Source organism: Micromonospora polyrhachis (assembly GCF_014203835.1).
In the GTDB taxonomy this organism is placed as follows: Bacteria; Actinomycetota; Actinomycetes; order Mycobacteriales; family Micromonosporaceae; genus Micromonospora_H; species Micromonospora_H polyrhachis.
The window spans coordinates 2,590,132-2,703,559 of record NZ_JACHJW010000001.1; the positions used below are offsets into that span (position 1 = coordinate 2,590,132).

A 113,428-nucleotide genomic window follows, 5' to 3' on the forward strand; every position below is an offset into this window, starting at 1 on the left:
ATCCGCTGGTGGGCTGACGGGCTCTTCCCGCCGGCCACCTCGATCGTCGAACTGATCTTGCGAGCCACCGGATCGAATACACCGCTGCCCTTGACGCGCTCACCCTCCGGCAGGTCACCCTGCACCGTGTACCGGTGCGCGACGCGCTGCGAACGCTGTAACGCCTCGACGAGTTCGGCCTGCGCCACGGCGGCGGTGGGCGACAGTGCGGCGCGCGCCGGGTGGGAAGTCACGGCGGCGGAGGGGGACTCCGGCGGCCCGGTGCACCCACTGGCGGCCAACATGGCGCCACTGAGACTCAGGGCAAGCAGCAGGGTGTTGCGGATCGACATGACGTTCCTGTCGGCCGTTCTCGCAGGTGGACTCAAAGCCGAGGAGTGCCCCAGGGGCCGGTGCGGCCAGTTGGGGCGTTGGGGCACCCCTCAGAGACACCTAAGCCCAGGTCATCGACCTGGGCTTAGGTGAGCGAGCCGCCTGACGGAATCGAACCGTCGACCTACGCATTACGAGTGCGTCGCTCTAGCCGACTGAGCTAAGGCGGCAACGATGGCCTAGTGTACGGCACCAGCCGGCCCCCCGCGCCACGGGTTTGCCGGTGCCGCTCAGGTCGCCGCCCAGCCAGACGAAACGGTCACTCGGCGATACGGATTGATCACATCACGACATCAATTGTGTCGGAATTTCGCCCAGAAAGGCTGACACCGGACAGCTTCCTGACAGCTTTCCCGACTAGGCTGCCAAGCCGTGACCGACGATCAGGCACCGCCGGCACCCCCGGTCGACACCGCCCCCGCCCGCCCCCGCAGCTGCGACCCGCAGGAACTCGGCTTCACCCGCCGTCCACCGGTTCCGTGGCTGGCTCCCCTCCTCCTGATCAGCACCGGGCTGCGCGCCCTGCTGGCCCTGCTGTTCGGGGCGTACCTGGACAAGCGGGAGTTGCAGAACTCGCTGTCCAGCGACGGCTATCGGGAGCCCGGCGACCAGGACGGGCTGTGGCTGGACTACGTGGCCGACCTGGGTGACGGGTTCGACGCCACCTACTCGGTGGCCTACCTGCTCGCCCAACGGGAGATCACCGTCGAGGGGCAGCGGCTACCCCGGGGCGACGTACTGGTGATGGGCGGCGACCAGGTCTATCCGACCGCCAGCGGCGAGGCGTACGAGGACCGCTGCAAGGGGCCCTACCAGGCGGCGCTGCCCCAGGTGCGGCCGGGCGAGCAGATGCCGAACCTCTACGCGGTGCCCGGCAACCACGACTGGTACGACGGACTGACCGCCTTCCTGCGGCTCTTCGCCCGGTCCCGGGACAACGACCTCGGCGGCTGGTGCACCCCGCAGCACCGGTCCTACTTCAGCATCGAGCTACCGTCCGACTGGTGGCTGTTCGCTCTGGACGAGCAGTCCGGGGCGTACCTGGACGATCCGCAGTTGCGCTACTTCGAGCAGGCCGCCACCGCACTCGGCCCCGAGTCCCGGGTGATCCTGGTGGTGCCGGCACCGTCGTGGGTCAAGGCCGTCGACAACCCCGGGGCGTACGACGCGGTCGACTACTTCGTACGAAAGGTGATCGCCCCCACCGGGGCGCAGGTCCGGCTGCTCCTCTCCGGCGACCTGCACCACTACGCGCGATACACCGGGCCGGACCGGGAGCTGATCACGTGCGGTGGCGGCGGTGCCTATCTCTATCCCACGCACAAGCTGCCGGAACGGATCGAGGTGCCGCCTCGGGACAGCCTGACCCGGCGGCCGAGCCGTACCGAGTCGTACCGGCTTACTGCCCGCTACCCGGACGCGGCCCGGTCCCGCCGCTACGGCTGGGGAGTCTTCGGCCGGCTACCGCTACGTAATCCGGGTTTCCTGACACTGCTCGGGCTGCTGCACACCCTGCTGATGCTGGCGATGGCCGGGGTCGCCGTGCAGCGTGCCGGCACCAGCGACCGGGGCCTGTTCAGCGTGCCGATGGTCGGCATGCTGGCGATCATCCTGATCGGCGCGGGCCTGTTCGCCAAACCGCCGAGCGCCGGCGGGAAACGGCACGCCCGGCACTGGATCCTCGGACTCAGCCACGGTATCGCGCAGATCGCGCTGGCCACGCTCGGGACCTGGATCTGGCTGACGTTGCCGTTCCACGACTGGCCGGGTGCGTTACCGGTGATCACCGCCGGTGTCCTCTACGGACCGGTCGCCGGTTTCGTCGCCGGTCAGCTGACCGCCGCTTACCTCCTGGTCGCCGGAGCGTTCGGGGTCAACCTCAACGAACTCTTCGCCGGCCAGGGCATCGAAGATGCCAAGTGTTTCCTCCGACTGCACTTCGGCCCGACCGGGGAGCTGACCATCTATCCGATCGCGATCGACCGGATCTCCCGCTCCTGGCAGGCCGATCCTGACGGCGCACCCGACACCTCGTGGATGTCACCGACGGATCCCCTGCCGGCACGGTTCGCCGAACCGCCGCTGACCCTGCGCTGACCGCCGAATGCCTTGACCACCCTAGCCCGGGTAGCGCTGTTCGTGGGCCTGCCGGGAGCCGCAGACCTCGGAGAGGGCACATCGACTGACCGCACCGTCGGAGTGGCGTCGGACGGTGACCGTCTCGCTGGGTGGGTGGCGGGACACGATCCGCCCCTCGCCCTCCGGGGTGCGGACCAACTGGCCACCAGCCGGATAATTGCCACTTTTTTCATACAACGGATGCTCGAACTTCAGGCAACACATCAGCCGACCGCACGCCCCGGAGATGCGCAGCGGGTTGAGCGGCAAATCCTGCTCCTTGGCCATCCGGATGGTCACCGGCTCGAAGTCGGTGAGGAAGGTGGCGCAGCAGAGGTCCCGCCCGCACGAACCGATCCCGCCCTGGACCCGGGCCGAGTCGCGGGCGGAGAGCTGGCGCAGTTCCACCCGGCAGTGCAGGGTGGCACCGAGGTCGCGGACCAGCGACCGGAAGTCGACCCGGTGCGGCGCGGTGAAGTAGATGGTGGTCCGTCCGCCGCTGGACTGCTCCAGCACATGGTCGACGGCGATCACCTTCATCGGCAGGTCGTGCTCGCGGATCAGCCGCTTGGCCGCCACCTTCGCTTCGGCCTTGCGCTTGCGTTGCAGCTCGTCCCGGCGTAGGTCCTCGTCGTTAGCCATGCCCGCCAGCCGGGGGAACCCACTGGTGTCCTCGCCGACCCACTGCGCGGCCCAGACACACTCGGCCACCTCGTTACCGTCGTCGGTGGGCACCAGCACCCGGTCACCGACCGTCGGCCGCAGCTCACCTGGATCAAGGTAGTAGAGCCGCCCATACCGGTTGAAACTGACCGCGCAGAGCATACCCATGGGCATCACTCTACGACGGAACCACGTCGGCCCGGTCGATCGATCAACTACCGATCCGGGTGGTCTGGTCGAAGCCGGTGGCCCCCTCCACCGAAGGTCGAAGGATCAGCTCGGACAGTCGCGGTGGCCACCGGTGCAGCAGCGTCTCCGCCTGCTCGTACGCGTCAGCCACTGTGGACAGCGTGCGGGCGCCGACAGCAGCGGCGGCCCGTACCGCGCCCGGATCGCCCGGGGCGGAGTCCTCCGCACCCACGCCGGTCACCAGGGTCACCGCCTCCGCCGAGCCCAACGCCGCCACGAGGGTGCTGGCCAACTCCGCCCGGCTCCGGGTCGCCCACTCGACCAGCGCGTCGGCATGGTCGGCGGTGGCGGTCAGCCGCCCCAGCAGGCTCTCCGTCCCGCCGGTGAGATGCTCCGCGAGCGCGGCCCGCTGGATGTCGAAGGCGTCCGCCGCGCTGCCCTGCCAGGTGCCGGTGGCGGCGAGGGCGGCCTGCGGTTGGTCGTACACCCGGGTCAGTTCCCGGAGCATCTGACCGGCGGCGGCCAGCGGGGCCGGCTGGAGCGCGATGATCGCGCCGGCCGCCGCTCCGGGCAGGGCTCGCAGTCGACGCAGCAGCGGCGCGATCGGATGTCCGGCCGGCACTCCGCCGAGGGTGAGCGTACGGTCCACCCGGGCAAGCAGGTCACTGGCGGGTTCGGCCAGGTGGTCAAGGAGGTCCATGGTCATGCCTCCCCGGGCAGCCGGCGTCGGGCGGCCGCGTCGGCGTCGGCGTAACCGGCTGCCGCGACCCGCACCGAGGCGGCGACGTCGGCCAGGTGGCTGGCCACCCTGGCGGCCTCGCTGGACCGGGCGGCGGTGGCGGCCGACCACTGGTGGTGCAGGGCCCGGCCGACTGCCCCTGGCCAGCCCGGTGTGTCCGCCCCCAGGACGATCGGGTCGGGGGCGACGGTCGCCAGGGTACGGGCGGCAGTGTCCAGCGCGGTGGCCGCCTCGTCCAGGCGATCGGCCAGGTCACGCAGGCTGTCCATTCAGGCCTCCGTCAGCGGCCGGTAGTCACTGAACGTCTCGGCGTGCAGTTTCTCCCGCGCCCAGCGGGCGGCGTCGGCCGCCGCGGTGACCGCGGCCCGCACCGAGCGGGCGACCTCAGCCGAGGTACGGGTGTGCAGGGGCCCGAGGAACCGTACGTCGGTGATGGTGCCGGCGGCGGTGACCGCCACCTCGACCAGCCCGTCCGGGGAGCGGACGGTCACCTCGACGCCGTGCACCGCCTTGTCGAACTCGGCCCGGTGCGACTCGATACGCCGGTAGCGCTCGACCGCCTCCTCGATCCAGGTCTCGTCGATCTCGCGCGCCCCCATCGGCAGGCTCCTCTCGGCAGGCCCGTTCACCGAGCGTGCCCCGACCATCGCGATACGGCACCGAACCGTACCGGCCGACGATCGGCAAGGGAACCCTTGAGATCGATCCACGACACTGGATTCGGATTGCGGCGACCTCCGAGACCCCCGGTCAGCCCCGCCAGAGGTTGAGCATCATCGCCTCCACCGCGATCCGCGGCTTGACGTTGGCCTCGATCGCCGAGCGGCAGGCGAGCACCGCCTCCAACCGGCGCAGGGTCGCCTCCGGTGCCCACTTCTCGGCCGCCGCACGGGCCAGCGGCACGGTGTCGGTGTGCACCGGTGCGACCGGTGCCCGCAACGTCATGGTCAGGACGTCCCGGTAGAAGCCGGCCAGGTCGACCAGGGCCCGGTCCAGCGAGTCCCGCTGGGCGCGGGTGGCCCGGGACTTCTGCCGCCGTTCGAGTTCCTTGATCTGGCCGGCGGATCCCCGGCTCGCGCCAGCCGCTCCCTTGCCGGTACCGCCCGCCCCCAGCGCCGTTTGCAGGGCAGCCTTCTCGGCGGCGTCGGTCTCGGCCACCGACGCTGCCGCCTCGGCTTCGGCCGCCTCGATCAGCGCGGAGGCGGCGTCGAAGCAGGCCCCGACCCCGGTCAGTCGCCGGGGCACGGCCAGTACGGCCTCCCGCCGCTGCCGCGCCTCCGCGTCGTTGGCCAACCGGCGGGCCCGACCGACGTGCCCCTGCGCGGCGGCAGCCGCCCAGCCGGCCATCTCCGGGGTGATCCCGTCCCGGTCCCGCAGCACGGTCGCCACCGCGTCGGCGGACGGCTGCCCCAACGGCACCAGCCGGCACCGGGACCGGATGGTCACCGAGATGTCGTCCGGGTGGGTCGATGGGGCACAGAGCAGGAAGACCGTACGCGGTGGGGGTTCCTCGATCGCCTTGAGCAGCGCGTTGCCGGCGGCTTCGGTGAGGCGGTCGGCGTCGGCGATGACCACCACCTGCCAGCGCCCGCCGGCCGGCGTGCTGGCGGCCCGTAGCACCAGGGCACGCATCTCGCTGACGCTGATGGAGAGCCCGTCGGGGGCCACGAACCGCACGTCGGCGTGGGTTCCGGCCAGGGTGGTACGGCATCCGGCGCAGTCCCCGCAGCCGGTGCCGTACGCGCACTGCAACGCCGCCGCGAAGGCGCGGGCCGCGACCGACCGGCCGGACCCGGGCGGCCCGGTGAAGATCCAGGCGTGGGTCATCGCGCTACCGGCGGAGAGCCCGTCGGCCGTCTCGGCCCCGCCCCGGTCTCCTGCGGCCACCGCCTCGGCCGCGCGGATCACCTCGTTGGCCGCCTCCGCCGCCCGCCGCAGGGTCTGGACCGCCTCAACCTGGCCCACCAGCTCGGTGAAGACGTCAGGCATCAGGGCCGCCGTTCCCACTCACTGTCCATGACAGACACCAGCTCGTCCTCGGACAACCTCGGTTGACCCGGCGGGTCAGGAACTTTTCCCAGTTCGGCTCCGCCGCTGTCGGTCGGATCGGCACGTAGCCCGTCGACCCGGGCCAGCACCGTGGGAGCGATCTCCACCGCTGACTGGGACGCGTCGAGCACCAGGTAACGCTTGGGGTCGGCGGCGGCCAGGTCGAGGAAGGCGTAGCGGACCCGCTCGTGGAACTCGACCGCCTCGTTCTCCAGCCGGTCGATGCCGGCTCCGCGCTCGGCCACCCGGGCCAGGCCGACGACCGGGTCGACGTCGAGGAGTACGACCAGGTCCGGCTTGAGCCCGCCGGTGGCCCAGGAGGAGAGCCAGGAGACCTCGTCGACCGGAAGCGTACGACCGGCCCCCTGGTAGGCCAGGGACGAGTCGACGTACCTGTCGCTGATCACCACCGCGCCGCGGGCCAGTGCCGGGCGGACCACGGTGGCGACGTGTTGGGCCCGGTCGGCGGCGTAGAGCAGCGCCTCGGCCCGGGGGGAAAGGCTCTCCGGACCCTCCGTACCGTCCAGCACCAGGCCCCGGATGCGCTTGCCCACGCCGGTGGCCCCCGGCTCCCGGGTCACCACCACCTCGCGGCCCTGGGCGCGCAGCGCCTCGGCGAGCCGGGTGACCTGGGTCGACTTGCCGGCCCCCTCGCCGCCCTCGAAGACGACGAAGAGTCCGGCGGAGGTGAACGGTTCGGCCGGCGAGAGCGGACGACCCCGGATCGATCCCCAGAGGTCGAGCAGCACCGGCACACCCGGTTTGTCGTCCATCTGGCGGAACGCGCTGATGCCGGCGAAGATCCCGGCGATGCCGGCGACCAGCAGCAGCAGGCGGGTGGAGGAGACCGAGATGCCCAGGTTGGCGATGTTCAGTTCCCGGGAACCGGCGACACCGACCAGCACGCTGCTGACCGAGATGGCCAGCATCAGCACCAGCCGGGTACCGGTCTGCACCACGGCGAAGACCCGGCCGCGTACGTCGTCGGCGATCTCCCCGCCGAGCAGGGTGGTGCCGGCGAGGAAGGCCATTCCCGCCCCGGCACCCACCAGGATCGCGCCGAGCATCGCCATCGACAGGTGCAGGGCGACGGCCAGGAACAGCACCGAGGCGCTGGCCAGGACGATGCTCATCCCGAACCAGCGTCGCCGGGACATCTCCCGGACGATCATCGGGCCGAGCCCGATACCGAGCGACAACCCGACGAAGATGGCACCGAAGAGCAGGTAGAAGGCGGCGTCGCCGGCACCGAGCGAGGAGGCGAAGAAGCGGGCCGTGCCGATGACGATGCCACCGCCGGCGAACGCGCCGAGGATGCCGAGGACCAGTCCCCGGACCAGCGGGGTCTTGCCGATGAACTTCCAGCCGTCGACGAACTGGCGCAGCATGCCCTGTTCGGGTCGGCCGCGTGGGCCGTCCCGGCCGCTGATCTCCTTGATGCCGAAGAACACCACCAGGGCGGTGGCCAGCCGGGAGAACGCGTTGATCCAGAGCGCGATCTGGGCTGGCTCGGCCCAGCCCAGTGACTCGTTACCGGAGATTCCCCGGACCAGCGCCTCCAGCGCCGCCGCGCTGAGCGCGGCCAGGATGGGAGTGATGCCGTACGTGGTGATCAGCGTGAGCTGGTTGGCCATCTCCAGCCGGGTACGCGGGATCAGGTTGGGAACCGCCGCTTCCTTGGCCGGGATCCAGATCAGCGTGATCGTCTCGATCAGGAAGGTCGCGATCGCCGCCCAGCCGACCACGACCCCGCCCCTGGCCCCGAGCAGCGCCACCATCGGAATGGAGGCGAAGAGGACGAAGCGCAGGATGTCGCAGATGGCCATGGTCAGTCGTCGGTCGAACCGGTCGGCCAACACGCCGGCGACGGGACCGAGGATCAACGCGGGCAGCAACCGGACCGCGATCACACCACCGAACGCGGCTCCCTTGGCGGTGTCCCCGCTGACCTGGGCGGCGGCGAAGATCGAGGTGGCCAGGAGGCCGAACCAGTCACCGAACGAGGCCGCGCCGAGCACCAGCCAGAGCCGGCGGAACGGGCGGATCCGCAGGACGGACCGCAGGGCCTGGTAGCCGGTCAGGTCGACCTGGGCGGCGGGCGGCGTCGACGGCGCAGCGCCCGGTGTCTTGCCACCGGCCGCACCGCTCTGATTCGTGTCGATGGCCGCTACCTCCAGATGCTGCCCAGCGCCGGGCTCCCCCGACCCCACACTCTAGTCGTGGCGGGGGTGGACACAGCCGGCGACATTCGTCGGGGGCGAGCAGCGCCGGCTTTGCCACCCACCTGGACCGCTCGGACGATCTGTCCGGGTTCCGCGCCACCCCGAGTCAGACACGAGGGTATTTCGCATTTACCGCTGGCCGGTTAGCGTGCTCGGGTGCCTACCGAACGCGACACCCAGCACGCCGGAGACGCCACCCGGCGTGCCGAACGCGACACCGCGCAGGCGGGACGCGCCGCCCTTCATGCCGAACGCGACATCCTGCGCGCACGCCTGGACCGGGCCACCGCGCACCTCGACCCACCCTTCGCGGTCGTCGACCTCGCCGCCTTCGACGCAAACGCCACCGCCCTTGTCACCCGGGCCGCCGGCAAACCGGTACGGATAGCGAGCAAGTCCGTGCGCTGCCGGGACCTGCTCGGGCGGGCACTGGCCCGGCCGGGTTGGCACGGCGTGATGGCGTACACCCTGGCCGAGGCGATCTGGCTGGTCCGGACCGGGGTCAGCCGGGACGTGCTGGTGGCCTACCCGACGGCGGACCGGGGTGCGTTGGCCACACTGGCCGGCGACGAGGAGTTGGCCACGGCCATCTCCGTCATGGTGGACAGCCCAGCCCAACTGGACCTGATCGACTCGGTCGCTGCCCCGCAGCACCGCGCCGCGATCCGGGTCTGTCTCGAACTCGACGCCTCGTGGCGGCCGTTCGGTGGCCGGCTGCACGTCGGGGTACGCCGCTCACCGGTGCACTCGGCCGAAGCCGCCGGCGCGCTGGCCGCGCACGTCGCCGGCCGGCCCGGTTTCCGGCTGGTGGGCCTGATGGCGTACGAGGCACAGATCGCCGGGCTCGGGGACGCCCCACCCCGGCAGGCACTGCGCGGGTTGACCATCCGCACTGTGCACCGCCGGTCGTACCGGGAGTTGCTCCGCCGGCGCGGTGCGGCGGTGGCTGCCGTACGCGAGCATGCCGATCTCGCGTACGTCAACGGCGGCGGCACCGGCAGCCTCGCGCTGACCAGCGCCGATCCGGCGGTGACCGAGGTCACCGCCGGTTCCGGACTGTACGGGCCGACACTGTTCGACGGCTACCGGGCCTGGCGGCCGACACCGGCCGCCGGCTTCGCCCTGTCCGTCGTACGCCGTCCCGGTCCCCGTGTGGCGACCGTGCTCGGCGGTGGCTGGATCGCGTCCGGCCCGGCCCAGGCGAGCCGACTGCCCATGTCGTGGCTGCCGGTCGGGCTGCACCTGACCGGCACCGAGGGTGCCGGCGAGGTGCAGACCCCGCTGATCGGGTCGGTAGCCGACGAACTGCACGTCGGGGACCGGGTGTGGTTCCGCCACGCCAAGGCCGGCGAACTCTGCGAGCACGTCAACGAGCTGCACCTGGTCGACGGTGAGGAGGTGGTGGGGACGGTGCCCACCTATCGGGGTGAGGGCCACGCCTACCTGTGACTGATGCCCCCACCTACCGACGAGTGCGGGCCACGCCTACCGGTGAACGGCGACGGTGCCCGGCGCTCACTTCTTCACGCCCCCGCTGCTCTTCGTCGCGCGCCGCCGATCGGACCGGGCGTCGACATGCCGGTGCAGGTATTCGCGGATCAACGCCTTGGCCTCCGCGAGCACCCGTTCGTCGCCGTCGGTGTCGCGACGGAACGCCAGCTTGATCAGCGCGTCGGCGGTCTCGACCGCGATCTCCAGGGCGAACCTCAGGTTGGGCTCGTCGGTGATGCCGAACTGCTCGACCAGGACGCGGGCGATCTGCTCGGCGATGACCCCGTTGTTGTCCTGGCTCTCGTCGAGCAGGTGCACGTCGACGACGTCGCCGAAGTGCAGGGTACGGAAGCCGGGCATCAGCCGGTGCATCGCGATGTACTCGTCGATGCTGGCGTCCACCCCGTCCCACCAGTGGGCGAGGTCGCCCCGGGAGAACCGTTCGCTGAGCCGTTCCAGATAGGCCTCCATGTTGCGCAGGGTCAACGCCTGCACGATGGCCCGTTTGTCCGGAAAGAACTGATAGACCGAGCCGATCGCCACCTCCGCCCGTTCGGCGAGCAGCGTCGTGGTGAGGCCTTCATAGCCCACCTCGTCGACCAACTCGGCACAGACGTCGAGCATTCGTTGGACCCGGGCTACGCTGCGGCCCTGCACCGGAACGCGGCGCAATGGACCGGATGTGGCGGTTGATGTGGACACTCGTCGCCACTCCCCTTTCGAGCCATGAACATATCTAAACGTCGCGGGTTCGAAACGCTACCCGGATTAACGATCCAGGGGGATTTGCGGTATTTACTCACACCAGGATTCCTGATATGAATACGTTTCATTTTCTGTTTCGGGATGGCAGCTGGAGGACCGCATGCGCGGTACCACACCCCCACCGTCCGGCACCGTCGACTCGGCATGGTCGAACTGGGCCGGTAACCAGAACGCCACCGCCCGCACGGTACTCGCCCCGGTGACCGTGGCCGAGACCGTCACCGCGGTCGAAACGGCCCGTGCCACCGGACGACGGATCAAGCCCGTCGGCAGTGGCCACTCCTTCACCGACATCGCCTGCTCCGACGACCAACGGATCGAGCTGGCGAAGTTGGCCGGGGCGATCCGGGTCGACAGCGCGCAACGCCTGGTCACCGTGCCAGCCGGGACACAGCTACGAGCACTCAACCAGCTACTCGCCGGGCACGGGTTGGCCATGCCCAACCTCGGCGACATCGACGCACAGACCATCGCCGGTGCCATCTCCACCGGCACCCACGGCACCGGGGCCGGCTACGGCTGCCTCGCCACCTTCGTGGCTGGGCTCACCCTGGTCACCGGTACGGGCGAGGTGCTGCACTGCTCCGCAGACGAGAACCCCGACGTCTTCGCCGCCGCCCGGGTTGGCCTCGGCGCGCTCGGAGTGATCGTCGAGGTGACCCTGCGCTGCGACGACGCGTTCACCCTCAGGGCCCACGAACGCCCAGCCCCGCTGACCGAGGTGCTGGCCGACCTGCCCACCCTGATCAGCGACAACGACCACTTCGAGTTCTACTGGTTCCCGTACACCGACCGGGTGCAGGTAAAGATCAACAACCGGGTGCCGACCGACGACCGGCCGTTGCCCCGGTTCCGGGGTTGGCTGGACGACGAGTTCCTGTCCAACACCGTCTTCGAAGGGGCCTGCCGCCTCGGCCGCAGCCTGCCCGGCCTGGTGCCCACGATCAGCTCGATCTCGGCACGGGCACTCAGCGAGCGGATCTACACCGGCCGCTCCGACACGGTCTTCTGCACCTCACGACGAGTCAGATTCACCGAGATGGAATACGGCCTGCCGAGGGAAACGCTGCCCGAGGCGCTGGCCGCCCTGCGCCGCCTCGTCGACGGACTGCCGTTCAAGGTGCTCTTCCCGGTGGAGGTACGGTTCACCGCCCCGGACGACATCTGGCTCTCCCACGGCTACGGGCGCGAGTCGGCGTACCTGGCGATCCACCAGTACGTCGGTGCACCGTACGAGCCGTACTTCCGGGCCTTCGAGGAGATCGCCCAGGGACTGGGCGGCCGACCGCACTGGGGCAAACTGCACTACCGCGACGCGGCGTCACTCGCGCCCGCGTACCCCCGGTTCACCGACTTCCTGGCGGTACGGAACCGGCTCGACCCGGGCCGAATCTTCGCCAATGCCTACACCGATCGGGTCCTGGGCGCCTGACCAAGGTAGATCTTGGTGGCTTTCGACCCGCCAAGGGCCGGAACCCACCAAGATCTGCTACTCGGACGCCTCCTTGACAGCGGCGGCCTTCCTCGGCGCGGTCTTCTTGGCGGCCGTCTTCTTGGCGGCGGTCTTCTTCGCTGGCCCACCACCATCGGCCTCGGCGGTCTTCTTCGCGGTGGCCTTCTTCGCGGTGGCCTTCTTCGCCGTCGTCTTCTTGGCCGCAGTCTTCTTCGCGGCGGTCTTCTTGGCGGCCTTCTTCTTCGGCGCCGGCCCCTTGGCCCGCTTCTCCGCGAGCATCTCCGACGCCTCTTCCAGGCTCAACGCCTCCGGCGTCTGGCCCCGGCGCAGCGACGCGTTCGTCTCGCCGTCGGTGACGTACGGCCCGAACCGGCCATCCTTGATGATTAGCGGCTTCTCGGTCAACGGGTCCGCCCCCATCTCCCGCAGCGGTGGGGCCGCCGCCCGGCGCTGCCGGGTCTTCGGGGCGGCCAGCAACGCCAACGCCTCGTCCAGGGAGATCGTGAAGATCTGCTCCTCGGATTCGAGGGAGCGGAACTCGTCGCCCTGCTTGACGTACGGGCCGTAGCGACCGGCCGCCGCCAGGACCTCGGCACCGTCCGGTGCGGTCCCCACCAGCCGGGGCAGGCTCAGCAGCTGAAGCGCGTCGGCCAGGGAGAGCGAATCCGGCTTCTGGGACCGCAACAGCGAGGACTTACGCTCGCCACTGGCGACGTACGGGCCGAACCGGCCGGACTTGAGCACGATCGGCTCCCCGGTCTCCGGGTGCTCGCCGAGCTTGCGCTCACCGCCGCCACCGAGGAACAGCTCGTGTACCTTCTCCGGCGTCAACTCGTCCGGCGCGACCCCCTCCGGGATCGGGGCCCGGTCGCCACCGGCCCCGCCGTCCTCGCCCTCCGCGGTCGCCCCGGCGGTGGGCTCGACGCCCGTGGCCAGGCCGGCGGTCGGCTCGACGCCCGGCAGCCGCCGCTCCAGGTACGGCCCGTAGCGGCCGACCCGGACCACCACGTCCCGCCCCTCGTCGTCGCGGAACAGCGGGATCGAGTTGACGCTCCGCGCATCGATCTCACTCAGGTTCTCGGTGACCAGCTTCTTCAGGCCGCCCGCCCGGGCAATCGAGTCGTCGCCGTCCACCGTGCCACTGCCGAAGTAGAACGCGGTGAGGAAGTCCACCGCAGCGTGATCGCCCCCGGCGATCTCGTCCAGCTCGTTCTCCATCGTGGCGGTGAAGTTGTAGTCGATCAGCCGGGGATAGTGCCGCTCCAGCAGGCCGACCACGGCGAACGCCAGGAACGACGGGATCAACGCCTGGCCGCGCTTGGCGACGTATCCCCGGTCCTGGATGGTCTGCATGATCGAGGCGTACGTGGAGGGGCGACCGATGCCCAACTCCTCCATGGACTTGACCAGCGACGCCTCGGTGTACCGGGACGGCGGCTGGGTGTGGTGCCCCTGCGCGACCAGTTCGTCGGCGGTCAGCGGCTGGTCCCTGGTCAGGTTCGGCAGGCGCCGCTCGGCGTCCTCAGCCTCGGCAGTCTCGTCGTCGGAGGACTCGACGTACGCCCGCAGGAAGCCCGGGTCGGTGATCGTCTTGCCGGTCGCCCCGAAGTCGACCTCCTCGCTACTGGTGGAGATCGCCCGGATCCGCACCGAGACGCTGGAGCCGACCGCGTCGGTCATCTGCGAGGCAATGGTGCGCCGCCAGATCAGCTCGTAGAGCTTGAACTCCTCGCCGGAGAGTTCGTTGGCCACCTCACCCGGGGTACGGAAGTTGTCCCCGGCCGGTCGGATCGCCTCGTGCGCCTCCTGTGCGTTCTTGACCTTGCCGGTGTAGCGGCGCGGCTCCGGTGGCACGCTGCGGTCGCCGTACAGCTCGGCGATCTGCCGACGGGCCGCCGCGATGGCGGTCTCCGACAGGTTGACCGAGTCCGTACGCATATAGGTGATGTAGCCGTTCTCGTACAGGCGCTGTGCGGTACGCATCGTCTGCTGCGAGGAGAACCGCAGCTTACGGGCCGCCTCCTGCTGAAGTGTGGAGGTGATGAACGGCGCATAGGGCCGCCGCCGGTAGGGCTTCTCCTCGACCCGGGTGACGGTGAACGGCCGTCCGTCGAGCCGGGCGGCCAGACCTCGGGCCCCCGCCTCGTCCAGGTGCCGGACCCCGGCCCCGGGCTTCACCCGACCGGTGGTCGGCTCGAAGTCCTTGCCGGTGGCGATCCGGTCGCCGTCCAGGCCGATCAGGGTGGCGTGGAACGTACGCGGACCGTCGCCGGCCGCCTGGACCGCCAGCGTGGCCAGGATGTCCCAGTATTCGGCGGAACGGAAGGCCATCCGCTGTCGTTCCCGCTCGACCACGATCCGGGTGGCCACCGACTGGACCCGACCGGCCGACAGCCCGCTGCGCACCTTCTTCCACAGCACCGGCGAGACCTCGTAGCCGTAGAGCCGGTCGAGGATGCGTCGGGCCTCCTGCGCGTCGACCAGGTCCCGGTCGATCTCGCGGGGGTTCGCCACCGCCGTCTGGATGGCCGACTTGGTGATCTCGTGGAAGACCATCCGCTTGATCGGGACCTTGGGCTTGAGCGTCTCGACCAGGTGCCAGGCGATCGCCTCGCCCTCACGGTCCTCGTCGGTGGCGAGGAAGACCTCGTCCACCTCCTTGATCAGCTTGGTCAACTTGGCGACCTGCTGCCTTCGGTCGGGTGAGACGACGTAGAGCGCGGCAAAGCCGTGGTCGACGTCGACCCCGAGCCGGGCCCACGGCTCCTTCTTGTACTTGGCGGGTACGTCGTCGGCGTTGCGCGGCAGGTCGCGCACATGGCCGAAGCTGGCCTCGACGACGTACCCCGGGCCGAGATAGCCCGAGATCGTCTTGGCCTTCGCCGGCGACTCGACGATGACCAGACGGGTGCTCTTGGCGTTACTCGGCACGTCTCTCCCCGACCTCACTCATGGTGTTCTGCCCGGGCCGGACATCACACCGGGCAATTGTCGCCTGGCTGACCGTCGTGGCCGCGCGCTCGCCGCCGAACCGCGCCGTCGCGTCGGCAATCCGAACGTCCAACGTAACGCGCTCTTCGCCTCCTGGGTTGCGCGGGCGGCGAACCAACCCGCTGAGCAGCGGTTACGTCGGGGTACCACAATCACACGGAAGGATGACCCGGACGGCGACACGGTACACCCACAGTCAGCCTCCACGTGGCCCATCGGCCGTCAGAACGCCCCCGATCCACCCCCGATCCGCCCCGAGACGCCGTCCCAGGTCAGCTTGAGGATGCCTCAGCGGCGACCCGGGAGGGGGCCGACCCGGCATACCAGGCCACCGGAACCTCAGACCGGCGGCGGCGGCGGCCAGTGCGCCGGGGGCGCAGCTGGTGGCCGGTCGCCCACCAGCTCCGCCAGTCTGGTGAGGCGACGCCGGCCGGTTATCCGGTACGCCGGGCCACCGGCCCGAGCATCGAGCAGCGCCGCCGCCAGCCCGATCGCGGCCAACGCGGCACCGACCGGTGCCCAACAGTCCCGATCGTCGGGGCCGAGCCGAAGCAGGTAACCCAGTGTGTCCCGGTCGCCGGCCGCCGCGACCCACAGCCGGAGCCGGGGACCATCCAGGTGGAAGTCTCCCGGTGGATGCTTCACCGTGCCCCGTAGCCAGCTTGCCGCGAGCGGCGCGAGCGTACTGGCGTACGAGGTGCGAACCGCGTGTCGGTCGGGCACGTCGGCCACCCAGTTGGCGGTCAGCCCGCGCTGGGCCAGCTCGGCGACGAGGACGTGCACCCGCCAGGCGGCGTCCACCACGACACCCACCCGGGCCGTACCGCCCATCCGGACCACCTGCCCCGGACCGGCGAGCAGGCCGGCAAGATCGGCAGGGGTGGGCCGGATCGCCTCCACCCCGAAGAGTGAGAGCTGCCGGCCCGCCTCGGATGGCGTCAGCGACACTCCGGGACCTCGTCGAACGCCTCCTCAAGTTCCGGCGAGTCCAGATTGGTGGTGTCCAGCGCGCTTGCCGCGTACTCCTGGTTGAGAATGTCGATCGCTGTCTTGACCCCGTCGTAGAACGCCCCAGCCTGCCCGATACCCAGCCCTTCGATCGAGTTCTTGGCCTTGGCGTACGCGTCCCGCACAGCGGTGAGCGAGGCGAGGAATTCCCGGGAGACGAGCTCGCCCTTTTCCACGTCCGGTACGCCGGCGGCGGCCACCTTCTTACGGGCCGTCTCGCTGGCCTTCTCCGCCCCGCCCAGGAGCCGGACCAGGTTCTCCTTCGCCTGTGCTGGCGTGGTCTTGGCGGTCATCTGCTGCTGGGTGCTGCTGGTCAGGTCGCTGATCTCGGCCCGCCACGGGGTGAGGGCGGCACAGACCGAGGCGGCCCAGACCTGGGCCGTGGGTCCACTGCCACAGGCCCCGAGAAGGAGGGCGAGGGTGGCCAGGACCATGGTGAGCGGGCCAGCGGGTGCGCGGGGCGTACGCATGCGTTGCAGCGTACGGCGTCGCCGACCGGGCCGTGGTCACGGCGGGACGGGGCAGGTGCCGGAGCCGGCCGGGACAGGCTTGGTCAGTACCGGGGACCGGTCGGGGCGGGGCAGGTGCCGGAGCCGGTCGGGACGGGCTTGGTCAGTACCGGGGACCGGTCGGGGCCGCTGGGTCGACGGCCCCGACCGGGTCGAATGGTCAGACGTTCACCGTCTCCGGCCGCTGATCCGGGCTGCCGCTGCCGGTGCCACCCGAGCCGGGACCCGGTTCGGACATGGCAACCGGCTTGCGCTTGCTGAACAGCACCGCCACCACGATGATCAACGTCGCGACCACCGCGACACCGATCCGCAGTGGCGTGTTCTGGTCGCTGCCCACGCTCCACGCCACCACCGCCGGGGCGATCAGCAGCGAGACCAGGTTCATCACCTTGATCAGCGGGTTGATCGCCGGGCCGGCGGTGTCCTTGAACGGGTCACCGACCGTGTCACCGATCACCGTCGCGGCGTGCGCGTCGGAGCCCTTGCCGCCGTGCGCCCCGTCCTCGATCAGCTTCTTGGCGTTGTCCCAGGCCCCACCGGAGTTGGCCAGGAAGACCGCCATCAGGGTGCCGGCCCCGATCGCCCCGGCCAGGTACGACGCGAGCGCACCGGGCCCGAGACCGAAGCCGACCGCGATCGGTGCCAGGATGGCCAGCAAACCGGGGGTCATCAGTTCCCGCTGCGCGTCCCGGGTGCAGATGTCGACGACCTTGCCGTACTCGGGGCGCTGGGTGCGGTCCATGATGCCGGGCATCTCCCGGAACTGGCGGCGTACCTCCATCACCACGGCACCGGCCGAGCGGGAGACCGCGTTGATGGCCAGACCGGAGAAGAGGAACACCACCGCCGCACCGATGATCAAGCCGACCAGGTTGCGCGGATTGGCCACGTTCAACGCGTTGAGGATCTCGTTGGTGACATCCCCCACCCCGGCGTCGGCGTACGCCGTCCGGAGCGTGTCGGTGTACGAGCCGAAGAGCGCGGTCGCGGCCAGCACCGCCGTGGCGATCGCGATGCCCTTGGTGATCGCCTTGGTGGTGTTGCCCACCGCGTCGAGTTCGGTGAGGGTACGGGCCCCGTGCTCGTCGATGTCCCCGGACATCTCGGCGATGCCCTGCGCGTTGTCGGAGATCGGGCCGAAGGTGTCCATCGCCACGATCACCCCGACCGTGGTGAGTAGACCAGTGCCGGCCAGCGCCACCGCGAACAGCGACAGCGTGATGGAGCTGCCGCCGAGCAGGAACGCGCCGAAGACCCCCGCGCCGATCAGCAGCGCCGAGTAGACGGCCGACTCCAGACCGATGCTGATGCCGGAAAGGATGACGGTGGCCGGTCCGGTCAGCGAGGTCTTGCCGATGTCCTGCACCGGACGACGGTTCGTCTCGGTGAAGTAGCCGGTCAGGGCCTGGATGGCGGCGGCCAGCACGATGCCGATCAGCACTGCGCCGATGGCGACCACCCGTGGGTTGCCGTCGATCGGGGTGCCGTCGGCGGCGCGGAGCCCGTTGACGAGTTCGCCGAAGTTCGCCGGCAGGTAGAGCCAGGCGGCGATGGCGACCAGGACCGCCGACAGCAGGGCGGAGAGGTAGAACGCCCGGTTGATCGCGGTCAGACCGGAGCGGTCCGACGCGCGCAGCCGGGTGATGAAGACGCCGACGATCGCGATGAGCACCCCGATGCCGGAGACGATCAGCGGGAAGACCAGCCCCTCCTCGCCGAACGCTGCGCGGCCGAGGATCAGGGCCGCGACCAGCGTCACCGCGTACGACTCGAACAGGTCGGCAGCCATGCCGGCACAGTCACCGACGTTGTCGCCCACGTTGTCGGCGATGGTCGCGGCGTTACGCGGATCGTCCTCCGGAATGCCCTGCTCGACCTTGCCGACCAGGTCGGCACCGACGTCGGCGGCCTTGGTGAAGATGCCGCCGCCGACCCGCATGAACATGGCGAGCAGGGCGGCCCCGAAGCCGAACCCTTCCAGCACGGTCGGCGCGTCCCCCTTGTAGAGCACGACGACCAGTGCCGCACCGAAGAGGCCGAGACCGACGGTGAGGAAGCCGACCACACCGCCGGTGCGGAACGCGATCTGCATCGCGGCCTCCCGACCGCCCCGGGCCTCCCGGGCGGCGGCGGCAACCCGCAGGTTCGCCCGGGTGGCCAGGGCCATACCGGCACCGCCGATGAACGCGCTGAAGACCGCACCCACGACGAAGAAGCCGGATCGGCCGATCTTGACCAGCAGCTCGCTGTTGTCGGTGTCGTGTACCGGCAGCAGGAAGAGCAGCAGCACGGCGATCACGACGAATATGCCCAGGGTTCTGAACTGGCGAAGCAGGTATGCCGAGGCGCCCTCCTGGACCGCCCCGGAGATCTCCTGCATGTTTGTGGTGCCCTTACCGGTTGCCAGTACCGCCCTGGTCAGGGCGGCGGCAAAGCCGAGTGCCACCAACGCGATGACCGCGGCGATGATCACATACGACAGGTTCGCACCGGTAAGGGACAACCCGCCGCCTGCGGCGGCCAAGGTCCCGGACATCTATGTCCTCCTGTACCGAACACTCGCGCCGCCGGTGGACGAACCGGCCCGGGCGGCCACACGGATTCGCAAGTGTCTGTGCGCCGACCCATGCCCGCGGACCAGCGTCGATCACCCGATCCCGCCGGCTGCGGGACCAGGACACTTGCTGATAACCCCGGGTACTCTAGCCGCCAACGGTGGCAGAGGTCACACCCTCACCGCACCGTGTCGCGGTGATCTTCGTCGTTGTGTTAGGCCGACGAAGTGATGTATAGACGCAGATATTTACGCACTTGCCGGTGGCAGCGTCCGGTTCGCGGTCAGAACCGATAAGGCGACCGACCGACAGCCAGCGGCTCGATCACGTCCGCCCAGCGGTCAGCGGCTCGATCACGTCCGCCCAGCGGTCAGCGGCTCGATCACGTCCACCCAGCGGTCAGCGACCGATCGGCCAGACCATCCGTACCTGGGTGCCGATTCCCTCGTCCACGGGACGCACCTGAAGGTCCTCGACCAGGCCGGCCAGCAGGGCGAAGCCGACCCCGGTGGTGAGCGCCTCGTCGGTCAACGACTCGTTGGTCAGCTCGTCTGGCGGCAGTGCCGTCAGCCCGAGTCCCGCCTCGATCGGTGCCCGGTCGATCACGCGGACGGTGTACATCCCCACGTCGGACATCTCGACCTCCACCAGGTCGGTCAGGCCGTACTGGTTGTGCAGGGCGACCGCCCGGGTGCACGCCTCACCGATGGCGAGCCGCAGCTCGTCGAGGAGTTCCTCGGCGACGCCGGCCCGCCGGGCCACGGCGACACCGACCAGCCGGGCGGTACGCACGTGCACCGGCGCGGGAGAGAAGGAGAGCCGGACCGTCGCCATCACGCGCTGGCGCCGGCCGAGCCCGAGCCGGTCGCGGAGTCGATGCTGGGATGGATCGGGAAGACCTGGTCCAGCGCGGTGATCCGGAAGATCTTGAGCAGCGGTTCCTTCGCGCAGACCAGACCGAAGGTGCCACCGGCCGCACGCAGCCGCTTCAGGGCACCGACCAGCACACCGAGTCCGGTCGAGTCGAGGAAGTCGACCCGCCCCAGGTCCACGACGACGTTACGGGCCCCGCCGTCGACCAACTCGACGAGCCGTTCCCGTAGCCGAGGGGCGGTATAGACGTCCACCTCGCCGCCGACCTCAAGCACCGTGTGATCGGCGACGGTGCGGGTCGCCAGCGATAGCTCCATCAGTCCCCTCCTCTGCCCACCAGGACACCCCTGGGCATCTAACCATCGGCCGGCACGAACCGCATCGAAGGTGCACCGGCACCAACCCTTTACCCACGCCCCGGCTTTTCCATCGCCCCTCGACAGTGCGAGAGTGCAGGACGTGACCTCCGCAGCCACAGTATCGGCAGGCTCCGGAGCCGACTGGTCGGGTCCGGCCGGCAATCCGACACCGGCGGACCTGCTCCGCCGGCTGCGGGCCCGCAGTGGCATGACCGCCGCCGGTGACCCGGTCACCCACGTCGAGCAGGTCACCGCCCGCGCCGGCACCACCGCCCCCTGGCCAGACTGGGTGCCCGAACAGCTACGCGCAGCGCTCGCCGGGCGAGGGGTCGTCGCGCCCTGGCGGCATCAGACCGAGGCGGCCACCCTCGCGTACGAGGGACAGCACGTCGTCGTCGCCACCGGCACCGCCTCCGGCAAGTCACTGGCGTACCAGCTGCCCACCCTGGCCCGACTGCTGACCGACCCCCGGGCCACAGTGCTCTACCTGGCCCCCACCAAGGCGCTCGCCGCCGACCAGTTACGCACGGTCAGCGAGTTGGGCCTCGACGACGTACGACCGGCCTGCTACGACGGGGACACCCCACGGGCCGAACGGGAGTGGATCCGCCGACACTCCCGGTTCGTGCTGACCAATCCGGACATGGTGCACCACGGAATGCTGCCCGGTCATGCGGGCTGGTCGACGTTCCTGCGCCGGCTCACGTACGTGATCGTGGACGAGTGCCACACCTATCGGGGCGTCTTCGGGTCGCACGTCGCCCATGTGCTGCGGCGGCTCCGCCGTCAGGCCGCCCGCTACGGCCGCTCCCCGGTGTTCGTACTGGCCTCGGCGACCTCGGGGGATCCGGCGGTGGCAGCCGAACGGCTCACCGGGCTGCCGGTGACGGCGATAACCCAGGATCACTCGCCGCGCGGCGGCCTGACCTTCGCCCTCTGGGAGCCACCGCTGCTGCCCGCCGACCCGGAACCGGCGATGCCCGGGTCAGCCCTCCCCGGATCCGGCCGCCCCGGGTCTGCTGTTCCGGGACCGGCCGCACCGGCCGACGACGTCCCCGGCGCCGGCACCGCCCTGGTCCGCCGCTCGGCGCTGCGGGAGACCGCCGACCTACTCACCGACACCGTGGCCGCCGGGGTGCGGACCCTGGCGTTCGTCCGGTCCCGACGCGGTGCCGAGGTGGTCGCCACCACCACGCGGCACGCCCTGAACGAGGCGGTGCCCGGTCTCGGCGAACGGGTCGCCGCCTACCGGGCGGGTTACCTGCGGGAGGACCGACGGGCGTTGGAACGGTCGCTACTCACCGGCGAGTTGCTCGGTCTCGCCTCGACCAACGCCCTGGAGTTGGGTGTCGACCTGGTCGGGCTGGACGCCGTACTGATCTGCGGTTATCCCGGCACCCGCGCCTCGCTGTGGCAGCAGGCTGGCCGGGCCGGGCGCTCCGGGCAGGAGTCGCTGGCGGTGCTGGTGGCCCGGGACGACCCGCTGGACACCTACCTGGTGCACCATCCGGAGGCACTGTTCGGGCAGCCGGTGGAGGCGACGGTGCTCGACCCGGCCAACCCGTACGTCCTGGGCCCGCAGTTGTGCTGTGCAGCGGTCGAGGCGCCGCTGACCGAAGCCGACCTCGACCTGTTCGGGCCCGGCTCGGCCGAGGCGGTCGAGGCGCTGGTGGCCGGTGGGGCGCTGCGGAAACGCCCGACGGGGTGGTACTGGCGGCACTCCGGGCGGCCCGAGGTGGACCTACGCGGCACCGGCGGTACGCCGATCTGCGTGGTCGAGTCGACCACCGGTCGGCTGCTCGGCACGGTCGACCCGGCGTCGGCCCACGTCACCGTCCACCCCGGCGCGGTACACCTGCACCAGGGTGCCTCCTACGTCGTCGACGAGTTGGACCTGGAAGACGGCTGCGCCCTGGTGCACGCCGAGGAGCCGGACTGGTCGACCCATGCTCGGGACGTCACCTCGCTGTCGGTGGTGTCGGTCCGGTCCCGGCTGGACGCCGGTCCGATCAGCCTCTTCCTCGGCGAGGTCGACGTGACCAGCCAGGTGGTGTCGTACCAGCGGCGGCGGATAGCCACCGGGGAGGTGCTGGATACCCGCCCCCTCGACCTACCGGCCCGCGAGTTGCGGACCGTGGCGGTCTGGTTCACGGTCTCCGATCCGGCCCTGGTCGAGGCGGAAGTCGAACCGGCCGACGTGCCGGGTGCGCTGCACGCCGCCGAGCATGCGGCGATCGGACTGTTGCCGCTGGTGGCGACCTGTGACCGGTGGGACATCGGGGGACTCTCCACCGCACTGCACCCGGACACCGAGAAGCCGACGGTCTTCGTCTACGACGGGCACCCGGGCGGGGCGGGCTTCGCCGAACGGGCGTACCGGGTGGCGGAGGCGTGGCTGCGGGCGACCCGGGACGCGATCGTCGAGTGTGGCTGCGAGGCGGGCTGCCCATCCTGTGTCCAGTCGCCGAAGTGCGGCAACGGTAACAATCCGCTGTCGAAGGCTGCGGCGGTACGGGTGCTCGACGTGGTGTTGTCCAACCTGGCGAAGAGTCGGACCTGCTCGCCGTAGTTTTCGCAGTCCCCACCGGTCGTGGTCTCGGGGTCGATGGGAGGACCCTTGTCGGCTCCCATGGTTAAGCTCCTCGTCCCCGGTGGAGTATCGGGCGGATCAATGTGGAGGCCGACGTCGTGACGGTGCTGCTGCGGATGGTGGAAGAGGCCGACCTGGATGCGTTCTTCCAGCATCAGCTCGACCCGGAGGCGATCTGGATGGCCGCTTTCACCGCCGAGGATCCCTCGGACCGGGCAGCTTTTCTCGCCCGCTGGGCCAAAATCCTCGGCAACGAGAGCATCGTTACGCGGACCATCGTGGTCGACGCCAGCGTGGTCGGCCATGTGGCCAGCTTCGTCCAGGAGGGCGATGTCGAGGTCACCTACTGGGTCGACCGGGCAGTATGGGGTCGGGGCATCGCCTCCCAGGCACTGGCTGCGTTCCTGACCGAGGTGACGACCCGGCCGTTGCATGCCCGGGTCGCGAAGGACAACATCGGCTCCCGCAAGGTCCTTGAACGGTGCGGTTTCACGGTCGTCGGTGAGGACAGTGGTTTTGCGTACGGGCGGGGCCGAGATGTCGAGGAGTTCCTGTTGCGCCTGGCGGCATAGCGTTCGCATTCCGGGTCAGAAGATCAGATTTACCGCCACCGTGAGGACGATCGACGCGACGATCGAGAAGAGGATCATCAGCAGGCAGCCGAGCCCGCCGCCGAGTGGTCTGATCTCCACGTTGCCGATCCGCATGCTGCTCCTCGTGACTCGGTAACGTCAGGTCGTCGTAACCCGGAGGTTCCCCGACCTGCCTGCTGTCCGGCGCCCTCTCCCCGTACCCGGGTAATGCCCCCTCAATACGATTCGAGCCGAACCAGTATTTGCTCATACGATCAAACTGGTGAGAATACCGCCCATTACCGCCTATCCCGTCTCTTCCCGCCCATTGGGGAGCAGGATGTAAGTCGTGCGGGTGTTACCTCAGGCGCGGATCGGCCCGGCCCGAGCAGTGACAGTGGCGGACCGGTCCAGTCCCGGCAACGGGGTGGCGGCCACCTCAACGGTCACCTCCAGGTCGAGGCCGTCCACAGTGCAGCCGGTGAGCCGACCGCCATTGGCGGAGACGATGGTGGCCGCCCGATCACAGGCAACCACCGGACCATCGAGCGCGTGGACGGCTCCGGCCAGCGCGCCCAGATCTGCCGCCACCCGCGCCTGGTGCCGAGCGACTCGGGCCGCACCGACTGCCGCCCCGCCGATGCCAGCCGCCACCAGCACCAGCCCGATCGCAAGCAACCACAGCGACGCGCTTCCCCGTTCCCTGGCAGTCGTCATGGGGCTGCCTCCGACGCGCCAGGCTCGACGGCGGCGACGGCCGTAGCCGAGACGGTGAGCCGGGGCAGACGTGCGCCCAATGCGCGGACAGGAGCGCGTACCGTCGCCGCAACTGTCTCCCCCGCCACGGCGACCGACACGACGGCCCCGGCCGGCGCGGCGCGCTGCCCTGCCGACACCCCGTCCTCACCTCGGGCGGCAGCCAGGGCCGCTTCTCGGGCGGCGTCCACACACTGCGCCTTCGTGGTCACGGCGTGGACCGAGGTGAGTCCGACGAACAACAGCAACATCAGCGCCGGCAGGCCGGCCGCGAGTTCAGCCGTATACGAGCCTCGGTCCCGGCCGGCCCACCAGCGCCGGATCACTTCAACGCCCGATCGATGACGGCGGTCAGGGCGGCCTGGACGTTGCCCGAGGTGAGGACCTTCAACAGAAGGCCGGCGAAGGCCACGGCAGCGAGGGTGCCGACGGCGTACTCGGCGGTGTTCATTCCGGCGTCGCCCCGCAACCGGGCTCGGAGTCTACGCATGCTGGTGTTCCTTTCTTCGATGGTCGTCACAGCACGTCGCCGAGGACAGCGACGATCACCGGCACGAGGCCGGCGAGAACGAAGGCCGGCAGGAAACAGAGCCCCAACGGCAGGACGATGAGCACCCCGGCCCGGCGGGCTGCCGCTTCCGCTGCCACCGCTCGGTCGGCCCGCAGGTCGTCCGCGAGCCGGGCCAGTGCCCCGGCGAGTGCCGCGCCGCTGGCCGCCGAGCGGACGGCGGCTGCGGTCAGCCGGTCGGCACCGGCCACCGGGGCCAGGTGGCTCCACGCTTCCTCCGGACCGCCGCCGAGCAGCATCGTCCGGCCGACCCGCGCCAGTCGCTCGCCGAGCGGACCGGCCAGCGCCTCGGCCACCGCCAGCACGGCTCGGTCCACCGGTGCTCCGGCCCGAAGTGCCGCCGCCAGCAGGTCGGCGGCGAGCGGAAGGTCGGCGGCCTCGCGTAGCCGCCGAGCCCGGACTGCCGCCGGCTCGAAGCGCCGCAGCAGCCGCTCCAGGACGACGGCGACGAGAACACCAACCAGCACCCCGGTCCAGTCGCCGGCCACGACCGCGACGGTCAGGCCACCGAGGAACGCTCCGAGCCGGATCAGGTCGGGCAGCCGACGGGGACCGGTACGTCGGATACCCAGCCGGGCGAGACGACGACGAACCGTACGGCCGGTGGGTCGGGCAGCCGTGGCCACGACCAACGCCACCCCGGCCAGGCAACCAGCCAACGCGAGCGGGGCGGACATCAGGCTGTTCGGGTACGCATCGGACCAGCGGAGCCCCGCGTAGCACCGGCGGTAAGCCGGTTGGCCCAGGTCAGGCCGGCGAGCTGCAAGCCGATGGCGGCTATGGCGCAGCCAGCACCGATGGGGGTGTGTAGCAGCACGGTGACCGGGTCGACGCCAATGCCGAAGCCCAGGGCGATCCCGCCCAGTGGCAGGCCGGCCAGCAGCCAGGCGGTGGCCCGTGCACCAGCGGCCTGGGCTTCGGCGGCGGCCAAACCCCGGTCCGTCGCGCGGGCGTCGGCCTCGATCCGTTCGAGTAGTCCGGCCAGGGGTGCGCCGGTCTGCTCGGCCAATCGGATCGCCGACCAGGTCAACGATGTGATCCGGTCTGTTCCGTCGGCTGTGGGCAGCGTCGCCGCCGGTGCCGGCGCGGCAGACATCGCCGAGAGCGGCTGGGAACTCGCCGGCACGGGCAGACCGGCGCGTAGGTCGGCGGCGAGCGCGGATAGGTCGTCGAGTTGGCGACGGTGTTGCCGTACCGCAAGCCGCAGCTTCTGCCGGCGCAGCACCATCCCCACGGCGAGCCCGGTGTAGGCAGCGACTGCTATCGACGCCACCGGACCGCCTGACCAGGCTCCGGCACCTCCACCGATCACCAGTGCCGCGATCGTGTTCCGGCGGGGCGCGGCGGAGAGCTGGGAGAGGGACATCCGCCACCGAGTGGTGCGGGGCCGCCGGTCGGTGCTCCTGCCCCGGTCCGGCGGCGGTTCGATGATGGCGCGTCGTCGGGCTCGACCGGAGCCGACTGGCCATCCGGCAACCAGCGCGGCACCCAGCAGGCAGGACACGAGCAGCCACAGCGTCGCCGTCACGAGGCTGCCCCGGTTGGTTCGGCAGCCGTCGGCAGGGCTGGTCGGGTAGCGGTCAACAGTCGCGGCACTGGCACGCCTCGCTCGGCGATGAGCCGAGCCAACGCGGTGGCTGCCGGGCCGAGGCCCTGCCCGCGTTGCCAGGCCGGTACGACGGTGACGAGCCGTTCCGGGCCGGTGGGTAACAGCAGACAGACCGCCGCCAGCACCCGCCCCTGGCGGGATCGGCGAACCTGCAGGAGTACCTGGAGAGCGGCGGCCACCTGGGCGTGCAGGGCGGCCCGGGGCAGTCCACCGAGCAGGCCGAGCGCTTCCAACCGGGCCGGTACGTCGGCCGGCGTGTTGGCGTGCAACGTACCCGCCCCGCCATCGTGGCCGGTGTTCAACGCGGCCAGTAGGTCGATCACCTCCGCGCCCCGGCACTCCCCCACCACCAGCCGGTCGGGACGCATCCGTAACGCCTGCCGCACCAGGTCGCTGAGGCCGATCGAGCCAGCACCTTCGACGTTGGCGGTGCGGGCCTGGAGTCCGACGACGTGTGGATGCACCGGCCGCAACTCGGCGGCATCCTCGACCAGCACGATCCGTTCGGTGGTCGGGACCAGGCCGAGCAGCGTGTTGAGCAGCGTCGTCTTGCCCGACCCGGTACCGCCGGTGACCAGGTAGGCCAGGCGGGCGGCCACCACTGTTTCGAGTAGTTCCGCCACGGGCGGGGCCATCGCGCCGTGCGCGACGAGTTCGTCGAGGGTGAACGGCCGCTGCCGGAATGTGCGAAACGAAAGGTAGGGTCCGTCCGTCGCCACCGGAGGTAGTACGGCGTGCAGCCGGGTGCCGTCGGGCAGCCGTGCGTCGGCGTAGGGCGTTCCGTCGTCGAGTCGCCGGCCGCAGGCCGCCACCAGCCGCTGGGCGAGCCGACGGACATCCTCGTGCGAGCCGAGCGGAACCGCTTCCTGGCGAAGCCCGCCGCCTCGGTCGACCCACACCCGGGCCCCGTTGACCAGGATGTCGGTGACGCTCGGATCGGCGAGCAGCGGTGCCAGTGGACCGGCACCCACCAGATCCTGGTGTACTCGGCTGGCGATCCGCAGCACGGTGGTGTCCCCCAGTACGGCGGCTCCGGGCTCGGCCCGTACGGCGGAGACGACAGCGGCCGGTGTGAGCGCCGTGCCCTCGGCGGCGAACCGGTGCCGGACACGCTCGACGATCTCCTGGCTCATGCCGTCTCCGTGAGGTGGACCGGAACACCGGAGAGGTCCGCGACGAGTCGCTGACACAGGACGGCGAGCGGCCCTCGGCCAGTGGCCGCTGGTGCCTCGCCACGTTCCAGTCCTCGGCACAGGTTGGGCTCTGGCCGGAGCGTGCCGGCCAGCGGAAGGTCGAGGGCCTTCGCCACCTCACGGGCCTTCAACCGGCCGGGAGCCGGCCCTCGCACGATCACCGACAGGTTTGCGCAGTGTGGAGCGACGGCGGCCACCACCCGGGCTGCGGCGGCGGTGGCTCGCAACTCGGCTGGCACCAGCACGAAGACCTGATCGGCGGCTTGTAGTGCGATCACGGTGGGATCGTCGAACTGCCGAGGAAGGTCCACGACGACGAAGTCCCGGCCGCGTCGCCCGGCGTCCATCGTGGCCGCCATTGCCTCGGCTGGTAGGGGCATCAGGTCACCCCGGTCCCAGGAGAGCATGACCAGGTCACCTCGACTGGGTAGGGCCTGCACCAGGGCGGGCGCGTCCACCCGCCCATCCGCGCTGGTGAGCGCTGGCCAGCGAAGCCCCGACAACTGTTCCCAGCCGAGGACCAGATCCAGGCCACCACCGAGCGGATCGGCGTCCACCAGCAGCGTACGTAGACCGGCTCGCGCGGCGGTGACGGCGAGGCCGCCGGCCAGGACGCTTGCACCGGCACCGCCCCGCCCACCGATCACCGCGATGATCCGGCCGGTGGTGGCGACGGTGTTGCCGGTGGTTTCCGCGAACTGGTCCACCAGCCAGGGTTGGGCGGCCGGCAGCATCGCGACATGCTCGGCACCGAGCAGTTCGGCCAGATCCCAGCTCGGATCGCCCTGTCCGGACCGGCCCACCATGACCACGCGGGGGCGGCGCGGTAGCCGGGCCCGTAGGCAGGCCTGGGTCTGGTCGGATCCGACCAGTATCAGCGGCGCGGCGGTCCACCGGGACCGGGCGGCGGGCGGATCGGGTGCCACCTCGACCTCGGTGCCGCCTGCGGCGGCGAGTCGTAGCAGTTCGTCGAGCAGGTCATCGTCTGAGGTCAACACGAGTGGCAGGCGCGAAACCGACGGGACGGAGGTACGGGACGGCATCACTGCCTCCAACGGCGCGGGTACGGGTCACCGCCACACCGTGCCGCGAAGACGACGTGCTCAGGGGGATCGACCGGCGCGCCTGTGGATAACCGGACCACCTGTGGAAAACGCCCGACAGTCAAGTCGATCTGCTATCTGATTCCCCCATGAAGCCACAAACCGGGCGCTGCGAGGCGACTCCCTCGCAATAGCTCGTCCAGATTCGGGTACCCGTGGCACGGAGGCAGACGGAGTTTCGCAAGTTGATCAGTCGCCGCCCGTGGCGACCCGGGGAGGAGAATCCGTCATGGCACAGGCCACCAGCACAGTCATCCTGGAGCCGGCCGCGCAGGAAGTGGCCCGGATGACGGCCCAACCGCCGTTCCTGTTCCAGATTCCACCAGTTCAGGGACGGGCCAAGCTCGACGAGATCCAGTCCGGCCAGATCAGCCAACCGGACGTCGACCTGGAGGACATGACGATTCCGGGCGGACCGACCGGACAGGTTCAGGTCCGGATCGTATGGCCCAAGGGACAGCAGGCCGGTGGAGCAGGCGGACTACGCAACCGGGTACGGGCAGTGGCACAGGACGTGATGCAGCCAGACGGCTCCCGCAACCCGCAACCCGTCGTCCTCTTCGTACACGGGGCGGGCTGGGTGTTCGGTGACTTCCACACCCACGAGCGGCTCGTCCGGGAACTCGCGACGCAGGCCAACGTCGCCGTGGTCTTTCCCGAGTACAGTCGCGCCCCGGAGGCACAGTTCCCGGTCGCGTTGGAGGAGTGCTACACGGTCGCGCAGTGGATCATGGATAGTGGCGCGGCGCAGGGGTTGGACGCCTCCCGTATGGCGATCGCCGGCGACTCCGTCGGCGGGAACATGGCCACCGTCCTCACGATGATGGCCAAGCAGCGGGGCGGCCCGAGGTTCCTGGAACAGGTCCTGTTCTACCCGGTCACCGACGCCAACTTCGACACCGCCTCCTACCGGGAGTTCTCGGAGGGCTACTACCTGGGCCGGGAACTCATGATGTGGTTCTGGGACCAGTACCTGCCCGACACCAGCCGGCGGTCCAACCCGATGGCGGCCCCGCTACAGGCCAGCATGGACCAGCTCAAGGGGCTACCGCCAGCGCTGATCATCACCGATGAGGCGGATGTCCTGCGGGACGAGGGCGAGGCGTACGCCAGCAAGCTGCGCCAGGCCGGCGTACCGGTAACCGAGGTCCGCTACCAGGGCATGATCCACGACTTCGTCATGCTCAACGCGTTGGCCGACAGCCCGCCGGCCCGGAAGGCCACCAGCCAGGCCGCCATGTCCCTGCGGGACACCCTGCACAAGCCCTGACCTGCCGGGATCCGTACCCGATCCGAACGACGTCGGGCCCGGCCAGTCGCCTCCGGCTGACCGGGCCCGGTCGTATCCGAGACACCGTTCGTTGAGTAGCGGTACTCATGCCCCGCCCGAGCAATCCGCACATAGTTGCTGCACAGTCCGATCGCCGGGCCATGGGGAAGGGCGGGGTCGCATGACGAAGCCGCATCGCATATCGCTCTCGCTAGCGATGTTCGTACTGGTCCTGTCCGTGCCGGTCGGGTTCGCATGGGTCATCGGCGACCTGACGAACGAAGCGGCGCGGCAACTGGCTGCCGGAGGGGTGGAACTCGATTACTTGATGCGGCCGGTGAGCTTTGGCCCCATCTGGAATCAGTTGATCGGCATCCTCGCGTGCATCGGTGCCCTCGGGGCATTCGGCACGTTGATCTGGGGAACCGCCACCCGCCAACTTGACCACCGCTGGTGGTGGTTCCTGTTACCGCTGGTCGGGGCCGGGGCCATCGTCGGCCACGGCTGGCGAGTGCTGACCGCCGGGGTGATCGGCGCCAACATCGGAGCGGGTCTAATGATCATAGTCTCCGGACCGGTTCTGGCGGTCCTGCTGATGGCTGCCGCAGTGGCGGCACGAAAATTGAGTGGCCCGCCAACCTGAGGAGGATGGCGCCGAGCTGGGCGGGAACGTTCCCGGAGAAGGAGACGACCCCCGTCGGGGGGAGACGGGGGTCGCCTATGGGGTTCGGCTCCGGGGGGGTCGAGCCGAACCGCTCAGCGGTCGCGGGGGGATGCAACCGCCGAGGGTCTGCCCAGACACAGGATCAGGTGAAACCGTGTCGTAAATACAAGCATGCCTGAGTCGAGCTGTATACGTCGAGTGGCGTTAACTCCACACCCTGCGAAAATGAGGAATCTTCATGTGATCGCCATCACCGCCCAACTGACCGGCGGATCAGGATCGGCAGGCCAGCAACGTGCACGGGTGACCCCGCGCACCCGCCGACGATAGACCATCCGGCTAGACTTTCGCGCCGTGGGCCGAAGCGCCGCTTTCTTCGATCTAGACAAGACCGTCATCGCCAAGTCAAGCGCCTTGGCATTCGGACGGCCGTTCTACCGGGATGGGCTGATCACCCGGCGGGACGTGGTCAAGTCCGCCTACGCCCAGCTGATGTTCCGGCTGGGCGGCACCGACGAGCAGACGATGGCGCGTACCCGCGACTATCTGGCCACCCTGTGCAAGGGCTGGCAGGTGGAACAGGTCCGCCAGATCGTCGCGGAGACACTCCACGAGCTGATCAACCCCTACGTGTACGCCGAGGCCGCCGCTCTCATAGAGGAGCACCAGGCGGCCGGTCGGGATGTGGTCCTCGTCTCCGCCTCCGGCGAGGAGATGGTGCGGCCGATCGGCGAGTTGCTGGGGGTCACCGACGTCATCGCCACCCGGATGGCGGTCGAGGACGGGCGCTACAGCGGCGAGGTGGAGTTCTACGCTGCCGGCCCGAGCAAGGTCGAGGCCGTCAGCGAGCTGGCCGAGGAGCGGGGCTACGACCTGGCCGCGTCGTACGCCTACTCCGACTCGATCAGTGACCGGCCGCTGCTGGAGTGCGTCGGCCATCCCACCGCCGTCAACCCGGACCGGGCGCTACGCAAGCTGGCCACCGAGAACGCCTGGCCGGTGTTGGAGTTCCGGCACCCCATTCCACTGGGTCGACGGCTGCGGGAGCGGCCCGCCGTCCCAGTGGCGGCAGCCGCCATCGGGGTCGGGGTCGGCGTGGCGATCGGCATCGCCTGGTACGGCCGTCATCGCCGTACCAGGGCCACCACCGCCTGACCCCGCACCCGCTGGGCCATCAACCGGGTGCGCCCCGGATCAGGCGAGCCAGGCGGGCAGGGTCAGGCGAGCCAGGCGGGCAGGGTCAGGCGGCGGCGAGGATTTCGTCACCGATCACGGTGATCTGTTCCGCCCCGATCTCCACGGCCGTCATGTAGTGCCGCAGCCACGATCGGAGTCCGTCCGGCGTACCGGTGGCGAAGGCGCCGGCTGCGCCGACGTACTCCGGCTCGCGCTCGTGGTGCCCGACATCGACGGCGACCAGACCGCGCGGGTCGAACCCGGTGGAGAGCAGGGTGAGTCGGGCGGCGGCCCGCGCCACCACCCCGGACGGGCCGGCGAACGGGCGAAGTGCCAACAGTTCGCCGTGCACCACCGCGGCCAGGATCAACGGCGATGCCTTCGTCCCCCCGGCCACCAGGTCGGCCAGTCCGTCGAGGCGGGCGCCGATCGCCGGGTCCGCGACCGGTCGAAGGCCGTCCTCGGCCACCGGCCGGCCGAGCGCCTCCTCGCTGATCGTTCCTCGGGCGGCGAGGGTGTGCAGCTTGGCGAGCACCTGTCGGGGTGCCTTGGGCCACAGGTCGGCCAGGCTGGGCAGCGCCCCGGCGACCCGCAACGCCCCCTGGAGCACCGGGTCGGTGACCGTGCCGGCACGCACCGTCTCGCGCTCGTGGGCGTACCCCTCCAGGGCGGCGCTGGCCACGGCGGAGCGCAGGCTCACCTCGGCCGCTACCTGGCCGCCGTGCCGGCGTAACGCGCGATGCCGCAGCGCCTGGTCGACCCGGTCGCGGGCCTGCTCGACGGCGGGTCCGATGTCGGTGAGGGTGAGCAGCGGGGTGAGTGGATCGGTGGTCACGGTGAACACGCTAGCGACCCCCGACCGGCCGGCGCTCGGCAGCGGCCATTCGGCGCGTCGGTGCGGTCCGTTCCTGGCCAACACTCGCCTGACCAGGGCGGCACAGTTAACCTTCCTAGCCGAGACATACGTCACCCTGACGCCGGAGGAGCCCCCACACCATGAGCGAGACCCTGGCAAATCTGCTGCAGGAGACACGGGAGTTCCCGCCGCCGGCCGCGCTCGCCGCCGAGGCCAACGTCACCGCCGAGGCGTACGAGGAGGCAGCCGCCGACCGGCTCGCCTTCTGGGCGAAGCAGGCCGGGCGGCTGACCTGGACCACCGGCTGGGACCAGGTGCTCGACTGGTCGAACCCCCCGTTCGCCAAGTGGTTCGTCGGCGGGCAGCTCAACGTCGCCTACAACTGCCTGGACCGGCACGTCGAGGCCGGGCTCGGAGACCGGGTGGCGATCCACTGGGAGGGCGAGCCGGGCGACACCCGCACCATCACGTACGCCGACCTGCTGCGGATGACCAGCCAGGCGGCCAACGCGCTGACCGACCTCGGCGTGACCTCGGGCGACCGGGTGGCGATCTACCTGCCGATGATCCCGGAGGCGGCGGTCGCGATGCTGGCCTGCGCGCGGATCGGGGCGACGCACAGCGTGGTCTTCGGCGGCTTCTCCGTCGACGCGTTGACCAACCGGATCCAGGATGCCAGCGCCAAGGTGGTGATCACCGCCGACGGCGGCTATCGGCGGGGCAAGCCCTCGTCGCTCAAGCCGACGGTGGACGAGGCGGTGGCCCAGTGCCCGACGGTCGAGCACGTCCTGGTGGTCCGCCGTACCGGCCAGGAGGTGGCCTGGACGGACAAGGACCTGTGGTGGCACGAGACGGTGGATACCGCCGCCGAGCAGCACGAGGCGCAGCCGTTCGACGCCGAGCACCCGCTGTTCATCCTCTACACCAGCGGTACGACCGCTCGCCCGAAGGGCATTCTGCACACCACCGGCGGCTACCTGGCCCAGACGTCGTACACCACGCACGCGGTCTTCGACCTGAAGCCGGAGACCGACGTCTACTGGTGCACGGCCGACATCGGCTGGGTGACCGGGCACTCCTACATCGTCTACGGACCGCTCTCCAACGCCGCCACGCAGATCATGTACGAGGGCACCCCGGACACTCCGCACCGGGGCCGGTTCTGGGAGATCGTCGACAGGTACGGGGTGACCATCCTCTACACCGCGCCGACCCTGATCCGCACCATGATGAAGTGGGGTGACGACATCCCGGCCGGCTACGACCTGTCGTCGCTGCGCCTGCTCGGCAGCGTCGGCGAGCCGATCAACCCGGAGGCCTGGATCTGGTATCGGCAGCACGTCGGCCGGGGCGAACTGCCGGTGGTGGATACCTGGTGGCAGACGGAGACCGGGGCGATGATGATCTCGCCGCTGCCCGGGGTGACCGCCGCAAAGCCGGGTAGCGCCATGTCACCACTGCCCGGGATCAGCGCCGACGTGGTGGACGACCAGGGTGAGTCGGTGCCCAACGGGGGCGGCGGCTATCTGGTCCTGGACGAGCCGTGGCCGTCGATGCTGCGCACCATCTGGGGTGACGACGAGCGCTTCATCGACACCTACTGGTCCCGGTTCCCGGGCCGCTACTTCGCGGGGGACGGCGCGAAGAAGGACGCCGATGGGCACGTGTGGCTGCTGGGCCGGGTCGACGACGTGATGCTCGTGTCGGGGCACAACATCTCGACCACGGAGGTGGAGTCGGCGCTGGTGTCGCACCCGTCGGTGGCGGAGGCGGCCGTGGTGGGGGCTACCGACCCGACCACCGGGCAGGCCATCGTCGCGTTCACGATTCCGCGGGGCAACGTCGAGACCGCCGGCGAGGCCGGTGAGGCGTTGATCGCGGAACTGCGTAACCACGTCGCCAAGTCGTTGGGGCCGATCGCCAAGCCCCGGCAGATCATGCTGGTCCCGGAGCTGCCCAAGACCCGTTCCGGCAAGATCATGCGTCGGCTGTTGCGGGACGTGGCGGAGAACCGGTCGCTCGGTGACGTCACCACGCTCCAGGACTCGTCGGTGATGGATCTGATCTCGTCCGGTATCCGCTCCGGCAAGTCCGACGAGGACTGACCAATCCATACGGTGAGCTGGGCGGGTCCGGGCGGGCCCGCCCAGCGGCGTTTGTGGGTATTGACCGCATCGGACCGGTCCGGTAGTTGACCGACTACCCGCTGAATGTGACATAGAGGGCGTGCCTGAACAAGATCTTGCAATAACCCGACGCGCATACTTCCCAGCGATCCCGCCAGGTTCTAGGTTTCACATTGATCCCCGCAAAGGGATCGATCTTCCGACCCATACTGCCGTTGGGTCGGTCACCTAACACCGGAGGTACCACGTGCGCAAAGTCGCAGTGGGGCTGCTCGGGCTCACGCTGACAGCGACGGCCGCGACGTTCGGTCCGGCCGCCTATGCCGCACCCCCCACAGACGCGCCAGCCGCAGCCCCGTCGACTTCCAAGGCGAAGCACTCGGACGAACTGCCCAACCCCCTTGAAGCCAAGCGGCGTGCCCTGCGCGAGCAGGGCCTGACCGACGTCCTGACCGGACGGTCCAAGCCGGAGCAGCGCAACGGCAGCACCGTGGTCAAGGTCGGCGAAAAGGTCGTCGGCAACGCGCCCGGTGCACGCGTCGCGGGCGGGCAGCAGACCCAGGACCAGTACGTCGAGTTGGGCCGGGAGAAGACCGACCGGATCTTCGTCATCCTGACCGAGTTCGGCAACGACCGGCACCCGGACTACCCGGACAAGGACACCGACCCGGACACTCCCGGGCCGGTCCGCTTCGACGGTCCGCTACGTAACGAGATCCCCGCGCCGAACCGCGCGGTGGACAACTCGACCGTGTGGCGTTCCGACTACAACGCCGACTACTACCGCAACCTGTACTTCGGTACGGGTGCCGGCGAGGAGTCGCTCAAGCAGTACTACGAGGCCCAGTCGTCCGGGCGCTACAGCGTCGACGGCACCGTCACCGACTGGGTGAAGGTCCGGTACAACGAGGCGCGGTACGGCCGCTCCGGCGACTTCGCCAACCAGGACCCGGCGGTCTGCGCCTCCAACACCTGCACCAACATGTGGGCGCTGGTGGCTGACGCGGCCAACCAGTGGGTCGCCGACCAGCGGGCAGCCGGTCGCACCGACGAGCAGATCGCCGCGGACATGCGGTCCTTCGACGAGTGGGACCGCTACGACTACGACGGCGATGGCAACTTCAACGAGCCGGACGGCTACATCGACCACTTCCAGATCGTCCACTCCGGTGGCGACGAGGCGGACGGTGACCCGTGGCAGGGCGAGGACGCCATCTGGAGCCACCGCTGGTACGCCTTCGTGAACAGCGCTGGCGTCACCGGCCCGGCCCACAACCTGTCCGGTGGTACGCAGATCGGCAACACCGGCATCTGGATCGGTGACTACACGGTGCAGCCGGAGAACGGCGGCCGGAGCGTCTTCTACCACGAGTACGCGCACGACCTCGGCCTGCCGGACGACTACAACAACATCAACGGCGGGGACAACAACAACGAGCACTGGACCCTGATGGCCCAGAGCCGGCTCCGCGACAAGACCGACGCCGGCATCGGCGAGCGCGGTGGCGACCTCGGCGCGTGGAACAAGCTGCAGCTCGGCTGGCTCGACTACGAGGTGGTCGTGCCCGGCCAGAACCGTACGCTGACGCTCGGCCCACAGGAGTACAACTCGGCCAAGCCGCAGGGTGCCGTGGTGGTGCTACCCCAGCGGGAGTACACGTTCGACCACGGTGCACCGGCGGAGGGCTCGAAGCAGTTCTTCTCCGGCAACGCGGACGACCTGAACAACTCGATGTCCCGGACCCTGGACCTCACCGGGAAGACCAGCGCGTCGCTGGCGCTGAAGGGCCGCTACGACATCGAGCAGGACTACGACTACTTCTACTTCGAGACCTCGGTGGATGGCGGCTCGACCTGGACGGCGATGCCGTTCTCGATCAACGGGCAGCCGGCTCCCAGCGACCCGGCCGGCCGGCCGGCACTCGGCGGTAGCAGCGCTGGTCAGTGGTACGACCTGAGCGTGCCGCTGGACTCCGTCGCCGGTCAGGTGGTGCAGTTCCGGTTCCGCTACTACACCGACGGTGGCGTCTCCGAGGGTGGCTTCTTCGGTGACTCCGTCACGGTGACCGCCGACGGGCAGACGCTCTTCGCCGACGGCTTCGAGGCGGGTACGGCCGGCTGGAACCTGGACGGCTTCACCGTGGTCGAGCAGTCGTACACCCAGCTGTTCGACAACTTCTACATCGCGGGTCACCGCTCGTACGTCGGGTACGACAAGTACCTGAAGACCGGTCCGTACTTCTTCGGCTACCAGAACACCCGGCCGGACTATGTGGACAACTACGCGTACCAGACGGGTCTGCTGATCTCGTACTGGAACACGCGGTACTCGGACAACGACACGTTCGAGCACCCGGGCGAGGGTCGCAACATGATCATCGACTCGCGTCCGCAGCCGCTCTACAACCTGACCGGCCAGCCGTGGCGGGCCCGGGTCCAGGTCTACGACGCGCCGTTCAGCCTGCGTAAGGCCGACTCGATGACCCTGCACATCAACGGTCGGCCGAACTACGTGCGTGGTCAGGCCGCGCAGCCGCTGTTCGACGACACCAAGCAGTACTGGTACCCGCAGCTGCCGAACCACGGCGTCAAGCTGCCGGCCACCGGCACCAAGATCCGGGTGCTGGACGAGGACGGTACCTCGATCAAGATCCGGATCTACTGATCCCGGCTGACTGATCAGTCGCGGCGCCCGGGGAGGACTCACCTCCTCGGGCGCCGCTTCGTTGTGGCGACCCCGGAAACCGCGTGATCGTGGTGACCCCGAAGTCCGCGTGACGCGGAACGGGAACGTTCGGTTGCCGCCCCGCGTCGAAGTAGGGTGCCTGACGTGACGCGATCACCCCTCCGGGCAGCCAGCGAATGGCTGCTGGCGCCGATGACCCTGGCCCTGCTGATGTCCGGCTGTGCTACCACCGAGCCGGCCGACGACGCGGCTGGCCAACCGTCATCACCCACGGCAACCACCAGCGCGGCCACCACGCCCACCAGCACCCCGACGCCGACTGTCCGGCCGTCCAGTGCCCCCGCCATCCCACCGAAGAAGCCGACCGACGAGCAGGCCACCGACCGTATCGCGGGACGGGTCACCCGGGGTGGTTCGGGCCCGTGCTACGGGGTGGTCACCGACGATGGCAAGGAATACGCCCTCTACGGGAGCGACACCGGCACGCTTCAGGTAGACACCTTCGTCCGGGTGACAATCGCCCCCCTGCTCCTGAGGATCAACTGCGGACCGGGCACCCATGCCAGCATCGTGGAGCTCAGCGTGGTCCGCTAGCCGGCTGGCGACGCCATTCGGAAATGCCATTCGAGGGTCGAAACCGGGTGAGGTCCCGGAAGAATCCCTGATCACTGCCGCCTAGGGGGCACCACCGCCCACACCCGCGCCTAGGCTGTGCCAATGACCGAGCAGCGAGGCGGCCGTAGGAAGCCCGTCGTCGACGAGTCCTGCGTACTGGTGGACGGCCCATGGCAGCACCGTTTCGTCGGCGCCAACGGCAGCCGGTTCCACGTCGTCGAGGCGGGCACCGGCCCCCTGGTGCTCTTCCTGCACGGCTTTCCCGAGTTCTGGTGGGCCTGGCACGAGATGCTGCCGGCCGTCGCGGACGCTGGTTTCCGCGCCGTCGCGGTCGACCTACGCGGCTACGGTGCCAGCGACAAACCACCCCGGGGGTACGACGGGTACACATTGGCCGCCGACATCGCCGGCCTGATCCGCGGGCTGGGTGAGCGTACGGCGACCGTGGTGGGGACCGGCTCCGGCGGCATGATCGGCTGGACTACGGCCGCCTTCCATCCCAAGCTGGTACGGCGGCTGGTGGTCCTCGGCGCTCCCCACCCGCTGCGGCTACGGGCCGCTCTCTTCTCCGACCCGCGTGGGCAGTTCACCGCCTCGACACCGATGCTGAAGTTCCAGATTCCCCGCTATGAGCACACGTTGACCCGGGACAACGCTGCTCTCGTCGGCGAGTACCTGCATCGCTGGGGTGGCCAGGACTGGGTCTCCAGCACGTCGTTCGACAGCTACGCCGCCCGGTGCCGGGAAGCCATGCAGATTCCGCAGGCGGCGTTCTGCGCGATGGAGGGTTACCGGTGGGCTTTCCGGTCGGTCCTGCGGCTGCACGGCTACCGGTTCGTACGGCTGATGCAGCAGCCCCTGATCACCCCGACCCTGCAGCTACACGGAGCGATCGACGAGGCTTCGCTACCGCGTACCGCCCAGGGGTCCGGTCGCTACGTCTCCGCCCCGTACGAGTGGCGGTTGCTCGACGGTGTCGGCCACTTTCCGCACGTCGAGGCCCCCGACCTGGTACTCGGAGAGATCCTGCGCTGGACCAAGTCGTAGTCGGCCCGGACCAGGTCACGTCCGGGCCGGGCCCGGACGACGCTCGGGCTGGGACGTCAGACTCGCTGCTCACGTACCTCGGTCACCTCGTGCACTGGGGCCCACCCCTGGTAGACGCCGAAGTCGAACTCCTCCAGCCCTATCGACTGGGCGATCGGCCAGCGGCCCCCGGTGTATTCGACCCGGAGCCAGGACTCGTGCGCGGCGAGCACGATGAACGGCTGCCCCTGCCATGAGCAGGTGGTACGCACGTACGCGAGATCGTCGACCTCGGTGGCGGGCACCAGCCGGACGAACCGGCCGGGACGTACCTCGGTGAATCCGGCACCAGGTTCCGGCTGGTAGATCCTTACCTGGTCGCCGTCGGGGCTGGCCTCGTACTCCCGGCCCTGCCAGCGAGCCATGTAGCCGTCGCGCATCAGTCTTCCCCGTCGCGCATCAGTCTTGCTCGACCCGTCGCCAGTGGCAGACGTCCATGTCCAGGGTGGCTACCAGAGTGTCCGCGCCGTCTGCGCCGAGCCGCCGCATCTCGGCCCCATGCGGCAGTCGGGCGCTGTCCACCTTGAACTCTGCCACCACGTCACTGCTCTCGCCCGGGGCGAAACCGTTGCCTCGGAAGGGGGCCCGCTCGATGACCCAGCCCTCCATCGCCCGCATGGCCGCCTCACTCTGGCCGCCGTACGGGATGCGGTAGAGGCTCGGCCGGTAGGCCGGCCAGCGCAGCACGTAGATCTCGTCCGCGTCGCGAGAGAACGGTGACCCCGGATAGTTGAGGCCGAGTGCGGCGTGCAGCTTGGCCGGGGTGTCCAGGTGGGCGACCTCGGAGACCCGGTGCAGGAAGCCCGAGACCCGGTCGTAGCCCCGGTCCAGATAGAGGGCGATCTGGCCGGGGGCGACGACCTTCTGCATCATCTGCGGACGGGTCGGGTCCTCGCGGACCGGCGCGTACGACGATCGTGGCTCGGCCTCCTCAGCCGGCGGCACCGCAGGTTCGACGGTCGTGCCGTCGTCGTCCCCAAGCCCCAGCTCAGCTGCCCAGTTGGCCAGCGCGACGATCTGCGCGCCGGGCAGCTTCGCCCCGACCGGAGTGCCGGGGTTGACGGCGAACGACCAGTCGTTGTCAGGCCACCTACGGATCAGTCGGACGAACTTCTCGCCGATGGTCTCCACCGGATCGGGCACGTGGTCGGCGAGCCGCTCCGGCGAGGTGAACACCACCACGTAGGTCTCACCGTCGATCCGCTCGGTGTGCCAGTCGAAGCCGTCATCGCCGGGCTGACTTCCGGGCAGTGACAGCGCCGAGACCGGCAGTAGCACCCGGGCCAGTAGGAGGGTGGAGAGGAAGGTGTCGGTGCTGCCGTCGCCCACTGCCTCCAGCAGACTTCGTTCGACGTCGTTGGCGGGGACGAAGTCCGACGGCAGCGACGTCGGGTTCACCGCGGTGGGCGATTCCGGTTCGACCGGTGCAGGCTCTGGCGACGAGTCGGGCTGCGGCTCCGCGCCGGGATCAGCCCTGAGGTCAGCATCCAGGTCGAGGCCGACCTCAGGCTCGTCGACCGGATCGAGCCAGGTCTCCGCAACCGGGTCGAGGCCAGCCTGTTTCGGCTGCTCGACGACGGGTTCCGGGGCCACATCCGGCACCACGTTCGTAATCTCGCCAGCCGCAGAGGTCAGCTCGTCCCCGGCGTCGTCGGCGAACCCGGTGTGGTCGGCGGTCGCGGCATCATCGGCGGTCGCGGCATCGTCGGCGAACCCGGTGTGGTCGCCGATCGCGGCCCGAGGTGGTGGAACCTTCTCGAAGAGTGACCGTTCCCGACGCGGCCCCGCACCTTGGTCCGGTACGGCGGCTGGTGCGGACGATCCGGGTGGGACGGCTTCTGACGTCCGGTCGACTTGGAAGTTCCAACTCGGTTCCGGTTCCGGTTCCGGTTCCGGCTCGGCCCTCGGTCCGGGTGGTCGGGCGGTCGACCGGTTGGCCGCCGCGTACCACCCGGAGAACTCGGTCTCCGGGGCGCTGGAAGCAGACGGGGCCGGGGACGGGGAATCGGCGTGGGATCCGCCGCCACCACTGCCGACATGGGCCGGATCGGGAAGGTCCGGAATCCAGAGCGACGAATGGTTGTCGGTCGTAACGGAATCCGGGGGTGATGGGGGCGGCGGTCCCGCCGGTGGCAAGGGGGACGGTGGCGAGGGGGACGGTGGCGAGGGGGACGGTGGCGAGGCCATCGGCGTGGCGGGCCCGGACGGCGTGGGGCGCGGCGGAACGACTGCGGTGGCCCGAGCACGAGCCAGAAGCTCAGCCCGGTCCAACCGGGCCCGAGCCCCCATGGTGCGACCCGGCAACCGGACCTCGCCCCGGGCGAGTTGCGACACGAACCAGGCTGGAAGGTAGCCCTCGATCGGCAGCCCTGGGTTGACCGCGAGCCACCACTCCAGGTTGGGCCAGTCGCTGGCCAACTCGTAGTAGTGGATCCTGCGGGTCGGGCCAGCATTTTCACCGAGGCAGGCGCGCTGGGCGGTGCCCGAGGTGAACGCCAACACGTGGGTACGTCCGTTGGTGGTCCAGGTGCCCCAGCCGGCCGGCTGTCCGGAAGGAGCTTGCGCGGCTATCGGTAGGAGAAGCTCGGTGCGGGAGAGAATCTGGAAATAGAGTTCCTGGTCGTTCGCCCGTAGGGCGTCCCGCATCGCGGCCTCGGCTTCGGTGGCCGGCTCCCAGTTGGTCACGGCCACCCCCTTTCGCCGGACAGGCCACAGGTATCGCGTACAACCTACAAGGTGGATCCAAGATCACAATGGCAGGCCGGCGGCGGGTGCCACGGTCGACTGTCCGCCGATAACATCCGGTCTCGGACCCGACACGATCCGAAAGGCAGAGCATGCCTCGCCGGAAAGCACAGATCGCGCTCACCACCGCCATGATCATCACATCGGTGCTGCCCAGCGGCATACTAGCCACGCCGGCAGCGGCCCGGCTCGCCGCCCCGGGCTGCACCTCGCCACTGGCGCCGGTCGAACCCGTCACCGAACTGCCCTGGGCCCAACAGCGCTACCTGCCGGATCGCCTGACCCCGCTGGCCACCGGTGTCGGGGTGACCGTGGCCGTCATCGACTCGGGTGTCGACAATCGGCACGCCCAGCTCCGCGGCCGAGTGTTGTCCGGCACCGACTACCTGGATCAGGGCCGGGACGGCAACCTGGACTGTGCCGGGCACGGCACCGCCGTGGCGAGCATCATCGCCGCCACCGAACGGGATGGCACCGGGTTTCGCGGGCTCGCGCCGCAGGCCAAGATCCTCCCGGTGAGGATCAGCGAGCAGCAGATCATCGAGGGCCGGGAATCGGGACGTACGGTCACGGCGGCGCAGTTCGCCCGAGCCATCCGCTGGGCGGTGGACCACGACGCCACCGTGCTCAACCTCTCCGTGGTGCTCTACGAGGACAGCCCGGCGGTACGGGAGGCGATCGCCTACGCCGTCGAGAAGGACGTGGTGGTGGTCGCCGCCGTCGGAAACCTGCACGAGAACGGCGATCCTCGCCCCTACCCGGCGGCGTACGCCGGGGTGCTCGGCGTAGGGGCGATCGGCGCCGACGGGAACCGGGCACCCTTCTCGCAGGTCGGGTCGTACGTCGACGTGGTCGCCCCGGGTAGCGGGGTATTGGCGGCGGCCCCCGGGCGGGGACATCGCAAACAGGACGGCACCAGCTACGCCGCGCCGTTCGTGTCCGCCACCGCCGCCCTGGTCCGCCAGTACCGGCCGGCGCTGACCGCGGCCCAGGTGATCGAGCGGATCCTCGCCACCGCCGACCCGGCCCCGGCCGGTGAACACAGCACGGCGTACGGCCGGGGAACACTGAACCCGTACCGAGCGGTGACCGACACCGGGGCGGTGGGCAACCCGCAACCGGCTCGCGCGTTGCCCGCGCATCAGGTCGACCCGGCGGTGGTGGCGCAGGAAGAACGGCGCGGAACCGCTCGACACCGGGCGCTCTGGCTGGCCGGCGTCGCCGGCACGGTAGCCGTCCTGGTGGTGCTGCTGGCTGTGGTGCTGCCGCGCGGGGCACGCCGACGGTGGCGGCCCGCCGGGCCTACGGAGACGACGCAGCTCCCACCCGCGTCATGATGTTCCGGTCCGAACCGGGCCAGAACCTGCCGGCCGGGGTCTCCGGGCCGGTCGACGACGGAGTGGGAGCCTCGCCGGTCGTGGCTACTAACCGGAGAACAGCTGGGTGTTCCGCTTCTCCGTGCTGCGGTATTCGAGGACGGACTCGTCCACTGCCAGTTTGATGTCGCGAAGCATGGTCTTCAGGTCGTTCGAGGCCGACCGCCACCGGGCCTGCCGCTCGGCGTACGCCTGCTGAGCGTCGCCCTCCCAGCTGGCGACCAGCGGCCCGGCATCCTGCTCCAACTGGCTGAGCTGGGCGTCGAGCGTGTTCAGCGCCCGCTGGATGTCCCCGCTGGCCTTCTCTAGGGCCGGCAGCTTGACGACGAGTTGGTCACTCATGGTCTCCCCTCCCCGTTCTGTCCGCTACAGCGGAAGTTGAATGCCGCCACGGTTGGTGCTGGCCACCCGACTACCCGCGTCGGTGTCGGTCGTGTCGTACTGCCGGCCGGCGGTGCGGATCGCCCCGGCCGTCTGCCGCAGTGCGTCGTGGATCGCCCGCTGGTCCTGCTCCCACGCCAACTTGACCTGCTCGAACGAACGGCCACCACTGCCCTGCCATTCGGTCTGCAGCGCTGCCAGCTCGACCATCAGGCCGCTGAGCATCTTCTGCAGTGCTTCGTCCGCCCTCTCGAACTTCGTGGCAGTCTGCGCCATCACCGCAGCATCTGCTGCTACCACGACGTCACCCCGTTCCCTCCATACTCGTCGCGCACGTCCCGACGATGCACCGCCCACTATGGACCATGGCGCACACCGTGTCTCCGCCGGGTCGCACAACGTCACGAACAATCCCGCATGACGTTAACCGGCCGGCACCACCCCGGGCAGCCCCCTCCGGACACCAATGCGCGAGCGGGCAACCGAAACTCACTCCTGGACGGCCGGTGACCGGGCCGCCTCCGGGTCGAGTGCCTTCCCCGCCGGAACCAGCGTCACCAGGTTCGCCGGCAGGCGCATCGGCCGGGTCTGCCCGTACCCCAGCATCGGCAACACCTCGGCCGCGCTCACCGCGTGCCGCCGCCCCAGGTCGGTGACGACGGAGATCGCGCCACCGCTGGCGCCTGGCGCGGCGGCCGACTCCACCAGCGCTCCCCGGCCCGGTGGCACCACGACGTGGTCGGCCAGTGCGCCACCGTCCGGTGCCCGAGCCCCGGTCCCCCCATCCTCGGGCAGTTGCGGAACGCGCGCCCCGACCCGGATCTCCGCAATTCCCCGGTCGTCGGGAATCCGACCGCACACCGCACCATCGGTCACCGGTAGCAGCCGGGGTTGGGTGGCTGGCGGAGCCGCCGGGTCGGTGGAGACCATGGTCGGCAGCTTCGGGATACCGGCGAAGCGGCCCGGAGCAAGCGGCGTTGGTTTGTCCTGGTTGACCGCAGCGAGCAGGAGGTCGGCCTGCACCTCGGTAATGGCGGCCAGCCCATCGCGTTTGGCTACCACGTACTGCCGTCCGCCACCCTGACTCTCCACCACGAAAACCTCGCCGACTTCGGCCTCCGGCACCTTCTCCGACCGGTCGCCCTGTCCGGGGATCGCTACCCGGGCCAGATCCGCCCCGACCGGCAGTGCGTTGAGCAGGGCTGGCGCCACCGCCACCGCCTGATCGCTGGCCCAGGTGAGGGCAGGTAGTACCAGGTCCCGATCGCGGATCAGGTGCCGACGGTCGTGCCAGATCAGATGCAGGCTGCCGTCCGGATGCCGACCGAGCAGGGCGTCGTCGCCCAACGTCGTACCACCGGCCGCGTCGGCGCCGACCAGCAACGCCGACCGGGCCGGCGTGGTCGCAGCGCTGGACCCCGGCAACGAACAGATCGTCCACGGAGTGGTGGTGAGCCGGCGTGGCCCCGGCAACGAGTCGGGGGCGCCGGGAATGCCCAGCGGCATTCCTCGAGGCACGCCTTCGATCGACTTACGGGACACCAGCACGGTCTTCGGGGCCGACGCCTTGATGATCAGCAGGGCCGAGGCGTAGTTGAGAACCGGGTGCAGCTTGCCCTCGACGAAGACGAACCGGGCACCCGACTCCTCCTCGACGATCACCGCCTGCGCATCTCGCCAGCTCTTGCTACCGCCCCCGGCGAGCGCGCCGTACACGGCGAGGCCACCGATCACGATCGCCGCGATCAGCACGCTGGCCAGGGTCGCCCCCGCCGCCCGCCGGAACGGTGACTGCGCCGGATCGGTCTCTCGCATCACCAGCGCGGCCACCACGCGCTGAACCATGAACTGGTATGAATGCAGTTGGTCCTGCCGCGACGGCATGCGGGCCCCTCCCCATTCGGTCCGGCCCATACGATAGGCCGCAGAGTGATTCATGGGGGGCGCAGTATTCCCCCACTGGCCCGGGCGACCAGACGGGGAGGCCGACAGCGGTGGCCGTGAGCACGACCGAACAGCCGGTCCAGGACAGCGTGCGGCCAGCACGGATCGCCCCAGCCCCGCTCGGCTCGTTACCGGCCCGACGCGCCCCGCTGGGTGTCCGAGCTGGACAGATCGTCGCCGCCCAGCTCTCGGTTGCCCTGCTCCTGCTCGCCGGGGGACGCGGTCCGCTCATCCTGCTCGCGGCCGGTCTCGTCGCCGTCGTTCTGGTCTGCGTCGCCTGGATCCGGATCCGTGGCCGGTGGTTGTTCGAATGGTCCGGCACCGGTCTCCGCTTCCTCACCGGCCGGCATTCGCTCGCGCCGGCCGCCGACCCCGACGCACTGCTCGACCTGATCGCCCCCGGTACGACCATGGCCGCCGCCGAGCTGGCCGGTGACTCGGCAGCGGTGCTCAGTGACGGCTACGGTTTGACTGCTGTCCTGGAACTCGGCGACGCCGCCGAGCTGCTCGCCGACGATCCGCAGGTCCTGCCCACACCGGCGACCCTGCTTCCGGCACCGAGTGGCGAGGCTCCGCCGATGCGCATCCAGTTGCTGCTCGCTGGCGCACCGGCACCCGTACCGGGAACCGGCGGTGGCATCCCGGCCACCTCCTACCGGCAACTGACCGACGGGCGGCTGTTACGCCACGAGCGGGCACTACTCGCCGTCCGGGTGCTGCGGGTCGCCAACTGGACCGACGAGGAACTACATCGCGCCCTCTCCAGCGCGGTCCGCAAGGTACGTCGACGGCTCGGCCCGGTGCAGACCCGCCTGCTCGGCGAGAGCGCGGCGTTACGCGTGATCGCCGAACTGGCCCACCACGACGCCGCCACACCGGTGCAGGAATCGTGGCAGTCGATTCAGCTCGGCGGGCTGTGGCAGACCACCTACCGGCTACACCGCTGGACCGATCCGCAGTTGGAGAGCGCCCGCCGGCTCGTGCCGCGAATGTTGGCTCTGCCGACCATGTCGACCACGGTGTCGCTCACCGCCGGTCCGTGGCCGATCGGCGGCACCGACGTCGTACCGGTGGATCTGACCGTACGGCTGGCCGCCGCGAGCGCGGCTGACCTCACCACCACGGTACAGGCACTCCGTCGTCTGCTGACCGGTGAACGGTTCGGCGGGCAACGGCTCGACGGCGAGCACCTCGCCGGGTTCGCCGCGACCCTACCGCTCGGCACGGCTGGCCTCCGTCCGGGCGTTCCGACCAAGGCCCTGACACTGCCGCCGGCCGCATTGGACAGTCTGGAGCTGCCGTACGGCATGGCGGGCCTGATGCTCGGCGCGAGTCGGCGTGGCGGCGCGGTGATCGCCCAGTTGTTCCGAGCTAAAACCACCGACGTGGTGTTGGTCGGGGGCATCCGCGCCGCACAACTCGTCGTCCTACGGGCGATGGCGCTGGGTGCCCGGATCGTGGTGCAGACGGCGCGGCCCCGCTCCTGGGAACCGTTCGTCCGGGGGTCCAGTGCGTCGGGTGAGATCGCCGTCATTCCACCCGGGCGGCCGGTCGACGGGCCGCCTGGCACTCCGCTGCGTCCGCTGCTGCTCGTGGTCGACACCGGGCCGGTCGCGTCCGGTCCGCAGCCAGGCCCGGGCTGGCAGGCCAACCTGGTCGTCCGGGACGAGTTGACCGCTTCCGACGTCGACCTGGTGTCCCGCGCTGACCTGGCGATCCTCCAACCACTCCGGCCCGCCGAGGCGGCGCTGGCCGGCCCCGCCCTCGGCCTCGGCGAGTCGTCGGAGTGGTTGACCCGGATCCGGGCCGACATGGTGGGGGTGGTGAATCGTCGCTCTCTTCGCTGGGCGTTGCTCTCGGTCACCCCGATCGAGTCGCAACTGGTCGGTCCGCCGGCCCGCGACTGACTCGCTCCGCCCCTCCGCGACTGATCAATTCCGCCTGGTCCATGGTCGACGCGCTCCGCCCGGCTTGTGGTCGACTCGCTCGCCCAGTCGCGCAACTGTGCAGAGGAACCCGTCTGACCTGTCCTGGGAAGATCGGGTAGGGCTGTCCAGGGGTTGCCCCGCCGTGGCACCATCGCCGGATGGACTTCCTGAAAGGTCTTCTCGTCCGGATCGGCAGTACGGCGCTGGCCTTCTGGCTGGCCACGCTGATCATCCCCGGGATCACGCTGGGTACCGAGTCGATCGGCGAGGCCGTACTCACCCTCGTCCTGGTCGCGGTGATCTTCGGGGTGGTCAACGCCGTCCTCCAGCCGATCATCAAGGTCGTCGGCTGTGGTTTGTACCTGCTCACGCTGGGGCTCATCGCGCTCGTCGTCAACGGGCTGCTCTTCCTGCTCACGAGCTGGATCTCGGGCCAGGTCGGGCTGCCGTTCCACGTGGACGGATTCTGGCCGGACGCGGTGCTCGGCGCACTCTTCGTAGGCGTGGTGACCTGGCTGCTCGGCCTGGTCATGGACCGCGACTAGACACTTCACCACCAACCGCTGTTACCGTCCGGCCATGATGGCGATCAGGCGTGACGACGGTTACGAGCTGTCCACCGATCCCGAGCGCCTCGACATCGACCGGGTGCATACGTGGTTGTCAACCGACGCCTACTGGGCTCTCGGGCGGACCCGGGAGACCACCGTCCGGGCGATCGCCAGGTCCGTGGTGTTCGGTGTCTACCGCCCCACCGATCAGGCCCAGGTAGCCTTCGGTCGGGCGGTAACCGACGAGACGACCATCGCCTGGTTGTGTGACGTCTACGTGGACCCGGCCCAACGGGGACGCGGGCTGGGTAGCTGGCTGGCCGCCACGGCCAGGGACGAGCTGATCGCCCGGGGTGTACGCCGGATCATGCTTGCCACGGTCGACGCGCACGAGGTGTACACCCGGCTCGGCTTCACCACTCCGCCCCGACCGGACCAGTTGCTGGAACTGGATCTGCGGGGTTGATCCCGAGACGTACCGGCGGGCAAAGCAGAAGCTGGTGAATCAGCTCACCGGAAAGGACCCATGTGGCCATCAGCCACTTACGCTGAGCCGATGAGCGAGCAGCGCTGGGGGTACCTCTACGGGATTGGCGCGTACGCCATCTGGGGCGTCTTCCCGATCTATTTCAAGCTGCTCCAACCGGCCGGTCCGATGGAGATCCTGGCCCACCGGGTGGTCTGGTCAGTGCTGTTCGTCGCGCTCGTGCTCGCTGTGCTGCGCAACTGGAGGTTCCTGCGGCGGTTGTTCCGCCAGCCGCGCACCCTGCTCGGCATGATCTGCGCCGCCGCCCTGATCGCGATCAACTGGGGCGTCTACATCTACGGTGTCAACTCCGACCGGGTGGTGGAGACAGCCCTCGGCTACTTCATCAATCCGCTGGTGGTGATCCTGCTCGGGGTAACCGTGCTACACGAACGGCTCCGCGTCGTACAGTGGGCCGCGCTCGGCCTCGGCGCGGCGGCGGTGGTGGTGATCGCCATCGACTACGGGCGGTTGCCCTACCTGGCGCTGACCCTGGCCGTCACCTTTGGCGGGTACGGGCTGATCAAGAAGCGGCTCGCTCTGCCCGCCGCCGAGGGGCTCTTCGTCGAGTCGGCGGTACTGGCCCTGCCGGCGGCCGGCTACCTCGGTTGGCTGCTCTGGCACGGCCAGGCCGCATTCGGACACGTCTCGCCGGGGCACACCGCACTGTTGGTCCTCGCTGGCGCGGCCACCGCCATCCCGCTGATGCTCTTCGCCGGTGCGGCCAACCGAATTCCGCTGACCGGCCTGGGAATCCTTCAGTACATCGCACCGATCCTCCAGTTCGGTACCGGCGTACTGATCTTCCACGAGCCGATGCCGCCCGCCCGGCTTGCCGGCTTCGCCCTGGTCTGGCTGGCGCTGATCGTCTTCACGGTGGACGCCGTGCGGCACACCCGTCGGCAGTCCCGCGCGGCGCTGCTGGCCGCGACCCCGGAGCCCGCCGCCGCCACCAGTGCCCGATAACCGTCGTCCGGGTCGTCCGGCAACCGTCGCCCGGGTCGTCCGGCAACTGTCACCCGAGTCGTCCGGTAACCGCCGCCCGGGTCGTCCGGTAACCGTCACCGCCGCCAGTGCCCGGAAACGCCGCCCCTGCCGGCACGCCGCTGCCAGTACGCCGGCAGCGGCAGCGAGCGTCACGTGACGTCGTAGGCGAGCAGCGGGGTGCCGTCGTACCGGAGCAGTTCCAGCCGGACCAGCTCGGCGCGGGAGAACCGGGTCACACCGGTGAACCGGACCTCCTCACCGGGAGCGGCCACCCACGACCCCACCTGCTCCGTCGACCCGTCGGCGCCCTTGGCCACCAGTCGGAACGTGTACGCCTTCGTGTAGTCCCGGGTCTTCGCGTAGCGGCACTCCATGGTGACCTCGGTGCCCCAGTTGGTGCCGTTGAGCCCGATCTCGGCGCTCACCGGCACCGTCCCCTGCACCGGCTGCATGGTGACCATCCGGACCTCGAAGTCGATGCCCGGCTCCTCGCGTGCCGGCACCCCACCCAGACCGAGACCGACGACCAGGGCCAGACAGGCGGCGATGAGCGCCGCGCCGGCCGACCACCACCACCTGGTACGACGCTGGCGGCGGCGAACCTGTTCGGCGGAGGCCAGCAGCGCCGGCACCCGGGACTCGTCGACCGGGGCAGTGACCTGTTCCAGCCCGGCCGGGTCGAGCCGGCCGAGCAGCCCCGGCAGCACGGCGACCTCGGCGACGGCCGTTCGACACGATGGGCAGGCGGCCAGGTGCCTCTCGTAGGCGGCCCGTTCGGCGGGGGCGAGGGCACCCAGCACGTAGGCGGCGTCGTCGTAGGCGTGCTCGCAGTTCACCGGGTCACCCCCATCTCCGCCAGGACCAATCGCAGGGACCGCAACGCGTAGTGCATCCGGGACTTGACCGTTCCCGGTGGTATGCCGAGCCGGCTGGCCGCCTCACCTACCGAGCGTCCCTGGTAGAAGCACTCCACCAGCACCTCACGGTGGGCGGGCGAAAGTCGGGACAGTGCCTCCGCGACCATCCACGCCTCCACCGCACGGTCGGCTTCGTCGACGGACTGGGGCGGTTCGGGCAGTTGGTCGGTGACAACCTCACCAACCCGTACGGCGCTCCGCCGCCATGCGTCGATAGCCAGGTTACGCGCGGTGGTGAACAGCCAAGCTCGGACCGAACCGCGGCTCGGGTCCATTGCCCCGGGGTGCCGCCAGGCCCGCAGCAGCGTCTCCTGCACCAAGTCCTCCGCCCGCTGCCGATCACCATGCACGAGGCGCAGCGCGTGCGCGTAGAGCGCCTCCGCGTGCTCGTCGTGCAATGCGCGTAGCAGCTGCGCGTCGTGATCGGAGATGGCTGCCTCCCTTCGCCTCCACCCACGCACCAACCTGCCCGATGGTTCAAGCCGTACCGGGGTTGGGTTCGCGTCGGCAGCCGGCGTGTTACGAAGGGCCCCTTCCTATCGCTTCTTGCCTTGGAAGGGGCCCTTCCTAACCAGAAAGCGTGCCGCTAGCCCTCCGTCGCGAGCCCGTCGGCGATGGATCGGGCGGTGCTCAGCAGCTTGGCCCGGACCAGTCGGGCGGTGGTCATCATCTCGGTGGCCGGCAGGGCGCAGGCGAGCACGACGCGGCGTTCCATGTCCTTGTCCGGACAGACCAGCACCCCGGCACAGGCCACCCCCTGCCGGAACTGTCCGAGTTCGAGGTGCATTCCCCGCCGGTCGCCGGCCGCCAGGTCGGCTTCGAACGCCTCGGTGTTGACCAGGGTCGCCGGGGTGAACGGGCGCATGCCGAATTCCCGCAGGTAACGGAACCGCTGCTCAGGGGTGAGGGTGGCGAGCAACGCCTTGCCCAGTGCGGTGGCATGGGCTCCCTCGTCGAATCCGGGCACCAGGTCTTCCAGGTAGGGCGATCGGGGGCCTTCCGACACGGCGGTCACCGCCACCTGTCCGCCGACGAACCGGCCCAGGTAGTGGCTGAAGCCAGATTCGGACGCCGCCCTGCGCAGCGCCTCGCCGACCGATGGCGGGCCGCGGAAGGCGGTCACCAACTCCCGATACCGGTCGGCGACCTCCAGCCCCACGATGTACGTGCCGTCCTCTCGACGGATCACGTAGCCCTCGTACGCGAGCGTGCGCACCAGGTGGTAGGTGGTGGCCACGGTCAGCTCGCACCGTCGCGCTATCTGCTTTACGGTCAGGCCCTTCGGAGCCCGCCCAACCGCTTCGAGGACACGTAGCGCACGCGACACGCTACGGATCAGGTCCGAAGGTTCCGCCAAGGGGTCGCGCACAACCACCTCCGCCGCCGGGGACTTACACCATATGAAAAATCGGCCTTTGAGGAAATGACCGTTCGGATTGAGGATGCCAGATCTACGGCGACTACGCGTGCAGCGACAGACACGTTCGGTTCATACGTCCGGATCGCATAAAATCTTTCACATATGACCGACATCCCGGTGGCCGCCGCTGCGCCCACCCATCCCGTACGCGCCGCAGCCGGTGCCACGGTCACCACCATCGGCTGCGTACTGCCGGTCTTCCTGGTCGGCGGACTCGCCGTCCAGATGGGCGAGGAGCTGCGCTTCTCCCCCGCCGGGCTCGGCCTGGCGGTCTCCGTCTACTTCGGCGTGAGCGCCCTCGCCTCGGTGCCCTCCGGCGCGCTCGTCGAGCGGTACGGCCCCCGGATCGTCGCCCGCGCCGGACTGCTCCTCGCCGCCACCACCCTGCTGGCCATCGCCGTACTCGCCCACTCCTTCGCGACCCTGGTCGTCCTGCTGGGGCTCAGCGCGGGAGCCAACTCGCTCGGTCAACTCGCCAGCAACGCCGCCCTGGCCCGACACGTCCCGCCCGGACGGCAGGGCCTCTCCTTCGGCGTCAAGCAGGCCGCCATCCCCGTCTCCACCCTGCTGGCCGGTGCCGCCGTACCGGCGATCGCCCTCACCGCCGGCTGGCGGTGGGCCTTCGTCGCGGCGGCCGGTGCGGCACTGGCCACGCTGCCGGCCGTACCCGCCGGTGACCGGACGACACGTCGGAGCGAGGGCACGCGTGGCGAGCGCGCCACCACGGCGCTGGTGGTCCTGGGCCTGGCCGCTACCCTGGCCGCAGCCGCCGCCAACGCCCTGGGCACCTTCGTGGTCGACTCGGCGGTCGGGCGGGGACTCTCCCCCGGGCTGGCCGGGCTCACCCTCACCTTCGGCAGCGCGGTCTGCGTCACCGCCCGGGTCCTCTCCGGCTGGTTGGCCGACCGGCGGGCCGGCGGGCACGTCGCCGTCATCGCCGGCATGCTCGTGGTGGGTGCGGCCGGGCTCGTCCTGCTCGCCCGGCCCGGCTCGACCCCACTGGTGGTCGGCGTGGTCCTCGGCTTCGGCCTGGGCTGGGCCTGGCCCGGCCTGATGAACTTCGCCGTGGTCCAACTCCACCCGCAGGCACCGGCCGCCGCCACCGCCATCACCCAGACCGGGGTGTACGCGGGCGGCTGCATCGGTCCGCTCGGCCTCGGTGCGGTCGCCGCGTACGCCGGTTATCCGGCGATGTGGCTGACCGCCTCGGTCGCCATGCTGCTCGCCGCCGGCCTCATGCTCGCCGGCAGCCGGATGCTCCGCCACGCCGCGGTCGGCAGCGTTCAGTAGGTCTCCTGGGTCACGAGCGCCTGGCCGAAGTCCCCGGAGCGGAACGCGTCCTCCGGGATCATGAAGTAGAGCGTCGGCCACCCGGACTGTCCGTCCATCAGCTTGAGTAGATGGACATGGCCGTCCTTCCACCGGTGGATCGCCCCGAGTTCCCCGACCGGCCACCCGAATGCCGCGTCCCCGGCCGGGTTCCGCACCAGCGGGCAGGCGTCGTAGAACTCGGCCACCTGGGCGGCGCTGCTCGGCGGGTCCAGGCCGAGGTCGATAGCGTGCACCAACGGGCTCCACTCGTCCGGCATCGTCAGCACCGGCTCGGCCCGTAGTGGCTCCCGTTCGAAGGACACCGTCCCGGTCGGGGCCGGCACCTGCACCACCTGCGCCGGATCGGCCGGCACCACCCGGAGCCACGCCGGATCGTCGAAGTCGACCTCCGGGTACGGCTGCCCCGGTGCCGGTTGCACGATGAAGAAGTTGAGCAACCCGACCCGGCGGGGCAGATGCTCACCGAGCCAGGGCGCGAACGCGTCGACGTCGAGTACGGCCAGCAGACTCAGCGGGTGGCCGTCGGCCTCCGGCCATGGCGTACCCGGCTCCAGCAGCGCCGGCCCGCCCAGCGCGCACCGCCCGGTCGCCGACGCGTCATCGGCAGCTGCCTCGATCTCGAAGCCGGGCCGCGCCAGGTGCGCTATCTGCGGCCCCCCAGCCTCACCAAAATGCGCGACGCACGCATCTTCGAACGTCCGCAGCACAGTTTTCCGGTCCATGCCGGGCAGCCAAGCACACCGTCTCGTACGGATCGACCAACGGCGCGGCATTCCTACCCGTCGTAATGTCCGGCGCACCGTCTACATTGCTCGGGTGAACTCGTGGCATCACGCACAGTCAGCCGCCCGCAAGTAGGGCGGCGCTCCCGAGGACTATCTGCCGATCGAAGAATTCATCGACTCCTCGAAGCAGATCATCGGCGACGTACGCCACCGCGGGCGATATACCACCACACCGCTGGTATCTATCTCTGCCAGCGCATCTTCGGTGACACCCTGCGGATCGGCCGCAAACAGATCCCGGTACGGCTCATCGCCGAGCGGCACGTCCTGGAAGATCTCGGTTGGTTGCCCAGCCCGGCCGGGTGGATCGCCCGGCCCGGTAAGGCCCAGTTGGTGCTGCGGCTCAACTTGTCCGGTCGGCGATGAAGTCGCAGAGCGACTCCATCGCCCGGCGCGGCGCGGTGTCCGGCAGCGGCGAGAGCTGTTGCCGAGCCTCCTCGGCATAGCTGCGTACGGTCTCCCGCGCCCGCTTGAGGGCCGGTGACTCGCGCAGCAGGCCGAGCGCCTCGGCGTGCAGATCATCCTCGGTCACCGGGCCGGCGGAGAGGATGTCCCGCAGCCGGACCGACGCCGCGTCGGAGTCGTCCGAGGCGAGTGCGTAGAGCACCGGCAGGGTGGGCACCCCCTCGCGCAGGTCGGTGCCGGGTGTCTTGCCCGACTGCGTCGACTCGGAAGCGATGTCGAGCAGGTCGTCGGAGAGTTGGAACGCGACACCGATCGTCTCGCCGTAACCGGTGAGCGCCGCGATGTGCTCGGGAGACGCGTTGCCGAACATGCCACCGAACCGGGCGGAGGTGGCGATCAGCGAACCAGTCTTCTCACCGATGACATGCAGGTAGTGGGCGACCGGGTCGGCACCGGCCCGGGGACCTACGGTCTCGGCGATCTGGCCGTGCACGAGGCGGGCGAAGGTACGCGCCTGCAGCCGGACCGCCTCGGTGCCGAGGTCGGCCGCGAGGTCCGCCGCACGGGCGAACAGGTAGTCGCCGACCAGGATCGCCACCGAGTTGGTCCACCGCGAGTTGGCGCTCGGTGCCCCCCGCCGCACCGGTGCCTCGTCCATGACGTCGTCGTGGTAGAGCGTGGCAAGGTGGGTCAGCTCCATCACGACGGCGGCCGGCACCACCTGCGCCGCCGTCGGATCGCCGAACTGGGCCCCGAGGGCCACCAGCAGCGGCCGGAACCGCTTGCCACCAGCCTCGACCAGGTGCCGGGCCGCCTCGGTGACCAACGGATCCGCGCTCGCCACACTGGCCCGCAACTCCGTCTCGACCGTCGCGAGCACGCCGAGCACCGACGCCTCCACCTGCGCGTCGACGAAGTCGAGCCCGATACTCGTCAGGCCGTCAGCCGGTCTCACCACGTGTCCAACCATGCCACACCGGCCCAAGCATTCCCGGTGGGGGGCAGCGTGACGGACGGCACCGAAGAGCCCGGTCCGCCTCGCTGCCAACCTACCGTCATCGGACGAAGTCGGCGGCGCTGTTGGCCAGATCGAGCAGCGGGGCCGGGGCCACGCCGAGCACGAGGGTCGCCACCACACCGATGGCGAGCGCCAGCTTGGTCATCGCGCCGGCACGGGAGATGCTCGGTGTGGACTCGCCCGGCTCGGAAAGCCACATCATCACCACGACCCGCAGGTACGGGAAGGCGAGGATCATGCTGCTCAGCACGCCGGCGATCACCAGCCAGGTCTGGCCACCCTCCAGAGCCGCCCCGAACACCGCGAACTTGCTCATGAAGCCGCTGGTGAGCGGGATACCGGCGAAGGCCAGCAGGATGAACGTGAACAGCCCGGCATACAGCGGCGAACGACGCCCAAGCCCCGCCCAACGGGACAGGTGCGTGGCCTCACCGTCGGCATCGCGGACCAGGGTCACCACGGCGAACGCCGCGATCACCGAGAACCCGTACGCGACGAGGTAGAACATCGTGCTGGAGAGCCCTGCCTTGGAGACCGCCAGCACACCGACGAGCAGGTAGCCGGCGTTGGCCACGGAGGAGTAGGCCAGCAGCCGCTTGATGTCGGTCTGGGTGACCGCCAGGATCGCGCCGACCAGCATGGTCAGCACCGCGATGGCCCCCAGGACCGGCCGGAACTCCCAGGTCGACCCGTCGAACGCGACGTAGAGCACCCGGAGCAGCCCACCGAAGGCCGCCACCTTGGTGCAGGCCGCCATGAAGCCGGTGATCGGGGTGGGCGCACCCTGGTAGACGTCTGGGGTCCAGACGTGGAACGGTGCGGCCGCCGCCTTGAAGAGCAGACCGATGGCGATCAGGGCGAGGCCGGCGAAGAGCAGGATCGGGCTGGCCGTCGACTCCGTCACCGACCGGTGGATGGTGCTGAAGTCGACGCTGCCGCCGCCACCGGCCGCCACCCCACCGGTGAAGCCGTAGACCAGCGCGATGCCGAAGAGGAAGAACGCCGAGGCGTACGCGCCCAGCATGAAGTACTTCAGGGCCGCTTCCTGGCTGAGCAGCCGCCGGCGACGGGCCAGCGCGCACAGCAGGTAGAGCGGCAGCGAGAAGACCTCCAGCGCGATGAACATCGTCAGCAGGTCGTTCGCGGCGACGAAGACCAGCATGCCGGCGATGGCGAACGACATCAGCGGGAAGACCTCGGTCGCGCCGTTGGCGTTGCTGGCCTGCCGGCGGTCCTCCGCCGAGTCGGCGGTGATCGCGGCCTCCGCCACGAACGGCCCGCCCCGCTCCACCGAGCGCTCGCCGACGAGCAGCAGCGCCATGATGCCGAGCACGATGATCGCGCCCTGGAGGAACAGCGTGGGCCCGTCGATGGCCAGCGCCGCACCGGCGGTGGTCAACCCCTTGCCGGAGTTCACCACCACCATCACCAGTGCCGCCACCAGCGTGGCCAGGGCCAGCAGGAACTGCACCAGTTGCCGGCGACGACGGGGCACGAAGGCCTCGACGAGTACACCGACCAGCGCGGCACCAACCATGATCAGGATCGGAGCGATGGCCGCGTAGTCAAAAGACGGCAGCTTGAGCTCGGTCATCGGGCGGCCTCCTGGACGCTACCGACCGTCGGGGCGGGGTCAGACTTACCGACGTCCTGCATCGTGGCCTGGATGGCCGGGTTGATGACGTCGGTGACCGGCTTCGGGTAGAAGCCGAGCAGCAGGATCAGCGCGATCAGTGGCGCGACCACGATCTTCTCCCGCAGGTTGAGGTCACGGTGCATGGCCGGTATCCCGGACAGTGCGGGGTTGAGCGTGCCCTGGGTGGTGCGCTGCACCATCCACAGCACGTATGCGGCGGCCAGGATGATGCCGAGCGTGGCGATGATCGCAACCGGCTTGTTCACCGTGAAGGTACCGATCAACACCAGGAACTCGGAGATGAACGGTGCCGTACCGGGCAGGGCGAGCGAGGCCAGACCCGCGAAGAACAACACCCCGGCGAGCAGCGGCATCAGCTTGCCAGCCCCGCCGAAGTCGCTGACCAGGGCGGAGCCCCGCCGCGCCACCAGCATGCCGACCACCAGGAAGAGCAGGCCGGTCGCCAGACCGTGGTTGAGCATGTAGAAGACCGCACCGGTACCGGCCTGGGTGGTGAAGGCGAAGATGCCGACACCGATGAAGCCGAAGTGCGCGATCGAGGTGTACGACACCAACCGCTTGAGGTCGTTCTGCCCGACCGCCAGCAGCGCGGCGTAGATGATGCCGATCACCGCCAGGCCCAGTGCCCACGGTGCGAACCACTTCGACGCCTCGGGGAAGAGCGGCAGGCAGTACCGCAGGATGCCGAAGGTGCCGACCTTGTCCATCACGCCGACGAGCAGCGCGGCGGCACCCGCCGGAGCGGCACCACCGGCGTCCGGCAGCCAGGTGTGGAACGGGAAGAACGGTGCCTTGATCGCGAAGGCGATGAAGAAGCCGAGGAAGAGCCAGCGCTCGGCCCCGGTCGACAGGTCGATCTGGGTCAGCGTCTGCCAGTCGAAGGTCTTGCCGCCGAGCACCCACAGGCCGATCACCGCGGCCAGCATGAACAGACCGCCGACCAGCGAGTAGAGGAAGAACTTGACTGCGGCGTACTGGCGCCGCTGGCCGCCGAAGCTTCCGATCAGGAAGTACATCGGGACCAGCATGATCTCGAAGAACACGTAGAAGAGGAAGATGTCGGCGGCGGCGAAGACGCCGATCATCGTGGCTTCGAGGGCCAGCAGCAGGGCGAAGTAGACCGGGACGGACCGCTTGGCCTTGTCCGCGTCGTGCCAGGACGCCAGGATCACCAACGGCACCAGCAGCGCGATCAGCATCAGCATCACCAGCGCGATGCCGTCGGCGGCGAAGGTGAAGTTGACGCCCCACTGCGGGATCCAGGCGTACGACTCGCGGAACTGGAGCCGGTCGCCGCCGACCTCGAACGCCACCCACATGACCACGGAGAGCGCGAGTACGGCGAGGGACCAGCCCAGCGCCACCAGCTTGGCCAGTTGCGTCTGACGGCGGGGTAGGCACACCACCACCAGCGCACCGACCAGCGGTGCGACGGTCAGCACCGAGAGGAAGGGGAAGTCGGACATTATTCGGCCTTACCTCCGTCGTCAGTGCACGAGCCGCCGGTACCGGCGGGACGGATGAACGTGGTCACGCCAGCCACCCCATCTGCACGGCCAGGAACGCCGCCACCACCAGCAGGGCACCGGCGAGGATCGACGTCGCATAGGACCGGACGAAGCCGGTCTGTAGCCGGCGGAGCCGGCCGGATCCGCCACCGACCGCCGCGGCCAGGCCGTTGACCAGCCCGTCGACGCCACGGTTGTCGAGGTAGACCAGGGCCCGGGTGAGGAAGATTCCGGGCTTCTCGAAGACCGCCACGTTGAACGCGTCGGTGTAGAGGTTGCGCCGCGCCGCGGTGACCAGCACCCCGGCCGGCTGCTCCTGTGGGGCGGTGCCCTTGCGGAACAGAACCCAGGCCAGGCCGACCCCGAGCACCGTGATCACGGTCGACAGGATGGTGATCATCGTGTGGGAGAGCACTCCGTGCGTCTCCTCAGCGCCCTCGGGCAGCACCGGGGTCAGCCAGTCGGGCACCGAGCTGGCCATCAGCGCACCCGCCCCAAGCGAGCCGATCGAGAGCAGGATCAGCGGAATAGTCATGATCGGCGGCGACTCGTGCGGGTGGTCGATGTCCTCGGTCCACCGCTTCGGGCCGTGGAAGGTCAGCACGAAGAGCCGGGTCATGTAGAACGCGGTCAGGCCGGCACCGGCCAGCGCCGCGCCGCCGAACAGCCAGGAGGTCCAGTCGCCCCGCGCGAAGGCGGCGGCAATGATCGGCTCCTTGGAGAAGAACCCGGAGAACGGGAACAGACCGATGATGGCCAGCCAGCCGGTGCCGAAGGTGATCCAGGTGACCTTCATGTACTTGGCGAGGCCACCGAAGCGCCGGATGTCCACCTGGTCCTTCATGCCGTGCATGACCGAACCCGCGCCGAGGAACATGTTGGCCTTGAAGAAGCCGTGCGCCAGCAGGTGGACGATGGCCAGGGCGTACGCCCCACCACCGAGTCCGACGCCGAGGAACATGTAGCCGATCTGGCTCACCGTCGACCAGGCGAGCACCCGCTTGATGTCGTCCTTGGCCGCACCGATGATGCAGCCCATCAGCAGGGTCAGCGCACCGACGCTGACCACCACCGTCTGCAGGGTGGTGTTGGCCGAGAAGACCGGGTTGGACCGGGCGATCAGGTAGACACCGGCGGTCACCATCGTCGCGGCGTGGATCAGGGCGGAGACCGGGGTCGGGCCCTCCATCGCGTCGGGCAACCAGGCCTGGAGCGGGAACTGACCGGACTTACCGGTCGCACCGAGCAGAAGCAGCAGACCCATCACCAGTACGGTGCCGGCGGCCAGCCCGCTGACGCCGTTGAACACGTCGTCGTACTGGGTGCTGCCGAGCGTCGCGAACATCAGGAAGATGGCGATCGCCAGACCCGCGTCACCGACGCGGTTCATCAGGAACGCCTTCTTGCCGGCGGTCGCCGCCGAGGGCCGGTCGTACCAGAAGGAGATCAGCAGGTACGACGCCACACCGACGCCTTCCCAGCCGAAGTAGAGCATCACGTAGTTGTTGCCGAGCACCAGCAGGAGCATCGCGGCAACGAAGAGGTTGAAGTAGGCGAAGAACCGGCGCCGCCCCGGGTCGTGGGACATGTAACCCACGGCGTACAGGTGGATCAGGAAGCCCACACCGGTGATCAGCAGTACGAAGACCGCAGCCAGCGGGTCGAAGAGCAGGCCGAAGTCCACCTTGAAGTCGCCGACGGCGATGAACTCCCAGAGGCTGCGCTCCACGGACCGGTTCTCCAGGCCGCGCAGCTGGAAGAAGTAGGTGACGCCGAGCACGAAGGCGGCTCCGACGCTGGCCACCCCCAGCCAGTGGCCCCACCGGTCAGCCCGGCGACCGAGCAGCAGCAGGATCGCCGCGCTCACCAGCGGGATGGCCACCAGCAGCCACACACTGTTCAGCAACCCACTCGCCGAGGCGTACTCGATGGCGCCGGCCGGCACCGCCGGCCCGTCGGCGACCACCGTCACCGCCCCGGTCTGGGCGCTCCACAAGGTCTCTACCACTCCGGGGCCCCTTTAGTACTTCAGCAGGTTGGCGTCGTCGACGCTGGCAGAGCGCCGAGTCCGGAAGATCGACATGATGATGGCCAGGCCGACCACCACCTCCGCCGCCGCGACCACCATGACGAAGAACGCCATGACCTGGCCGTTGAGGTCGCCGTTGATCCGGCTGAAGGTGACCAGCGTCAGGTTGGCCGCGTTGAGCATCAGCTCGACGCACATGAACAGGATGATGGCGTTACGCCGGATCAGCACACCCGCCGCACCGATGGTGAACAGCACCGCGGCGAGGATCAGGTAGTAGTCGGGAGTCACTTCTCGGTTCCCTTCGGAGCAGCCTCCGTCGGAGTCAGCTCACGGGTGGGCAGGATCTCGGCGAACGGGGCCTCGGTCAGGCTGCCGTCCGGCAGGCGGGCAGGCGTGACCACCGAGGAGGAGGTCGCGAAAATGCCGGGCCCGGGCTTCGGACCGGGGTACGAGCCGGGAGCGAAGCGCGCCTTCATCTGCTCCACCTGGGAGCGCCGCTCGCCCTTGCGGCGCTCGATGTAGGCCAGCACCATCGCGCCCACCGCTGCCGTGATGAGCAACGCCGAGGTGATCTCGAAGGCGAAGACGTACCTGGTGAAGAGCAGCCCAGCGATGCCCTGCACGTTGCCGGACGCGTTTGCCTGCTCCAGCCCGACCGCCTCGATGCCGCCGACGGCCCGGTACACCCCGGTGCCCATCAGTGCGGCGAAGCCGATCCCGAGCGCGATGCCCGCGACCCGCTGTCCGCGTAACGGCTCGATGAGCGAGTCGGTGGTGTCTCGGCCCACCAGCATCAGGACGAACAGGAAGAGCATCATGATGGCGCCGGTGTAGACGATGATCTGCACCATGCCGATGAACGGCCCCGACTGCATCACGTAGAACGCGCCGAGGCACAGCATGGTGAGCACCAGCCAGAGCGCCGAGTGCACGGCGTTGCGGGACGCCACCATGCCGATCGCCCCGATCAGGGCGAGCGGAGCGAGGACCCAGAACGCGATCTCCTCGCCGGTGGATACGCCGCCCGCCGCGGCGAGCACCGCCTGCCCGCTCGTCATGAGGTCACTCCAGTCGGCTCAGACCCGTCAACCTCGCTGGCCTCGGCCCACGGCGCGCGCTCGGCACCGGCCGAGATGCCCGGATTGGTGAGGGCACCCAAGTAGTAGTCCTTCTCGGAGTCGCCCAGCCGCATCGGGTGCGGCGGCTGCTCCATACCCGGCAGCAGCGGTGCCAACAGCTGCTCCTTGGTGAAGATCAGGTCCTGCCGGGAGTCGCGCGCCAACTCGTACTCGTTGCTCATCGTCAACGAGCGGGTCGGGCACGCCTCGATACACAGGCCGCAGAAGATGCACCGGGCGTAGTTGATCTGGTACGTCTTCGCGTACCGCTCGCCCGGCGAGAACCGCTGCTCCTCGGTGTTGTCGCCACCCTCGACGTAGATCGCGTCCGCGGGGCAGGCCCAGGCGCACAGCTCGCAGCCGATGCACTTCTCCAGCCCGTCCGGGTGCCGGTTGAGGATGTGCCGCCCGTGGTAACGGGGCGCGGAGACCGGCGGCTTGAACGGGTAGTCGGTGGTGATGACCTTCCGGAACATGTGGGAGAAGGTCACCCCGAACCCTTTGAAGAATCCGAACGCCATCTCACACCTCCTTGCCGGCCGCGCCGGAGTCGTCGTTCGTGGTGGTCGTCGTTGCCCCACCATCGGTGCCGTCGCGATGGCTGCTGGCCATGGCCGGCTGCCGTTCGGCAACCGAACGTCGGGCCCGTGGACTCGGCGGCACCTGCAGGTCGAGCGGTGGCAACGGGAAGCTGCCGACCGGTCGGCTCGCCACCTGTTCCTCCAGGCTGGGCAAGGTGGGCTTCTTCCGCTCCGGCCACAGGAGTGCGACCAGTAGGACGCCGACAACGGCCCCACCGATGATCAGGTAGCGGGTGGTGTCGGCCACGTTCTGGTTCTGCAGGGTCCGGATGCCGGCCAGGGCGAGGATCCACACCAGGTTGACCGGGATCAGCACCTTCCAACCGAACCGCATGAACTGGTCGTACCGCAGCCGGGGAAGCGTGGCCCGCAGCCAGATGAACCCGAAGAGCAGCACCAGCACCTTGCCGAAGAACCAGAGCATCGGCCACCAACCGGAGTTGGCACCCTCCCAGATGCTGATCGGCCACGGTGCCCGCCAGCCGCCCAGGAACAGCGTGGTGCAGACCGCCGACACGGTGATCATGTTGATGTACTCGGCGAGGAAGAACATCGCGAACTTGAACGACGAGTACTCGGTGTGGAAGCCGCCGACCAGTTCGGACTCCGCCTCGGGCAGGTCGAACGGGGCCCGGTTGGTCTCCCCCACCGCGGAGATCACGTAGATGATGAAGCTCGGGATGAGCAGGATCGCGTACCAGCTGGGGGCGGTGACCTCGAACCCGAAGAGGTTGATCGGGTTTCCGTGCTCCTGGGCCCGGACGATCTCGGAGGTCGACATCGTGCCGGCCGTCATGAAGACCGCGACGAAGGAGAGCCCCATCGCGACCTCGTACGAGATCATCTGCGCGCCCGAGCGCAGGCCGCCGAGGAGCGGGTAGGTCGAGCCGGACGCCCAACCGGCGAGCACCACGCCGTAGATGCCGATCGAGGCGCAGGCCAGCACCACCAGCACCGAGACCGGGGTGTCGGTCAGCTGCAGCGGCGTACGCTCACCGAACATCGACACCATCGGCCCGAACGGGATCACCGCGAAGGCGGTGAAGGCACAGACGGCGGAGATCACCGGAGCCAGGAAGTAGACCACCTTGTCCGCGGTGAACGGGATGATCTCTTCCTTGAAGGGCAGCTTGAGACCGTCGGTCAGCGACTGGAGCCAGCCGTTCGGCCCGACCTGGTTGGGGCCGGGCCGCTGCGCCATCCGCGCGACGACCTTACGCTCGTAGTTGATCGTGAAGAGGGTCAGCAGCAGCAGCATCACGAAGAGGCCGAGCACCTTGATCAGGACGATCCACCACACGTCCTTGCCGAAGTCGGCGAGGGTGGGGCCCTCCGCGAGATAGGTCGGAATCACTTCACCGCTCCATCTTTCGTCTGCTGCGCGGGCAGCGACACTGCCCCGACGGAGAGCCGGACGACCGCGCCGGACGCCGCCCCGAGGCTGCGTCGCACAGTCGAACCGGGCGAGTTGGTCGGCAGCCAGACCACTCCGTCCGGCATTTCCGTGATCAGCGCCGGCAGCGTCACCGCGCCCCGGTCGGTGCCGACCGTGACCGCCGCGCCGTCCTCGACACCCAGATCCTGGGCCGTGCCCTTACTGATCCGGACCACCGCCGGTCGGGCGGTGCCGGCCAGGTACGGATCGCCCGCGATCAGCGTGCCCTCGTCGATCAGCTGGTGCCAGGTGGCGAGCACGGCCTGTTCCGCGGCAACGACCGCCGGCGTGCCGGGGGCCACGATCGGCGGGCCCGGCCGGTCCGACCGGCTCGCCGGCAGCGAGCCCAGCTCGCGGCGAATGCCGTTGACGTCGCCGATGCCCAGGCTGACCCCGAGCTGAGCGGCGATGGCATCGAGCACCCGACCGTCGGTCATCGCCGACGACTGCAGCACCGCCTCGAAGGTCCGCAGGCGGCCCTCCCAGTCGAGGAAACTGCCGGCCTTCTCCACCACCGGAGCGACGGGCAGCACCACGTCGGCCCGACGGGTGACGGCGCTGGTCCGCAACTCCAGGCTCACCAGGAACGGCACCGCGTCCAGTGCCTGCTCGGCAAGGCGCGGGTCGGCCAGATCACCCGGGTCGACCCCGGCCACCACCAGTGCCCCGAGCCGACCGTCGGCGGCCGCCGCGAGGATCTGGTCGGTGTCCCGGCCGACGTGGCTGGGCAGCACGCCCGCCGCCAGGTCCCACGCCTCGGCCAGCTCGGCCCGGGCAGCGGGATCGTTGACCAGCCGTCCGCCGGGCAGCAGGTTGGGCAGGCAGCCGGCGTCCACCGCGCCTCGGTCCCCAGCGCGCCGCGGCACCCAGGCCAGCTTCGCCCCGGTACGCCGGGCGGCCTCCGCCGCCGCGGAGAGCCCACCGGGGACGGTGGCCAGCCGCTCGCCGACGATCAGGATCGCTCCCGGGGTGGCCAGCGCCTCGGCGACGGTCGGGTGGGTGGCCAGCACCTCGGCCTCCTCGCCGGGTACGACCCGGGCGAGCTTGGCGCCGAGCTTCTCCAGGCCCCGGCTGGCGAACGGCGCCAGCGCGAAGACCTTCAGGCCCTTGTTGTGGTACGCCTTGCGCAGCCGCAGGAAGAGGATCGGGCACTCCTCCTCCGGCTCCAGCCCGGCGATCACCACGGCCGGGGCCCGCTCGATGTCGGCGTACGTCACATCGGTGGCCCGGACCACGTTGCTGGCCAGGAACTCCGTCTCCTCGACCGACAGCGGCCGGGCCCGGAAGTCGATGTCGTTCGTGCCGAGCGCCACCCGGGCGAACTTCGCGTACGCGTAGGCGTCCTCGACGGTCAGCCGGCCGCCGGTCAGCACCCCGACCCCGGACTCGTCACGGGCCTGGCGCAGCCCCTCCGCAGCCACGGAGAGGGCCTCGCTCCACGAAGCCTCCCGCAGCTCACCGGTGCGGGCGTCCCGGACCAGCGGGTTGACCAGACGCTCGTTGGCGGTGGCGTAGCGGAAGCCCCACCGGCCCTTGTCGCAGTTCCACTCCTCGTTCACCGCCGGGTCGTCGCCGGCCAGCCGGCGCATGACCTTGTTGCGCCGGTGGTCGGTACGCATCGCGCAACCGGCCGAGCAGTGCTCGCAGACGCTCGGCGTGGAGACCAGGTCGAACGGGCGGGCCCGGAACCGGTACTGCGCCCCGGTCAGCGCGCCGACCGGGCAGATCTGCACCGTGTTGCCGGAGAAGTACGAGTTGAACGGGACATCCCCCGGGTCGCCCTCTTCGCCGCCGTATTCCTCGTCCCGATAGATGTTGATCTGCTCCCCGGAGGAGCGGCCCATCAGGTCGATGAACTTGTCACCGGCGATCTCCTCGGAGAACCGGGTGCACCGCTGGCAGAGCACGCACCGCTCCCGGTCCAGCAGCACCTGGCTGGAGATGTTGAGCGGCTTCTCGTACTCCCGCTTGTGCTCGTGGAAGCGCGACTCGGCACGGCCGGTGGACATCGCCTGGTTCTGCAGCGGGCACTCGCCACCCTTGTCACACATCGGGCAGTCGAGCGGGTGGTTGATCAGCAGCAGCTCCATCACGCCGGCCTGGGCCTTCTTGGCCACCTCCGACGTCAGCTGGGTACGGACCACCATGCCCTCGGCCACGGTCTGCGTGCAGGAGGCCACCGGCTTGCGCTGTCCCTCGACCTCCACCAGGCACTGCCGGCAGGCACCGGCCGGGGCCAGCAGCGGGTGGTCACAGAACCGCGGGATCTCGGTGCCCATCTTCTCGGCGACCCGGATCAGCAGCTCGCCCTTGGGCGCGGTCACCTCGACACCGTCGATGGTCAGCGTGACCGTGTCCGTGTTCTTGGCTACCTCGGTCATTCTGCCGGCCTTTCACTCGCGACTGCGGGGCTCGCTCCGCTCACTCCTCGCGCTCGCAGCGCAAGCCCCCCGCTCACGACTGCGGGGCTCGCTCCGCTCACTCCTCGCGCTCGCATCAGTGCGCTCCAACCAGCTGCTTGGCGGACAGCTTCGGTGCCTTACGTCCCTCGATGTAGTCGAGGTAGTCCTGCTTGAAGTACTTCAACGAGGAGGTCACCGAACTGGTGGCACCGTCACCCAAACCGCAGAACGCGCGGCCGAGGACGTTGTCGCAGGTGTCCAGCAGGGTGTCCAGGTCCTCGTGGGTGCCCTGACCGGAGAGGATGCGCCGGTAGACCCGGACCATCCAGTAGTTGCCCTCGCGGCACGGGGTGCACTTGCCGCACGACTCGTGGTGGTAGAACTCCATCCACCGGTAGGTCGCGTAGACCGGACAGTCCTGGTCGGAGAAGATCTGCGTGGCCGTGGTGCCGAGGATGGACCCGGCTGCCGCGACCCCCTCGAAGTCGAGCGGCACGTCCAGGTGCTCGGCGGTGAGCAGTGGAGTCGACGACCCACCCGGGGTCCAGAACCGCAGGTTGTGGCCCGGTTGCATCCCGCCGGCCAGCTCGATCAGCTCCCGCAGCGTGATGCCGAGGCCGCACTCGTACTGGCCAGGGTTGGCGATCCGGCCGGAGAGGGAGTAGATCATCGGGCCAGCGGACTTCTCCGTACCCATGCTCTTCCACCAGTCGGCCCCGCCGAGCACGATGTACGGCACGCTGGAGATGGTGCCGACATTGTTGACCACGGTCGGGCTGGCGTAGAGGCCGTGCGTTGCCGGGAACGGTGGGCGCAGCCGGGGCTGGCCCCGGAACCCCTCCAGCGAGTCCAGCAGCGCGGTCTCCTCACCGCAGATGTACGCCCCGGCACCGCTGTGCACCACCAGGTCCAGGTCGAAGCCGGACCCGAGGATGTCCTTGCCGAGGTAGCCCTTGGCGTACGCCTCGTTGACCGCGTTGCGCAGCCGCCGGGCGGCGTGTACCGCCTCGCCGCGGATGTAGATGAAGGCCCGGTTGGCCCGGATCGCGTACGAGGCGATGATCACGCCTTCGACCAGCGAGTGCGGGTCGTGCGTCATCAGCGGCAGGTCCTTGCAGGTGCCCGGCTCGCCCTCGTCGGCGTTGACCACCAGGTAGTGCGGCTTGCCGTCGCCCTGCGGGATGAAGCCCCACTTCAGGCCGGTCGGGAAGCCGGCTCCACCCCGGCCGCGCAGGCCGGAGTCCTTGATCAACTGGATCAGGTCGTCCGGGTGCACGGCGATCGCCTTGCGCAGCGCCGCATACCCGTCGAGCTGCTCGTACGTCTCCAGCTGCCAGGCGTTCGGGGACAGCCAGCGCTTGGTGAGCACCGGGGTCAGCTTGGCCAGCGTCTCCGCCCGAGGCGTCGTCACTTCTGGGCCTCCTTCAACGACCGCTCCTGCTCGACCGCACTGTCGCCCGCCGGCTTGGCGTCACTGGCCGGGCGGTTCGCGGCCACGCCGGCGGCCTCCGCCTTCCTGGCCTCCCCCGAGGCGGGCGCGGTCGCCGGGGTGGCCGGCTCCGCGTCCTTGCGCCGAAGCGGGGTCTCCGGGTCGAATCCGGCGACTGCGATGCCGTGCTGCTGCGCCAGCCGGAGGCCGCGCAGCGTCGGATCACCGGCCGGTCCGTCGGCGACCGCACCCTCCCGGGTGTCGGCGAAGCCGGCGAGCTGGAGTGCCATCTCCTTCAGGGTGCAGAGCCGGGCACCCCGGGTCGGCATCGGCCGGCCACCGGCGCGCAGCTCGTCGACCACGCCCTGCGCAGTGTCCGGGTCGACTCCGTCGAAGAAGTCGTAGTTGACCGTCATCACCGGGCCGTAGTCACAGGCGGCCAGGCACTCGGCGTGCTCCAGCGTGATCTTCCCGTCGGCGGTGGTCTCCTCGTGCCCGACGCCCAGGTGTTCGGCGAGGGCGTCGTAGACCTCCTGCCCGCCGAGCACGTTGCACATCGTGTTGGTGCAGACGCTGACCAGGTAGTCACCGGTCGGCCGACGCTTGTACATGGTGTAGAAGGTGGCCACCGCGCCGACCTGGGCCTTGTTGAGGCCGAGTTGCTCGGCACAGAACTCGACCCCGGCGGGCGAGACGTAGCCTTCCTCCGACTGCACCAGGTGCAGCATCGGCAGCAACGCCGACCGCGACCGGTCGGCCGGGTATCGGGCAATGATCTCCTTTGCCCGGTCGTACGTCTCCTGGCTGAACACAAAACGCTCGCTTTCCGCGCCCACGCTCATCGGTCACACCCGCCCATCACCGGGTCCAGTGAAGCTCCGCCGGCGATCACGTCGGCCAGCAGCGCACCTTCGGCCATCGCTGGCACCGCCTGCAGGTTGATGAAACTGGGCTCGCGGTAGTGCACCCGGTAGGGACGCGTCCCGCCATCGGAGACCGCGTGCACGCCCAACTCGCCGCGCGGGGCCTCGATGCCGACGTAGACCTGGCCGGGCGGCACCCGGAAGCCCTCGGTGACCAGTTTGAAGTGGTGGATCAGCGATTCCATCGACTGACCCATGATCTTGGCAACGTGCTCCAGCGAGTTGCCCATGCCGTCCACACCGATGGCCAGCTGCGCCGGCCAGGCGATCTTCTTGTCGGACACCATGATCCGGCCGGGCCGGAGCCGGTCGACCGCCTGCCGCACGATCTTCATCGACTCGCGCATCTCCGCCATCCGGACCAGGTAGCGGCCCCACACGTCGGAGGTGGTCGCGGTCGGCACGTCGAACTCGTAGTTCTCGTAGCCGCAGTACGGGTTGGTCTTGCGCAGGTCCCAGGCCAGGCCCGCCGAGCGCAGTACCGGGCCGGTGATGCCGAGCGAGAGGCATCCGGTCACGTCCAGCACCGCCACCCCCTGGGTGCGCTGCTGCCAGATGACCTGACCGCTGAGCATGTCCTCGTATTCCTTGAGCCGCTTCGGCAGGTAGTCGAGGAACTCGTCGATCTTCTTGATCGCCTCGTCGGGTACGTCCTGGGCGACGCCGCCCGGTCGGACGTACGCCATGTTCATCCGCAGCCCCGAGCAGAGCTCGAAGATGTCCAGGACGTACTCGCGCTCCCGGAAGCCGTACAGCATCATCGAGATCGCACCGAGCTCCATGCCGGTGGTGGCGATCCAGACCAGGTGCGAGGCGATCCGGTTGAGCTCCATCATCAGCACCCGGATGGTGGTGGCCCGCTCGGGAATCTCGTCGGTGATGCCGAGCAGCTTCTCGACCGCGAGCGCGTATCCCGTCTCGTTGAAGATCGGCGCCAGGTAGTCCATCCGCGTGACGAAGGTGGTGCCCTGCACCCAGTTGCGGTATTCGAGGTTCTTCTCGATACCGGTGTGCAGGTAGCCCACGACCGGCCGGCACTCCCGGACGGTCTCGCCTTCCAGCTCCATCACCAACCGCAGCACGCCGTGGGTCGACGGGTGCTGCGGACCCATGTTGACAACGATCCGCTCGTCGTTGATCGGGTCGACACCCGAAACGACGGTGTCCCAGTCACCGCCGGTGACGGTGAAGACCTTGCCTTCGGCGGTCTCGCGTTCCGTCGCGTAGCCAGGGGTGGTCATTTCATCCCTCCGATCAGGACTGCGGGGCTCACAAGTCCTGCGCGCATTCCGGCTCCGGCGCGGGCCACGTGGCCGGCCCCGAAACGGTCGATCCTCGCGCCGATCATTGGTAGGACCTCCGGTGGTCTGGAGGGGGAATCTGGGCACCCTTGTACTCGACCGGGATACCGCCGAGCGGGTAGTCCTTGCGCTGCGGGTGCCCCTCCCAGTCGTCCGGCATGAGAATCCGGGTCAGACCGGGGTGGCCGTCGAAGACGACGCCGAACATGTCGTACGCCTCCCGCTCCTGCCAGTCGGCCGTCGGGTAGACGGACGTGACGCTGGGCACGTGCGGGTCGGCCGTGGTCACCGCGACCTCCAGCCGTACCTGCCGCCGGTAGGTCATCGAGGTGAGGTGGTAGACGACGTGCAGCCGTCGCTCGTCGGAGCCGAGGTAGTCCACGCCGGAGACCGAGCTGCACAACTCGAAGCGCAGCGACTCGTCGTCACGCATGATCCGGCAGACTTCGAGGATCCTGTCCGGCCGGACGTGGATGGTCATCTCGCCCCGGTCGATGACCACCTTCTCGATGGCGTCGGCGAACCCGGGGTAGGCCTCCTCCAGCGCGTCGCGGACCTCGTCGAAGTAGCCGCCGTACGGCCGCGGGCTGTCGACCACCTCGACCGACCGGCGCTTCAGCCCACCGAAGCCGGAGGTGTCGCCGGTGCCCTGGATGCCGAACATGCCCCGACCGGCCGGGCTGGCCGGCGGGAACTCCGCAGGTGCCCCGCTGGTCGCGCCGACCGGCGGCGCGGCGACCGGTACGCCGCCGCCGGGCTGCTCACTGGGTGCGGGTGAGGGAGAGGTCATTTGCTGCCCCCGAGCTTCACGTGGTTCTGCGCCTTCATCCAGTTCTCGATGCGCAACTGCTCCTCGCGCCCCTCGCGGACCGCCTGCTCCCACTCCGCACGCCGAACCTTGTCGACCCGGTAGGAGGAGGGCATCGCGCCGGGCGCGACGACGGGCACGTCACCGCGCTCGCGGCGGGCTTCGAGCATCTTGCGGCCGTTGGGGCCGAGCGGCTGGGCCATCACCTTCTCGCGCATCTTGAGGATGGCGTCGATCAGCATCTCTGGCCGAGGCGGGCAACCGGGAAGGTAGATGTCCACCGGCACGATGTGGTCCACGCCCTGCACGATGGCGTAGTTGTTGAACATGCCGCCGGACGACGCGCAGACGCCCATCGAGATGACCGAACGTGGCTCGGGCATCTGGTCGTAGATCTGGCGCACGACCGGGGCCATCTTCTGGCTCACCCGACCGGCGACGATCATCAGGTCGGCCTGGCGGGGCGAGGCGCGGAACACCTCCATGCCCCACCGGCCCAGGTCGTAGTGCGGGGTGCCGGCGGCCATCATCTCGATCGCGCAGCAGGCGAGACCGAAGGTCGCACCCCAGAACGACGACTTACGTGCCCAGTTGGAGAGCTTCTCGACCGAGGTGAGCAGGATGCCGCTCGGCAGCTTCTCTTCGATACCCATGACGAAACCTCAGTCCCAGTCCAGCCCGCCACGCCGCCACACGTAGGCGTACGCGATGAACACCGTGACGATGAACAGCACCATCTCGACGAACCCGAAGAGGGCGAGCGCGTCGAACGACACGGCCCACGGGTAGAGGAAGATGATCTCGATGTCGAAGACGATGAAGAGCATGGCCGTCAGGTAGAACTTGATCGGGAACCGACTGCCGCCAATCGGCGTCGGCGACGGCTCGATCCCGCACTCGTACGCTGCGAGCTTGGCCCGGTTGGCCCGTTTGGGGCCAACGATGGGCGCGATCGCCACGGAAAAGAGTGCGAAGAGTGCGCCCAGGATCAACAGACCCACAATGGGCACCCACATGGAGAGTGACATCTCCTCCTGCCGTCCTTTCCTGTCCGGCCGACCGCCAGTCCAACGTATTCACTTCTTCGCCGACGCCTCAAAGAAGGTGCCGCGAGTCACACAGAGTGCTCGGATGACCACTCAGACACTGGGTGCCACCCTGGTCATCGCGTTGATGATCCGGTCCATCGCGTCACCGCCGCGTGGGTCGGTCAGGTTGGCCAGCAGCTTGAGGACGAACCGCATCAGCAACGGATGCGGCATGCCGTGCTTGGTGGCGATCCGCATGATCTGCGGATTGCCGATGAGCTTCACGAAGACCCCGCCCAGACGGTAGTAGCCGCCATAGCGGGACTTCAGCTCGGTCGGGTAGTGCGCCAGCGCCCGCTCGCGCTCCACCCCGGCAGGCCGGGCCAACGCCTGCACCGCCACCTCGGCGGCCAGCTCGCCCGACTCCATGGCGTAGGCGATGCCCTCGCCGTTGAACGGGTTGACCATGCCGCCGGAGTCACCGACCAGCATCACCCCACGGGTGTAGTGCGGCACCCGGTTGAAGCCCATCGGCAACGCCGCACCGAGGATAGGTCCGTCGGCGTTGGCGTCGTCGTTCAGCCCCCAGTCGTCCGGCGTGTTGGCCAGCCAGTCGGTGAGCAGTCGCCGGTAGTTGGTCTTGCCGAAGGCCGACGAGGAGTTGAGCACGCCGAGCCCCGCGTTGACCCGACCGTCGCCCATGCCGAAGATCCAGCCGTAGCCGGGCAGCAACTTGTCGCCGCCCTCCCGACTGCGCAACTCCAGCCAGGACTCCAGGTACCTGTCGTCATGGCGGGCCGGCGAGCGGTAGTAGCGGCGAACCGCCACACCGATCGGCCGATCCTCGCGCTTGGCCAGACCGAGGGCGAGCGGGAACCGGCCGGATACGCCGTCGGCGGCCACCATGAGCGGCGCGTGGAAGGTCGTCAGCTCCTTGCCGGGGCCGACCTCGGCGGCGACACCGATCGCCCGGCCGGTGGCATCGAGCACCGGACCGGTGACGTTCACTCCGGTACGCAGTTCCGCGCCGGCCGCGACCGCGCGCTTGGCGACCAGGTCGTCGAAGTCGAGCCGGGTACGGACCAGACCGTAGTTGGGGAAGCTGGCCAGCTCGGGCCAGTCGAGTTCGAGGCGCACGCCGCCACCGATCACCCGCAGGCCCTTGTTGTGCAGCCAGCCGGCCTCGGGCGAGGTGTCGACCCCGAGCTTGATGAGTTGCTTGACGGCGCGTGGGGTGAGGCCGTCGCCGCACACCTTCTCGCGTGGGAATTCGGTCTTCTCCAGCAGCAGGACCCGGAGCCCGTGCTGGGCAAGGTGGTAGGCGGTGGCGGAGCCACCAGGCCCAGCGCCAACGACGATGACGTCCGCGTCGTTCTCGACTGTCGTCATCTGCGCCTCCCTCCGTACGCTCGTGAAATGCTTCACAAGCTAGGTTCGGGAGGAGTCTAGAACCGCGAGAAGGCCAGCGCCTGGTTAGGTGACCCTAACTAGTAGAGGTAGAAGCGCTGGAACCCCTCGACGGTGCGGAGAAGGCGACCGAAGTCACTCCGGATCAGAGGAAAACAGGAACCCGTCGGGCAGTTGATCACGCAGTGCGCCGCCGGCGGCCCGATCGAGAGCGGCCAGCACATCGGCGACGATCTGTTGCGCGCCCGCCGAATCCGGCCCGGCCAGCGCGCGGATCTGGGCGATCAGCTCGGCCGCGTCCGTGTCGTCAAGCTGTTCTGCCCCGGTCATGCCGGCAGCCTATCTGGGCGAACAGCCCGAAACGCCCAAAATCAGCTAAGTCGCCGACAAAGCACTCAGACTCACTTGAACCAATCGCCCAGGGCGGGCCCACGTTGCCCAGCCGGGCCCAATCGCCCAGAACGGGCCCGCGTTGCCCAGCCGGGCCCACGTTGCCCGCCCGGAAACCAATCGCCGGTCAGTCGCGCACCGCGCGGTGCAGCGCCGCGATCCCGCCGGTCAGGTTGCGCCACGCCACCCGGGACCAACCCGACCGGCCGATCCGCGCCGCCAGCCCGGCCTGGTCCGGCCAGGCCTGGATCGACTCCGCCAGATAGACGTACGCGTCGGGGTTACTGGAGACCGTCCGCGCCACCGACGGCAGGGACCGCATCAGGTACGACAGATAGACCGTACGGAAGGCGGCATTGGTCGGGGTACTGAACTCGCACACCACCAGCCGGCCGCCCGGCCGGGTGACCCGGGCCATCTCCCGCAGCGCCGCCTCGGGGTCGGGGATGTTGCGCAGGGCGAAGGAGATGGTCACCGCGTCGAAGGTCTCGTCGGGGAACGGCAGCCGCAACGCGTCCCCCGCCAGCAGGGGCACGGCGGGGCGGGTCTGCTTGCCGGTCCGCAACATGCCCTGGGAAAGGTCGGCACCCACCGCGTACGCCCCGGACTGGGCCAGTTCCTCGGTGGAGACGCCGGTACCGGCCCCCACGTCGAGCACCCGCTCCCCCGGCAGCAGCCCGAGGGCGGCTCGGGTCGCCCGGCGCCAGCCCCGGTCCTGCCCGAACGACAGCACGGTGTTGGTCAGGTCGTATCTCGCCGCCACGCCGTCGAACATCGCGGCGACCTCGTGTGGCTGCTTGTCCAGGCTGGCGCGCTGTCCGCGCGAAGTACGGCTCACGCCGTCCTACTCTGCCAGCCTGGACTCGCCCCGCCGCCGAAGGGTCAGCCGACGGGGCCGGCAGCGGGGCCGGTAAACACGACGAACCGGTCGACATTGTCGGCAACGTCCAGGTCATGTCCCTGGTTGCCGGTAACCCCATCCGGCAGCGCGCTGTGGTTCGTCGTTGCGCTGGACCATCCCGGCACGATCGCGGAATGAACCTTGTCGCCGGGGTCCCCATCATCCTGCACCGGAATAAGCACCAACGCCGGATAGGTGCAGGTCGCGATACGGCCATTCGGTGAGTATTCGCAGTTGGGCCGGGACTCCGCGAAGGGGAGACATTCGAAGACACGGATTGGATCTAGTGGATTGAACGCCATGGTCACCGCCCTCCCGGATACGCCAATGGGCGGGATGGTCGACCATCCCGCCCACTGGGGCACTCGCCGTACCGGCTCAGTCGGTTGACTCTTCGTCTGCCGGGGTGACCAGCACCACCCGGCGACGACGGGCCAGCAGGAACAGCACCACACCGGCGACCACCACGGCCGCGCCGATCCCACCGATCAGACCCGCCTGGACCCCGGTGACCGGCAGACCGCCGCCACCGCCACCGTCGCTACCGCCGTGCACCGTGATGATGATGGCGGCGGTGTTGTCGGCCGGCTTGCTTTCCGGCGACGGCAGTTCGTTGCTGACCTCGATGGTGCCGTTCGCGGCGACCGGAGCGGAGACGATCCGGAACCGCAGTTTGAAGTCGAATGCCCGCCCCGGCTGGAACTCGCTCTCGAAGGTGCACCTCAGCTCCGCCGCCTCGACGAACTCCCAGTTGCCGGCTCCGTCCAGACAGGTCGGAAACGTGCCCGGGGCCGGCTTCAGCGCGAGCGTGCCGCTCGGTGCCTTGACCCGCAGTCGCGCGCCACCGGTCGCCGGGCCGTTGTTGGCGACATTGAAGGTGACCTCCACCACGGCACCGACCGCGCCCTGTGCCGGAGTGCTGCCGATCGCCAGGTCGATCGAGTTCGCCGAGGCGAAGACCGAGAAGCCGGCACCGTTGTCGCCCGGGTCGGCCTCCCGTCGTTCCCGGTCCTTGGCTTCCGCCGGGCGTACGACCGTGTCGTCCACCGTCGACGCCCGGGCACCGCCCTCGTCCGTCGGGTCGGCGAGGCCGTAGCCGACGACACCGCCCCCACCCAGCGCCATCGGCCCGGGAGCCGTCGGCGACACCTTTACCTTCATCGGCTTCGCCATCTGGAAGACCTCACCGGGACGTACCGTCCGGTTCGGCCGGGTGCAGACCGCGTGGTTGTTGTCGTCGTTGTAGGTGCAGCCCGACCGCCGCTCGGCGAACGTGGTCCAGGACGGCAGGACGATCTCGAACTTGATTCCCTTGGCCGCTCGGCTGCCCTCGTTGTAGAGCGCCCAGTCCAGTTCACCCGTGCCACCCGGGGCGATCGGCGTCTTGGCGATCGGATCGGCGTAGACGTCGTAGGCGACCGCAGCCAGGTCGTAGCCGGCCGGCGCGGCCTGGACATCCACTGTCGTCTTGTTGTTGCTGGTGTCCGGGTCCGCCGTCGCCGAGGTGACCGTGACGGTGAACGAACCGGCGTTGCCCTGCTTCTTGGGCGTGGTGGCGAAGAGCGCCGGAAAATCGTTGAGGGAAGCGCCATCGGCCAGGTCACCCAGGAAGCAGGTGACCTTCGCCGGCCCGGCCGGGTCACAGTCCGGTCCGGACGGTAGGCCGAAGGCAAGCACGTCCTGCTTGATCCTGCTGGCATCGATGGTGACCCGGATTCCCTGCGACACATCCGGGCCCTGGTTGGACAGTTGGATCCGGAACTGTTTGATCGCCGCGTTCTTGACGACCTTGCTGCCACCGATGAACAGGTTGAGGTCCGCCGAGGCGGTGGGTTCGGCAGACGCCGCCGAAGGGGCGGCCACCAGTCCGAGCGTGGCGAGTACGACGGCGAGACCGCCGCCGGCACCCGTACGCAGTGCGTAACGTCTCATCTGACCTCCATGTGAAATGGAGCATGATCGAGCGGCCGTCAGGCGTTCGAAGAGCCATGCGTTTGAAGAGTCATGTGTTCGAAGAACATCGTGGGCGAGCAGCCGAGCCGCCCGCCCACGATGCCGTACCTCAGTTGTCGTGCGTTCCGGCGGTAAACCGGTAGGAACGAGCGTCAGTCGTTCGGCTTCTCGTCGCCCGGGGTGACCAGCACCACCCGGCGACGACGGGCCAGCAGGAACATGACGCCGCCGGCGACCACCACGGCCACGCCGATCCCACCGATCAGACCCGCCTGGACCCCGGTCACCGGCAGACCGCCGCCACCGCCGCCGTTGCCCGCACCGGCCACCACGACCGCGAAGTCGTCGACGTTGTCGGTGAAGTCAACCTCGTCGGCCCCGACGTGCTCGGCGCTGACCATCTTGGCGTTCTTCGGCAGCGGCTTGGCCGCCGACCGACTGACCTGCGGGACCGGCGCCTGCCCCAGGGCGTTCACGGTCCACGACCCGCCGGCGAGCGTCACCGGACCCTCGACGTCCTCGGCCACCCGCACCGGCCAGTAGAAGACGGCACCGAGGTCGCCTTCACCGGAGAACGACTCGGGCATCAGGGTGAAGTCGCGGTAGGTGCAGGTCGCGGTCCGCTTGTCGGCGGAGTAGTCGCAGTCGTCCTCGGTCTCGGCGAAGGTCACCTGCTTGGGCAGTTTCACCTTTACCTGTAGGCCGGCGGCAACCTGATCACCCCAGTTGAAGACGAAGCCGGCCACCAGGGTGCGGTCTCCCGCCCGCAGCTTGGGCAGGCTCTCCTCCTCGTCGGAGAGCAGGTCATCGATCGAGTCAACCTTCGCCTTGACGTCCGGCACCAGGACCCCCAGGTCCACGCCGGGCCATCCGCTGATCATCAGCGGGATGGTCTTGCTGTTGTTGCTCTCGTTGGTGTCGTCCGGCGAGTTGATGGTGAAGGTCACCGGGGCGTGGTACGAAGTCTGGCCAGCTTTTCCCCGGATGACGAAGACCGGCACCTCGAGGGTCTCGCCGGGACCAGGGATGTCCTCAGCAGCGATCTCGCAGGTGAACTGACGCCGCTCGCCCGCTCTACAGTCACCATCGGTCATCGGCATCGCGACGATCCGCTCGCTGTCGACCTTCGATAGGTCGGCGGTGACACTGAGCTTGCTGGGGGTGCCCGTCCCCTTATTGGTGATCTTGGCCCAACCGAGCTTGCCCTCTGCGACCCCACCAACCTTCGTGCCGACGACGGAGAGTTCGAAGTCGGTTTGGGTTCCGGCGGCAGACGCCGGGGCACCGGCCGTGGCGAACACACCGGACGCGAGCAGGGCGGTCGCACCGGCCCGCGCCAGCGCGCGGTAACGAAACTTCATGAAGAGGTCCCCCGGGGGTAAAGGGAAGAGACGAATCGGCACGTTAGCCGTCCCCAGCCGCCGCCCGCTACCCCGTCCCGGGTCCACCATGAGCTGCATGGCTAACGATCACTTAAGGAATGTCCGAGTTGATGACCATTGCCGTAACAGCAATTCGTCAGGCACACCGAACGTGCCTGACGAATTATCGGTTCATCTGTGTAACCACCAACCAAAAGGATGAACAACCAATTCACCTGCGGCTGTCACACAATTACTTTGCGTCCACCAGGGGAAGACTGCGACCCGCGCCGCCACCGGGCAGCGCGATCGAGGAGAAGTGCGAGACGACCCGGTCGTCGGTGGGGTCGTCAGCCGGCGTACGGTGCACCGCCAGATGCCGGTAGCGGGTGTCCCGCTGCGCCGGAATCCGGTCGGCCGAACGGATCATCCAGATCAGCTCGTGCAGGTTGGACCGGTGCCGGGCCCCCGCCGAGGAGATGACGTTCTCCTCCAGCATGATCGAGCCGAGGTCGTCGACCCCCATGTGCAGAGCCAACTGCCCGACGTCCTTGCCGGTCGTCAGCCAGGAGGCCTGTAGGTGCGGCACCGTCTCGAAGAACAGTCGGGCCACCGCGACCAGCCGCAGGTATTCCAGCGTCGTCGCCTGCGTACGCCCCTTGAGGTGGTTGTTCTCCGGCTGGTAGGTCCACGGGATGAAGGCCCGGAAACCGCCCGTACGATCCTGCACGTCGCGGATCATCCGCAGGTGCTCGATGCGCTCGGCGTTGGTCTCGCCGGTCCCCATCATCATGGTGGCGGTGGATTCGATCCCCTGCCGGTGGGCCAACTCCATCACCTCGCACCACCGCTCACCCGACTCCTTGAGCGGGGCGATGGCCTTACGGGGCCGTGCGGGCAGCATCTCCGCGCCCGCGCCCGCGATCGAGTCCAGGCCGGCGGCCTTGATCCGGGCGATCGCCTCGTCGAGGCTGACGCCGGAGACCTTCGCCATGTGCAGGATCTCGCTGGGTCCGATCGAGTGGATGGCGAGCTGCGGATAGGCGCCCTTGACCGACGAGAACAGCTCCTCGTAGTACTCCACGCCGTAGTCCGGGTGGTGGCCGCCCTGCAACATCACCTGCGTCGCGCCCAACTCGACCGCCTCGCCACACCGGCGCAGGATCTCCTCCATCGGGTGGCTCCAGCCCTCCTTGTGCTTGGGCGCACGGAAGAAGGCACAGAACTTACATGCGGTGACGCAGACGTTGGTGTAGTTGATGTTGCGGTCGATCAGGTACGTGACGATGTTGTCCGGGTAGCGCCGCCGACGTACCGCGTCGGCCGCCTCGCCGAGCGCGTGGAACGGCGCCTCGGTGTAGAGCAGCAGCGCCTCCTCGGGCGTGATCCGCCCACCGTCCGCGCCACGCTGCAGGATGCTGTCGATCTCCCGGCTCACCGTCGTCACCCCCCGAGCCTACGTCGCCCCTGTCGTACTGTGCCGGCAGTGGTGGCCCATCTGCGGTCCGGCCCACACCCGCTCAGGCGTCGTAGTCGATGACCACCTGGTCGGTTACCGGGCTGGACTGGCAGGTCAAGACGTACCCGGCGGCCAGCTCGTCCGGCTCCAGGGCATAGTTGCGGGCCATCGTCACCTCGCCAGAGACGACCTTGGCCCGACAGGTCGAGCAGACCCCACCCTTGCAGGCATACGGCAGCTCACCCCGGACCTTCAACGCCGCGTCGAGCACCCGTTCATCCCGCCCCATCCGGAAACTCGACGCCCTCCCGTCCAGCATGATCGTCACGTCGCTGCCGGCCGCCGTCTCAGTCGGCCGCTGCGGCGGCGCGGGCGGTTCGTCGACGTGGAACAACTCCGCGTGTACGGCCTCCGTCGGCACCCCGCGCCCCGCCAGCACCGCCTTGGCGTCGACGACCATCCCGTACGGGCCGCAGAGGAACCACTCGTCGATCAGGCTCGCCGGCACGATGGTGTCCCACAGCCGGGTCAACCGATCGGCGTCGATCCGGCCAGAAAGCAGTGGTGATTCACCCGGCTCTCGGGACAGCACGTGCACCAGGTGCAGCCGGTCCGGATAACGGTCCTTGAGGTCGGCCAACTCCTCCACGAACATCACGCTGCGGGCGTAGCGGTTGCCGTACACGAGGGTGAAGGTGCTGGTCGGCTCGACGGACAGCGCGGTGGCGACCAGCGCGAGCACCGGGGTGATCCCAGACCCGGCGACGACCGCGCCGTAGCGCCGGCTCCGAGCTGGATCGAAGTCCGTGGTGAAGTGCCCCAGCGGCGGCATCACCTCGACGGTGTCGCCGGCCCGCAGGCTGGTGCCGGCGAAGGCGGAGAACGCCCCGCCCGGGATCGCCCGTACGCCGATCCGCAGCCGACCGTGCTCGGCCAGGTCCGCCGGGGTGGAACAGATCGAGTACGACCGACGCGCCTCCGTGCCGTCCGGTTGCCCGTCGACACGTCGTACGGTGAGGTGCTGGCCGGCGCGGAAGGCGTACCGGCTGCGCAGCTCGGGCGGCACCGTGAAGGTGATCGCGACCGCGTCGTCGGTCAACCGGTCGACCGCAGCCACCGGTAACGGGTGGAAGACCGGCCGCCGCCGTACCGGTCGGGTAATGGTCACGCCGGTCATCGCCGGTCCCTCCGCGTCATTGGCGTCCCTGATCTGTGTTCTGTCTCCGTCACAGCGGTTTTACCTGGTCGAACGGCTCCCGACAGGCACGGCAGCGCCACAACGACTTGCAGGCGGTGGACCCGAACCGGCTGATCTGCTCGGTCTCCGCCGACCCGCACTGGGGACAGGGCACCGCCAGCGCGATCGGGATCGGTCCGGCCCGGCGAGCCGGGTTGGGCGGGGCGATCCCGGCAGCGGCCAGCTTCGCCCGCCCCGTCTCGGAGATCCAGTCAGTGCTCCAGGCCGGGGCCACGACCGTCACCACCTCGACGTCCAGGTAGCCGGCCGTGGCCAACGCCCGCCGGATGTCGGCCCGGATCATGTCCATGGCCGGACAACCGCTGTAGGTCGGTGTGATGGTGACGGTCACCCGTCCGGTCTCCGGGTCCTCGGTGACCTCCCGCAGGATGCCCAAGTCGTCGATGGTGACCACCCGAATCTCCGGGTCGACCACCGCCGAGACCGCCGCCCGCGCGCTCACTGCGCCAATCCCTGTTCGCGACTGCGGGGCTCGCTCCGCTCACTCCTCACGCTCACCGTGCCAGCCTCCGTTCGCGACTGCGGGGCTCGCAAGCTCACTCCTCACGCTCACCGTGCTATTCCCTGTTCGCGACTGCGGGGCTCGCAAGCTCACTCCTCACGCTCACCGTGCCAGCCTCCGTTCACGACTGCGGGGCTCGCAAGCTCGCTGCGCTCGCTCACTCCTCGCGCTCACTACGCCAATCCCTGTTCGCGACTGCGGGGCTCGCTCGCTGCGCTCGCTCACTCCTCACGCTCACTGGTGCACTCACCAGTGTGCTCCCGGGTGGGCCCGGTGCAGGACCTGCATCTCGGCCAGCAGATAGGAAAGGTGCTCGGTGTGCAGCCCGGCCCGGCCGCCAGCCGGGGCCCAGCCGTCGGCCGGGGCCCAGCCGTCGGCGGGCCGATCGAGGGTCGCCTGCGCCAGGACCGGCTCCACGATCGCCAACCAGGCGTCCCGGAGGGTGGCCGGCGCGGCACCGAAGCCTGCCTCGTCGAGCCGGCGGGTCAGGTCGTCTGCCTGGAAGAGTTCGTGGGTATAGGGCCAGATCTCGTCGACCGCCGCCTGCATCCGGCGATGCGATTCCGCCGTACCGTCCCCCAACCGGATCACCCACTGCGTGCCGTGGTCGAGGTGGTAGGCCGACTCCTTACGGGCCTTGGCGGCGATGCCGGCGAGCCGCTCATCGGTGGAGGCGACCAGCCAGTCGTAGTGCAGCCGCTGGTAGGCCGACAGGAAGAGCAGTTTGGCGATGGTGACCGCGAAGTCGCCGTTGGGCAACTCCACCAACAGGCAGTTGCGGAACTCCCGGTCGTCACGCAGATAGGCCAGGGTGTCCTCGGTGACCACACCACCGCCGGCCGCCGCCGGTGACTCGCCCGCCTCGGTCATCAGCTCCCCGGCGTACGACAACAGCAGTCGAGCCGCACCGACCTGGTCGAGGGCGATGTTGGCCAGCGCGACGTCTTCTTCCATCTCGGGCGCGACGGACACCCACTCACCCAGCCGCTGGGCGGCGATCAGCGCGTCGTCGCCGAGCCGGAGCAGGAGTTCGGTCAGTTCCTTCTTCACAGGTGGGCCGCCCCGTCGGGCACCTCGTAGAAGGTGGGGTGACGGTAGACCTTGTCCGCCGCCGGATCGAAGAAGGCGTCCTTCTCGTCCGGGCTTGAGGCGGTGATCTGGCTGGCCGGTACCACCCAGATCGACACTCCCTCCTGCCGACGGGTGTAGAGGTCCCGGGCGTTACGCAGGGCCAGTGTCGCGTCCGGGGCGTGCAGGCTGCCAACATGGCTGTGGGCCAGGCCACGCCGGGCCCGGACGAATACCTCCCACAACGGGGAGACCTGCTCACTCACGCTGCCACCTCTGCTCGGGCCGCCTGCTTGGCGGCGTACGCGGCGGCGGCCTCGCGTACCCATGCGCCTTCGGCGTGCGCCCGGCGGCGGTGGTCCATCCGCTGCCGGTTGCACGGTCCGTCTCCGGAGATGACCCGCATCAGCTCGGTGTAGTCCGGCTGGGTGAAGTCGTGGGCCTGCCGCTGCTCGTTCCACCGCAGCTCGGGGTCGGGCAGCCCCAGGCCGAGGATCTCGGCCTGCTGGACGCACATGTCGACGAACCGCTGCCGCAGTTCGTCGTTGGAGAAACGCTTGATCTTCCAGGCCATCGACTGGGCGGAGTGGGTCGAGTCGGCGTCCGGCGGACCGAACATGGCCAACGAGGGATACCACCACCGGTCGATCGCATCCTGGGCCATCGCCTTCTGGGCGGGGGTGCCGTGGGACAGCGTGTGCAGGATCTCGTATCCCTGTCGCTGGTGGAACGACTCCTCCTTGCAGACCCTGATCATGGCGCGGGCGTATGGCCCGTACGAGCAGCGGCACAATGGCACCTGGTTGACGATCGCTGCCCCGTCCACGAGCCAGCCGATCGCGCCGACGTCCGCCCAGGTCAGCGTTGGGTAGTTGAAGATCGAGCTGTATTTCTGTCGGCCTTCGAAGAGCAGGTCGACCAGTTCGTCCCGGGTCACGCCGAGCGTCTCCGCCGCAGCGTAGAGATAGAGGCCATGTCCGGCCTCGTCCTGGACCTTGGCGAGCAGGATCGCCTTGCGCTTGAGCGACGGCGCCCGGCTGATCCAGTTGCCTTCCGGCTGCATGCCGATGATCTCGGAGTGAGCATGCTGCGCAATTTGCCGAATCAGAGTTTTTCGGTATGAATCCGGCATCCAGTCGCGAGGCTCGATCTTCTGATCCGCCCCGATCACAGCATCGAAGTACTCCTGGAGATCACTGTCGGCACCGGGTGACCCACTGGCCGCCAATCCACGGACGGCAGCGGCCCGCAGGTCCGCCTCTGCCGCCTCTACCTGATCAAGCAAGCCGGTGGCCGAACCCTCGTCAGCGCCGGGGAAGTCGTTGCCGTACACGACTCAAGTGTTACAGCTCTCATGCCACCAAGCCAAGATGTGTCACAGAGAAGAAGGTTGACCACGGAACGTCTACTTTCCGGACACTCATCGTTACGACACCGTCAATCGCAGGTGCAAACCAGTCCTAACTCGACAAATGACACTGATCACATTGGCAAGCATCTCCGGCCCCACCAACCCCGTTAGCGATCAGGAGAGACGCGCTCGGCGAAACCCGGGCCCGTCGCGCTCTGGCGTGTCGCAACCGGAGACGTAAACTCCGACTAGCGCTTGACCAGGGCAATCGCACATCGACGAGACATCGTCCTGTGGGCTTGCCGCTCCCCGAGCCATCCACACAGACAACTGCCTGAGCCACTCGCAGGACCTGCGGGAGGCTCCTGGCACGCGCCCATATCCCCCGCCCGGAGGCCGCCCGACACCGCCGCACACCTGGCCGCTCGGCCCCAACCCGTGGAGTTCCCCCACCATGCGTTCTCGTCTCACGCTGGCACTCACGCTGGCGGCAGTCGTCCTCGTAGGCGCATGGCTGATCCCTACCGCGTACGCCGAGCTGACCAGCCGCGACGACGGGGACCGCATCGGTACGGGGCAGACGCTGGCAACGCCAGATCCGTCGATGGCAACCACGGCTCCGCCTACGCTGGCACCGGCCGAGGTGTCGGTCGCCACTGACGGCTTCCTGTCCTGGGCGTTACTCGAACGGCGGACGGGCACGATCTCCGGCTCCCGGAACATCACCGCCACCAGCTCGACCGAGTCGATGATCAAGATCTGGATCGTCTCCGACGTGTTACGCCTGTTGGGTGACCGGTCACCCACGCCGCAGATGCTGAAGTGGGCCAGTAGCGCGATCCGGGACAGCGACGACGACGCGACCAACGCGCTGTACAACCGCGGGGGTCAAGCTAAGATCATCACTCGCATGATCAAAATATGCGGTTTGACCGAGACCAGGGCGATCGCGCCTCGGGGGACCACCATCTGGTGGAGTTACACTCAGATCTCCGCCCGGGACGCGGTACGCCTGGGAGAGTGCGTCAAGAACGGGAAAGCAGCCGGTCCGAAATGGACCGAATGGGTGCTGGACGAAATGAGCAAGGTGCGCGGCACCACCGCGCCAGCCGACCAAGAAGCTCGTCGGGGTGGCGGTCGCTGGGGCATCATCGACGGCCTGCCGGAGGAGATCAGATCCGGGACTCGGATCAGTATCAAGAACGGTTGGACGGCGATCGGCGCGGATCAGTCGTGGCACGTCACGTGCCTCGCCATCGCCGACGACTGGGTGTTGTCCGTACTGATGCGCTATCCGACAGCGAACGGCCTCGACCATGGTGCGCGGGTCTGCGCGAGCGTGACGAGTCAACTGGTCACCACCCGCCCCCGCACCGACGTCGAAGCCCCCCGACCAATTGAATTGGCGCTGAACGCGCCCCAGCCAATTGGAAAGGACTAATGGCAGTCAACCCTCGGAAGGCTCCACCTCGCAGCGGCGACGCGACGCCGCTGCGCCTCGCCATCGTCATCGGCGTACTGGTGGTGTTCGTGCTGGGCGCACTACGGCTACTCCCCGGGTCGCCGTTCGCGGTCTCCGCCGCCGCCACCTGGGGCGAGTCGAACAGCCAGGGGCAAGGGGGCTCCGATCCCGGCGTGCGGCCAACCCCCACCCCCACGACGCCCCCACCACCACCGCCGCTGCCCATCAAGGCGGGGTCCGTCGAGATCGACACCACCGGCTGGTACTCCTGGGCCATGCAGGACACCCGCAGCGGCGAGATCTGGGGCTCCGACAACATGGCGCAGACCAGCACCACTGCCTCGCTCATCAAGGCATGGATCGCGGCCGACTATCTTCGCCGGCTGGACGAGAAGGGGCAGGAGCCGACCAAGGCCCGCCTCCAGCAGGTGACCATCATGGTCCGGGACAGTGACAACGATGCCGCCTCGGCCCTCTGGACCCAGGTCGGCGGCTCCGCCACGGTGAAGCGCCTGATCAGCATCTGCAAGCTGACCGACAGCAGCACCCACCAGAACAACTGGAGCATCACCCGGCTCTCCCCCCGGGACATCACCCGGATGGGTGCCTGCATCGCTGACGGCCGCGCCGCCGGCCCGAACTGGACCAAGTGGCTACTGGACGAGATGCGCGCCGTCCGGGGCGTCGGCGACTTCGGCATCCGTAAGGCGTTCCCCGCCACGGAGCGCAAGGAGATAGCCATCAAGAACGGCTGGGTGGTCCGCGACGAGGAGGGCACCTGGCACATCAACTGCCTGGCGATCGGTGACGGCTGGACCATGGGGGTGATGGCTCGCTACCCGGCCGGCAAGGGGTACGAGCACGGTGCCAAGATCTGCCAGAGCGTCGCCCAGCAGCTCATCGCCGCCGCCAGCACCAGCACCTCCGCGAGCACCAGCGCCAGCGCCGACACCAGCCCTTGATCCGACCACACCAAGGTTCGACCCGGCCGGTCGGGCTAGTGCTCTGACCACAAACGGTCGCCGGGTTAGTTAACGGCTTCGCCGCTAGGTCATCTCGTCGTACGGTGTGGCGATGGCCAGGACGGCTCTTGGACGGTTCCGGTGGCGAACGAATATTCGGAGAGGGCTGCCGTGGTTCCTGGTGAACCGTGGCCTGGCGAGTAAGGGCACGGCCGACTGCGGTGATCATGAGTGGTACAAGGCTGACAATGAGGTCGAGCGCTGTTACCACTGCATCGTGGGACAGCGGCCCTATGATCCGGCGCACTTCGGGCAGACCGATTGACCAGCTGGTTGCGTGTTCAGGCTGCGCGGGCAGCTGCTTGGCCCCAGCGCCGTTGGCGCTCGCTGTGGACGCGGGCGCGTTCACGACGTTGGGCTGCTAGGACGTCGGGGTGGCGGGCGTTGGTGCTCTGCCAGCGCAAGTTTTGATGTAGGCGGCGGGTCAGCGCGGTGTGGCTTTGGTGGTCCGAACCGGCGATCACGAAGGTGCGTAGCGGCCCAAAATGCGCCCAGCACAGCCGCACCGTCGAGCCAGTCCCACGGCGCCGTGCGCTGCAACCGTTGACCCTCTTGATCATTCAATCGGCGTACTCGAACAGGTTCTGCCACCCACCCAGCCGGAGACCACCCACGCCGCCGCGCTTGCAAGCACAGCGGCGTGTCATACAACACCGGGAACGTTTGCAGTCAGGGCACTAGCCAGCGAAGAAGGCCCTCTCTGAGCTTAAGCCGGCCTAGCCGGTGAAGAAGGCCGGACCGTCGGTGGGCAACTCCGGCACGGCCCCCCGTGCGGCGGCCCGCCGAGCGAACTCCCGTAGGCCCGCCACCTGACGGTCACCGAGCGAGAAGTCCAGTACCCGGAAATAGTTTGCCAGGGTGGCCGCGTCGAACGGCTCCCACCGGGAGGCGGCCTCGGCCACCTTGTCCAACTCGGCCAGGCAAAGGTCCCGGGAGCGGAGGAACGCCTCGTGCACCTCCTTGACCAGGCCCGGGTGGGCGGCGGCGAAGTCCCGGCGTACCGCCCAGACGGCGAAGACCATGGGCAGTCCGGTCCACTCCCGCCAGGCCTGCCCGAGGTCGGTGACCTCTAGGCCACGACCGGGCGCTTCGTAGAGCGCGCGCAACGCCACGTCACCGATCAGCACCCCAGCATCCGCCTCCAGGAGCATCTGGGTCAGGTCGGGCGGGCAACTGAAGTATTCGGGATGGACGCCGTGACGATCGGCGAGCAGCATCTGGGCGAGGAGCACTCCGGTACGGGAGGTGGAACCCAACGCCACCTTGGCACCGTCGAGTTCGGCCAGCGGACGGGTGGAGACCACGTTGACCGATAGCACCGGGCCGTCGCTGCCCACCGCCAGATCCGGCAGGAGCAGCAGCTCGTCGGCGTGCCGTAGGTATTCGACATGCGTGATGGGTCCGATGTCCAGGTTTCCGGCGACCAGGTCGGCACTGAGCCGTTCCGGGGTGTCCTTGTGCAGGTCGACGTCGATCAGGGCACCGGAACGCATCAGCCCCCAGTAGATCGGTAGGCAGTTGAGGAACTGGATATGCCCTACCCGGGGTCGCCGAGAATCCGTCATGTCTCGACCGTATCCGGCCCTTCCGGACACCGCTCAGGCAGCCGGTCGTGCAGTGGCGTACTCCGCATCCACCTCGGCCTGCGACTAAACGCATCGCCCCCTGCCACGCCGAGGCGTAGGATCGACGGCCGCGCGAGGCGCGTATCTCCCTCGATTGGGCACAGCCGGCACCGCGACGACGGAGCAGCCGGGCGGCCCAGGTCAAGCGATCACAAACGAACGCACCGGAAGGTCCGTCGCATGACCCTGTCCGCCCAGCAATCCGATGCCGTTGTCGATGACGATCTTGGAAGTCAACTAGCTGCCGAACGAGCCCACCTCGATCTTTCCCGGGCCGCCCTACACCGGATGCGCGAGCGTGCCGAGGCGTTGTTCAGCGCCGGTGGCCAGGTGGCCGGTGACCCGTACGCGGCGGAGATGCTCGGCCGTACCCTGTCCCGTCGGGTCGCCGAGCTGGCTGACGACCCGAGCACGCCGCTCTTCTTCGGCAAGCTCGACTTCGGCGGCACCCCTGACAGCAGCGATCCCGACCGCACGGATCCCGACCGAAGAGAGCCGGACAACCCTGATCACGCGGACCACGCGGGGCGGTCGTATCACATCGGGCGGCGGCACATCACCGACGAGGTGGGCGAGCCGCTGGTGTTGGACTGGCGGGCCCCGGTGTCCCGGTCGTTCTACCGAGCCAGTGTGCGTGACCCGCAGGGCGTGGCTACCCGTCGCCGGTTCGGCTTCGGCGCGGGCGTACTGACCAGCTTCGAAGACGAGCACCTGGACCGGGGCGAGGAGTTGGGCACCGCCTCCCGCATCCTCACCGCCGAAATCGAACGCCCCCGCGTCGGGCCGATGCGCGACATCGTCGCCACCATCCAGCCCGAGCAGGACGAACTGGTCCGCGCCGACCTGGCCGACTCGATCTGCGTGCAGGGTGCGCCGGGCACCGGGAAGACCGCCGTCGGCCTGCACCGGGCCGCCTATCTGCTCTATCTGCACCGGGAACGGCTGCGCCGCTCCGGGGTACTCGTCGTCGGGCCGAACCGGGCGTTCCTGTCGTACATCTCGGCGGTGCTACCCGCCCTCGGCGAGGTGGAGGTCGCCCAGGCCACCGTCGAGGACCTGGTCGCGCGGCTCCCGGTCCGCGCCACCGACGACCCGGCCGCCGCCGTGGTCAAGCACGACGCCCGGATGGCCGACGTGCTCCGCCGGGCCCTACACGGGTACGTCTGCAAGCCCGAGGAGCCGATCGTCGTATCCGACGGTTCCTACCGTTGGCGGATCGGGGCGGACGCGCTGCGTCGGGTGGTCGACGAGGCCCGCCGGGAGGGGCTGCCCTACGGCACCGGCCGCGAGCGGGTCCGGGCCCGGGTGGTGGGCCTGCTGCAACGGCAGTCCGAGGCTCGACGGGGCGACTCCCCCAGCGACGCGTGGCTGCGCAGGATGGGCAAGGCGAAACCGGTCGCCGAGTTCCTGGACGCGGTCTGGCCGGCGGTCACCCCGGAAGGGCTGCTGTTCACCCTCTTCTCCGACGCCGCTGCGCTGGCCACCGCCGCCGGTGACCTGCTCACCGCCGAGGAGCAGGCACTGCTGCTCTGGTCCAAGCCGCCACGGTCGGCCAAGGCCGCGAAGTGGAGCGCCGCCGACGCCGTACTGATCGACGAGGCGGTCGGGCTGATCGAGCGTACGACCAGCTTCGGGCACGTCGTGGTGGACGAGGCGCAGGACCTGTCGCCGATGCAGTGCCGGGCGGTGGCCCGACGCAGCGAGCACGGGTCGATCACCCTGCTCGGTGACCTGGCCCAGGGCACCGCCCCGTGGGCCGCCACCGACTGGCGGGTGTCGCTGGACCACCTCGGCAAGCCGGACGCCGCCGTGGTCCCGTTGACCGTCGGGTTCCGGGTACCGGCCGCGGTGGTGACGTTCGCCAACCGGCTGCTGCCGGCGCTGGCGGTGGACGTACCGCCGGCCGAGTCGCTGCGCCGTGACGGGGCGCTCGACATCCGTACCGTGGTCGAGCCTTCCGGGGTGGACGATGCGACGGTGGCCGAGGTGCGGGCGGCGCTGGCGCACGACGGCTCGGTGGCGGTGATCGCCGCCGACGCGGCGGTGGAGCGACTGCGGACAGTGTTGACCGACGCCGGAGTCGAGGCCGGCACCGCCGAGGATGTCGAGTCGGTCGCACGGGTCACCGTCGTCCCGGCCACCCTGGTCAAGGGCCTGGAGTATGACCATGTGATCGTGGTCGAGCCGGCGCAGATCGTGGCCGCCGAGCCGCGTGGCCTGCACCGTCTCTACGTGGTGCTCACCCGGGCCGTCTCCCGGCTCGCCGTCGTGCACGCCGAACCGCTCCCCACCCCGCTTTGATGTTAGGAAGGGCCCCTTCTTATCGCTTTTTGTATAAGAAGGGGCCCTTCCTAACACCTCAGCGCCAGCGCAGCAGCGCGATCCGGCCGCGCTCGCCCGAGGCCCAGCAGGCACCGGTGGCCACGCATTCCACCGAGTCGAAACTGCCGGCGTCGAACCGCTGCCAGTTGCGCCCACCGTCGTAGCTGATGTCGCTGCCGGTCGGCCCGACTGTCAACGCCGTCTGCCCACCACGCCGGGTGACCCAGGCCGCCCCGGACCGGTACGCATCGGGCTGCCGTCCGGCCAGCGTCCAGCTCCGGCCACCGTCCCGGCTCACCGCCGCGCCGTCCGGGGCGCTGGTCGGCGTGGTGTAGTCGCCGCCCAACGCGATGCCGTGCCGACCGTCGCGGAACGCCAACGTGTAGATGCCGGCCGACGGGCCGCTTGGCACCGGGGTGTCCGTCACCCGCCAGGTACGGCCCCGGTCGTCGGTACGGAACACCCGCGCCTCGCTGCCGCCGCCGGTGGCGATCCACGCCGTCCGGTCGGCACCGTGACCGGCTACCGAGCGACCGCCATGGTCAGCGTCTCGGTGGGCACCCCGGTCGGCGGTGACCAGGCAGGTGCCGCTGGCCGCGAAGGCGAACTCGCCCGCCAGGGCGGCCGGCATCCCGGCCGACGGCAGCACCGCCCAGGACCGACCGCCGTCCGAGGTGGACAGGATGCGGAACTTGCCGTCGACCGGGTCGGAGAGGGCCAGGCCGTGCCGGCGGTCGAAGAAGGCCATGCAGTCGTAGAAGGCCCGCTCGTCGTCGTTGCGGAACGTTTCGGTCCAACTCTGTCCGCCGTCGTTGGTGCGGTAGATCCGCGAGTCGCCGCCCGTACCGATGGAGAGGATCACCGCGTGGTCGGCGTCGAACGCCTCGATGTCGCGGAAGTCCAGGGCCGACACCCCCGCCGGCCCGACCTGCTGCCAACTCCGACCACCATCGACGGTACGCAGCACGGTGCCGCCACTGCCGCTGGCCCAGGCCACTCGCTCGCTGACCGGGGCGAGTCCGCGTAGCCGGGCGGTCGAGCCGGTATCCCGCAGTTGCCAACTCGGGTCGGGTCGCCAGGCGAAGCCGGAGGTGGTGGCCAGCACCGCGACGGAGAGGGCGAGCGCCGAGAGCACACGTAGCCGCATGGCCCCGGAACGTACCGGATATCGGCGTTCTTGAAAATAGCTGGCGGCTTCTACGGTGGCTCGCCCCTCGCGAAAGCGACTGTCGGAGCATCGCCGGTTTGTGTCCGAACTGGTCGGTCGCGAATGGCGTTCACGGCGCGACCCTCGATTGTTGCCGGCCCACGCAGCCGCAGGTGGTGAGGGTGGCGCGGGTCGATTTTGATATCACGTATGGCGATACGGCGACAGCGGGCTGTCATGTCGATATCTGGCCGCTGGTGCCGACACGATCGGTGTTTTACGATCTTGAAGTTTCGCCTGTTGATCAGGCCGAACTTCTACGGATGGAGAAGAGATGCGGATCGCCCTTCGCCGCCCTGGCACCCGTGTTAGCGCGACCCTCGCCGCCGTTGCGGTCGCTGCCGGTGTGGTAGTCGGAGTGGCCTCGCCCGCGCACGCGGACTACACCAGCCCGCTCTACAAGACGTTGGCCGCCTGCAAGGCCGCCCGGCCCACGTACGTCTCGTCCTGGACATCGCCCGGACCGTGCTACCCGATGTACAACTGGAACGGCACCAAGCGGGTCGGCTACGCATTCAAGGTGACGACCCGGGGCTAGCACATCCGGTTCTGGTCCAACCCGGCAGCGGGCAGACCGCTTGACCAGGCGCCGTCGACTGCCCGAGCAAAGAGGTGGCCGGTGGCGCCTACCAAGTTCAGCAAGCCGTTGCGCCAAGCTTTCCAGCCCTACGCTGTGAGCCGCCGCCGACACTGCCCGGTGGCAGCATCCGTTACAGAGGTTCGGGGAGTTCGGCTACCACCTGGAAACCGCCGCACGGCCCGGCCTGGGCCACCAGCGTTCCGCCCGCCTCGGCAAGTCGTTCCGCCAAGCCTTTCAGCCCGTTGCCGGAGATCTCGGCAGGCTGACCCGTCGGGCGGGACAAGGGCGAGGGTGAGGGTGAGGGTGAGGACAAGGGTGAGGTGGTGCCGTTGTCCGTGATCTCCAGTCGGATTCGCCCGGGGTCGTGCGTCAGGACGATCGCGACCTGGGTCGCGTCGCTGTGCCGGATGATGTTCGTCGTGGCCTCACGTACCACCCAACTGAGCACGGTCTCGGCGTCGGGGGCGAGCGGTGGGCCGGTGAGCTGAACGTCCTGCGTGACACCTGCCGTGGTCAGTGCCGACCGGGCGCGGTCCAGTTCGGCGGCCACGTTGCTTTCGCGATACCCCGAGACGGCTTCCCGGATCTCGGTCAGCGCCTGCCGGCCGACGGTCTCGATGTCGGACGCCTGGGCGAGCGCCTGCGCCGGATTACGGTCCATCAGTCGGCGTACCGCTTCGGCCTTCACCACGATGACCGACATGCTGTGTCCGAGCAGGTCGTGCAGGTCGCGGGCGAAGCGCAGGCGTTCCCGATCCACAGCGGACCGGGCCAGTTCCTCCCGGGTCCGGCGCAGTTCCGCCGTGGTCGCGGCGAGACCGATGATGGCGGCTGTCACCAGGCCGGAGATAAAGGTGCCGTACCCGTTGATCATTGCGGCCAGCGGGTCGTGGTCCCGCTCCCCGGAGATCACTCCCGCCGAGCCACCCAGGACGATCAGCGCCATGATGAGGTGCTGACCTCGGAGTACGGCACCGCAGGCCAGCGCCAACGGCATGAACAGCTGGATCCAGCTGCCGCCGTACGCCAGGGCGAGCGGGTAGGTGACGGCGGCCTGCGCGGCAAGCAGAATCAGCGTGGTCCGGTTGGCGCTGCGGCGAGGATCGAACGCCCGGTACGCCACCACGACGTAGAGGGTGACGAAGGCCAGTAGGCCGGCACCGCCCAGCCAGGGCGGGGACACTTCGCCGCGGATCAGGTCAGCAACGGAACCGGCGGTCAGCATCAGCCACGGGAGGAAGGCGGCCCCGCTGGTCAGCTCTGGCAGTTTGTCGACGTCGACGTTGGCGTTCGGATTCGGCCACCAGCGCTTCTTCATGCCCATCCTGCTCGACTCGATCCTGTTTCTTCTGCCTCGACTCGACTCGCCCGGTCAGGCACGACGGCCGCTCAGGCACGACGGCCGGTCAGGCACGACGGCCGGCCCGACGGTACGCGTAGCCGGCGTACACGCCGAACACCACCAGCCAGCCGACCAGGACAAGTACGGTGTCGAGCCCCACGGCGGCACCCTGCACGGTGTCCCAGCCCAGTTCCCCGAAGCGGTGCCCCGGAGTCCACCGGGCAACGGCGGCCAGCCAGCCGGGGAACTCCGACACCGGGAACCACAGACCACCGAGGAAGGCCAGGAACAGGTTGGTCACGATGTTGGTCACGTTGGTGGTCTGGGCGGAGAGGGCGTACCCGTTGGCCAGGCCGAGCATGGTGAACGGCACCGAGCCGATCCACAGCAGCAGTGTCAGCATCACCCACTGACCGAGCCCGAGCCGTACGCCGTTGACGATCGCCCCGGTGAGCAGCACCACCACGATCGCCGGCAGCACCATCAGCGAACCGGTCACGGCCCGTCCGACGACCGCCTGGGCCGAGGTCAACGGGGTGATCCGCAGTTGGCGTAGCCAACCGACGGCCTTGTCCTCGGCCACCGCCGTGCCGGCGGTCAGTCCGGCGCTCAGCGCACCATACGCGGCCAGGCCCACCATCGCGGTGACCGCCCAGCCGGAGGAGCCGTCGGCCTTGCCGCCGACGTTGGTGAACATCAGGTACATCAGCACGGGGGTGCCGATGCCGAAGATGACGAACCCGGTGTCCCGGAAGGTACGACGGAGTTCCAGCTTGACGTACTGGTAGACCGGGGCGATCTGGCCGAGCATCACGAACCTGCCTTTAGCGTTGGTACGAAGGAGAAGTGAGGAAAGAGACGAGCGTCAGGAAGGCGGGGTGGCGGTGAGGGTCAGGAAGGCGTCCTCCAGTCCGGCGGAGGTCACTTCGAGGCCCCGTACCGGTCCGAGCAGGGCGAGTGCGTGCACGGTCGCGTCGGAGTCGGCGGTCCGCAGGAGCACCCGACCGTCGCGTTGGGCCACCGAGAGCACCCCGGGCAGCGACTCCAGGCCGGCGGGCGCCGGGCGACCCTGAAGATCGAAGGAGACGAGACTCGCCCCGACGGCCTGCTTGATCTCGGTGTTGCTGCCGTCGGCGACGACCCGGCCCCGGTCGATGACCACAACCCGGTCGGCGTTCTGGTCCGCCTCCTCGAGGTAGTGCGTGGAGAAGAGCACCGTCTTGCCCCGCTCGGTAAAGGCGTGCATCGACTCCCAGAACGAGCGCCGGGCCGCCACGTCCAGTGCGGCGGTCGGCTCGTCGAGGACTAGCAGGTCCGGGTCACCGACGAGGGCGACGGCGAAGTTGACCCGCTGTGCCTGACCGCCGGAGAGCCGGTCCACCCGCCGGCCGGCGAGGTCGGTGAGCCCGGCCAGGGCCAGGGCCTCGTCGACCGGCATGGGCTTCGGGTAGCTGCTGGCCACGAAGGTCACCAGCTCGCGCACCGTGACCCGGGGTACGGGCTTGCTGTCCTGGAGCATCGCACCGACCCGCCCGGCGCGTACCGCCCGCTGCGGGGTCTCCCCGAAGAGGCGTACCTGGCCGGCGGTCGGCTCGTCCAGGCCCAGCAGCAGGCTGATCGAGGTCGACTTGCCCGCGCCGTTGCGGCCGAGCAGGGCGACCCGCTCGCCCCGCCCGATGGTGAGGTCGAGCCCGGCGACCGCCCGTACGTCGCCGAACGTCCGGACCGCGCCGGCGAAGGCCACCACCGGTGCCGCGTCGTGTGTCTTCGTCATGCCAAGAACGATATGAGCGCAGCTCAGGTGCCTTGTAGACGAAAATATCCGGACTCCGGCAGGACAAATGTCATTGCCGCCAGCGCCCGAACAAAGAACTCAGAGCCAGCCGCGTTCGTCGGCGATCCGGGCGGCCTCCGTACGGTTTCTTGCTCCGGTCTTGCCAATGGCCGACGACAGGTAGTTACGGACGGTGCTCTCGGACAGCCACAGCTTCGCCGCGATGTCCGCCACCGTCGCGCCGCCCAGCCCGGCCGCCAGTACCTCCCGTTCCCGGACGGTCAGCGGGCTCGGTCCGGCGCTCAACGCGGCAGCCGCCAGCGTGGGATCGATCACCGACTCGCCGCTGAGTACCCGTCGGATCGACGCGGCCAGCTGATCGACCGGGCCGTCCTTGGAGAGGAAACCCCTCGCCCCGACTTCCATCGCCCGACGCAGATAGCCGGGACGGCTGAACGTCGTGACGATGAGCACCTTGCAGGCGGGCAGTTGGGTACGCAGGTCGGCGGCCGCATCCAGGCCGCTGCGGTGGGGCAGCTCGATGTCCAGGACCGCGACGTCGGGGCGGACCTCCAACGCGACCGGCACGATCTGGTCGCCCTCGGCGACCTGGGCCACGACCGTCATGTCATCTTCGAGGTCGAGCAGCAGGGCGAGCGCGCCCCGCATCATTCCCTGGTCCTCGGTCAGCAAAATCTTGACGGGCTCCGCGGCGGCGGCTCCGACCAGGTCGTCTGTCATGGCCACCACGATACGGGGATGCTGATCATGAACTGTCGAGCCCGAGCGCGTCCAGCGCCGCAGCGAGGTCGGCGGCGACGATCACCTGCCCGGTACGGTCCCCATCGGGTACGAACACCCGACACCCTCGGCTGTCGAGCTGCACGGTGACCGCCTGCCCCGGGTGCTGCTCACCCAGCCACCGGATCGCCGATGCGGGATCGACCGTCGGGTCGGATGCGACCGGGCTGGCGGCGGCTGACTGCGGGACGACAAGCGGCTCCCCCGGGTCGGTCGGCACGGCCTCCAGCACCGCGATGTCGAGATATTCGAGGGCGTACGCGATCGCCGCTTCCAGGGTCGGATGCATCGGCGACTCGGTACGGCCGGGGGTGCCGAGTTCAATGCTCCACCATTCGCCGTGCACCCGAAGCGGGTTGCCCTCGGCGTACCGGTGGTTTTCGACGGTGACAATGGCGTTCAGCCCCAGCCCCAGGGCGAGCCGGATCAGGTTGGCCAGCGGCGGTGCGGCCGGTCGGGCGGCGAGCACCAACAGTCGAGCCGACGGCCACCAGGGCCCGGCCGCCCGAAGGTGCTGGGCGAACACGTCGGCGTCCGGGGCAGGCAGCGTGACGATCCCGTCAAGCAGGTCCTGGTCGATCGGGTGGCCGCCGTCGAGTTCGGTGAGGTCCTCGGGGCGTACCCGGAAGGTGTCGGCCCAGGTGGCAAGCTGGTGGCGTGCGGGGAGCCGGACCACCGGCCGACCATCGGGGTGCAGGGTCAACCATTCGACGTCGACGGGATCGCCGGCTCGCCAGTTCAGGTGCACCGCCCGTACGCGCAGGTCGGTGATGGTGACGACGAGTCCGGAGTGGATTCGGTGGGTGCCCGCGCAGGTCGGGCAGGGCAGCACCGAGCGGTGTTGACCGGTCCCGTCACAGAACGGGCAGCCCGGTTCGGGCCGCTGGCCGGCGAGGGCACAGTGGCAGACCTGCAACCCACTGGCCGGGTCACAGTCGGGGCAGGGCAGTTCGGTGATCGGCTCCCCCTGCCAGCTCGGGGCGGGCGGTTCCGGGTCTCGCCGCAGCACCGGGCTGATCCGGCGTACGGTCTGCCCGGTTTCCCGTCGGACCGTGGTCTCGCTGGTCCCGGCCACCCGGAGCACGGTGTGGCACCAGCGCCCGTCCCGCCAGATCGCCTGCGCGCCGGCCACGTCGTCGCCGCGTCGGCTCGGTCGGGCACAGTCGGCGACGATCCGACGTTCGAGCTGGTCAAGCTCGGTTGTCGGCCGCCGGGGAGTCGGCACGGCGGATGGCTGGACCAGGTACGCCGATGCGGGCGCGGGCCGCCGGGAGGTGACCACGCCGTCCAACGCCCGTCGTACGGTGGTGGCCGCCACCGCCTCGCGCAGGTCGGCCGCTTCACCGCCCGGTTCGGCCGGCACCTCGGCGTCAGCCGCCCGATAGCCGATGCTCCAGGTCAGTCCGCCGTCTCTGGTCCGACGAGCCTCCACCACCAGGTCGAGGCAGAGCAGCCCGGCGATGGCACACAGCCGGTCGAGCCCACGATCGAGGTCGGGCGGGACCAGGGCGGCGGCTGCGTCAGCGTCGCTGTGTCCGAGGTAGACCTGCCACGGGCAGCGGCTGTGCCCGGCGAGGGCCTTCGCCTCCAACGCCAGCCGGCGTCCGGCGGGCAGGTGTGGTCGCCACTGTCTCGGTAACCGGACGACAGGTTCGACCGCCCCGGTCAGCACGCTCCGCCAGGCCGTGACGCCGACGGTGGCAGCCAGCTCGCTCACCAGCGGAGTCAGCTCGATCCACCAGCCGCCATCCTGGTCCGGCGTCGGCTCGCACCCGCCGGGCACCACGTTGTGGGAGGCGACCGCGCCGGTGTCGAGGTTGGCCATGGTCAGCACGAGTTGCGCCCGCCGCCGACCGGTCTGCCCGCACCGATTACAGCCGACGGCGACGCCGCCCACCCCGGCACAGAGCCGGCACTCCGGGTAGGGCTCCCCGCCGGCTGCTGTGTCGTCGGTCGGGCTTTGATCAGCGCGGCAGCGGCAGGGCACCAGCCGGAACGTCATACCTTCGCAGTCGGGACAGTCGACCACCATCGGGTCGAGCACACGGGGGTTGCTCACCGTCGCCGCCCCGCCGTGCACGGCACGTCGTGGTCGGCCCGCAACGTGCACCGTCGCCCGTCGTCCAGCTCCCGGTCACAGAAGAGCCGATACTGTACGGCCGAATCGTCTTCCTCGGACAGTGACGCGTTGCCGGGGTCCACGTCGGGCAGGAACGTCACCGATCGGGTCAGCGCCCGAGCGAAGTGCTTCGCTGCTTCCAGGTCTACCGCCGTGAACGGCACGTGCGCGACATACCTGGGCCGCCCGATCATCGCTCGCCCACCAACTCTCGCCTGCTCCGGGCCTGTCGGGACTGCCAGTCGTGCAGCGCGTCCTTGATCTGGCGGGTCTCCTCCCAGCTCCGGGCCACCTCGTCGTAGAGCAGGGCCAGATCGTCGGCGACCCGTTCGAGGAAGTCACCGACCTCGGCGGCATCGACGCCGCGCCGGCCGCGCCGGCTGAACCGGGTCTCCCGTACCTGCCAGGGCGGCATCGGGGTGTGCGCCCCCGACCGGTACGCCGCTCGCACCCCCGGCCCGGTCCCCGCCCGGTCCGCCTGCGGCCGCCCAGAATACGGTCGCCCAGTTTCCGGCGGCCTGGACCGGTGTCGACCGTTCCCGGCGTCACGTGTCCCCAAAAGACGACGAACGACAGCACGCACGGCACACCACCTTTCTTCTCATGGGGAAGATCAACGTAATTACCGATTCGGCTATTACGGCTTTCAAGGCACGGCGGCCAGGACGGGGAGAGTAGGGATGGCCGCCGTGCCGAAACTCATTCTGTGCCCCGCTGACCAGCACGGCAAAGCCAAAAATGCGCCAGTTTTTGACGCGCCCATTGACATTCTTCCCCCGTCCCGATACCGATAGGGAGAGAGGCCGGGGAGATGTTAAAAAATTTGACTGGGGGTTGTTTGATGACCGAAGACATTGGCTCGACGGTGCCCCGGCGGCAGTTGGGCCGAACGCTGCGCCAGCTCCGCGAGGAAGCCTGCATCACCCTCGACGGGGCGGCCAGCACCCTGCGCTGCACCCGGCAGAAGATCTGGCGGATCGAGAGTGGACTCGGCCCGACCCGGGTGCCGGACGTCAAGGCGTTGTGCGATCTCTATGACGTTGCGCCCGAGCTGGTGGAGGCGCTGTCCGGGCTGGCGACCCAGACCAAGTCCAGCGGCTGGTGGCACGCCTACGGCAACGCCGTACCCGAGTGGTTCGAGCTGTACGTCGGCCTGGAGTCCGCCGCGTCCCACCTACGCGGCTACGACGACGCCCTCATCCCAGGCATCTTCCAAACCAAGGACTACATGCTCGGCGTTCACGGAGACCGTTCTGACCTCACCGACGAGGAGATGCATCGCCGGATCGGTGTCCGGCGACAGCGGCAACGCCTCCTGACCCGCCGGATACCCAGACCACCCCGGCTGGAGTCGGTGCTCTCCGAATCGGTCCTGCTCAAGTGCGTTGGCGGGCCGGCGGTGATGGCTGGTCAACTCCGCCACCTGCTCAAGCTGACCCAGTTGCCCCAGCTCTCCATCCGGGTGCTGCCACTGGCCGCCGGCGCACACCTTGGCGCTGAAGCCGGCACCTTCATGATGCTCAGCTTTCCACCCGGCAACCGGTCCACCCCCGAGCCGCCCGTGGTCTATTGCGAGTCATGGACCGGGGCGCTCTATCTCGACCGGCCCAGCGAGCTGGCCGCATACGAAAAGGTGTGGGCGAGCCTGGATGCGCTGACCCTGGATGAGCAACAATCGAAGAGCATGATCAGCAAAATCATCGCGGAGGCCCACCATGGCTAACCTGTCCGACGCACACTGGCGCAAGAGCACCCGCAGTGGAAGTAACGGCGGCGCGTGCGTCGAGGTCGCCGACAACCTCACCGACATCGTCGCCGTACGCGACAGCAAAGACCAGACCGGCCCGGCCCTCACCTTCACCCCCACCGCCTGGGCAACCTTCGTCACCGCCACCAAGACCACCTACCGCACCCACTAACCCCCGCCCTCAACCCCGAGGCTTTGTGAACACTTGTTGTAGCCCCGGCAGCAACACTTGTTCACAAACCGGCGACGCTGACACCCTGCACCCTTCAGGGCCTCAGCAAAGTCGTGACTGTCTCCGAGATGAGGCATTCGCCCGCCGTGCGTCCGGCGCTGCGGCCCAGCCATCGACGAACTCGCTCCGCCCCGACGAGGCGATCATGACGCTATGGACGTTAAAACCGAGCGGTTAGGTCCATAGCGTCATGATCACCAAGGCCAAAGGCAGGGGCGCACTGCGCAACAATCGAAGAGCATGATTAGCAAGATCATCGCGGAGGTCCACCATGGCTAACCTGTCCGGCGCACGCTGGCGCAAGAGCACCCGCAGCGGCGACAACGGCGGCGCGTGCGTCGAGGTCGCCGACAACCTCACCGGCATCGTCGCCGTACGCGACAGCAAAGACCAAACCGGCCCGGCCCTCACCTTCACCCCCACCGCCTGGGCCACCTTCGTCACCGCCACCAAGACCACCAACCGCACCCACTGACCCTCTCTGATGCCGAAGACGGTGCCCGAGCATGGGCACCGCCTTCGGTCGTCGCAAGATCATTCGCTGGTGCGGTAACCGGTCAGACGGTCGGTTCACTGGTGGGCGAGCGATGGCCGCCGTGGCACGCAATCAACGCGTCTACCACGATCTCGGCATCAGCGTCTGCGACATCCGCCGGGCGTGACGGCGTTACTGGTGCCGATTTTGTGGATCGCGGCACGTCGGGCACGCGTCGCCGGATCGCGGTCGCCCGGGATCATCGGGCCGATCTGCGGGTTTCTCACCGCCTGCGGCGGTGGCTGGGTGGTGGCCGCGCCGAACGACGGCAGCGATCCGAAGCAACTGGGCATTGTGCACGACGCCGGGGTGCCGAGCTGGATCAGCATGGCTGACGCCGGGGTGCCGAGCTGGATCAGCATGGCTGACGCTGTGGTGCCGTACGCGGTCCTCATCGGCGCTACGGGCGCGGTACTGCTGGCGTTATCGGCGTTCATCACCTGGGTGAGGAGGCTACCCCCGACCACCACGAACGGCGGTCAGAACAGCAGCTCATCAAAAATCACCTAGGGCCTGTCACCGGCCTACCCTTGGCAGCCCTGCCACGCGGAGAATCAGCTCCGTTCCCGAATCCAGAGCCGCAGCGGCGTAGCGTCGAAGAAACCGCAAGGTGCGCCGTAAGAACTTCTGCGGGAGAGCCGATGGACGCTGTCATCTCCGGGCGCGGCCTGGCCCAACGGTATGGGCGACGCTGGGTGTTCCGATCTCTCGACCTGATGGTGGGGACCGGGGTGACGGCGCTGCTCGGGCCGAACGGCTCGGGCAAGACCACGCTGCTGCACACGCTGGTCGGGCTGCGCACCTCGCGTGGCGGCACGCTGTCGGTGCTGGGCGTCGACATGCTGCATCGCGGCGGCCCGCAGGCCATCGCGGCGCGGGTCGGTTTCCTGCCACAGAGAGTTACCGAGAGCAACCTCCCCGCTGACGCCAGATTCAACACCGCAGCGTTTCCCCTAGTCAGTGTGATGTTTCCGATAGGGAAGCAGAGCAAAGGGAAAACGCGCAGCCCGCCGGGCAACGGCACAAGACCACTGCCTGTAGCCGGCTTCTCTAATGATCAAGCTGAGGGGACAGGCCCTTGGAAACGGGGGTCTATCGTTCGATCGACGGGTCCGAATCAGAACGCTGGAGAGACTGTCAACGGTGGATCGGGGCGATGATCATCGTTCTCATCCTGGCAACCGGGGCGGCCTGGTGGGCTGGTGCGATCACGCCTCGGTTCGGGCCTGGCGCAGGCTCCGAATACGGCGCCAACCACGGGACGATCTTCTACGGCATCAGCCTGCGCAACACCAGCCGCCTGCCGGTAACCATCATCGACGCCGGCCGTAGCGGCACCGGACTTGAGTTGACGGCGGTCGAAGGGGACTTTCCGATCACGTTGCAACGCGACGAGGAGGCTTGGATCAAGTTGTATTACCAGGTCACCGACTGCCCTGCGGTGACCGCCGATGCGTGGCCCGTACCGGTGACCGTGGAACGCCCGTGGGGCACGAAGACCGTCTACATAACGCTGCCAACGCAACGTCAATCGCAGTGGCAGGGGTCCACCTTCCCCCCGCTACAGGTTGTCCGGAACGGCCCTGTCGAATGGCAGCGAAGTCAGACGGACGTGGCATGCGCCCTGCTTGGCTGAGTAGAAGTTCACCATCGCTCTAAAGTGGAGCCACTACACCGAGATGGGAGCAGACGGATGCCAGTGTGGGTCCTTGGCGTGGCCACGACGCTCCTGGCCGGGCTGTCCCTACTGGGACTCGTCCTGGCCACCCGCGTTCGGCCGACAACCCCGGCCAGCCGATCGGTGACCCGAGGATGCGCCTTCCTCTTCGGTGGCTTCGCCACGCTCTCGATCTGGGTCGCGTTCGACCAATGGGATGCGCGCACTCACGTCATACGTGCATACTCGACGACCGAAATTCGCTACCTGGCGCTGCTTGTCGCATTCCTACTATCGCTGGTCGGCATCGCCATGCTGGCCTCGCCAGTCGTCTCCAGATCACGCGGTCGTTAGTTACCAGACGGCAGCTCAGCCGATCGACCCCGCCACCGCGCGGGTCTGGCGGGCGATCTCGCGTTCCTCGTCGGTGCCGATCACGCAGACGGTCACCTCCGAGTCCGGCGGCGAGATGACCCGGTCCCCGATGCCCGCGTTGCGCTCTGGATCGACGGCGATGCCGAGGCGGTCCAGCCCGGCCAGGGCGGCGGCGCGCACCGGTGCGGCGTGCTCGCCGACGCCAGCGGTGAAGGTGATCGCGTCCACCCGGCCGAGCAGGGCGTAGTACGCCCCGACGTAGCCGGTGATCCGCCGGCAGTAGACGTCGAAGGCCAGCGTCGCCGCCGCGTCGCCGTCGGCCCGGCGGGCGAGCACCTCGCGCATGTCGTTGACGCCGGTCAGGCCGAGCAGCCCGCTGCGGTGGTTGAGCAGGTCGTCGATCTCGTCGACGGAGAGTCCGCCCTCGCGGCGCAGGTGGAAGATCACCGTCGGGTCCAGGTCGCCGCTACGGGTGCCCATCACCAGGCCCTCCAGCGGGGACATTCCCATCGAGGTGGCCACGCTCCGGCCGCCGGCCACCGCGCAGGCGCTCGCCCCGTTGCCGAGGTGCAGGGTGATCGTGTTGACCTCTGCGTACGGGCGGCCGAGCAGTTCGGCGGTCCGCCGTGACACGTACTCGTGCGAGGTGCCGTGGAATCCGTACCGCCGGATGCCGTACTGCTCGGCGGTGTCCCGCTCGATCGCGTAGGTGGCGGCGGCCTCGGGCAGCGTGGTGTGGAACGCGGTGTCGAAGATGGCGACCTGCGGTACGTCCGGCAGCGCCGCCCGGGTGACCTCGATGCCGGTCAGGTTGGCGGGGTTGTGCAGCGGCGCGAGCGGGATCAGGTCGCGGATGGCGGTCAGTACCGCGTCGTCGATCAGCACCGGCTCGCCGAATCGCATCCCGCCGTGCACCACCCGGTGCCCGACGGCGGTCAGTCCGGTCAGGTCGAGCCCGTCGAGGATGCCCCGGACGGCCGTCTCGTGGTCGGCTGGCCCGCCGCCGGGCTCACCGATCCGCTCCACGATGCCCTTGTCGATCACCCGGTCACCGTCGTACAGCCGGAACTTCACCGACGACGACCCGCAGTTGAGGACGAGGACCCGGTCGGCGGGTGCATCCTGCGGGGCGGTGGCACCGACGGACGGCGCGATCATGACGACTCCTCGACAGCGGCCTGGATGGCGGTGATCGCCACGGTGTTGACGATGTCCGCCACGGTGGCACCCCGGGACAGATCGTTCACCGGTCGGCGTAGGCCCTGCATGACCGGGCCGACGGCCACCGCCCCGGCGGAGCGCTGCACCGCCTTGTACGTGTTGTTGCCGGTGTTCAGGTCCGGGAAGATGAAGACCGTGGCCCGGCCGGCGACCTCGCTGCCGGGCAGTTTCGTGGCCGCCACCGCCGGGTCGATGGCCGCGTCGTACTGGATGGGTCCCTCGACGAGCAGATCGGGGCGGCGCTCCCGGACCAGTTTGGTGGCCGCCGCGACCTTCTCCACGTCGGCGCCCGCGCCCGAGCTGCCGGTGGAGTAGGAGAGCATGGCGACCCTCGGTTCGATGCCGAACCGGGCGGCGGTGTCCGCCGACGAGATGGCGATGTCGGCGAGTTGGGCGGCGTCCGGGTCGGGGTTGACGGCGCAGTCGCCGTAGACGAGCACCCGGTCGGCGAGCAGCATGAAGAAGACGCTGGAGGAGACCGATACACCCGGCACGGTCCGGATGATCTCGAAGGCGGGACGGATGGTGGCGGCGGTGGTGTGGGTGGCACCGGAGACCATCCCGTCGGCGTGCCCGGTCTGCACCATCAGGGTGCCGAAGTAGTTGGGCTGCGCGACGATGTCGTAGGCCAGCTCGACGGTGACGCCCCGGTGCGCGCGCAGTTCGGCGTACGTGGTGGCGAACTCGTCACGCCACTCGCTGGCGGCGGGGTCGACGATCTGCGCGCCGCCGATGTCGATGCCCAGTTCGCGGGTGCGGCGGGTGATGTCGTCGGGACGGCCGAGCAGGGTGATGTCGGCGACGCCCCGGCGCAGCAGGATCTCCGTCGCCCGCAGGATCCGTTCCTCCGCCCCCTCGGGCAGCACGAGGTGCCGGCGTCGGGTCCGGGCGCGGTCGATCAGGTCGTACTCGAACATCATCGGGGTGACCCGCTCGGAGCGACTGACCCGCAGCCGGCGAGCCAGGTCGTCGGTGTCGACGCAGCGCTCGAACACACCGAGCGCGGCCTCCACCTTGCGCGGGTTGGCCGCGCTGAGTCGTCCCTCGATCCGGCTGGACGCGGCGACCGTGTGATAGCTGTCACTGGGGACCGAGATCACCGCGAGCCCGGGCTTCAGCGCCTCGACCAGCCGCATCGCCCGTGGGTCCGGCTGCTCGCCGAGGGTGAGCACCATTCCGGAGACCGAGACCTGGCCGGCCACGTGTGCCGCGCTCGTGCCGACCAGGAGGTCGTCCCGGTCGCCCGGCATGATCACCAGCGCGCCCTCGGTGAGATGGTCCAGCAGCGTCGGTAGCTGTGCCGCCCCGACCACGTAGTCGAGCACGTCCCGGCTGAGGGCGTCGTCGTCGCCGGCGAGCAGGGTGCCGCCGAGGGCCGCCGCCACCTCGGCCACCGTCGGTGCCGACACGGTCGGCACCTCCGGGATGGCGTACGTGGGCACGGGCAGCTCGGGCAGCGTCATCGGGCCGGGCACCCGGTTGGCGATCACCGCCAGCACCGTCGCCCCGAGGTCCGCCAGATCGTGGTACGCCCCGCGCGCCGCCGCCGCGATCGCGGCCGGTTCCTGCCCGAAGCCGTCGATGACGGGCACCACCACGCTGCCGAACTCGGTGGCCAGCCGGGCGTTGAAGGCCAGTTCGCGGGGGCCGGCCCCATCGCCGCCGTCGGCGAAGTCGCTGCCCACTACGACCACTGCGGGGCAGCGCCGCTCGACTTCCCGGTACCGCTCGACGATGCTGCCGATGAGTTCCTCGCGTCGCCCGTCGGCGACCAGCGCGGTCGCCTCGGCGTAGCTGGTGCCGCTCAGGTCGGCCAGCGGCAGGTCGATCCGGTAGCGCTCGCTGAGCAGGGTGAGTATCGGGTCGGGCCCGGTTCCGCCGACCAGGGGCCGGAACACGCCGATCCGATCGACCTGTCGGGACAGCAATTCCGCGAGCCCGAGGGCAATGGTCGACTTCCCGCCGCCCGATCCCACGCTGGTCAGGTACACACTGCGCGCCACGGACCCACCCTAGAAGATCTTCGGGCGGTCGGCTCGGGTCCGACGGCCCCACTTCCGCAGGGCGGTCGCCCTGTGTCACCGGGGTTGACCACTCTAAACGGGTGCGGAGGCCAGTCAGTGGGGCCGGCTATCTGACGGGTCCACGCACCCCGGGTGCCGAGAACGTGTTCGTGGTCTACCTCGACCTGAACAAGCCGCCAGAATCACTTCCACAACGGATGAACCGACCCCTTCAAGATCCATTATCCGACACTCACGGCCCCTGATCGGCAGCTAATTTAAGGGCGCCCCGCGAATTTCTACTCATAGTTTCCTGCGGGTCGCATTTCACCCGTCATCTGGAGGTATGCATGTTCCGACGACCGCTACGCGGGATCGCCGCAACCGCAGCGATTTCCATGGCGCTTATCGTGGCGGCGGCACCACCGAGCATGGCGAGAGACCATGCTCGGGCGGAGCAGTGGCCCACCCTGTCCAAGGCCAGCGCAGCGGCCGCCAGCATCGCCCCGCTCACCCCGGATGTGGCCCGTACGATCAACCGCGCCAGCACCAAGGTCAGCCCCCACGCCAGCGTCAGTGCCGACGCCACCGCCGCCGACTACGAGCGGGCACTGTCGGCGTACTGGACCCCGGAGCGGATGCGCGCGGCGCGCCCGATCGAGCAGAGGCTCAAGGACGACACACAGCAACCTCACCTGGCACCAGGCGCCACGGTGTCGGCGCCCACCGCCAACCGGGTCGCTGGCGAAGCGGCGGTCACCCACAAACTGCGCGGCAAGCCGCTGACGGTCCCGCCCCACAAGCCGGAGACCGAGCCCGTTCCCGCCAACGTGGTGACCGGGTCGACCGGCACCGCCACGGCCAACGCCGTGGCCGGAGCGCCGTCCAAGCCCGAATACTCGGTCTTCCACGCGGTAGCCCGCACCATGGGCAAGGTCTTCCTCAACCACAAGGGGACGGACTACGTCTGCTCGGCCGGCCTCGTCATCGGTTCGGGTAAGTCGCTGGTCTGGACCGCAGGCCACTGCGTGTACGACGCCGGGGCCTACGCCGCCAACTGGATCTTCGTACCGGCCTACAGCGACGGGCAGCGTTTCCCCAGGCAGGCAGCCCCGTACGGCTACTGGTACGCCCGCACCCTCTTCGCCCAGACCGACTGGGTCACCAAGCGTGACTGGCACGGTGATGTGGGTGCGGCCATCGTCTGGCCCAACTCCGAGGGCAAGAAGATCCAGGACCTGCTGGGTGCGCAGGGGATCTCGTTCAACCTGCCCTACTACCCGTACAGCAACGCCTTTGGCTACCCGGCGGACCCGCCGTACGACGGTGAGAATCTGTACCAGGTCGTTGGCCAGGCCTATGACGCTGGAGCCAGCATCATCTACATGGCGAACACCATGACCGGGGGATCATCCGGCGGTTACTGGCTCACCAATTTCGACGGTAATTGGGGAACCGTCAACGGGCACAACAGTTTCGCGGAAGACGATTCGCCGTACATGTATTCCCCATATTATGGCCGGGACACGCAGAGGTTCTACAACAGTGTCCAACATCTGGATCCCATGACCATGTAATAGCCCCGCCGAGCGCCCGGAAAGGGCAGGCAAGGTTGGGCGGGCCGCCCCTGGGGCGGCCCGCCCGGATGGTACGGACGGTCAGCCGGTCTGACCGACCTGGTCGACGATGGTGAGGGCCAGCTCCGCGGACGACTTCGCGAAGCCGAGGAGGGCGTGGGTCTTGGCGTCGAAGACCATGATCATTTCCTTCGGGCCGTCCGCCCCCGTGGTCGGCCAGGCAATGCCGATACCGCGCCGGCCCATGCCGTCCGCGGCCTCCTTGATCACACGGAGGCCCGGCACCGTGATCGCGGCTTCGTACAGCGCCGCACGGGACTGCGGACGTAGATAGTCTGCGGCGAGGCTGGCCACGTCCTTGGCGATGGAGTTCGGCTCGCCCTCGCCGCTCGCGTTCTTGAGCAGGTACGCCTTCATGGCAGCGGGGTCGGTGGGCAGGTCGGGGTGGTACGCGGGGTTCGGGGTGCAGGGCTCGGTCCGCCCCGCAATTACCTGGCCACCCTTCACCACGGCGGCCTGCCCGTTCCGGCAACCCGGAACGACCGTCTGCTCGTTGCCGCTGCCGGACGTCGTCTTCACCCGGCCGTCCCGGGTCCCGTCCACCGACAGCCAGCTCTCGTAGGTTGTCGATCCCTCCTGGCTCCGCCGGTAGACGAACTGTCCGGGCTGGGGGGTGATGTCGGGCAGCTGGCGCGCTGCGGTCGCCGCGCTCATCAGCACCCAGGCGGGGTCGGCCTGGGCGGCCTGCTGGGAATCCGGGGCGCTACCGCCGTCGGGCGTACCGGGGGCGAGTACGACCACCCCGGCAACGGCCGCCGCGACGCCTGCGGCGGCCACGCCACTGAGCAGGAACCGCCAGTTCCAGCGGTGGGAACGCCCGACCGCCCTGGGGGCGGGAGACTCGGCGGTCGCTGCGGCCAACAGCTGGCTGCGGGCCGGGGCCAACTGTGCGAGTGTCGCCGGCGGGATCTCCTGACCGATTTCCTGGAGCAGTCGCAGATCATCCATTGCTCAGTGTCTCCTCGATTGCGTTGGTGGGATCGCTGCTCAAGTTCTCGCGGAGCAGCTTGCGGGCGCGGTTGAGTCGTGAGCGCACGGTGCCGACCGGGATCGACAACGCCGCCGCTACCTGGTCGTAGGTCAATTCCTCCCAGGCGATCAGCAACAGCACGTCGCGATCACGGGCGGAGAGTTTGGCCAGAGCGTCGAACAACGTCTGACGCAGTGACTGCGCGGTGACCACGGTGACGACTCGGTCGGCATGTGACGCCTCGCTCGTCGTAGGTACGTACGCCTGCCGCAGCCGGTATTCGCGTTCCTCCTCGCGCCGACGCTGGCTGACGATGTTGGTGGCGATCCCGTAGAGCCATGGCCGGGCTTCCGGATAGGCCGGGTCGAATCGCTTCCGGCGACGGAACGCCGCCAGGAACGTCTCGGCAACCAGGTCGTCGGCGATCCCGGCACCGAGCCGTCTCACCAGATAGCGGTGAATGTGCGGTGCATGCCGGTCGAATATCAGCGCGAAACTCTCGGGGTCCTGGACGGACCGTTTGATGATGGCCGCGTCCGTCATTGTGCCGACGTCGGCGGCCCCGACTTGTCTGGAACGATTCATGCACGCCCTTCCGCGGAGCCAGGAATCATCACCTGTTATCCGCCGGCCACCGCGAAACGGTTCACGCGCTCTTCACGCGACCGCGTGCTTGAACCAGCCGATGAAGATCACGAAGTTCGGGCATGCGTGTACACCGGATGGCACTCGAACGCGCGTACGCCATCCACAGCGGCCTGCTCAACGAGTGGGGCCTACAGGTCCTCGACAGCGTGCTCGAAAGTGAGGCGGCTCGCCTGGATGCGGAGATCCGGCGGCTCCCGTCCGGGGGTCGCGTCCGACTCTCGGTGTGATGGCGGCGCTGTCGGCGCGACAACAGGGATGGCCGGCACCGCTGCTCGCCCCCGCGCTGCCGGGCTGAGGGCTTTCAGCATTTCGGGGGCAGGTCACCGGTCCCCTTGGGCAGATCCGAATAGATGTCCGGGACCCACACGTCGTCGGTGGTTCTGTTCCAGATCGTCGAGGAGAGTTGCCGACCGGAAACCTCGTCCGCCACCAGCCGTCCGTCGTGCGCCTGGCAGATGACGTAAATCACGGTTCCTTCCGGATATCCCCGGTCGGCACGGCCGGGAATGTAGGGACTCCGAGCGGCAACCACTCCCCGGAATCGTCGCTGTTCCTCCGAGTACGTATTGACGATCTTTGCGGGCCAGGTCTTCGGCACGGGTGATTTCGGCGTCGTCGACGCAGCGGCACCGGGATCGGTCTTCGGAGTCTCGGTCGGGCCACCGGCGACGACTGCGCCGGGGACCCTGTCGGCAGGTGACCGACTCGCCGAGCGTACGTCGTTGAGCAGGGCGGTCGCCGCCACCAGGAGGCTGGCCACACCGATCAGGGTGGTCTGTCGTTGATGGTTCGAGACCCACTGCCGCAGTCGCCGGGACAGGCGTCGCAGCCGGGCGACGACCATATGGGCCACGTGCCGCATCCACCCCAGCCGAAACTGCCGCCACACCAGGTCTCCTCCCATCAGGAGCGCCCTTTTCGACCAGTGTGCAATTACCGAGCGAGGTTGCCAAGGCACGACACGTCATATTTCACCCCTCACCAATGCCGGGAATCGATGGACTCGGGGTGACCCATCGGGGAGGATTGCGAGTTTTGTGATCAAATGGGGTTAGGACAGCCGCATCAACTGTCCACAGAGGAGGCAATGTGCGGGGATTACCAAGGAAGATAACGCGAGCCGCCGGTGCCGCCGTGCTGGCACTGGCCATGCTCGCCACCGCAGCGACGCCGGCCGCCGCCACCAGCAGTGGCCCGATCCCGGCCCAGCAACAGCACGGCGAACTGCCCGGCAGCGAGCTACAGGCCGCCCTCGTCAAGGTCACCGACGCGGGCATGGTCGGGGCCTTCGCCGAGGTACGCGACAACCTGGTCACCTGGCGAGGCGCGAGCGGCACGGCCGACCTCGGCAACGGTCGGCCGATGCGCCCCGGACTCCAGCACCGGATCGGCAGCGTCACCAAGACGTTCGTGGCGACCACGTTGCTCCAACTCGTCGGCGAGGGGCGAATCGCACTCGACGCGCCGGTCGGGACGTACCTTCCCGACTTCGCGGCCGACGGGGTGACCGTCCGGATGCTCCTCAACCACACCAGCGGCATCGGCAGCTACGACCGGGTCGTCTTCGCCACGCCCGAGGACGTGGAGCGACACCGCAACACCACGTTCGACCCGCGCGAGTTGGCCCGGATCGGGCTCGACATGCCGCCGACCAACGTCCCCGGCGCGACGTTCGCCTACTCCAACACCAACTACATCCTGGCCGGGCTGATCCTGGAGCAGGTCACCGGTCGGCCAGCCCAACTGGAGATCTACCGCCGGGTCATCCGACCGTTGGGCCTGTTCCAGACGTACTTCCCCGGCACCAACACCCGCATCGTCGGTCCACACGCCAAGGGCTATGTTCCCTGGTACGGCGGTGAACTACGGGACTTCAGCGTCTACAACATGTCCTGGGCAGGTACGGCCGGTGAGCTGATCTCGACCCCGTCCGACCTGAACCACTTCTATCGGGCGTTGCTGGACGGCCGGTTGCTGCCGCCGGCGGAGTTGGCGCAGATGCGTACCACCGTGCCGTTGGACCCGGCCCGGCCGGCGACCGGCGGCTACGGCCTGGGCTTGGTGAGGTTGGCGCTGCCGTGCGGCACGGTATGGGGCCATGACGGGATCGTGCTGGGGCACAGTGCACTCTCGCTGCACTCGCCGGACGGTCGTCGCCAGCTCACGTTCGCGGCGAACCTCACCCACTATGCGGTGCCCGGCCAGCCCGACCCGATCAGTTCCGCGACCGTCGACTTCGCCGTCACGGCGTTGTGCGGCACGACCAGTGGGCCGATCGGCGACCCGAGCCCTCAGGGGGTGACGGGTGGCCCACTGCGGGTGGCCCCGGCACCCGGCGGGCCGGCGCTGACCGCGACGCCACCGTCAGGCCAGCCCCACCAGGGCTGACCTGCCGATAGACGGCAGAGGGCGGTAGCCGGGGGTCGACGTCGTCGGCCCCCGTTTACCGCGCCATGGACTTTGTGTCTTAAAGTTGTTTACGTGAGCCCCAGTGATGACGACATCCCGCCCGCCGACCCGGCCGAGGCACTACGCCTGATCACCGAGCAGCAGGCCGAGGTGTCCCGGCGACTCAACCCCGACCCGCGCCTGTTCCACTGGCCGTGGGGGGTGGCCTGGCTGGTCGGCTTCGGGCTGTTCTTCCTCCGCTTCGGCCCCGACGGTCGGATCTTCGTCGACCTGCCCGAATGGCTGCCGCTGACCGTCCTCTTCGTACTGCTGGCCGCCGCCGGCATCATCACCGGCGGAGCCGGAGCGAAGGCGTACGGGCAGGTCGTCGGGGCCTCCTCCCAACGTGGCACGTGGTACGGCCTGGCCTGGTTCCTCGGCAACGTCAGCCTCTTCGCCGTCAACATCAAGATCAGCCCCCTGCTCCCCGACGACCTTCAGGGGCTGCTCTGGGCGGCCAGCGCGGTCGGCCTCGTCGGCGTACTGCTCATGGCCGGTGGCGCGATCTGGCTCGACCGCAACCTGTTCTGGCTCGGCGCCTGGATCATCGTGCTCAATGTCGCCGGACTGATCGCCGGACCGGGCTGGCACGCCCTGATCATCGCGCTCGGCGGCGGGGGCGGCCTGCTGCTCGCCGGCACCATCGCCGCACTTCGGCGAAAGTCATGAGCGCACCCCCGCCCGAACTCGACCCGGTCATCCACGCCCAGGCCCGGCTCCGGGTCGTCGCCACCCTCGCGACCCTCGCCGAAGGCGACCAGATCACCTTCCCCCGGCTCCAGGACATCCTCCAGATGACCGCCGGCAACCTCTCCGTACACCTGCGCAAGCTCGAAGACGCCGGCTACGTCGACATCACCAAGACCCACCAGGGTCGTACCCCGGCGACCCTCGTCGCCCTCGGCCGACGCGGCCGGCTGGCCTTCGAGGAATACACCGCAGCGGTACGCGCCCTGCTCGACCTTTCCGACGCCAAGGAGCAACGATGATCCTCGCCCGCGCCGACCAGGTCACCCGCCGGTTCGGCGACGTCCTGGCCCTGGACCACGTCGACCTCGACGTCAGCAGCGGCGAACTGGTGGGCCTGCTCGGCCCCAACGGGGCTGGCAAGAGCACCTTGCTGAGCCTGCTCGTCGGCATCCGCCGGCCCACCTCCGGCCGGGTCGAACTCTTCGGCGGCGACCCCCGCGAACCGGCCCGCCGCCAGCGGATCGGGGTCACCCCGCAGGAGACCGGCCTGCCGCCCACCCTGCGGGTCGGTGAGGTGGTCGACTTCGTCTCCGCCCACTACCCCGACCCGGTGCCCCGGGCCGAACTCCTCGACCGGTTCGGCCTCGCCGACCTCGCCAAACGGCAGACCGGCGGCATGTCCGGCGGGCAGAAGCGCCGGCTCGCCGTGGCGCTCGCCTTCGTTGGCCGCCCCCAACTGGTCTTCCTCGACGAGCCGACCACCGGTCTGGACGTCGAGGCCCGACACGCCCTCTGGGACGGCATCCGCAGCTTCCACGCCGAAGGCGGGACGGTGCTGCTCACCAGCCACTACCTGGAGGAGATCGAGGCGCTCGCCCAGCGGGTCGTGGTGATCGGGCAGGGCCGGGTGCTGGCCGACGACACCGTCGAGGCCATCCGGGGCGTCGTCGGGGCCCGCCGGGTCAGCCTCGACACCACCGACGTGCTGCCCCGACTGGCCGGTGTGGTCGGTGTCGAGCGCGCCGACGGTCGTACCCACCTGCTCACCACGGACGCCGACCAGTTGGTCCGCGAACTGGTCACCGCCGGGGTCGACTTCGCCAACCTGGAGATCCGGCCCACCTCCCTGGAGGAGGCGTTCCTGGCCATCACCGGCCGCGATGAGCGGTCGACCACCGCACACGACGGGCAGCCGCTCGCCGCCTGACCAGCCACTCGCTGCCGACCAGCCGACCGCCGCCTGACCAACCGATCACCGCCTGACCGGGAGACCCGACGTGCACCTGACCCTCGTCCACACCAGGTATCAACTCCTGGAGACCATCCGCATCCCCATCGCGGTGATCGGCAGCGCCTTCTTCCCCGCCGTGTCCATGCTGTTCTTCGTGGTGCCGTTCGCCGGGGACGACCCGGTCGCCGCCACCTACGCCACCGCGTCGATGGTGACCTTCGCGGTGATGACCAGCAATCTTTTCCAGTACGGCATCGGAGTGTCCGAGGACCGGGCCCAGCCCTGGGACCCGTACACCCGGACCCTGCCGGCCGGGGCGTTTCCGCGCTTCGCCGGCCGCGTCCTCGCCGGCCTGGTGATGCTG

General features: G+C 69.2%; 110 protein-coding genes, 1 tRNA gene and 1 pseudogene (2 of these 112 running past the window's edge). 38 read left to right on the forward strand and 74 right to left on the reverse strand.

Annotation, left to right across the window (positions count from 1 at the left end; translation table 11 throughout):
• Window positions 1-332 carry the 5' portion of a hypothetical protein gene (locus tag FHR38_RS10975; RefSeq protein ID WP_184534572.1) on the reverse strand. Its footprint begins 448 nt before the window's first position, so only the first 332 of its 780 coding nucleotides appear in the window; it begins with the start codon at window positions 330-332; the stop codon falls past the left edge of the window.
• A gap of 136 nt (window positions 333-468) precedes the next feature.
• Window positions 469-542: transfer RNA gene (locus FHR38_RS10980), tRNA-Thr, on the reverse strand.
• Window positions 543-744: 202 nt separating this feature from the next.
• Here FHR38_RS10980 and FHR38_RS10985 point away from each other — a divergent pair.
• Window positions 745-2,469: a metallophosphoesterase family protein gene (locus FHR38_RS10985; RefSeq protein WP_184534573.1), complete on the forward strand. Its 1,725-nt coding sequence runs from the start codon at window positions 745-747 to the stop codon at window positions 2,467-2,469.
• Window positions 2,470-2,490: 21 nt separating this feature from the next.
• On the opposite strand, the gene FHR38_RS10990 is transcribed toward FHR38_RS10985, so the two are convergent.
• The 6 genes from FHR38_RS10990 to tmk form a co-directional block, all read right to left on the reverse strand.
• A complete protein-coding gene (locus FHR38_RS10990) occupies window positions 2,491-3,321 on the reverse strand; it encodes a PSP1 domain-containing protein (RefSeq protein WP_184534574.1) in 831 nt (276 codons plus the stop codon).
• A 43-nt stretch (window positions 3,322-3,364) separates the two neighbouring features.
• Window positions 3,365-4,042, reverse strand: a complete 678-nt coding sequence (locus FHR38_RS10995; protein WP_184534575.1) for a hypothetical protein — start codon at window positions 4,040-4,042, stop codon at window positions 3,365-3,367.
• 2 nt (window positions 4,043-4,044) lie between these two features.
• A complete protein-coding gene (locus FHR38_RS11000; protein WP_184534576.1) occupies window positions 4,045-4,350 on the reverse strand; it encodes a type VII secretion target in 306 nt (101 codons plus the stop codon).
• The gene (locus FHR38_RS11005) at window positions 4,351-4,680 is read right to left on the reverse strand and encodes a YbaB/EbfC family nucleoid-associated protein (protein WP_376771397.1); all 330 of its coding nucleotides are present in this window, start codon (window positions 4,678-4,680) and stop codon (window positions 4,351-4,353) included. It abuts the gene before it with no gap.
• A gap of 151 nt (window positions 4,681-4,831) precedes the next feature.
• The gene (locus FHR38_RS11010) at window positions 4,832-6,070 is read right to left on the reverse strand and encodes a DNA polymerase III subunit delta' (protein WP_184534577.1); all 1,239 of its coding nucleotides are present in this window, start codon (window positions 6,068-6,070) and stop codon (window positions 4,832-4,834) included.
• A complete protein-coding gene (gene tmk / locus FHR38_RS11015; RefSeq protein WP_312882539.1) occupies window positions 6,070-8,148 on the reverse strand; it encodes a dTMP kinase in 2,079 nt (692 codons plus the stop codon). Before tmk ends, FHR38_RS11010 begins: the two co-directional genes overlap by 1 nt.
• Before the next feature lie 462 nt (window positions 8,149-8,610).
• On the opposite strand from tmk, the gene FHR38_RS11020 reads away from it, so the two are divergent.
• A complete protein-coding gene (locus FHR38_RS11020; RefSeq protein ID WP_184539524.1) occupies window positions 8,611-9,801 on the forward strand; it encodes an amino acid deaminase/aldolase in 1,191 nt (396 codons plus the stop codon).
• Window positions 9,802-9,867: 66 nt separating this feature from the next.
• On the opposite strand, the gene FHR38_RS11025 is transcribed toward FHR38_RS11020, so the two are convergent.
• Window positions 9,868-10,467: a TetR/AcrR family transcriptional regulator gene (locus FHR38_RS11025; protein ID WP_184534578.1), complete on the reverse strand. Its 600-nt coding sequence runs from the start codon at window positions 10,465-10,467 to the stop codon at window positions 9,868-9,870.
• A 241-nt stretch (window positions 10,468-10,708) separates the two neighbouring features.
• Here FHR38_RS11025 and FHR38_RS11030 point away from each other — a divergent pair, with 241 nt between their 5' ends.
• Window positions 10,709-12,040 carry a D-arabinono-1,4-lactone oxidase gene (locus FHR38_RS11030; RefSeq protein WP_184534579.1) on the forward strand — a complete coding sequence of 444 codons (1,332 nt, stop codon included), beginning with the start codon at window positions 10,709-10,711 and terminating at the stop codon, window positions 12,038-12,040.
• Window positions 12,041-12,097: 57 nt separating this feature from the next.
• Here FHR38_RS11030 and topA read toward each other — a convergent pair whose 3' ends face one another.
• The 6 genes from topA to FHR38_RS11060 all read right to left on the reverse strand — a co-directional run bounded on the left by topA (window position 12,098) and on the right by FHR38_RS11060 (window position 20,317).
• The gene (gene topA / locus FHR38_RS11035; RefSeq protein ID WP_184534580.1) at window positions 12,098-14,992 is read right to left on the reverse strand and encodes a type I DNA topoisomerase; all 2,895 of its coding nucleotides are present in this window, start codon (window positions 14,990-14,992) and stop codon (window positions 12,098-12,100) included.
• Between the two features lie 399 nt (window positions 14,993-15,391).
• A complete protein-coding gene (locus FHR38_RS11040) occupies window positions 15,392-16,000 on the reverse strand; it encodes a hypothetical protein (protein WP_184534581.1) in 609 nt (202 codons plus the stop codon).
• Window positions 15,991-16,530, reverse strand: a complete 540-nt coding sequence (locus tag FHR38_RS11045; RefSeq protein ID WP_184534582.1) for a hypothetical protein — start codon at window positions 16,528-16,530, stop codon at window positions 15,991-15,993. Before FHR38_RS11045 ends, FHR38_RS11040 begins: the two co-directional genes overlap by 10 nt.
• Window positions 16,531-16,729: 199 nt before the next feature.
• On the reverse strand, window positions 16,730-19,108 hold the full coding sequence (locus FHR38_RS11050) for a sodium-translocating pyrophosphatase (RefSeq protein WP_184534583.1): 2,379 nt from the start codon (window positions 19,106-19,108) through the stop codon (window positions 16,730-16,732).
• Between the two features lie 418 nt (window positions 19,109-19,526).
• Complete coding sequence (locus FHR38_RS11055; protein ID WP_184534584.1) at window positions 19,527-19,964, reverse strand: ATP-binding protein; 438 nt, start codon at window positions 19,962-19,964, stop codon at window positions 19,527-19,529.
• Window positions 19,961-20,317, reverse strand: coding sequence for an STAS domain-containing protein (locus tag FHR38_RS11060; RefSeq protein WP_184534585.1), 357 nt, complete (start codon window positions 20,315-20,317; stop codon window positions 19,961-19,963). Before FHR38_RS11060 ends, FHR38_RS11055 begins: the two co-directional genes overlap by 4 nt.
• A gap of 142 nt (window positions 20,318-20,459) precedes the next feature.
• Here FHR38_RS11060 and FHR38_RS11065 point away from each other — a divergent pair, with 142 nt between their 5' ends.
• Both FHR38_RS11065 and FHR38_RS11070 read left to right on the forward strand, forming a co-directional pair.
• Entirely contained in the window at window positions 20,460-22,928 is a 2,469-nt protein-coding gene (locus FHR38_RS11065) for a DNA 3'-5' helicase SftH (protein WP_184539526.1), read from the forward strand.
• A gap of 137 nt (window positions 22,929-23,065) precedes the next feature.
• Complete coding sequence (locus tag FHR38_RS11070) at window positions 23,066-23,521, forward strand: GNAT family N-acetyltransferase (RefSeq protein ID WP_184539528.1); 456 nt, start codon at window positions 23,066-23,068, stop codon at window positions 23,519-23,521.
• 363 nt (window positions 23,522-23,884) lie between these two features.
• Here the strand turns inward: FHR38_RS11070 and FHR38_RS11075 are convergent, their stop codons facing one another.
• Genes FHR38_RS11075 through ssd form a run of 7 tightly spaced genes read right to left on the reverse strand, consistent with a single transcriptional unit; the run spans window position 23,885 to window position 28,642 of the window.
• Window positions 23,885-24,238, reverse strand: coding sequence for an Rv3654c family TadE-like protein (locus FHR38_RS11075; RefSeq protein ID WP_184534586.1), 354 nt, complete (start codon window positions 24,236-24,238; stop codon window positions 23,885-23,887).
• On the reverse strand, window positions 24,235-24,600 hold the full coding sequence (locus FHR38_RS11080; RefSeq protein ID WP_184539530.1) for a TadE family type IV pilus minor pilin: 366 nt from the start codon (window positions 24,598-24,600) through the stop codon (window positions 24,235-24,237). The genes FHR38_RS11075 and FHR38_RS11080 overlap by 4 nt, the downstream gene beginning before the upstream one ends.
• Complete coding sequence (locus FHR38_RS11085; RefSeq protein ID WP_184534587.1) at window positions 24,600-24,767, reverse strand: DUF4244 domain-containing protein; 168 nt, start codon at window positions 24,765-24,767, stop codon at window positions 24,600-24,602. The genes FHR38_RS11080 and FHR38_RS11085 overlap by 1 nt, the downstream gene beginning before the upstream one ends.
• Before the next feature lie 26 nt (window positions 24,768-24,793).
• Window positions 24,794-25,522, reverse strand: a complete 729-nt coding sequence (locus FHR38_RS11090; protein ID WP_184534588.1) for a type II secretion system F family protein — start codon at window positions 25,520-25,522, stop codon at window positions 24,794-24,796.
• A complete protein-coding gene (locus FHR38_RS11095; RefSeq protein ID WP_312882035.1) occupies window positions 25,522-26,373 on the reverse strand; it encodes a type II secretion system F family protein in 852 nt (283 codons plus the stop codon). The genes FHR38_RS11090 and FHR38_RS11095 overlap by 1 nt, the downstream gene beginning before the upstream one ends.
• Entirely contained in the window at window positions 26,370-27,587 is a 1,218-nt protein-coding gene (locus FHR38_RS11100; protein WP_184534589.1) for a TadA family conjugal transfer-associated ATPase, read from the reverse strand. The genes FHR38_RS11095 and FHR38_RS11100 overlap by 4 nt, the downstream gene beginning before the upstream one ends.
• Window positions 27,584-28,642, reverse strand: a complete 1,059-nt coding sequence (ssd, locus tag FHR38_RS11105) for a septum site-determining protein Ssd (RefSeq protein WP_184539534.1) — start codon at window positions 28,640-28,642, stop codon at window positions 27,584-27,586. The genes FHR38_RS11100 and ssd overlap by 4 nt, the downstream gene beginning before the upstream one ends.
• Window positions 28,643-28,979: 337 nt before the next feature.
• On the opposite strand from ssd, the gene FHR38_RS11110 reads away from it, so the two are divergent.
• From FHR38_RS11110 to FHR38_RS11120, 3 genes are all read left to right on the forward strand, one after another.
• Window positions 28,980-30,020 carry an alpha/beta hydrolase gene (locus FHR38_RS11110; RefSeq protein ID WP_184534590.1) on the forward strand — a complete coding sequence of 347 codons (1,041 nt, stop codon included), beginning with the start codon at window positions 28,980-28,982 and terminating at the stop codon, window positions 30,018-30,020.
• Window positions 30,021-30,201: 181 nt separating this feature from the next.
• Window positions 30,202-30,663 carry a hypothetical protein gene (locus FHR38_RS11115; RefSeq protein ID WP_184534591.1) on the forward strand — a complete coding sequence of 154 codons (462 nt, stop codon included), beginning with the start codon at window positions 30,202-30,204 and terminating at the stop codon, window positions 30,661-30,663.
• A 375-nt stretch (window positions 30,664-31,038) separates the two neighbouring features.
• Window positions 31,039-31,839 (forward strand): HAD family hydrolase, encoded by an 801-nt coding sequence (locus FHR38_RS11120; protein ID WP_184534592.1) that lies wholly within the window; start codon window positions 31,039-31,041, stop codon window positions 31,837-31,839.
• Between the two features lie 85 nt (window positions 31,840-31,924).
• Here the strand turns inward: FHR38_RS11120 and FHR38_RS11125 are convergent, their stop codons facing one another.
• The gene (locus tag FHR38_RS11125) at window positions 31,925-32,695 is read right to left on the reverse strand and encodes a Fic family protein (protein WP_184534593.1); all 771 of its coding nucleotides are present in this window, start codon (window positions 32,693-32,695) and stop codon (window positions 31,925-31,927) included.
• 161 nt (window positions 32,696-32,856) lie between these two features.
• Here FHR38_RS11125 and acs point away from each other — a divergent pair, with 161 nt between their 5' ends.
• The 4 genes from acs (at window position 32,857) to FHR38_RS11145 (ending at window position 39,190) form a co-directional block, all read left to right on the forward strand.
• Window positions 32,857-34,821, forward strand: coding sequence for an acetate--CoA ligase (acs, locus tag FHR38_RS11130; RefSeq protein WP_184534594.1), 1,965 nt, complete (start codon window positions 32,857-32,859; stop codon window positions 34,819-34,821).
• Between the two features lie 283 nt (window positions 34,822-35,104).
• Window positions 35,105-37,507, forward strand: a complete 2,403-nt coding sequence (locus FHR38_RS11135) for an immune inhibitor A domain-containing protein (RefSeq protein WP_184539536.1) — start codon at window positions 35,105-35,107, stop codon at window positions 37,505-37,507.
• Between the two features lie 165 nt (window positions 37,508-37,672).
• The gene (locus FHR38_RS11140; RefSeq protein ID WP_184534595.1) at window positions 37,673-38,122 is read left to right on the forward strand and encodes a hypothetical protein; all 450 of its coding nucleotides are present in this window, start codon (window positions 37,673-37,675) and stop codon (window positions 38,120-38,122) included.
• A gap of 123 nt (window positions 38,123-38,245) precedes the next feature.
• Window positions 38,246-39,190: an alpha/beta fold hydrolase gene (locus FHR38_RS11145; protein WP_184534596.1), complete on the forward strand. Its 945-nt coding sequence runs from the start codon at window positions 38,246-38,248 to the stop codon at window positions 39,188-39,190.
• A 56-nt stretch (window positions 39,191-39,246) separates the two neighbouring features.
• Here FHR38_RS11145 and FHR38_RS11150 read toward each other — a convergent pair whose 3' ends face one another.
• Complete coding sequence (locus FHR38_RS11150) at window positions 39,247-39,612, reverse strand: UCP033725 family protein (protein WP_184539538.1); 366 nt, start codon at window positions 39,610-39,612, stop codon at window positions 39,247-39,249.
• 16 nt (window positions 39,613-39,628) lie between these two features.
• Window positions 39,629-41,914 carry an SseB family protein gene (locus tag FHR38_RS11155; protein WP_184534597.1) on the reverse strand — a complete coding sequence of 762 codons (2,286 nt, stop codon included), beginning with the start codon at window positions 41,912-41,914 and terminating at the stop codon, window positions 39,629-39,631.
• Between the two features lie 152 nt (window positions 41,915-42,066).
• Here FHR38_RS11155 and mycP point away from each other — a divergent pair, with 152 nt between their 5' ends.
• On the forward strand, window positions 42,067-43,311 hold the full coding sequence (mycP, locus tag FHR38_RS11160) for a type VII secretion-associated serine protease mycosin (protein WP_184534598.1): 1,245 nt from the start codon (window positions 42,067-42,069) through the stop codon (window positions 43,309-43,311).
• Between the two features lie 87 nt (window positions 43,312-43,398).
• Here mycP and FHR38_RS11165 read toward each other — a convergent pair whose 3' ends face one another.
• The 3 genes from FHR38_RS11165 to eccB form a co-directional block, all read right to left on the reverse strand.
• A complete protein-coding gene (locus FHR38_RS11165) occupies window positions 43,399-43,692 on the reverse strand; it encodes a WXG100 family type VII secretion target (RefSeq protein WP_184534599.1) in 294 nt (97 codons plus the stop codon).
• Between the two features lie 24 nt (window positions 43,693-43,716).
• Window positions 43,717-44,031 (reverse strand): WXG100 family type VII secretion target, encoded by a 315-nt coding sequence (locus tag FHR38_RS11170; protein WP_312882036.1) that lies wholly within the window; start codon window positions 44,029-44,031, stop codon window positions 43,717-43,719.
• Window positions 44,032-44,220: 189 nt separating this feature from the next.
• Window positions 44,221-45,615, reverse strand: a complete 1,395-nt coding sequence (gene eccB, locus FHR38_RS11175; protein ID WP_184534601.1) for a type VII secretion protein EccB — start codon at window positions 45,613-45,615, stop codon at window positions 44,221-44,223.
• A 110-nt stretch (window positions 45,616-45,725) separates the two neighbouring features.
• Between eccB and eccE the strand changes: the two genes are divergently transcribed.
• The 4 genes from eccE to rarD all read left to right on the forward strand — a co-directional run bounded on the left by eccE (window position 45,726) and on the right by rarD (window position 49,646).
• Window positions 45,726-47,582 (forward strand): type VII secretion protein EccE, encoded by a 1,857-nt coding sequence (gene eccE / locus FHR38_RS11180; RefSeq protein ID WP_312882037.1) that lies wholly within the window; start codon window positions 45,726-45,728, stop codon window positions 47,580-47,582.
• 179 nt (window positions 47,583-47,761) lie between these two features.
• On the forward strand, window positions 47,762-48,148 hold the full coding sequence (locus tag FHR38_RS11185; RefSeq protein WP_184534603.1) for a phage holin family protein: 387 nt from the start codon (window positions 47,762-47,764) through the stop codon (window positions 48,146-48,148).
• 34 nt (window positions 48,149-48,182) lie between these two features.
• The gene (locus tag FHR38_RS11190) at window positions 48,183-48,620 is read left to right on the forward strand and encodes a GNAT family N-acetyltransferase (RefSeq protein WP_184534604.1); all 438 of its coding nucleotides are present in this window, start codon (window positions 48,183-48,185) and stop codon (window positions 48,618-48,620) included.
• Between the two features lie 90 nt (window positions 48,621-48,710).
• Window positions 48,711-49,646 (forward strand): EamA family transporter RarD, encoded by a 936-nt coding sequence (rarD, locus tag FHR38_RS11195; protein WP_184534605.1) that lies wholly within the window; start codon window positions 48,711-48,713, stop codon window positions 49,644-49,646.
• A gap of 170 nt (window positions 49,647-49,816) precedes the next feature.
• On the opposite strand, the gene FHR38_RS11200 is transcribed toward rarD, so the two are convergent.
• The 3 genes from FHR38_RS11200 to FHR38_RS11210 form a co-directional block, all read right to left on the reverse strand.
• Window positions 49,817-50,503 carry an anti-sigma factor family protein gene (locus FHR38_RS11200; protein ID WP_184534606.1) on the reverse strand — a complete coding sequence of 229 codons (687 nt, stop codon included), beginning with the start codon at window positions 50,501-50,503 and terminating at the stop codon, window positions 49,817-49,819.
• A complete protein-coding gene (locus FHR38_RS11205; RefSeq protein ID WP_246447192.1) occupies window positions 50,500-50,994 on the reverse strand; it encodes a sigma-70 family RNA polymerase sigma factor in 495 nt (164 codons plus the stop codon). The genes FHR38_RS11200 and FHR38_RS11205 overlap by 4 nt, the downstream gene beginning before the upstream one ends.
• Window positions 50,995-51,170: 176 nt before the next feature.
• Complete coding sequence (locus tag FHR38_RS11210) at window positions 51,171-51,953, reverse strand: IclR family transcriptional regulator (protein ID WP_184534607.1); 783 nt, start codon at window positions 51,951-51,953, stop codon at window positions 51,171-51,173.
• A 153-nt stretch (window positions 51,954-52,106) separates the two neighbouring features.
• Here FHR38_RS11210 and FHR38_RS11215 point away from each other — a divergent pair, with 153 nt between their 5' ends.
• Entirely contained in the window at window positions 52,107-53,294 is a 1,188-nt protein-coding gene (locus FHR38_RS11215) for an MFS transporter (RefSeq protein ID WP_184534608.1), read from the forward strand.
• On the opposite strand, the gene FHR38_RS11220 is transcribed toward FHR38_RS11215, so the two are convergent.
• On the reverse strand, window positions 53,288-54,058 hold the full coding sequence (locus tag FHR38_RS11220; RefSeq protein ID WP_184534609.1) for a DUF1963 domain-containing protein: 771 nt from the start codon (window positions 54,056-54,058) through the stop codon (window positions 53,288-53,290). The two genes, FHR38_RS11215 and FHR38_RS11220, sit on opposite strands and share 7 nt — an antisense overlap.
• Window positions 54,059-54,280: 222 nt before the next feature.
• Here FHR38_RS11220 and FHR38_RS33550 point away from each other — a divergent pair, with 222 nt between their 5' ends.
• The gene (locus FHR38_RS33550; protein ID WP_376771476.1) at window positions 54,281-54,487 is read left to right on the forward strand and encodes a DUF6915 family protein; all 207 of its coding nucleotides are present in this window, start codon (window positions 54,281-54,283) and stop codon (window positions 54,485-54,487) included.
• Here FHR38_RS33550 and FHR38_RS11230 read toward each other — a convergent pair.
• The 27 genes from FHR38_RS11230 to paaA all read right to left on the reverse strand — a co-directional run bounded on the left by FHR38_RS11230 (window position 54,465) and on the right by paaA (window position 83,398).
• Window positions 54,465-55,496, reverse strand: coding sequence for a polyprenyl synthetase family protein (locus FHR38_RS11230; RefSeq protein ID WP_184534611.1), 1,032 nt, complete (start codon window positions 55,494-55,496; stop codon window positions 54,465-54,467). The genes FHR38_RS33550 and FHR38_RS11230 overlap by 23 nt on opposite strands.
• An 85-nt stretch (window positions 55,497-55,581) precedes the next feature.
• A complete protein-coding gene (nuoN, locus tag FHR38_RS11235) occupies window positions 55,582-57,138 on the reverse strand; it encodes an NADH-quinone oxidoreductase subunit NuoN (RefSeq protein WP_184534612.1) in 1,557 nt (518 codons plus the stop codon).
• Window positions 57,135-58,667, reverse strand: a complete 1,533-nt coding sequence (locus tag FHR38_RS11240; protein WP_184534613.1) for an NADH-quinone oxidoreductase subunit M — start codon at window positions 58,665-58,667, stop codon at window positions 57,135-57,137. Before FHR38_RS11240 ends, nuoN begins: the two co-directional genes overlap by 4 nt.
• Before the next feature lie 64 nt (window positions 58,668-58,731).
• A complete protein-coding gene (nuoL, locus tag FHR38_RS11245) occupies window positions 58,732-60,681 on the reverse strand; it encodes an NADH-quinone oxidoreductase subunit L (protein ID WP_184539541.1) in 1,950 nt (649 codons plus the stop codon).
• 48 nt (window positions 60,682-60,729) lie between these two features.
• Window positions 60,730-61,029 carry an NADH-quinone oxidoreductase subunit NuoK gene (gene nuoK / locus FHR38_RS11250; RefSeq protein WP_184534614.1) on the reverse strand — a complete coding sequence of 100 codons (300 nt, stop codon included), beginning with the start codon at window positions 61,027-61,029 and terminating at the stop codon, window positions 60,730-60,732.
• On the reverse strand, window positions 61,026-61,799 hold the full coding sequence (locus tag FHR38_RS11255; protein WP_184534615.1) for an NADH-quinone oxidoreductase subunit J: 774 nt from the start codon (window positions 61,797-61,799) through the stop codon (window positions 61,026-61,028). The genes nuoK and FHR38_RS11255 overlap by 4 nt, the downstream gene beginning before the upstream one ends.
• Complete coding sequence (gene nuoI, locus FHR38_RS11260) at window positions 61,796-62,380, reverse strand: NADH-quinone oxidoreductase subunit NuoI (protein ID WP_184534616.1); 585 nt, start codon at window positions 62,378-62,380, stop codon at window positions 61,796-61,798. Before nuoI ends, FHR38_RS11255 begins: the two co-directional genes overlap by 4 nt.
• 1 nt (window position 62,381) lies before the next feature.
• Window positions 62,382-63,794: an NADH-quinone oxidoreductase subunit NuoH gene (gene nuoH / locus FHR38_RS11265; RefSeq protein ID WP_184534617.1), complete on the reverse strand. Its 1,413-nt coding sequence runs from the start codon at window positions 63,792-63,794 to the stop codon at window positions 62,382-62,384.
• Window positions 63,791-66,256: an NADH-quinone oxidoreductase subunit G gene (locus FHR38_RS11270; RefSeq protein WP_184534618.1), complete on the reverse strand. Its 2,466-nt coding sequence runs from the start codon at window positions 66,254-66,256 to the stop codon at window positions 63,791-63,793. The genes nuoH and FHR38_RS11270 overlap by 4 nt, the downstream gene beginning before the upstream one ends.
• Before the next feature lie 115 nt (window positions 66,257-66,371).
• Window positions 66,372-67,688, reverse strand: coding sequence for an NADH-quinone oxidoreductase subunit NuoF (gene nuoF, locus FHR38_RS11275; protein ID WP_184534619.1), 1,317 nt, complete (start codon window positions 67,686-67,688; stop codon window positions 66,372-66,374).
• The gene (gene nuoE, locus FHR38_RS11280) at window positions 67,685-68,548 is read right to left on the reverse strand and encodes an NADH-quinone oxidoreductase subunit NuoE (RefSeq protein ID WP_184534620.1); all 864 of its coding nucleotides are present in this window, start codon (window positions 68,546-68,548) and stop codon (window positions 67,685-67,687) included. Before nuoE ends, nuoF begins: the two co-directional genes overlap by 4 nt.
• Window positions 68,545-69,870, reverse strand: coding sequence for an NADH-quinone oxidoreductase subunit D (locus FHR38_RS11285; protein WP_184534621.1), 1,326 nt, complete (start codon window positions 69,868-69,870; stop codon window positions 68,545-68,547). The genes nuoE and FHR38_RS11285 overlap by 4 nt, the downstream gene beginning before the upstream one ends.
• 103 nt (window positions 69,871-69,973) lie before the next feature.
• Window positions 69,974-70,720, reverse strand: coding sequence for an NADH-quinone oxidoreductase subunit C (locus FHR38_RS11290; protein WP_184534622.1), 747 nt, complete (start codon window positions 70,718-70,720; stop codon window positions 69,974-69,976).
• The gene (locus FHR38_RS11295) at window positions 70,717-71,391 is read right to left on the reverse strand and encodes a NuoB/complex I 20 kDa subunit family protein (protein ID WP_184534623.1); all 675 of its coding nucleotides are present in this window, start codon (window positions 71,389-71,391) and stop codon (window positions 70,717-70,719) included. The genes FHR38_RS11290 and FHR38_RS11295 overlap by 4 nt, the downstream gene beginning before the upstream one ends.
• A 9-nt stretch (window positions 71,392-71,400) precedes the next feature.
• The gene (locus tag FHR38_RS11300) at window positions 71,401-71,766 is read right to left on the reverse strand and encodes an NADH-quinone oxidoreductase subunit A (protein ID WP_184534624.1); all 366 of its coding nucleotides are present in this window, start codon (window positions 71,764-71,766) and stop codon (window positions 71,401-71,403) included.
• Between the two features lie 111 nt (window positions 71,767-71,877).
• On the reverse strand, window positions 71,878-73,155 hold the full coding sequence (locus FHR38_RS11305; protein ID WP_184534625.1) for a geranylgeranyl reductase family protein: 1,278 nt from the start codon (window positions 73,153-73,155) through the stop codon (window positions 71,878-71,880).
• 153 nt (window positions 73,156-73,308) lie between these two features.
• Entirely contained in the window at window positions 73,309-73,503 is a 195-nt protein-coding gene (locus tag FHR38_RS11310) for a DUF2267 domain-containing protein (RefSeq protein WP_184534626.1), read from the reverse strand.
• A gap of 187 nt (window positions 73,504-73,690) precedes the next feature.
• Window positions 73,691-74,401, reverse strand: coding sequence for a demethylmenaquinone methyltransferase (locus FHR38_RS11315; protein WP_184534627.1), 711 nt, complete (start codon window positions 74,399-74,401; stop codon window positions 73,691-73,693).
• Window positions 74,402-74,445: 44 nt separating this feature from the next.
• On the reverse strand, window positions 74,446-74,772 hold the full coding sequence (locus FHR38_RS11320) for a hypothetical protein (protein WP_184534628.1): 327 nt from the start codon (window positions 74,770-74,772) through the stop codon (window positions 74,446-74,448).
• A 70-nt stretch (window positions 74,773-74,842) separates the two neighbouring features.
• Entirely contained in the window at window positions 74,843-76,396 is a 1,554-nt protein-coding gene (locus FHR38_RS33200) for a DUF11 domain-containing protein (RefSeq protein WP_221448993.1), read from the reverse strand.
• Window positions 76,397-76,569: 173 nt separating this feature from the next.
• On the reverse strand, window positions 76,570-77,778 hold the full coding sequence (locus FHR38_RS11330) for a hypothetical protein (RefSeq protein WP_184534629.1): 1,209 nt from the start codon (window positions 77,776-77,778) through the stop codon (window positions 76,570-76,572).
• A gap of 253 nt (window positions 77,779-78,031) precedes the next feature.
• Window positions 78,032-79,225 (reverse strand): cyclic dehypoxanthinyl futalosine synthase, encoded by a 1,194-nt coding sequence (gene mqnC, locus FHR38_RS11335; protein WP_184534630.1) that lies wholly within the window; start codon window positions 79,223-79,225, stop codon window positions 78,032-78,034.
• Between the two features lie 73 nt (window positions 79,226-79,298).
• Complete coding sequence (gene paaE / locus FHR38_RS11340) at window positions 79,299-80,414, reverse strand: 1,2-phenylacetyl-CoA epoxidase subunit PaaE (RefSeq protein WP_184534631.1); 1,116 nt, start codon at window positions 80,412-80,414, stop codon at window positions 79,299-79,301.
• A gap of 49 nt (window positions 80,415-80,463) precedes the next feature.
• Complete coding sequence (gene paaD, locus FHR38_RS11345) at window positions 80,464-80,937, reverse strand: 1,2-phenylacetyl-CoA epoxidase subunit PaaD (protein ID WP_184534632.1); 474 nt, start codon at window positions 80,935-80,937, stop codon at window positions 80,464-80,466.
• A 306-nt stretch (window positions 80,938-81,243) separates the two neighbouring features.
• Window positions 81,244-82,047 carry a 1,2-phenylacetyl-CoA epoxidase subunit PaaC gene (gene paaC / locus FHR38_RS11350; protein WP_184534633.1) on the reverse strand — a complete coding sequence of 268 codons (804 nt, stop codon included), beginning with the start codon at window positions 82,045-82,047 and terminating at the stop codon, window positions 81,244-81,246.
• Window positions 82,044-82,331 carry a 1,2-phenylacetyl-CoA epoxidase subunit PaaB gene (gene paaB, locus FHR38_RS11355; RefSeq protein ID WP_184534634.1) on the reverse strand — a complete coding sequence of 96 codons (288 nt, stop codon included), beginning with the start codon at window positions 82,329-82,331 and terminating at the stop codon, window positions 82,044-82,046. The genes paaC and paaB overlap by 4 nt, the downstream gene beginning before the upstream one ends.
• Complete coding sequence (gene paaA / locus FHR38_RS11360; RefSeq protein ID WP_184534635.1) at window positions 82,328-83,398, reverse strand: 1,2-phenylacetyl-CoA epoxidase subunit PaaA; 1,071 nt, start codon at window positions 83,396-83,398, stop codon at window positions 82,328-82,330. The genes paaB and paaA overlap by 4 nt, the downstream gene beginning before the upstream one ends.
• A gap of 472 nt (window positions 83,399-83,870) precedes the next feature.
• On the opposite strand from paaA, the gene FHR38_RS11365 reads away from it, so the two are divergent.
• A complete protein-coding gene (locus tag FHR38_RS11365; protein WP_184534636.1) occupies window positions 83,871-84,857 on the forward strand; it encodes a serine hydrolase in 987 nt (328 codons plus the stop codon).
• Window positions 84,857-85,840, forward strand: a complete 984-nt coding sequence (locus tag FHR38_RS11370; RefSeq protein WP_184534637.1) for a serine hydrolase — start codon at window positions 84,857-84,859, stop codon at window positions 85,838-85,840. The genes FHR38_RS11365 and FHR38_RS11370 overlap by 1 nt, the downstream gene beginning before the upstream one ends.
• Before the next feature lie 341 nt (window positions 85,841-86,181).
• On the opposite strand, the pseudogene FHR38_RS32140 reads toward FHR38_RS11370, so the two are convergent.
• Window positions 86,182-86,391, reverse strand: a pseudogene (locus FHR38_RS32140) (IS630 family transposase); the annotation flags it as partial.
• Window positions 86,392-86,616: 225 nt separating this feature from the next.
• A complete protein-coding gene (locus FHR38_RS11375; protein WP_184534638.1) occupies window positions 86,617-87,465 on the reverse strand; it encodes a menaquinone biosynthetic enzyme MqnA/MqnD family protein in 849 nt (282 codons plus the stop codon).
• Window positions 87,466-87,705: 240 nt separating this feature from the next.
• Between FHR38_RS11375 and FHR38_RS11380 the strand changes: the two genes are divergently transcribed.
• Complete coding sequence (locus tag FHR38_RS11380; RefSeq protein WP_184534639.1) at window positions 87,706-89,826, forward strand: HelD family protein; 2,121 nt, start codon at window positions 87,706-87,708, stop codon at window positions 89,824-89,826.
• A 58-nt stretch (window positions 89,827-89,884) separates the two neighbouring features.
• Here the strand turns inward: FHR38_RS11380 and FHR38_RS11385 are convergent, their stop codons facing one another.
• Window positions 89,885-90,994: a WD40/YVTN/BNR-like repeat-containing protein gene (locus FHR38_RS11385; protein WP_184534640.1), complete on the reverse strand. Its 1,110-nt coding sequence runs from the start codon at window positions 90,992-90,994 to the stop codon at window positions 89,885-89,887.
• 334 nt (window positions 90,995-91,328) lie between these two features.
• Here FHR38_RS11385 and FHR38_RS11390 point away from each other — a divergent pair, with 334 nt between their 5' ends.
• A complete protein-coding gene (locus FHR38_RS11390; RefSeq protein WP_184534641.1) occupies window positions 91,329-91,592 on the forward strand; it encodes a hypothetical protein in 264 nt (87 codons plus the stop codon).
• 172 nt (window positions 91,593-91,764) lie between these two features.
• On the opposite strand, the gene FHR38_RS11395 is transcribed toward FHR38_RS11390, so the two are convergent.
• The 7 genes from FHR38_RS11395 to FHR38_RS11425 all read right to left on the reverse strand — a co-directional run bounded on the left by FHR38_RS11395 (window position 91,765) and on the right by FHR38_RS11425 (window position 98,121).
• Window positions 91,765-92,952, reverse strand: coding sequence for a sensor histidine kinase (locus FHR38_RS11395; protein WP_184534642.1), 1,188 nt, complete (start codon window positions 92,950-92,952; stop codon window positions 91,765-91,767).
• A gap of 88 nt (window positions 92,953-93,040) precedes the next feature.
• Entirely contained in the window at window positions 93,041-93,787 is a 747-nt protein-coding gene (locus FHR38_RS11400; RefSeq protein ID WP_184534643.1) for an ABC transporter permease, read from the reverse strand.
• A 54-nt stretch (window positions 93,788-93,841) separates the two neighbouring features.
• On the reverse strand, window positions 93,842-94,750 hold the full coding sequence (locus FHR38_RS11405; RefSeq protein ID WP_184534644.1) for an ABC transporter ATP-binding protein: 909 nt from the start codon (window positions 94,748-94,750) through the stop codon (window positions 93,842-93,844).
• A 99-nt stretch (window positions 94,751-94,849) separates the two neighbouring features.
• Complete coding sequence (locus FHR38_RS11410) at window positions 94,850-95,491, reverse strand: response regulator transcription factor (protein ID WP_184534645.1); 642 nt, start codon at window positions 95,489-95,491, stop codon at window positions 94,850-94,852.
• 25 nt (window positions 95,492-95,516) lie between these two features.
• A complete protein-coding gene (locus tag FHR38_RS11415) occupies window positions 95,517-97,610 on the reverse strand; it encodes a hypothetical protein (RefSeq protein WP_184534646.1) in 2,094 nt (697 codons plus the stop codon).
• The gene (locus FHR38_RS11420; protein WP_184534647.1) at window positions 97,607-97,864 is read right to left on the reverse strand and encodes a hypothetical protein; all 258 of its coding nucleotides are present in this window, start codon (window positions 97,862-97,864) and stop codon (window positions 97,607-97,609) included. The genes FHR38_RS11415 and FHR38_RS11420 overlap by 4 nt, the downstream gene beginning before the upstream one ends.
• Window positions 97,861-98,121: a DivIVA domain-containing protein gene (locus FHR38_RS11425; protein ID WP_376771398.1), complete on the reverse strand. Its 261-nt coding sequence runs from the start codon at window positions 98,119-98,121 to the stop codon at window positions 97,861-97,863. The genes FHR38_RS11420 and FHR38_RS11425 overlap by 4 nt, the downstream gene beginning before the upstream one ends.
• 390 nt (window positions 98,122-98,511) lie before the next feature.
• Here FHR38_RS11425 and FHR38_RS11430 point away from each other — a divergent pair, with 390 nt between their 5' ends.
• The 8 genes from FHR38_RS11430 to FHR38_RS11465 all read left to right on the forward strand — a co-directional run bounded on the left by FHR38_RS11430 (window position 98,512) and on the right by FHR38_RS11465 (window position 102,195).
• Complete coding sequence (locus tag FHR38_RS11430; protein ID WP_184534648.1) at window positions 98,512-99,393, forward strand: helix-turn-helix domain-containing protein; 882 nt, start codon at window positions 98,512-98,514, stop codon at window positions 99,391-99,393.
• Entirely contained in the window at window positions 99,386-99,589 is a 204-nt protein-coding gene (locus tag FHR38_RS11435) for a DUF397 domain-containing protein (protein WP_184534649.1), read from the forward strand. The genes FHR38_RS11430 and FHR38_RS11435 overlap by 8 nt, the downstream gene beginning before the upstream one ends.
• A 331-nt stretch (window positions 99,590-99,920) precedes the next feature.
• Window positions 99,921-100,124 carry a DUF397 domain-containing protein gene (locus FHR38_RS11440; protein WP_184534650.1) on the forward strand — a complete coding sequence of 68 codons (204 nt, stop codon included), beginning with the start codon at window positions 99,921-99,923 and terminating at the stop codon, window positions 100,122-100,124.
• Between the two features lie 31 nt (window positions 100,125-100,155).
• Window positions 100,156-100,311, forward strand: a complete 156-nt coding sequence (locus FHR38_RS11445; RefSeq protein ID WP_184534651.1) for a hypothetical protein — start codon at window positions 100,156-100,158, stop codon at window positions 100,309-100,311.
• 11 nt (window positions 100,312-100,322) lie between these two features.
• On the forward strand, window positions 100,323-100,694 hold the full coding sequence (locus FHR38_RS11450; RefSeq protein ID WP_246446451.1) for a hypothetical protein: 372 nt from the start codon (window positions 100,323-100,325) through the stop codon (window positions 100,692-100,694).
• Window positions 100,695-100,825: 131 nt separating this feature from the next.
• The gene (locus FHR38_RS11455; RefSeq protein ID WP_184534652.1) at window positions 100,826-101,344 is read left to right on the forward strand and encodes an ATP-binding cassette domain-containing protein; all 519 of its coding nucleotides are present in this window, start codon (window positions 100,826-100,828) and stop codon (window positions 101,342-101,344) included.
• Window positions 101,341-101,820: a hypothetical protein gene (locus FHR38_RS11460; protein WP_184534653.1), complete on the forward strand. Its 480-nt coding sequence runs from the start codon at window positions 101,341-101,343 to the stop codon at window positions 101,818-101,820. Before FHR38_RS11455 ends, FHR38_RS11460 begins: the two co-directional genes overlap by 4 nt.
• 57 nt (window positions 101,821-101,877) lie before the next feature.
• Window positions 101,878-102,195 (forward strand): hypothetical protein, encoded by a 318-nt coding sequence (locus FHR38_RS11465; RefSeq protein WP_184534654.1) that lies wholly within the window; start codon window positions 101,878-101,880, stop codon window positions 102,193-102,195.
• 15 nt (window positions 102,196-102,210) lie between these two features.
• On the opposite strand, the gene FHR38_RS11470 is transcribed toward FHR38_RS11465, so the two are convergent.
• The gene (locus FHR38_RS11470) at window positions 102,211-103,374 is read right to left on the reverse strand and encodes an acetate/propionate family kinase (protein WP_184534655.1); all 1,164 of its coding nucleotides are present in this window, start codon (window positions 103,372-103,374) and stop codon (window positions 102,211-102,213) included.
• Window positions 103,371-105,440 carry a phosphate acetyltransferase gene (pta, locus tag FHR38_RS11475; protein WP_184534656.1) on the reverse strand — a complete coding sequence of 690 codons (2,070 nt, stop codon included), beginning with the start codon at window positions 105,438-105,440 and terminating at the stop codon, window positions 103,371-103,373. The genes FHR38_RS11470 and pta overlap by 4 nt, the downstream gene beginning before the upstream one ends.
• Window positions 105,441-105,790: 350 nt before the next feature.
• Between pta and FHR38_RS11480 the strand changes: the two genes are divergently transcribed.
• Window positions 105,791-107,017: a trypsin-like serine peptidase gene (locus FHR38_RS11480; RefSeq protein WP_184534657.1), complete on the forward strand. Its 1,227-nt coding sequence runs from the start codon at window positions 105,791-105,793 to the stop codon at window positions 107,015-107,017.
• An 81-nt stretch (window positions 107,018-107,098) separates the two neighbouring features.
• Here FHR38_RS11480 and FHR38_RS11485 read toward each other — a convergent pair whose 3' ends face one another.
• Together FHR38_RS11485 and FHR38_RS11490 are read right to left on the reverse strand one after the other, a co-directional pair.
• Window positions 107,099-108,025, reverse strand: a complete 927-nt coding sequence (locus FHR38_RS11485) for a CU044_5270 family protein (protein WP_184534658.1) — start codon at window positions 108,023-108,025, stop codon at window positions 107,099-107,101.
• Complete coding sequence (locus FHR38_RS11490) at window positions 108,018-108,632, reverse strand: RNA polymerase sigma factor (protein ID WP_184534659.1); 615 nt, start codon at window positions 108,630-108,632, stop codon at window positions 108,018-108,020. Before FHR38_RS11490 ends, FHR38_RS11485 begins: the two co-directional genes overlap by 8 nt.
• Before the next feature lie 122 nt (window positions 108,633-108,754).
• Here FHR38_RS11490 and FHR38_RS11495 point away from each other — a divergent pair, with 122 nt between their 5' ends.
• The gene (locus FHR38_RS11495) at window positions 108,755-108,922 is read left to right on the forward strand and encodes a hypothetical protein (protein ID WP_184534660.1); all 168 of its coding nucleotides are present in this window, start codon (window positions 108,755-108,757) and stop codon (window positions 108,920-108,922) included.
• Between the two features lie 74 nt (window positions 108,923-108,996).
• Here the strand turns inward: FHR38_RS11495 and FHR38_RS11500 are convergent, their stop codons facing one another.
• Window positions 108,997-109,584, reverse strand: a complete 588-nt coding sequence (locus FHR38_RS11500) for a hypothetical protein (protein WP_184534661.1) — start codon at window positions 109,582-109,584, stop codon at window positions 108,997-108,999.
• Window positions 109,585-109,784: 200 nt separating this feature from the next.
• Here FHR38_RS11500 and FHR38_RS11505 point away from each other — a divergent pair, with 200 nt between their 5' ends.
• The 5 genes from FHR38_RS11505 to FHR38_RS11525 form a co-directional block, all read left to right on the forward strand.
• Window positions 109,785-111,083, forward strand: coding sequence for a serine hydrolase domain-containing protein (locus FHR38_RS11505; protein WP_312882047.1), 1,299 nt, complete (start codon window positions 109,785-109,787; stop codon window positions 111,081-111,083).
• A 93-nt stretch (window positions 111,084-111,176) separates the two neighbouring features.
• A complete protein-coding gene (locus FHR38_RS11510) occupies window positions 111,177-111,812 on the forward strand; it encodes a transporter (RefSeq protein ID WP_184534662.1) in 636 nt (211 codons plus the stop codon).
• Entirely contained in the window at window positions 111,809-112,132 is a 324-nt protein-coding gene (locus FHR38_RS11515) for a transcriptional regulator (RefSeq protein ID WP_184534663.1), read from the forward strand. The genes FHR38_RS11510 and FHR38_RS11515 overlap by 4 nt, the downstream gene beginning before the upstream one ends.
• The gene (locus FHR38_RS11520) at window positions 112,129-113,040 is read left to right on the forward strand and encodes an ABC transporter ATP-binding protein (RefSeq protein ID WP_184534664.1); all 912 of its coding nucleotides are present in this window, start codon (window positions 112,129-112,131) and stop codon (window positions 113,038-113,040) included. The genes FHR38_RS11515 and FHR38_RS11520 overlap by 4 nt, the downstream gene beginning before the upstream one ends.
• A gap of 70 nt (window positions 113,041-113,110) precedes the next feature.
• Window positions 113,111-113,428: the beginning of an ABC transporter permease gene (locus tag FHR38_RS11525; RefSeq protein WP_184534665.1), read on the forward strand. Its footprint extends 420 nt past the window's final position; the window shows 318 of its 738 coding nt (coding positions 1-318); the start codon lies at window positions 113,111-113,113; the stop codon falls past the right edge of the window.

Bases quoted from the DNA above. Each gene is read 5' to 3' on its own strand.
- FHR38_RS10990 (WP_184534574.1), bottom strand. From the start codon at position 3,321: ATGGGTATGCTCTGCGCGGTCAGTTTCAACCGGTATGGGCGGCTCTAC.
- FHR38_RS10995 (WP_184534575.1), bottom strand. From the start codon at position 4,042: ATGGACCTCCTTGACCACCTGGCCGAACCCGCCAGTGACCTGCTTGCC.
- FHR38_RS11000 (WP_184534576.1), bottom strand. From the start codon at position 4,350: ATGGACAGCCTGCGTGACCTGGCCGATCGCCTGGACGAGGCGGCCACC.
- FHR38_RS11005 (WP_376771397.1), bottom strand. From the start codon at position 4,680: ATGGGGGCGCGCGAGATCGACGAGACCTGGATCGAGGAGGCGGTCGAG.
- FHR38_RS11010 (WP_184534577.1), bottom strand. From the start codon at position 6,070: ATGCCTGACGTCTTCACCGAGCTGGTGGGCCAGGTTGAGGCGGTCCAG.
- FHR38_RS11025 (WP_184534578.1), bottom strand. From the start codon at position 10,467: ATGCTCGACGTCTGTGCCGAGTTGGTCGACGAGGTGGGCTATGAAGGC.
- FHR38_RS11030 (WP_184534579.1), top strand. From the start codon at position 10,709: ATGCGCGGTACCACACCCCCACCGTCCGGCACCGTCGACTCGGCATGG.
- FHR38_RS11045 (WP_184534582.1), bottom strand. From the start codon at position 16,530: ATGCGTACGCCCCGCGCACCCGCTGGCCCGCTCACCATGGTCCTGGCC.
- FHR38_RS11050 (WP_184534583.1), bottom strand. From the start codon at position 19,108: ATGTCCGGGACCTTGGCCGCCGCAGGCGGCGGGTTGTCCCTTACCGGT.
- FHR38_RS11060 (WP_184534585.1), bottom strand. From the start codon at position 20,317: ATGGAGCTATCGCTGGCGACCCGCACCGTCGCCGATCACACGGTGCTT.
- FHR38_RS11070 (WP_184539528.1), top strand. From the start codon at position 23,066: ATGGTGGAAGAGGCCGACCTGGATGCGTTCTTCCAGCATCAGCTCGAC.
- FHR38_RS11075 (WP_184534586.1), bottom strand. From the start codon at position 24,238: ATGACGACTGCCAGGGAACGGGGAAGCGCGTCGCTGTGGTTGCTTGCG.
- FHR38_RS11085 (WP_184534587.1), bottom strand. From the start codon at position 24,767: ATGCGTAGACTCCGAGCCCGGTTGCGGGGCGACGCCGGAATGAACACC.
- FHR38_RS11090 (WP_184534588.1), bottom strand. From the start codon at position 25,522: ATGTCCGCCCCGCTCGCGTTGGCTGGTTGCCTGGCCGGGGTGGCGTTG.
- FHR38_RS11100 (WP_184534589.1), bottom strand. From the start codon at position 27,587: ATGAGCCAGGAGATCGTCGAGCGTGTCCGGCACCGGTTCGCCGCCGAG.
- FHR38_RS11110 (WP_184534590.1), top strand. From the start codon at position 28,980: ATGGCACAGGCCACCAGCACAGTCATCCTGGAGCCGGCCGCGCAGGAA.
- FHR38_RS11115 (WP_184534591.1), top strand. From the start codon at position 30,202: ATGACGAAGCCGCATCGCATATCGCTCTCGCTAGCGATGTTCGTACTG.
- acs (WP_184534594.1), top strand. From the start codon at position 32,857: ATGAGCGAGACCCTGGCAAATCTGCTGCAGGAGACACGGGAGTTCCCG.
- FHR38_RS11145 (WP_184534596.1), top strand. From the start codon at position 38,246: ATGACCGAGCAGCGAGGCGGCCGTAGGAAGCCCGTCGTCGACGAGTCC.
- mycP (WP_184534598.1), top strand. From the start codon at position 42,067: ATGCCTCGCCGGAAAGCACAGATCGCGCTCACCACCGCCATGATCATC.
- FHR38_RS11165 (WP_184534599.1), bottom strand. From the start codon at position 43,692: ATGAGTGACCAACTCGTCGTCAAGCTGCCGGCCCTAGAGAAGGCCAGC.
- eccB (WP_184534601.1), bottom strand. From the start codon at position 45,615: ATGCCGTCGCGGCAGGACCAACTGCATTCATACCAGTTCATGGTTCAG.
- FHR38_RS11185 (WP_184534603.1), top strand. From the start codon at position 47,762: ATGGACTTCCTGAAAGGTCTTCTCGTCCGGATCGGCAGTACGGCGCTG.
- FHR38_RS11190 (WP_184534604.1), top strand. From the start codon at position 48,183: ATGATGGCGATCAGGCGTGACGACGGTTACGAGCTGTCCACCGATCCC.
- rarD (WP_184534605.1), top strand. From the start codon at position 48,711: ATGAGCGAGCAGCGCTGGGGGTACCTCTACGGGATTGGCGCGTACGCC.
- FHR38_RS11215 (WP_184534608.1), top strand. From the start codon at position 52,107: ATGACCGACATCCCGGTGGCCGCCGCTGCGCCCACCCATCCCGTACGC.
- FHR38_RS11220 (WP_184534609.1), bottom strand. From the start codon at position 54,058: ATGGACCGGAAAACTGTGCTGCGGACGTTCGAAGATGCGTGCGTCGCG.
- FHR38_RS11230 (WP_184534611.1), bottom strand. From the start codon at position 55,496: ATGGTTGGACACGTGGTGAGACCGGCTGACGGCCTGACGAGTATCGGG.
- nuoN (WP_184534612.1), bottom strand. From the start codon at position 57,138: ATGACCGAGCTCAAGCTGCCGTCTTTTGACTACGCGGCCATCGCTCCG.
- FHR38_RS11240 (WP_184534613.1), bottom strand. From the start codon at position 58,667: ATGTCCGACTTCCCCTTCCTCTCGGTGCTGACCGTCGCACCGCTGGTC.
- FHR38_RS11255 (WP_184534615.1), bottom strand. From the start codon at position 61,799: ATGACGAGCGGGCAGGCGGTGCTCGCCGCGGCGGGCGGCGTATCCACC.
- nuoI (WP_184534616.1), bottom strand. From the start codon at position 62,380: ATGGCGTTCGGATTCTTCAAAGGGTTCGGGGTGACCTTCTCCCACATG.
- FHR38_RS11270 (WP_184534618.1), bottom strand. From the start codon at position 66,256: ATGACCGAGGTAGCCAAGAACACGGACACGGTCACGCTGACCATCGAC.
- nuoE (WP_184534620.1), bottom strand. From the start codon at position 68,548: ATGAGCGTGGGCGCGGAAAGCGAGCGTTTTGTGTTCAGCCAGGAGACG.
- FHR38_RS11285 (WP_184534621.1), bottom strand. From the start codon at position 69,870: ATGACCACCCCTGGCTACGCGACGGAACGCGAGACCGCCGAAGGCAAG.
- FHR38_RS11290 (WP_184534622.1), bottom strand. From the start codon at position 70,720: ATGACCTCTCCCTCACCCGCACCCAGTGAGCAGCCCGGCGGCGGCGTA.
- FHR38_RS11295 (WP_184534623.1), bottom strand. From the start codon at position 71,391: ATGGGTATCGAAGAGAAGCTGCCGAGCGGCATCCTGCTCACCTCGGTC.
- FHR38_RS11300 (WP_184534624.1), bottom strand. From the start codon at position 71,766: ATGTCACTCTCCATGTGGGTGCCCATTGTGGGTCTGTTGATCCTGGGC.
- FHR38_RS11305 (WP_184534625.1), bottom strand. From the start codon at position 73,155: ATGACGACAGTCGAGAACGACGCGGACGTCATCGTCGTTGGCGCTGGG.
- FHR38_RS11310 (WP_184534626.1), bottom strand. From the start codon at position 73,503: ATGACCGGGGCAGAACAGCTTGACGACACGGACGCGGCCGAGCTGATC.
- FHR38_RS33200 (WP_221448993.1), bottom strand. From the start codon at position 76,396: ATGAGACGTTACGCACTGCGTACGGGTGCCGGCGGCGGTCTCGCCGTC.
- FHR38_RS11330 (WP_184534629.1), bottom strand. From the start codon at position 77,778: ATGAAGTTTCGTTACCGCGCGCTGGCGCGGGCCGGTGCGACCGCCCTG.
- paaE (WP_184534631.1), bottom strand. From the start codon at position 80,414: ATGACCGGCGTGACCATTACCCGACCGGTACGGCGGCGGCCGGTCTTC.
- FHR38_RS11365 (WP_184534636.1), top strand. From the start codon at position 83,871: ATGCGTTCTCGTCTCACGCTGGCACTCACGCTGGCGGCAGTCGTCCTC.
- FHR38_RS11370 (WP_184534637.1), top strand. From the start codon at position 84,857: ATGGCAGTCAACCCTCGGAAGGCTCCACCTCGCAGCGGCGACGCGACG.
- FHR38_RS11375 (WP_184534638.1), bottom strand. From the start codon at position 87,465: ATGACGGATTCTCGGCGACCCCGGGTAGGGCATATCCAGTTCCTCAAC.
- FHR38_RS11380 (WP_184534639.1), top strand. From the start codon at position 87,706: ATGACCCTGTCCGCCCAGCAATCCGATGCCGTTGTCGATGACGATCTT.
- FHR38_RS11385 (WP_184534640.1), bottom strand. From the start codon at position 90,994: ATGCGGCTACGTGTGCTCTCGGCGCTCGCCCTCTCCGTCGCGGTGCTG.
- FHR38_RS11390 (WP_184534641.1), top strand. From the start codon at position 91,329: ATGCGGATCGCCCTTCGCCGCCCTGGCACCCGTGTTAGCGCGACCCTC.
- FHR38_RS11395 (WP_184534642.1), bottom strand. From the start codon at position 92,952: ATGAAGAAGCGCTGGTGGCCGAATCCGAACGCCAACGTCGACGTCGAC.
- FHR38_RS11400 (WP_184534643.1), bottom strand. From the start codon at position 93,787: ATGCTCGGCCAGATCGCCCCGGTCTACCAGTACGTCAAGCTGGAACTC.
- FHR38_RS11405 (WP_184534644.1), bottom strand. From the start codon at position 94,750: ATGACGAAGACACACGACGCGGCACCGGTGGTGGCCTTCGCCGGCGCG.
- FHR38_RS11410 (WP_184534645.1), bottom strand. From the start codon at position 95,491: ATGACAGACGACCTGGTCGGAGCCGCCGCCGCGGAGCCCGTCAAGATT.
- FHR38_RS11420 (WP_184534647.1), bottom strand. From the start codon at position 97,864: ATGATCGGGCGGCCCAGGTATGTCGCGCACGTGCCGTTCACGGCGGTA.
- FHR38_RS11430 (WP_184534648.1), top strand. From the start codon at position 98,512: ATGACCGAAGACATTGGCTCGACGGTGCCCCGGCGGCAGTTGGGCCGA.
- FHR38_RS11435 (WP_184534649.1), top strand. From the start codon at position 99,386: ATGGCTAACCTGTCCGACGCACACTGGCGCAAGAGCACCCGCAGTGGA.
- FHR38_RS11440 (WP_184534650.1), top strand. From the start codon at position 99,921: ATGGCTAACCTGTCCGGCGCACGCTGGCGCAAGAGCACCCGCAGCGGC.
- FHR38_RS11445 (WP_184534651.1), top strand. From the start codon at position 100,156: ATGGGCACCGCCTTCGGTCGTCGCAAGATCATTCGCTGGTGCGGTAAC.
- FHR38_RS11455 (WP_184534652.1), top strand. From the start codon at position 100,826: ATGGACGCTGTCATCTCCGGGCGCGGCCTGGCCCAACGGTATGGGCGA.
- FHR38_RS11460 (WP_184534653.1), top strand. From the start codon at position 101,341: ATGATCATCGTTCTCATCCTGGCAACCGGGGCGGCCTGGTGGGCTGGT.
- FHR38_RS11465 (WP_184534654.1), top strand. From the start codon at position 101,878: ATGCCAGTGTGGGTCCTTGGCGTGGCCACGACGCTCCTGGCCGGGCTG.
- FHR38_RS11470 (WP_184534655.1), bottom strand. From the start codon at position 103,374: ATGATCGCGCCGTCCGTCGGTGCCACCGCCCCGCAGGATGCACCCGCC.
- FHR38_RS11480 (WP_184534657.1), top strand. From the start codon at position 105,791: ATGTTCCGACGACCGCTACGCGGGATCGCCGCAACCGCAGCGATTTCC.
- FHR38_RS11485 (WP_184534658.1), bottom strand. From the start codon at position 108,025: ATGGATGATCTGCGACTGCTCCAGGAAATCGGTCAGGAGATCCCGCCG.
- FHR38_RS11490 (WP_184534659.1), bottom strand. From the start codon at position 108,632: ATGAATCGTTCCAGACAAGTCGGGGCCGCCGACGTCGGCACAATGACG.
- FHR38_RS11495 (WP_184534660.1), top strand. From the start codon at position 108,755: ATGCGTGTACACCGGATGGCACTCGAACGCGCGTACGCCATCCACAGC.
- FHR38_RS11515 (WP_184534663.1), top strand. From the start codon at position 111,809: ATGAGCGCACCCCCGCCCGAACTCGACCCGGTCATCCACGCCCAGGCC.
- FHR38_RS11520 (WP_184534664.1), top strand. From the start codon at position 112,129: ATGATCCTCGCCCGCGCCGACCAGGTCACCCGCCGGTTCGGCGACGTC.